Genomic DNA, 112,813 nt, shown 5'->3' with positions numbered 1-112,813 from the left:
TGCCGCCCGAGGATCAGCTCCCCGCCGCGCTGCACACGGCGATCCTCGATCAGGCGCTCGCCGCAGCCGACACGGCAGGCGTCTCCGGCCACGACATCACCCCGTTCCTGCTCGACTACATCCAGCGCGAGACGGGTGGCCGCAGCCTCGAGGTCAACGTCGCGGTCTACCGCGGCAACGTGACGCTGGGCGCGCGGATCGCCGCCGCCCTGAGCGGGCGATGACGTCCGGGATCCTCGCCGTCGTCGGCGACCTCGTCGAAGATGTCATCGTGTGGCATCGCCGCCCGGTGCACTACGCCACAGACAACACCGCGGCCGTGTTCCGGACCCGCGGCGGCAGCGCCGCGAATGTCGGAGCGGCCGCCGCCGCGCTGTGCCCCGTGCGGTTCATCGGACGGGTCGGGGACGACGTGCTCGCCGACTCGCTCACCGCGCAGCTCGAGGATGCCGGGATCGATGTGCGCGTGCAGCGTGAAGGCCGCACGGGCACGATCGTGATCCTCGTCGACGAGACCGGGGAGCGGACGATGTTCCCGGACCGTGGGGCCGCCGCCAAGCTCGGCCCCATCGACGAGGAGGTGCTGGACGGCGTCGCCTGGCTGCACGTCCCGTTCTACGGCTTCACCACTCCGGTGTCATCGGCCGCGATCCGCGAGCTCGCACGGGTCGCCGCCTCCCGGGGCATCGCCGTGTCGGTCGATCTGTCGTCGCTCGCCGTCCTGCGCGAGACGGGCACCGAGACGGTGCGGACGCTCCTCGCCGACCTCCGACCGGATGTCGTCTTCGCCAACACCGAGGAGGCGGAGTGCGTCGGTCTGCTCGAGCGACCGATCGGGCTGTCGATCGTCAAGGCCGGACCGAACCCCGTCACCATCGTCTCCGACGAGGGGATGCGGCAGGTCTCGGTGCGCCCGGTCGACACCGTCGCCGACGCGACCGGGGCCGGCGACGCGTTCGCGGCGGGATACATCGCGCGGGCGCTCGACGGCGGGGGCCCCGAGGAGTGCGCACTCGCCGGCTCGGAGCGCGCGGCCATCGCCCTGCGTACGCCGGGCGCGGTCTGAATCGGGCGCCGTACCCCGCTGCGCCGCCGATCTCCTGACGAGACCGCCAACGCGCTCGGTCAGCTGAGAGAGGTGCGCACCCGCGAGACGTCGTCCGCCATCTGGACCTTGAGCGCGTCGATGCCGTCGAAGGCGACCATGCCGCGGATGCGCGCGGTGAACTGGACCTCGACGCGATGCCCGTAGAGGTCGAGGTCGGTCTCGTCGAGGACGTACGCCTCGACCTGCCGCTGCGGGACGTCGTCGAACGTCGGATTCGTGCCCACGCTGATCGCGGCCGGATACCGCGTCCCGGGACGCAGCCTCTCGCCTTCGTCGATGAGCCATCCGGCGTAGATGCCGTCGGCGGGCACATACCCCTCGAGCTCCTGCGACAGGTTGGCCGTCGGGAAGCCGAGCTCGCGCCCGCGCTTGAGGCCGTGCACCACCTCGCCCCACACCGCGTGCGGGCGTCCGAGGAGGCGGCCGGCGGCCTCGACCTCCCCCGCCGAGAGGAGCTCGCGGATCCACGTCGACGAGACACGACGCTCGCTGTCGATCGAGCGGATGTCGTCGACCGCGTCGACACGGAAGCCCAGCGTCGCCCCCATATCGGCGAGCAGCTGCGGGTCTCCCGCGCCGCCGCGGCCGAACCGGAAGTCGCGGCCGACCAGGACCGTCCGCGCGCCGAGCGCCTGGACGAGGAACCTCTCCACGAACTCGGCGGCCGGAATGCCGGCGAGCTCGGAGTCGAAGCGCAGCATCAGGGTCGCGTCGACCCCGGCCTCCTCGAGCAGCTGGAGCTTCTGCGTCGCACCGACGAGGTCGTCGGGGCAGATCTCCGGGCGAAGCGTCCGCAGCGGGTTGCGGTCGAACGTCACGGCGACGACCGCTGCTCCTGTGGGGGCGGCATCCACTCGCGCGCGCTCGATGAGGGCCCGGTGACCGGCGTGCACGCCGTCGAACTTGCCGATCGCGATGACGGACGGCCCGAATCCGGCCGGCACGTCGGCCGGGTCGTGGAAGACGATCATCGGGTCACCGCATCCGTGGTCGATCCCTCTGCCGCCGCGGCGTCGGCGGGATGGTGCTTCGCGAGCCACCACATGCCGAGGAAGGGCAGCACGAGCGGGACGAACACGTAGCCCATGCCGAACACGGACCAGACCGTCGCTTCGGGGAAGAGCTCGGGGCGCACGAGGCTCAGAGCGCCGATGATGAGGACGCCCGCCATCTCGAAGCTGATCGTGATCCACGCGATGCGGTACCAGACCTTCGAGCCCGCGAACACGAGGGCGAGGGTCGCGACGATGTAGACGACGGCGGAGACGGCGGAGAGCGTGAACGCCAGCGGGGCCTTGTCGTAGCGCTCGACGATCTGCACGAGCGACCGGCCGAAGGCGCCGAGCGCGAGGATCGCGTAGACCACGACGAGCACGCGGCCGATGCCGCTCATGCGGCGCCGCTTGGGGGCGGAGGGGGAAGTCATCCCCACAATCATATTTCGGGGTGCCGACGGCTCAGGCGCCCTGCACGGTCCAGATGACCTGCATCCGCCACACCATGACGGCGACCGCGAGCGCGGCGATCCCCATGATCACCGTGCTCCAGCGGCTGCGCTCGAGGAGCGCCCACACGATGGCCGCGGGCGGCAGCAGCACCGCCGACACGAGGTACACCCAGAACTCGAGGAGGCTGCCGGTGGGCGGGTTGCCCGCAAGGGGCGCGATGATCGCGATCACGACCTGCGCGAGGAGGCCGAGTTCGAGAAGGGCGAGGATGCCGACGCTGAGGTCGCTCGGGCGGCGCCCTGCGAGGCCCAGCACGACGCACACGAGCCCGCCGACGGCAGCGATCGCTACCAGGATGTACGTGAACCACAGGATCAAGGGGCGTGCTCCTCGGGCATGTTCATGGCGCTCTTGAGGTCGGCGCCGCGGCGCTCCACGATGCCGACGAGCGTGCCGTCGGGATCGACCGCCGCGGCGGTCTTCCCCGGGATCCGCTCGCCCGCGCCCGTGAGGCGCTTGCCGTGCCGGAGGTCGCGGGCTTCGTCGGCGGTGACGTCGAGGCGGCCGAGGACGGCGGACGCGACGTCGGCCGGGCTTTCGACCAGGGCCGAGGCGAGGTCGTCGATGGATGCCGCGCCCGCGACGTCGAACGGGCCGATCCGCGTGCGGCGCAGCGCCGTCAGGTGCCCGCCCACGCCGAGCGACGCGCCGAGGTCGCGCGCGAGCGCGCGGATGTAGGTGCCGCTCGAGCAATCGACGACGACGTCGAGGTCGACCGTCGTCATGCCGGTCACCGAGCCCGTCGAGGTGCGCTCTGCCAGCACGTCGAATCGCGACACGGTGACCTCGCGGGCCTTCAGTTCGACCTCCTCCCCCGCGCGGGCGAGGTCATAGGCACGGCGGCCGCCCACCTTGATCGCCGACACGGTGCTCGGCACCTGCGAGATCCGGCCGGTGAGCGGTGCGATCGCGGCGCGGATCTGCTCGGACGTCATGTGCGCCGCATCCGTCGTCGCCGTGACCTGTCCGTCGGCGTCGTCCGAGTCGGTCGACACCCCGAGGCGGATCGTCGCCTCGTACGTCTTGTCGAGCCCCACGATGAAGGTCAGCAGGCGCGTCGCGCCGTCCACCCCGAGGACCAGAAGGCCCGTCGCCATCGGATCGAGGGTGCCGGCGTGCCCGATCTTGCGGGTGCCGAGCGCGCGTCGCGCGCGCGCGACGACGTCGTGCGACGTCATCCCTCCGGGCTTGTCGACGAGCAGGATGCCGCTCACGCGCGCACTCTCCGCGGGTGCATGAGGTCGGCGTTGTCGACGATGAAGGACGAAGCGTCGCGCGGCTGCACCTCGTCGAGGTAGAGCTGCATCCCGCCGCGCCAGCGCGCGTTCGACGGCGCGTCCGGATCGGGGTCGATCCCGTCGCGCTCGGCCATCCGGGCGTACGCCGCCGCCCACGGGACGTCGAGCCAGACGGTGCGATCCCAGCAGTCCTCGAGCGACGGACGCTGCAGGAAGATCCCGTCGACGATCAGCACCGCGTCGGCGGGACCGGTGACCCACCGCGCCTCGACGGGCGCGTCGCGGGCGAGGTCGAACGCCGCGAGCTGGAACCCGGTCGTCGCGGAGGTGTGCGCCGCATCCCGGAAGGGGTCGATCAGCACGCGCCGCAGCGTGTCCTCGTCGTAGGAGTCGCGGTAGAAGCCCTCGGGACTGCGTCTGCCGAGCGCGTACCGCTCTGCGCGCGGGCGGTGGAAGTCGTCCATGCTCGCACGGAACACCGCCGAGCCGTCCTCCGCGAACACGGCCGCGAGGCTGTCCGCGAAGACCGACTTTCCCGCACCGTCGATGCCGTCGACCCCGAGGATCACGCGTCCCGCCGGGAACCATCGCCGCACGTCGTCGCGCAGCCCGCGCTGCAGCTCCGTGAGGGGCGTGTTCGGCAGGCGCATGCATCCAGCCTAGGCTTTCGGACCATGTCCGCCGTGCCGTGGGCAGCGGTGATCGCACCGTCGCCGCGAGACGGCCGGCATCGGCGGATCGCACGAATGCCGTGCCCCGGATCGTCGGATCGGACGAGATCGGGCGGCCGGGGACATGCTCAGATGGATGCATGATGCTGCTGCGCCACGGCCGGGTCATCGATCCCGCCGCCCGCACCGACGAGGTGTGCGACGTGCTGATCCGCGACGGGCGGATCGCGGAGATCGGCGAGGCGCTGGTGGCGCCCGAGGGCGCAGAGATCGTGGATGCGACGGGCCTCATCGTGGGCCCGGGCTTCATCGACCTGCACAGCCACACGCATTCGATCGCCGGACACCGGCTGCAGGCGATGGACGGCGTGACGACGGCGCTCGACCTCGAGGCGGGAGTCGCGCCCATCGCCCGCGCGTACGAGCGGGCCGCCGCGGAAGGTCGGCCGCTGAACTACGGCTTCTCGGCGAGCTGGGGCGTCGCGCGGGCTGCCACCCTGGTCGGGCTCGAGCCGAACGGAACGTTCCTGCAGGGACTCGGCGTGCTCGACGACCCCGAGTGGCAGCGCAGCTCGTCACCTGTCGAGCTGAACTCCTGGCTGTCCTTCCTCGAGGACGAGCTCGCCGACGGCGCGCTCGGGATCGGCATCCTGCTCGGGTACGCGCCCCGATCGGATCCCGCCGAGTACCTCGCGACGGCGGCACTCGCCGCCCGAGCCGGCGTCCCCACCTACACGCACGTGCGGGAGCTCGTGGAGGCCGACCCGCACACGCCGATCGACGGATCGCTCGAGGTGGTGCGGGCGGCCGCCGAAACGGGGGCGCACATGCACCACTGCCACGTGAACTCGACGTCGCGCCGGCACGTCGACCGCGTGCTCGGGATGCTCGATGACAGCCGCCGCGACGGTGCCCCGGTGACGCTCGAGACCTACCCCTACGGCGCCGGCTCGACGGGCATCGGCGCGTTCTTCCTCGCCCCCGAACGACTGTCCGCGTGGGGGATCACGCCGCACGACATCGTGATGGTCGAGACGGGCGAACGCGTGCGCGACGCGCGGGAGCTCGCGGCGCTCCGCGCCGCGGACCCGGGGATGCTCTGCGTCGTCCACTTCCTCGACGAGGAGCAGTCGACGGATGCCGCGCTCATCCGCCGCTCGCTGGCCTTCCCCGACGCGATCGTCGCGAGCGATGCGATGCCCATCATCTGGCCGGGTGAACACGGCTTCGTGTCGGAGAGCACCCGCTGGCCGCTCCCGCCGGGAGCGCGCAGCCACCCCCGCAACGCGGGCACGTTCGCGAAGTCGCTGCGCCTCATGGTCCGCGAGACGGGCGCCTGGGACTGGGTCGAAGCGTTCCGTCGCTGCTCCTACCTTCCCGCGCGGGTCCTGGACTCGGCATCCGCCTCGGCGACGCGCAAGGGGCGTCTCGGGGTCGGGGCGGATGCCGACATCGTGGTGTTGGATCCGAGGACGATCACCGACCGCGCGACCTATGCCGATCCGACACGACCGTCGGTCGGCGTCCGGCATCTGCTCGTCGCCGGTGAGCGCGTCGTGCGCGACGGCGAGATCGTCGCCGACGCGTTTCCCGGCCGTCAGGTCCGCGGCACCCCGCGCTGACCTTAGGCTTTCGGCATGCCCGACCTCGCGACACCGCTCATCGCGTGGTATCGGGCGAACGCGCGCGATCTCCCGTGGCGCCGGCCCGGCTTCAGTCCGTGGGGCACGCTCGTGAGCGAATTCATGCTGCAGCAGACGCCGGTGAACCGCGTCGTCCCGCATCTCGAGGCCTGGCTCGCGCGCTGGCCGCAACCTGCGGACCTCGCCGCCGAGCCGCCTGCGGAGGCCGTGCGGCAGTGGGCGAACCTCGGCTACCCCCGGCGCGCGCTGTGGCTGCACCGGGCGGCGACCGAGATCCGGGACCGGCACGACGGCGAGGTGCCGCGGGACGTCGATGCCCTCATGGCCCTCTCCGGCATCGGCGACTACACGTCGCGCGCGGTCGCCGTCTTCGCGTACGGGGACCGGCATCCCGTCGTCGACACGAACACCCGCCGGGTGCTCGCTCGCACGATCGACGGCGCCGCCCAGCCCGGCCCGCCCGCCAAGACCGACCTCGCGGCGATGGCCGCGATCCTCCCGGGGGACGACGCGGAGGCCGCCGTCGTCAACGCCGCCACGATGGAGCTCGGCGCGGTCGTCTGCACCGCCCGTGCCCCGCGCTGCACCGCATGCCCGATCGCGCATATGTGCGCGTGGCGCGCGGCCGGCTACCCCGACACCGGAGACGCGCGACGCACGCAGGCGCGGTACGAGGGCAGCGATCGCCAGGCGCGCGGCGCCGTGATGAAGGCGCTCCGGGATGCATCGCCCCTCCCCCTCGACGAGGTCGCCGCCGACTGGCCCGACACCGGACAGCGCGACCGCGCGATCGACTCGCTCATCGCCGACGGGCTGGCGGAAGCCGCGGACGGGATGCTGCGCCTCCCCGCCTGACGGACGTGCACGCCTCACTCGTCGACGTTTCCCAGATGTACGCGACACGCCCGGCGTGTCGTACTTCTGGGGCAAGTCAACGGGGAGAGTGACCTCACCAGGACAGGCCGAGGGCCCGGTCCGATCGGCGAACCGACCGGACCGGGCCCTCAGCGTAGGATCACTTGTTGCCGAGCGTCACCACCTGGGCGCGCTGACCGGCGGCGCCGTGCAGGTGCAGCACGAGGGCCTGGATCTTCAGGCCGTTCGCGTTGCCCGCACCGTTGCCGCCGCCGACTGCAGCGCGCGTGTACGGGATGGCCGTGCCGGCCTGGTCCAGATACAGCGGGCTGCTGAAGGCGATCGCGGGGTTGGCGATGTCGTACTTGATCGGGCCGACGGTGTCGATGTTCCCGTCGGGGTTGACCGCGTACTGGCTGTTCGTTGCGACCGTGTAGGTGATCGGGAACGACGTCGCGTCGGCAGGCACCCCGAGGGCCGCGAGCGACACGGGCATCGTCAGCACGTTCGTGTCGAACACGTTCGTGTTGACATCCGCGAACTGGCCGTTGATCGACTCCTGGTCGACGAGCTCGCCCGTGTTGATGTTGACCGTGTTCACCAGCAGCAGATCGGTGCCCGGGTAGTTCTTCACGTACACCTGGAAGTCGGGGTGGCCGTCTCCGTTGGTGTCGATGAGGACGTACGGGATCGTGCTGTTGCCTACCGTCGCCCAGTCGCCGTAGGTCGACAGACCGAGCCAGAGCGTGCCCTTCGACCAGTCGGTCTTCCCGTCGGTCGAGCCGGGTGCCGAGCCGGCACCGACATATTGGATGTCGCCACCGGTGGCCGTCTGGTTGACCGTGCAGTTCTGCTGAACGGTCGCCGAGCACACCGGCAGCTTCGGGCTCGTCGCCCCCAGCGTCATGACCGAGACGAGCGAGTTGTACGCCGTCGGGTCACCGATCTGGCCGTTCGCGACGCCCTGGCCAGAGAGCACCAGCGCACGCGAGTTGCCCATGTGCGCGTCGCTCGCCACCGTGGTCGACACCGGCTTCGCGGCGCCGTACACGGGCACGCGCAGCGGCGTGGCGCTGCCGACGGTCACGAGCAGGCGACCGGAGGCATCCGCGACGAACTGGCGCGGGAGGCCGAACTGCGTGGCCTCCATCGTCGGGTCGATCGTGTTGCGGAGGTCGGCCGTCGTGATCGTCATCGTGACGGTCACGGTCGCGGTCTTTCCGGCGGGCACTGTGACGCTCGCCGGGCTCACCGTGTACGCGACGCCGGGCTGCATGTTCACGCCGTTGTACGACAGGTTCGCCGAGACGTCCTTCGTGCCGGTGTTCTGCAGCGTGACCGAGCGCGTCTTCGTCACGGTCGCCTGCGAGGCCGGAGCCTCGACCGGACCGAACGAGACCGAGACGCCGCCGGGGGTGTCGTCCGAGTACGCGAGGAGCGTGTTGCTCACCGCGGACAGGGCGTCGACGCGACCGGCGCCGTCGCGGGCCGGGCCGTAGACCGCGCCCTTCTGGCCCTTCTCGGTGTACACATCGTGACCGGCCGTGTTCATGATGTCGGCCTTGACCTGCTCCGGCGTCCACGTCGGGTGCACGTTCTTCACAAGCGCCGCGATGCCCGCGGTGTGCGGGGTCGCCATCGAGGTGCCCGACTCGCTCAGCGCGCCGTCGCCCGTGCCGATGCCCGCGGACAGGATCGTGTCACCCGGGGCGGCGACGTCGGGCTTGACCACGCCGATGCTGCCGTGCGTGCCGCGCGAGGAGAACGAGCTGATCGTGTCGTCCAGCGAGTGGTCGACGTCGCTCGAGGCGAGCGCGAGCTTGCCGTCGAACGTGACGTTGAGCGTGCCCGCGTCGGCCGCCGGCTGCAGCTGCGCGGTCGAGCCGACCGTGAGCTGGAAGACCGGGATGACGGCACTGCCGGTGATGCCGGCCGAGAACGGGTTGACGTCGCCGGTGAAGATCGCGCCGATCGCCCCCGCCTTCGCGACGTTCGCCGAACGCCCGGCCGAGCCGCAGCGACGTGCCGCGCTCGAGTCCCACGTCAGCCAGGCGACCTTGCCCTGGACCTTCGCCGCGTCTTCGGCGCTCAGCGGGTCGCAGCCGTCGGTGTTGTTGGCCGAGAGCTCGACGACGCTGCCGGTCACAGGTGCCTTGGTCGGACCGTTGTTCGGCCAGTCGTACGCGACCGACATCTGCCCGGCCACGATGCCCTTGGTGGGCGCATTCACCATGAGACCGTCGAGCGGCTGGTACGAGTCGACCGAGCTCGCGACGGCGAGCGAGCGGATCGCGTTACCCGGCGATCCGCCGATGTCGGTGATGTCGCTGGCGTTGCCCATCGCGATGACCGGCAGCACGCCCGCCTTCGCGATCGCGTCGACGACGTCGTTCTCCGGGTCGTCGACCGTGCCGTAGTCGGAGCCGAGCGACAGGTTCACGATGTCGGCCTTGGTGCCGTTTCCATCGAGGTCGAGCGTCTTGTCGAGCGCCGGGATGACGACGTTCGTCGATCCGGTGCACCCGAAGACCTTCAGCGGGTAGAGCTCGGCGCCCGGAGCCATGCCCGGGTCTATCTTCATCGCAGCGAGGTCTGCCGAGGTCAGGGACGAGTAGTCGCCCGTGAACGTCGTGCCGTCGGCGTTCTCGCCGTATCCCGCGGTGATGCCCGCGACATGCGTGCCGTGCGCGTTGCAGCCGATCGGGTCGGGGTCGGGGTGCGCGACGGGCTGGTAGTTCGGGTTCGCCGAACCATCGGCGTTCGTCGGCGCCGCGTCGTAGTTGTCGCCGACGAAGTCGTAGCCGCCGAGCACCTTCGCCTTCGCCAGCGGCGTGAGCGTCGACATCCAGTTGGGGTCGGTGTTGTTGGCGTGCGCGGCATCCCATGCGGCGACCGTGCCCTGGCCGCCGAAGTCCGCGTGCGTGTAATCGAGGCCGGTGTCGATGATGGCGACCTTGACCCCGGCGCCGGTGTTGTGGGTCTGCTGCCAGGTGTCGACCGCCCGAGTGAGGTCCGACGCGTTGGAGTTGTCGACGTGCTTCGGGACGAGCGGCGAGATCTTGACGACGTCGCTGCGGCCGGCGATCGACCGCAGCGCGGCGGCGTCTGCGGTGATCGCGACACCGGGGAGCGCATTGCCGACCTGCCACAGCTCTGTGGTCTTGCCGTCGACGCCCTTCGCCTGCTTCACGACCGCCGCGGACTTCGCCGCGGAGTCGGCCTTGGCTGCCTTGCCGGCCGCCTTCTGTGCGTTCTTGTCCTTGCCCTTGGCCTTCGCGTCGTTCGCGGCGAAGGCGGCGCCCTGCCCGCTCAGCTGGACGAAGACGGCGTGGCTGCCGCTCATCTTGTCGAGCCCCCCTGCCAGCTTGTCCGCCGGCAGCTTCGCGTGCGCGGCCGGTGCCACGGGGATGGCGGGGGTCGGGTCGCTCGCCGCTGAGGCCATGCCCGCAGGACCTGCGAGCGCGACGACTGCACATGCAACAGCAACGAAGGCGGCGCCCATGCGCCGCCTTCCGAATCGAGGATCTCTCGACATCTGTGACACTCCTTCATGCCTGGTGTCCCTACGGCGCGGAGCGTGTTCGCATACATCCAGACATCGGATGCGCGGCCGTCGGGGACACGACCGCGCACCAGGCTACGGGTCATTCACAGAATTGACCAGAAGTCTTCACGGCGGTTTCCGGACATCGGCATGAACCTGCCAAACGGCCTCACCGGTCCGCGAAGACGATCGGATCCCAGTCGAGCACCCGTACCCGGTGCACGAGTCCCTCCGTCACGAACGGATCATCCGCGATGAAGCGCTCGGCGGCCGACCGGGACCGGAAGAACGCCATCGACCCCTCTGCCGCCGGGTTGCCGAACGTCCCGATCATCAGCACATCGCCGCCCTCGGCGAACGCGTCGAGATACACCCGATGCCGTGGGAACGCTTCGACGAAGCGCGCGAAGTCCGCGGGCTCCGCATCCGGGTCCATGTCGTAGAAGACGGCCGCGTACACGGATCGCACACTACGCGCGCGCCGGCTGCTGCGCACCCACCCCGACGAGTCCGCGGATCATCTCCTCGATCCCCTCAGCACCGGGTGCCACCGCGATCTCCGCCTGCAGTTCACGGGCCTGATCGCGGAAGGAAGGCTCCGAGAGCACACGGTCGACAGCATCGGCGATCGCCGACTCGCCGGGGTGGGCTGTACCGAGGTTCAGGCCGGTCCGCGACCACTCGACGCGACGCGTCGTCTCCATCTTGTCCTCCGTGTCGCCGGCGACCACCATCGGGACACCGTGCGCCAGGGCGTGATGCAGCCCGCCGTATCCGCCGTTCGTCACGAACACGTCGACGCGGGGCATCAGCCGCTCGTACGGGATGAACTCGGCGGCACGAACGTGGGGCGGCAGCTCGCCGAGTTCCGAGACGGGTGCCCCGCCCGTGGCGACGACGACGAGGACGTCGCGATCGGCGAGCGCACGGATCGTCGGTCCGATGAGCTCCTGCAGGTCGGTGTTCGCGACCGTCCCCTGGGAGACGTGGACGACCGCCCGCCCGTCGAGGTCGTCCCACCACACCGGCAGACCCGCCGCACGAGACGGAGTCCCGAGGACGGGTCCCACGAACCGGACGTTCTCCGCGAGGTCGCTCCGCGGGTACTCGAACCCCGGCACCGTGAGCTGGAGGAAGAGGTCTGCGCGCGTGCCCCAGTCCTGGAAATAACAGTCGAGGTCACCGCCGACGAGCTCCCGCACGAGACGTTCGGCCAGCTTCTGCGGATGCCGGAGCACGACGCGCCGCACGAGCGCGTTCAGCGCCCGGTTGCGCAGGCGTCCGACGAGGTCGGCGCGCGGGAGGATGCCGAGCCCGAACGGCGCGGCATCGACGCTGGAGAGCCCGAGCGGCAGGACGCCGCACACGACGACGGGCACATGCGGTTCCGACTGGAGTGCGACCGCTGCTGCTCCGACGACAGTCGACTCGGTCAGCAGGACATCGGTCGGCACGTCGTCGAGCGCCGCCTGGATGGCGCGATACTGAGCGGGGCCCGGCTCGATGAAGATCTCCGCGACGGCCTTGCCGAGGCCGCGCGCACCCGGCGACGAGTGCTCGGCGTTCGGCGTCCCCGGGTGAGCCAGGGATGCGGGAATCGCATCATCCGGCCACGGCACGTATTCCGCGCCGGTGCCACGCACCGCATCCGCGAACCGCTCCCCTGAGAGGAAGCGCACGCGGTGCCCGGCGCGGACCAGATGCGCGGCGATCGCCAGCATGGGTGCGGTGTGGCCGTCGGCCACAGTGGCCGTGACGAGGACAGAAAGCATCGAGACCTCCAAAGAACGTGCTCCAGGAATGCTGGAGAGCACGTCGGGGAGGTCTGATACGGATTACTCCTCGTCGAACTCGCGCGGCTTGACGTACGGGTCCGCCTCGCCCGCGAACGACGCGGATGCGGCGATGCCCGCGACCTGCGCGTCGCGCTCGCGCGCCTCGCGCAGCAGGTCTTCGATGTGACCCGCGTCGGCGGGAAGCGCATCGGGGATGAACTCGAGCGTCGGGGTGAGGCGCACGCCGAGCTTGCGCCCGACCTCGCTGCGCAGCATCCCGGTCGCCGACTTCAGCGCCTCGCCGGACGCGAGCCGCTCCTCCTCGGAGCCGAGCACCGTGTAGAACACGGAGGCGTGCTGCAGATCACCGGTCACGCGGACGTCGGTGATCGTCACGAAGCCGAGACGCGGGTCGCGCAGCCCCTTCTCGAGGCGCTCCGCGATGAGGACGCGAATGCGGTCCGCCATGCGGGCCTGACGTTCGCTGGACATGGGAATCTCCTTCTGCCGTGGGGGGGCCCCCTGTGCACCCCCCCCCACGAATCACATTCAGCCGCGAGGCTTCTCGACCATCTCAGTGGTCTCGATCTCGTCGCCCACCTGGATGTCGTTGTACTTGCCGAGGCCGATACCGGCTTCGAAGTCCGTGCGGACCTCGGTGACGTCGTCCTTGAAGCGACGCAGCGACTCGATCGCCAGGCCATCGGCGATGACCACGCCGTCGCGGATGACGCGCGCCTTGGCGTTGCGCGTGATCGTGCCCGAGCGGACGATGACACCGGCGATGTTGCCGAACTTCGAGGAGCGGAACACCTCGCGGATCTCGGCGACACCCGACTGGACCTCTTCGTACTCCGGCTTGAGCAGACCCTTGAGCGACTGCTCGACGTCGTCGATCGCGTTGTAGATGACCGAGTAGAACCGGACGTCCACACCCTCGCGCGAAGCGCGCTCGCGCGCCTTCGTGTCGGGGCGGACGTTGAAGCCGATGACGATCGCGTTGTCGATCGTCGCCAGGTTGATGTCCGACTCGGTGATCGCGCCGACACCGCGGTGGATGATGCGCAGCTGGACCGAATCGTCGACCTCGATCTTGAGGAGCGACTCCTCCAGCGCCTCGACGGCACCGGACACGTCGCCCTTGATGATGAGGTTGAGCGACTCGACCTTGCCCTCCTCGAGAGCGCGCGTGAAGTCCTCGAGCGAGATGCGCTTGCGGGCCTTGGCCAGCTGGGCGTTGCGCTCGGCGGCCTCGCGCTTCTCCGCGATCTGGCGGGCCGTACGGTCCTCCTCGGTCACGATGAACGTGTCGCCGGCGCGCGGCACCGAGTTGAGGCCCTGCACCTGCACCGGACGCGAGGGGTATGCCTCGTCGACCGGGTCGCCGTTCTCGTCAATCATCGCGCGCACGCGGCCGTAGGCCGTGCCCGCGACGATCGCGTCGCCGACGCGCAGCGTTCCGGACTGGATCAGCACCGTGGCGACCGAACCGCGGCCCTTGTCGAGCTTGGCCTCGATCGCGACACCGCGGGCGTCCTTGTTCGGGTTGGCCGTGAGGTCCAGGCCCGCGTCGGCCGTCAGCAGGACGGCGTCGAGGAGCTCCTGGATGCCGGTGTTCTGGCGGGCGGAGACGTCCACGAACATGACGTCGCCGCCGTACTCCTCGGCGACCAGCCCGTACTCGGTGAGCTGCTGGCGCACCTTGGCCGGGTTGGCCTCCGGCTTGTCGACCTTGTTCACCGCGACCACGATCGGCACCTGCGCCGCCTGGGCGTGGTTCAGGGCCTCCACCGTCTGCGGCATGATGCCGTCGTCGGCCGCGACCACGAGGATCGCGATGTCGGTGACCTGCGCACCACGCGCACGCATGGCGGTGAACGCCTCGTGGCCCGGGGTGTCGATGAAGGTGATGGCGCGCTCGATGCCGTCGTGCTCGGTCCAGACCTGGTACGCACCGATGTGCTGAGTGATGCCGCCGGCCTCGCCCGCGACCACGTTCGTCTGACGGATGGCGTCGAGAAGACGCGTCTTACCGTGGTCGACGTGGCCCATGACGGTGACCACCGGCGGGCGGATCTCGAGGTCTTCCTCGTTCTCCGCCTCCAGCTCGGCCTCGAGGTCGAGACCGAAGCCCTCCAGGAGCTCCTTGTCCTCGTCCTCGGGCGAGACCATCTGGATCTTGTAGCCGAGCTCGGCGCCCAGGACCTCGAACGTGGCCTCGTCGAGCGACTCCGTCGCCGTCGCCATCTCACCGAGGTTGAAGAGGATCGTCACGAGCGTGCCGGGCTGCACGGTGTAGCCGCGCAGGGCCTCGAGCTTGTCCGCGAAGTCGGCGATCGACGCGCCGCGGCGCATCCGGATGATCTCGCCGTTGCCCTTCTGGACGTTGACGCCGCCGACGACCGGCGCCGACCGCATCTCGAATTCCTGGCGCTTCGCGCGACGCGACTTGCGCTGCTTCGACTTGCCGCCGCCCTTGCCGAAGGCACCAGCGGTGCCGCCACCGGGGCCACGGCCACGACCGCCACCACCACCGGGACGACCCGCGAAGCCGCCGGGAGCACCGGCGCCTGCGCCCGCACCGGGACGCTGGAAGCCGCCGCCGGCACCGCCGGGACGACCGGGTCCGCCGGGACGCTGCTGGAACGGCGCGCCGGGACGACCGCCGCCGCCGGGACGACCCGCGCCACCGGGACGCGGGGCGCCGGGACGGGGGGCACCGGGACGCGGAGCCTGCGGACGCGGGATGTTGCCGGGCGTCGGACGCTGGCCCATGCCCTGCGACGACGCGAACGGGTTGTTGCCCGGACGCGGGCCGGCGGGACGCTGGCCCATGCCCTGCGACGACGCGAACGGGTTGTTTCCCGGACGCGGCGTGCCACCCGGGCGCGGGGGCGCCGGCGTGGCAGCGGCGGGGCCGGGCTTCGGACCCTTCGCCGCGGGGGCGGCCGGAGCGGCCGGAGCCGACGACGCTGCAGCGGCGGGAGCCGCCGGAGCCTGCGCCGCGGGCGCGGCCGGGGCCGTCGCCTTCGGGGCGGGGGCCTTCGGTGCCGGAGCCTTGGGCGCGGGCGCCTTGGGCGTCGCGGGGCCGGGCTTGGGAGCGGCCTTGGCCGCGGTGCCGGGGGTGCCGGCGGCGGGGGTCGCGGCGGGCTTCGCCGAACCCTCTGCTTCAAGGGCGGCGCGGAGCTTGCGAGCCACGGGGGGCTCGATCGTCGATGAAGGTCCCTTGACGAATTCGCCGAGGTCCTTCAGCTTCGCGAGGGCGACCTTGCTGTCGACGCCGAATTCGGAAGCGATCTCGTGCACGCGCGGTTTTGCGTTTGCCACAGTTCTCCTGTCTGGGGGCCTACCCCAGGACAGGGCAGACCATTAGTCGCGGACGGGTCTCATTTCGAGCCGTTCACTTTGTGTCCATAGCCGTTCAGCCGTTTCTCGATGGTCTGCGTGTCCAGGGGACCCGACACACGCAATGCTCGTACGAACGCGCGGCGCCGCAGAGCGGCATCCACGCACGGCGCCGTCTCATGCACCCATGCGCCCCGTCCCGGAAGAACCGCACGCTCGTCTGCGACGAGCGCGCCATCGACCTGCACGATGCGCAGGAGTGAGGATCGGGGAGCACGCGTGCGACAGCCGACGCACGTCCGTACAGCCTCCATGTTACACCTTGAAACTGGGCGACTTCCGCGCGCGACGCTCAGTCGCCCTCGAGGACGCTGTCGGGCTGGATGTCGATCTTCGCGCCGGTCAGCTTGGCGGCGAGACGGGCGTTCTGCCCTTCCTTGCCGATCGCGAGGGACAGCTGGTAGTCGGGCACGAGCGCCCGGACGGCCTTGATGTTCGAGTCGAGCACGAAGCTCGAGGTGACCTTCGCCGGCGACAGCGCGTTGGCGACGAACTTCGCGAGCTCCGGGTCGTAGTCGACGATGTCGATCTTCTCGCCGCTGAGCTCCTCCGTGACGGCGCGGACACGGCGGCCGAGCTCGCCGATGCAGGCGCCCTTCGCGTTGATCGACGGGTCGTTCGCCTTCACCGCGATCTTGGTGCGGTGACCCGCCTCACGGGCCAGTGACACGATCTCGACGAGACCGTTCGCGATCTCCGGCACCTCGAGCGCGAACAGCTTGCGGACGAGCCCGGGATGCGTGCGCGACACGGTGATCGACGGGCCCTTCGTGCCCTTGGCGACCGATGTGACGTACACGCGGATGCGCGAGCCGTGCGTGTACTCCTCGCCGGGGACCTGCTCCTCGGGGGGCAGGATAGCCTCGACCGAGCCGAGGTCGACGTGCACCATGCGCGGGTTCGGGCCCTGCTGCACCACGCCGGCGACGATGTCGCCCTCCTTGCCGCGGAACTCGCCCAGCACGGCGTCGTCGGCGATGTCGCGCAGACGCTGGCTGATGACCTGCTTCGCAGCGAAGGCGGCGATGCGGCCGAAGTCGTCGGGGGTCTGCTCCTCTTCGCCGATCACGACGCCCTCGTCGTCGACGAGCGGGAGGAAGATCGCGACGTGACCGCTCTTGCGGTCGAGCTGCGCGCGGGCGCCCGAGGGGAGTTCTCCGGTGGGCGACGAGTTCTTCGCGTAGGCGGTCAGGATGGCCTGCTCGATGATGTGGACGAGCTCGTCGAAGGGGATCTCCTTCTCACGCTCGATCGTCCTGAGAAGTGCGAGATCGATGTCCATCGGGGCCTCCCTATTCAGCTCTCGCCGGCGCGTTGGCGCGCGGCATCCTTACGAGATTACCGGATGCCGGCGCGCGCAGTGCTGAGAGGATGCCGACCGCAGATCCATGTGAGTGGGTCTTGACATGGAATCCATAATCCGTTTCAATGAGCGTTGACATGAATACACCTCGCGAGTACGACATGACCCTGCGCGCCGAACAGGCGGCGCAGACGCGCGTCCGCATCCTCGACGCCCTCACGGCGCTCGTCGCGGAGATCCCGCTCGCGGCGGTCACGCTCCCCCGCGTCGCCGATCGGGCCGGCGTGACCGTGCAGACGGTGCTGCGCAACTTCGGCAGCCGCGATGGGCTGTTCGCCGCCGGGCTCGAGTTCGGCCGCGATGCGGTCGTCGCCGAGCGCACGATCACTCCGGACGACGTGGACGCGTCGCTCGCCGCCCTCGTCGACCACTACGAGCGCACGAGCACGATGACGCTGCTGCTGCTCGGACAGGAGAGCTGGGAGCCCATCGCCGCCGAGGTCACGGCGGGCGGCAAGGCCCTGCACCGCGACTGGGTGGAGCGGGTGTTCGCGCATGCCCTGGATGACGCGGCCGATCGCGACGAGGCGACGGATCTCCTCGTCGTCGCGACGGATCTGTACTGCTACAAGCTGCTGCGGCTGGACCGAGCTCTGTCCCGGGATCGCACGCTGCAGCGCATGCGACGGCTCGTGCAGGCCGTCCTGGACACGCTCTGAGCTCGAGGAGGAGCCATGGCACGCATCGCGGTCATCACCTTCGCCGGGGGCGGCAACATCCCGCCGCTCGTGCGCATCGCGACGGAGCTGAGCGCGCGCGGGCATGACCTGCATGTGCTGGCGGACGCCGCCACCGCCGCGCAGTTCGACGCTCCGTCCACCGAGCTGACCGAGCTGGGGTTCTGGACGCCGGGAGTCGCCCGTTCGGTCGCGCAGACCACCGCGCAGGCGGTGCGCCTCGTCAGCGACCGGGCACTCGAGGAATCGGTCCTGCGACAGCTCGCCGTGCTCCGACCCGATGTCGTGCTCGTCGACTGTCTCCTGGCCGGCTGTGCGCGCGGGGCGCGCGAGGCGGGCTTCCGCGCGGTCGTCCTGTTCCACACCTACCTCGACTACTGGACGAAGAACCTCGCGCGCGGACCCGTGGGCATGCTGGCCGCGCTGCGGGGACGCGGACCGCGTCGATCGTGGGATGCCGCAGACCTCCGCCTCGTCCTGTGCGATGCCGAGCTCGATCCCTCCGCGCCCGCCGACGGCACCGTGTGGACGGGCAGCACGGAACGCGGCACGGCCGCGACGGCGCAGCATCCACCGCTCGTCGTCGCGAGCCTGTCGACGATGGAGCTGCCCGGCCAGGCGGATGCGTACAGGGAGATCGTGCGCGCGCTCGGGAGTCTCGACGTGCAGGGCATCGTGACGCTCGGCGGACTCGACGTCGAAGCGCTGGTCGCTCCCCCGAACGTCGAGATCCGCGGCCGCGTGCCGCACGACGATCTGTTCCCGCACGCTTCCCTCGTGATCGGGCACGGCGGGCTGTCGACGACCTCCCGTGCGCTGGCGCACGGCGTCCCGCTTGTCCTCATGCCGATGCATCCTCTGCTCGATCAGCCCATGGTCGCGAGGTCGGTCGCCGACGCGGGAGCGGGCGTCCTGCTCAAGCGCACCGCCACCGCAGACGACATCGCGGCGTCGGCGGGGCGCGTTCTCGCGGACCAGACGTACCGGGCCGCCGCCATGCGCATCGGCGACCGCTTCCGCTCCGTCGACGGGGCGGGTGTCGCGGCGGACGCCGTGGAACGGGTGATCCTCGAACGGCGGCTGCCGACGGCGCCGAGGTAGGCGAGCATAGCGAGGACGCTGCAGCGCGTCGAGGGGACTTCCGAGTGTCCGCACCCGGGTGTAGGCCGGAGGTATGAGCCCCGAGATGCACGGACCACTCCCCGGCAGTGAACGCGAGCCGATCGCCGGCACCTCAGCGCAAGGCGCGGTGCCCGCGGATCAGCAGATCGATGCGACCCTCGTGCTGCGGCGCAAGGCGGAGGTCCCCGCCGAAGTCCTGGAGCATCCGATCCCGAGCGACGAGTTCGCTCGCCTCTACGGCGCCGACCAAGCCGACGCGGATGCGGTCGCGGCAGCGGTCGAGGCCGCGGGAGCGCAGGTGGTGAGCGTCGACCTCGGCGGTCGGCTCATGCGCATCCGCGGTACGGCGAGTGTCGTGCAGCGCCTGTTCGGCGCCGATCTCCAGGTCGTTGCCGACGGCACCGGCACGTTCCGTCAGCGCACCGGCCCGCTGTCCCTCCCCGCGGATCTGCACGGCAGGGTCACCGCGGTCCTCGGACTCGACGACCGCCCGCAGGCCGAGGCGCACTTCCGCGTCTTACCCGCGGCTGCGGCCGCAGTCAGCTACACGCCGGTGCAGGTCGGTGCGATGTACCAGTTCCCGCCGGGCACCGACGGCACCGGTCGCACCGTGGCAATCATCGAGCTCGGCGGAGGTTTCGCGCAGGCCGACCTCGACGCGTACTTCTCGGGGCTCGGCATCCCCACGCCGACCGTGACCGCGGTCGGGGTCGACGGCGCGTCCAACGTGCCCGGTCAGGATCCGAACGGCGCGGACGGCGAAGTGCTGCTCGACATCGAAGTCGTCGGCGCCCTCGCGCCGGGCGCGCACATCATCGTCTACTTCGCGCCCAACACGGACGCCGGCTTCCTCGACGCCGTCACCACCGCGGCGCACGCGACGCCGACCCCGGACGCGATCAGCATCAGCTGGGGACAGAGCGAGGACGCGTGGACCGCGCAGGCGCGCACGGCCATGGACAGCGCCTTCGTGGATGCCGCGGGCATGGGTGTGACGGTGACCGCCGCCGCGGGCGACAACGGCAGCGGCGACGGTGCGATCGACGCCACGGCCCACGCCGACTTCCCCGCATCCAGCCCCCACGTCCTCGCGTGCGGCGGCACGACCCTGCACGGGTCGGGGTCGACGATCTCCTCGGAGACCGTGTGGAACGACGGGTCGACGGGCGGCGCCACGGGCGGCGGGGTGAGCGATGTCTTCCCGATCCCCTCGTGGCAGAGCGCTGTCGGCGTGCCGACGAACGCCGGTGGGACGACGGGGCGCGGTGTCCCGGATGTCGCCGGCGATGCCGACCCGCAGACCGGCTACAAGGTGCGCGTCGACGGGTCCGACCTCGTGATCGGCGGCACGAGCGCCGTCGCTCCGCTCTGGGCCGCGCTCGTCGCGCGGCTCGTGCAGGCCACCGGCACGCGCACGGGTCTCATCCAGCCCAAGCTCTACGCGGGCGCGACCGGATCGGCCACCGCGCCGGGATTCCGCGACATCACGTCGGGTTCGAACGGCGCGTTCGGCGCGAAGCCCGGATGGGATGCGTGCACCGGGCTCGGCTCCCCCGTCGGAGCCTCCCTGCTGACCGTGCTCGGCGGGGCGGCCACGGGCGGCGGTTCGACCGGCGGCGGTTCGACCGGCGGGAGCCACGGCGGCAAGGGCCACGGAGGTCACAAGCACGGCGGCCACCATCCGAAGGGCTGAGCGCCCGGATGAACGTCAGAGACGCGGCCCCGACGCCAGCGCGTTCACGGCGCTGATCAGCCGGAACAAGTCGCCGACCTTGAACTGATCGAGCGTGAGCGCGATGCGCGGGAGGTGGAGCGCGTCGCCGTCGGCGACCTCGGGCGGCAACGGTTCGGTGCGGTGGATCGAACCGGATGCCACGAGGTAGCGGAAGCGCTCGTCGAGGGTGAGGATCTCCGCATCCGTCGGCCGCGACTTCATCCGGATCACGAGCGTCGTCCCCACCCACCGCAGCGAGTCGTAGTTTCGCCAGAACCCGGTGATCTCGGCGACCGCGGCCTCCACCGAGTCGGTGATGAGGACGCGCTCGAGGTCGTCCTCGGCGATCAGGCCCGCGGGGATGAGCTCGGCGTCGATGTAGCGGCGCAGACCGTCCCAATAGGTGCCACCGGGGCGGTCGAGGAGGACGATCGGCACCGGCTCCGCCTTGCCGGTCTGCTGCAGCGTCAGCAGCTCGAACGTCTCGTCGAGCGTGCCGAACCCGCCGGGCAGGCTCACGAAACCGCGCGACTCCTTCATCAGCATGAGCTTGCGCGTGAAGAAGTACTTCATCGACACGTGGTTCGGGTCTGCCGCCACGATCGGGTTGGGCTTCTCCTCGAACGGCAGGCGGATGGACACGCCGATCGACAGCTCCGGCCCCGCGCCCTCGGCGGCCGCCTGCATGATGCCGGGGCCCGCACCCGTCACCACCATCCAGCCCTGCTGGGCGAGGGATGCCGCAACCTGCTCCGCCTGGGCATAGAGGGGGTCGTGCTCCTTCGTGCGTGCCGAGCCGAAGACCGTCACCTTCGGAGCGCCGTCCCAGGGGGCGAACAGCCGGAAGGCGCTGCGCATCTCCTCGACGGCGGCGGCCGTGATCTTGAGGTCGAGCCGATCGGTCCCGTCGCGGCCCAGTTCGACGCCTGTGGTGAGGATGCGGCGCACCAGGCTGCGGTTCGAGCGGATGCCCTCGGCATCCATCAGCCCGTCGATGCGGGCGGCGAGCGGATCGGTCTCGGTCATGTCCCCACCCTGGCACCAATCCCCCACCGGAAGGTGAACGGACGGTGCTGCGCGCCGCCCACTCTTGTCGCCCACGCCGCGGTTCAGGACATGGTGCGGCTCGTGCGGGATATGTCGTCCGCCCGCCGCATGTCCTGTGCTCAGGCTCACATATCGCGACGTCGTGCATGACTGGCCGCGCGTCGCGGCTCTCATCCTCGAGATCGTGCGCGCACGCCGGCACGAGTGGCGAACAGGCCGCGCCGTGGCGGGTACCGCGCTCGCCCTGTGACGACGCATGCGGCACGGATCAGGACATTCGGAGAGGCGGCGACATATCCGTCGTCGCGCCCGACATGTCCTGATCCGTGGCGGCGTCGCGCTCAGCGGCTGAGGCGCTCCACGGCCTCGGCGACCGTGACGACCTCGCGGTCGCCGGAGCGGCGGTCCCACAGTTCGACCTGGCCGTCGGCGGCGGCGCGGCCGACGATGACGATCTGAGGCACGCCCACGAGCTCGGCGTCCGCGAACTTCACGCCGGGCGAGACCTTCGCCCGGTCGTCGTAGAGGACGTCGAGGCCCGACTGCTCGAGCTCGGCGGAGAGCGACTCGGCGAGCTCGAAGGCCACCGCGTCCTTGCCCGTCGCGATGACGTGCACGTCGAACGGCGCGACGGACGCCGGCCAGATGAGGCCCTTGTCGTCGTTGTTCAGCTCCGCGATGATCGCGAGGATGCGGGTCACGCCGATGCCGTACGAGCCCATTGTGACGGTGACCTGCTTGCCGTTCTCGTCGAGGACCTTGAGCCCGAGCGCCTCGGCGTATTTGCGGCCGAGCTGGAAGACATGGCCGATCTCCATGCCGCGCGCGAGCGTGACGGGGCCGGAGCCGTCCGGCGCCGGGTCGCCCTCGCGGACGCTCGCGACCTCGACGAAGCCGTCGGCGGCGAAGTCGCGGCCCGCGACGAGCGAGTGCACATGCTTCTCGTCGATGTTGGCGCCGGTGATCCAGCTCGAGCCGTCGACGACGCGCGGGTCGAGGAAGTAGCGGATGCCGGTCGCCGACTCCTCGCCGAGGAGCGCGCCGGTCTCGGACCACGGACCGATGTAGCCCTTGACGAGCAGCGGGTTGTTCTCGAAATCGTCCGCGGTGGCGGGCTCCACCTCGGCGGGCGCGAACGCGACCTCGACGCGCTTGTCGTCGACCTCGCGGTCGCCGGGGACGCCGACGATCACGAGCTCGCGCGTGCCGTCGAGGTGTGTGAGCGCGAGGACGACGTTCTTCAGGGTGTCCCCCGCGCCGTACTCGCCCTCGAGAACGGCGTTGGTGTGCGCGACGAGCGTGTCGATCGTCGGCGTGTTGGGTGAGTCGAAGATCACGGGGGCCGGGAGCCCGTCGAAGGCGATCGGCTCGGGCGCGACCGTCGTGAACGCCTCGACGTTGGCGGCGTAGCCGCCCGCCGAACGCACGAACGTGTCCTCGCCGACGGCGGTGGGGTGCAGGAACTCCTCGCTGCGCGAGCCGCCCATGGCGCCCGCGTCCGCCTGCACGATCACGTATTCGAGACCGAGGCGCTGGAAGATCCGCTCATACGCGTCGCGCTGGGCCATGTAGCTCGCGTCGAGGCCGGCGTCCGACGAGTCGAACGAGTAGGCGTCCTTCATCGTGAACTCGCGGCCGCGCAGGAGGCCGGCGCGGGGACGCGCCTCGTCGCGGTATTTGTCCTGGATCTGGTAGATCGTCAGCGGAAGGTCCTTGTACGACGAGTACAGGTCCTTCACGAGCAGGGTGAACGCCTCCTCGTGCGTCGGTGCGAGGAGGTAGTCGGCATCCTTGCGGTCCTTGAGGCGGAAGATCCCGTCGCCGTACTCCTCCCACCGGCCGGTGGCCTCGTACGGATCGCGCGGCATGAGCGCCGGGAAGTGGACCTCCTGGGCGCCCGCCGCCGTCATCTCCTCGCGGATGATCGTCTCGAGCCGCCCCTTGACGCGCAGGCCCAGCGGCAGCCAGGCGAAGATGCCCGGGGCCTGGCGGCGGATGTAGCCGGCGCGCACGAGCAGCTTGTGGCTCGTGACCTCTGCGTCGGCGGGGTCTTCGCGGAGCGTGCGGAGGAAGAAGTTCGAGAGACGGGTCACCACGCGTCAAGTCTATTGACGCGCGGTGACCGCCATTTTCATGCGTCAGTTCAGCGCGCGCGTGCCCTCCGGGATGACCCCGCCTGCGTAGATGCTCGTCGCGACATCCTGGAGCGCCGTCAGCGCGACCCGCTGCGGCAGCGGCCCGTATGAGATGCGGGCGACGCCGAGCGCTTCGTATTCCGTCGAGGTCAGCGCGCCGGGGAATCCGATGACGCTCACCTTGCCGTGGCCGATGCCCGCCACGAGCGCGCGCGTCAGGTCTTCGTTCAGGATGCCGGGGACGAACACAGCGGTGGCGCCCGCATCCAGATACGCGCGGCCGCGCTCGATCGCGTCCGCCAGCGACTCGTCCAAGGCCCGGTCGCGAGCGCGCACGAACGCATCCGTGCGTGCGTTGAGGACGAACGGGACGCCTTCGGCCTCCCCCGCGCGGACGATGGCCTCGACGCGGGCCACCGACTCGGCGAGCGGACGGATGCGGTCTTCGACATTCGCGCCGACGACGCCGACGCCGATCGCACGGCGGGTGGTCTCGCCGGCGTCGTCGTAGCCGTCGTCGAGGTCTGCCGTGACCGGGAGGTCGACCGCGGAGGCGATGCGTCCGACCATGTCGAGCATGAGGTCGCGCGGGATCTGGCCGTCGGGGTAGCCGAACGAAGAGGCGATGGAATGACCGGCCGTCGCGATGGCGGTCGTCTCCGGCAGGGCGGCGACCGCCCGGGCGGACACGACGTCCCAGACGTTCACGAGACGGAGGATGGCGGGGGCGGCGTACAGGCCCGCGAGGGTCTGCGCCTTCTCAGCGGTGTTCTCAGAGGTGGTGCTCACCCGATCCACGCTAACGGGATGCGGCCGCTCTAGGTTGGGCTTGTGCCCACGCGCCGCGCTCATCTGACCCCGTCCACCTCCGATGGATCCCTGGCGGCGTCGCTCGCAGCGCTGCGGGTCTCCCTCAGCATCCCCGACTCCTTCCCGGCCGACGTGCTCGCCGAGGCGCAGGCGGCGACAGACGCCCCGCCCGACGTCGATCTGCGCGACATCCCGTTCGCGACCCTCGACCCTGCAGGTTCGAAGGATCTCGATCAGGCGTTCCAGCTCGAGCGGAACGGGTCGGGGTGGCGGGTGCGATACGCGATCGCGGATGTCCCGGGATTCGTCGCGCCGGACGGCGCGGTGGATGCCGAGGCCCGCCGCCGCGGCCAGACGCTCTACGGCGCCGACGGGTCGGTGCCGCTGCATCCCGTCTCCCTCAGCGAAGACAAGGCGTCGCTGCTCCCGGGCGTCGACCGGCCCGCGTTCGTGTGGACGTTCGACCTCGACGCGTCCGGAGTCTCGACGTCGCACCGCGTCGAGCGGGCCTTGGTGCGTTCGCGGGTGCAGCTCGACTACCCGTCGACGCAGGCGGCGCTGGATGCCGGGTCCGATTCACCCGCCGCGCTGCTCCCCGAGATCGGGCGGGTTCGGGTCGAACAGGAGAAGCTGCGGGGCGGTGCGAGCCTCAATCTGCCGGACGAGGAGATCGTCCGCGATTCCTCCGGCGGGTACCGGATCGAGCGCCGCCGACCGCTGCCGATCGAGGACTGGAACGCCCAGCTGTCTCTGCTGACCGGGATGGCCGCGGCATCCCTCATGCTGGATGCGAAGGTCGGGATCCTGCGCACGATGCCTGCGCCCAGCGCGGACGCGGAGTCCGCGTTCCGGGTGCGCACCGTCGCGCTGGGGCTGCCCTGGCCGGACGGGCAGCGGTACGGAGACTACCTGCGCGGCCTCGACCGCGAAGATCCGCAGACGCTCGCGGTGCTGCAGGCCGCGGCATCCCTCTTCCGCGGGGCGGGGTACCTCGCCTTCGACGGCGAGCTCCCTGGTGAGACCACCCAGGCGGCGGTCGCCGCCCCCTATGCGCACGTCACGGCGCCGCTGCGCCGGCTCGTCGACCGCTGGGGCCTCGTCGTGTGCGCCGCGGTATCGAGCGGCTCCGACGTGCCGTCGTGGGCGCGGGACTCGCTCGGATCCGTCCCGGCGCTCATGCGCGAGTCGTCGGACCGCTCATCGCGCCTGTCCTCCGGCTCACTCAACCGGGTCGAAGCGGCGCTCCTGCGCGACCGCGTCGGCCAGCGGTTGACGGCGGTCGTCCTCGAGGTGTTCGAAGGGAAGGCGCGCGTGCAGCTGACGGATCCGGTCGTGACCGCGTCCTGTCGAGTCGGGGCGGCCGTCGCCGCAGGCACCGAGATCACCGTCACGCTGCTGTCGGCGGACATCGCGACCGGGTCCGTGGAGTTCTCGGCGCCCTGACCGCCGCTCGGCGCCACAGACGCGCCGAAGCCGGTGTGCATCCCCGTTCAGGAGGCACACCGGCTTCGGCGCGGCGATGCGATCACGCCGACGCGGGTGGCCAGCCCCGTCCCGCTGGAACCCGGGCCCCGCCGCGGCGATGCGATCAGGCCGTCGCGTCGGTGGTCTCGGCGGCGTCCGCAGGAGCGTCGTCGGGGACATCGGTCGCCTCGAATGCGGCCTCGAGCGCGCTGACGGTCGCATCCTTGTCGTTCGCGACCTCGTTCGTCACGACCTTCTTCACGGCGCCCGCCAGCAGCGCGTCGATGTCGGCGCCCTTCGGGTTGACGGCGACGACGACGAGACCGGCAGCACCCGACTGGAGCACCTTGTCCATCTCCTCGATGGTGGCCTTCGGGATGTTCCGGTGGAAGTGGCCGATGATGCCGCCGGCACCCGCAAGGACACCCGCGGAGGTCGCGGTGCCCACGAGCGTCGTGAACCCGATGACGGGCACGAAGACGGCGAGCGTCGCGCCGAGGACCGCGCCGCCCCACGCGAGGTGGTGCGCCGACGTGTCGTGCCGGTCGATCTTCAGCTGGCCGTCGGCATCCTTCTCCACCACCGCGATCGCGAGGTGATCGATCTGGCCCCCACGCTTGACGTGGCGGATCGCCTCGTAATCCTTGATGGCCGAGTCGCGGTCGGCATACGTGGCGACGGCGACGGTGACGGGCTTGTCGGACATGAGTGTGGCCCCCCTTGGGCGATAGACGCGCGAAGGCGGAAGTCGCCTTCACCCCGACCCTAGGAAGACTGAGCAGTGGGGCACATCATGAACATCACGTGATGTACGCGTGTGCAGAGCGGGAGCCCCGACCCACCGTAAGGTCGAATCATGAGGACGGTGCTGCTCACCGGGTTCGAGCCCTTCGGGTCGGACGCCGTCAACCCATCAGGAGACGCGGTCCTATCGGTCGCCTCGCGTTGGGCGGGCCCCGAGCGACTCGTCGTCGACGTGCTGCCAGTGACCTTCGCCGGCGCCGCGTCCCGGCTCGCGGATCAGCTCGCCGCGCACGACCCCGACATCGTCATCTGCGTCGGCCTCGCCGGCGGCCGCTCCAAGGTCTCGGTGGAGCGGGTGGGGATCAACCTCATCGACGCCCGCATCCCGGACAACTCCGGCGACCAGCCTGTCGACGTGCCCTCGCTCCCTGGCGGTCCCGCGGCGGTGTTCGCGACCCTGCCCGTCAAGGCGATCGTGCGGGATGCGGCGGACCTCGGCATCCCGATCGAGTCGTCGCTCTCCGCCGGATCGTATGTGTGCAACCACGTGCTCGTGCACGCGGGCGCCTGGGCCGCCGACCACGGTCGCCGTGCCGGGTTCATCCACGTTCCCTGGGCCGAGGGGCAGGCGCCGCACGGCGAGCCCGAGCTGCCGCTCGAGACGATCGTCGCGGCGCTCGAGGTCGCGATCCGCACCAGCCTGGACACCGCTCACGACGTGGCCGTCCCGGGCGGCGCCATCAGCTGACGCGCGCCGACAGCGTGCGACTACTGAGCCGGCACCGCCGTCGTGGTCATCACGAGCAGCTGCGGGTCGGAGAGGTCCAACGACACGGTGATCGAGGCGAATTCGGCGAGGGATGCCACGTGCGTGCCGCCGCAGAGGAACCCGACCTCGCCCTCCGGCAGGTCGCAGCGCCACGTGCGGCGGTCGACGATCGTCGGGCCTTCGACGTCGATGCGGCTCGCCGCAGCCGATGCGACCCATCCTGCGAGCAGCTCGTTGATGCGAGCCTGACGCTCGGCGACCGACGCGGCGAAGCCCTCCGAATCGAAGCCCGCCTTCCGCAGGCTCTTGCCGAGCCGGTACTCGTCGACGCTGCCGTCGGCATGGATGCGGCTCGACTGATTCGCCAGCCCCTCGAAGTCCGGGTTGCCGAGCGGGTCGACCCGGATCTCCTTGCGCCAGAGGTCAGCGAGCGCGGCGTCCAGGGCGAGGGATGCCAAGTGGCACGCGGTGTGACCGCGCGAGAGACCGCCGCGCAGGGGCGCATCGACGTCGGCTTCCACAACGACGCCGGGGATCAGCCATGCGGGAGCAGCATCGGCCAGACGATGCCCGACGAGCCACGTCCACCCCTGACCGCCGCGCTTGACCGGGATGTCGGCGCCGACGGCGAAGGATCCATCGTCGGAGACGGCGGCCATCAGGGTATCGGACACCGCAGCCGACCCGGACGACGAACGCAGGACGCCCGCATCCCCCGGCTGGTCCGGCCAGGTGTGATCGACCGGGTGGAACGGCGTGGCATCCAGCACCACGACATCACCCTCCACGCGCACGACCGTGCCGGACCCGGTCACGGCCCCGGACGGGAACGTGACGACGGTCGCCGCGGTCACGCGGTCACGACCTGAGCGGTGCCGGGCTTCGCGTCAGGACCCATCTCGTCGGCGAGGCGGTTCGCCTCCTCGATGAGGGTCGCGACGATCTCCGACTCGGGGACCGTCTTGATGACCTGGCCCTTGACGAAGATCTGGCCCTTGCCGTTGCCCGACGCGACGCCGAGATCGGCCTCGCGGGCCTCGCCCGGGCCGTTGACGACGCAGCCCATGACCGCGACGCGCAGCGGGACGGTCATGTCCTTGAGCCCCTCGGTGACGGAGTCGGCCAGCGTGTAGACGTCGACCTGCGCGCGCCCGCACGACGGGCACGAGACGATCTCGAGCTTGCGCTCACGGAGGTTCAGCGACTGCAGGATCTGGTGACCGACCTTGACCTCCTCCGCGGGCGGCGCGGACAACGACACACGGATGGTGTCGCCGATGCCCTCCGCGAGCAGGATGCCGAACGCCGTCGCGCTCTTGATCGTCCCCTGGAACGCCGGCCCGGCCTCGGTGACCCCGAGGTGGAGCGGCCAGTCGCCGCGCTCGGCGAGCATCCGGTAGGCCTTCACCATGACGATCGGGTCGTTGTGCTTGACCGAGATCTTGAAGTCGTGGAAGTCGTGCTCCTCGAAGAGGGATGCCTCCCATACGGCGCTCTCCACGAGCGCCTCCGGGGTCGCCTTGCCGTACTTCTCCAACAGCCGCTTGTCGAGCGAGCCGGCGTTCACGCCGATGCGCAGAGACACGCCCGCATCCTTCGCCGCCTTCGCGATCTCGCCCACGTTGCCGTCGAACTCGCGGATGTTCCCGGGGTTCACGCGCACCGCGGCGCATCCGGCGTCGATCGCCGCGTAGATATAGCGGGGCTGGAAGTGGATGTCGGCGATCACCGGGATCTGGCTCTTGTGGGCGATGGCGGGCAGAGCGTCCGCGTCGTCCTGCGAGGGCACCGCGACGCGCACGATCTCGCACCCGGAGGCGGTGAGCTCGGCGATCTGCTGAAGCGTCGCATTGATGTTCGTCGTGGGCGTCGTCGTCATCGACTGCACGCTGACAGGCGCATCCCCGCCGACGAGCACCTTCCCGACCTTGATCTGACGGCTCTTGCGCCGAGGCGCGAGCACCTCCGGCACGCGGGGCATCCCGAGATTCACTGCTGGCACGCTCCCCAGCCTACGGCCCGCACGCCCCGTGCCGCCCTGATCGCCCGCATCCCCGGTACCTTTCCAGCATGAGCCTGAGCCACAGCCTGGGGCGCATGACGGGGCGCGATCCGCACGAGGCGCACCGCGCATCCACCCCGCTCGAGCTGCTGTTCGACCTCACGTTCGTCGTGGCGTTCAGCCAGGTCTCGGCGCAGACCGCGCAGTACCTCGAGGCCGGGCACGTGCGGACGGCCATCATCGCGTTCGTCTTCACCGTCTTCGCCGCGATGCTCCCCTGGGTCAACTATTCGTGGCTCGCCTCCGCGTACGACAACGACGACATCTTCTTCCGGATCGCGACGCTCGTCGAGATGATCGGCGTCCTGATCCTCGCCCTCGGCGTGCCGGCGGTGTTCGTCTCGATCGACGCGGGCAAGGTCCTGGACAACCACGTCCTCGTCGCCGGCTACGTCATCATGCGCGTCGCCGCGATCGCACTGTGGCTACGGGCGGCCAAACACGATCCCACGCACCGGGCCACCGCCCTCGCCTACGCGAAGTACATCGCCCTCGCGCAGGTGTTCTGGGTCGCGATCGTCATCGTCGACCTGCCGCTGTGGCCGACGATCGCGATCCTGCTGATCGGCGTCCTCATCGAGCTGCTCGGCCCGAAGTACGCCGAACGCAAGACGAACGGGACCCCGTGGAACCCGCACCACATCGCGGAGCGCTACGGCCTGCTGGTCATCATCACCCTCGGCGAGGTCGTGCTCGGGACGATCCTCGCGATCTCCGCCGGCGTCCAGGAGTTCGGCTGGAGTCTCGAGGCCGCCCTCCTCGCCTTCGGCGGCACGGCGCTCGTCTTCGGCCTCTGGTGGACGTACTTCCTGACGCCGTTCGCCGACCTCCTCGCGCTGCCGAGACCGCGCCCGTTCTCGTTCGGCTACCTGCACTTCTTCGTCTTCGCGTCCGTCGTGGCCGTCGGCGCCGGGCTCCACGTCGCTGCCCAGGCGATCGCGCATCACGGCGACGTCGCCCCGGTCTTCGCGATGTGGACGGTCGCGATCCCCGTCCTCGTGTTCGAGTTCGCGCTCTTCCTCATCTACTCGCTGATGTCGCGCGAGGTCGATCCGTTCCACTTCTGGATGTTCGCAGGATGCGCAGTCATGCTCGCCATCGCGGTGGTCGCGGTCCAGCTCGGAGCCTCCCTCGGCGTCGGGCTCGTCCTCGTCGCAGGCTCCCCCGCGGTCATCGTGGTCGGCTACGAGGCGGGAGGGTGGCGGCACATCCCGGCGATGCTGGAGCGCGCGCGGGCGCGATGACACACGGCGGGCATCGGCATCCCCCACCTGATATCGTGACCGCATGCCCGCGAACCGTTCCTGGTGGCCCGCCTCCTAGGCGGTGTGTTCGCGAACCATTTGACACAGACCGCCCCCGGGGCGGTCTTGTCGTTTGGGCGGCCGCTCCGAGATCCGAGCACGAACGGAAGAGACGTTGACCCTCACTGATCTCGTCGCGAGCGACGCCCCCTTCGCCCTGATCGCGCGCGACCCCGACACCGTCGAGCTCCTCACCGGCGACGTCGTCGATGTCGAGCTCCTCGCCGACATCCCCCTCATCGACCCCTCGACGAGCTCGGAAACCGCGGGGACTCCGCGCGAAGTGCTCGCGCTCGTGCCGTACCGCCAGGTCCGCGAGCGCGGTTTCGCCAGTCACGACGACGCTGCGCCGCTGCGGTGCCTCGTCGTGTCGTCGCATGTATCCCTCCCCCGCGTGGAGGTCCTCGCCCAGCTCCCGACGGCGCCCATCCCGCTCGCCGATCCCGGATTCGACATCGGCGACGAGGAGTACGCCGAGATCGTCCGCCGTGTCATCGCGGACGAGATCGGCCGCGGCGAGGGCGCGAACTTCGTCATCCGCCGCGACTTCACGGCGGGGGTGGATGCGGACCCCCGCGTCGCCGCCCTGACGTGGTTCCGGGCGCTCCTCGAGCACGAGCGCGGCGCGTACTGGACATTCGCGGTCATCACACCCGGTCACATCGCCGTCGGCGCGAGCCCCGAAGCCCATGTCAGCGCACGCGACGGCGTCGTCACGATGAACCCGATCTCCGGCACGTTCCGCCACCCCGCGGGGGGCGCGACGGCCGAGACGCTGACGGAGTTCCTGGAATCGACCAAGGAGACCGAGGAGCTCTTCATGGTCGTCGACGAGGAGCTCAAGATGATGAGCGCCGTCTGCTCGGACGGCGGCCGCATCACGGGCCCGCATCTCAAGGAGATGTCGCGCCTCACCCACACCGAGTACATGCTGCGCGGTCGCAGCCGACTCGACCCGCGCGACATCCTGCGCGAGACGATGTTCGCCCCGACCGTCACCGGCTCGCCGATGCAGAACGCGTGCACCGTCATCGCGCGGCACGAGACGAGCCCGCGCGGCTATTACTCGGGGGTCGCCGCGCTGTTCACCCCGCGTGACACGCTGGCCGTCGGCGAGCCGACCCATGATCTCGACGCCCCGATCCTCATCCGCACGGCATATCTCGTCGACGGGCGCCTGCGTGTTCCCGTCGGAGCGACGCTCGTGCGCCACTCCGACCCGTACGGCGAAGTCGGCGAAACCCACGGCAAGGCGGCGGGCGTCCTCGGCGCGATCGGCGCCGTCGCGCGTGACACCGCCGCGGAGCGGCATGAGGCGGAGCTCGACGAGGACGCACCGAGCGGCCACCGCGCGCTCCTCGGCGACGACCCGGAGATCGCCCGACTGCTGGCCTCGCGCAACGCCAGGCTGGCCGCCTTCTGGCTCAACCCGCAGGATGCCGACGGCTCCGGCCCGTTCGCAGGCCGCACGGCGCTCGTGGTCGACGCGGAGGATCGATTCACGACGATGCTCGCCCATCAGCTGCGCCATCTCGGTCTCGACGTCCGGATCGCCCCGTGGGCGGAGGTCGCCGATGCCGACATCGATGCGGTCGACCTGGTCGTCGCGGGGCCGGGCCCCGGCGACCCCCGCGATTCGTCGAGTGCCCGCATCCGTCGCATGCGCGAGGTCGTGGCGCGTCGTCGTTCGGCGGGCGCCCCGCTGCTGGCCGTGTGCCTCAGCCACCAGATCCTCGCTGACTCGTTCGGCATCGACCTGGCTCCGCTGGACGCGCCGCACCAGGGCCTGCAGAAGACCGTGGACGTCTTCGGGATACCGGCATCCATCGGCTTCTACAACACCTTCACGGCGCGCGTCTCCCCGGGCACGACCCAGGTCGGGGAGGCAGAGGTGGCCGCCGACGCGACCGGCGACGTCTATGCCCTCCGGGGACCGGGGTTCGCCTCGGTGCAGGGCCACCTCGAGTCGATCCTGTCGCGTGACGGCATGACGACCCTGGAGCGGCTCACCGCCCACGCGCTGGCCTGAGCCGGACTCAGGCGGCGAGTTCGAGGTACGGCTCCCACCGGGGGTCGGTGCGCTCGGTGCCGCGTACCGTCCAGTGCGCGCCCTGAGGAGGCCGGGGCGTGAGCCGCAGGTCCCACCCCATCTCCTGCGGGGTACGGTCGCCCTTGACGTTGTTGCAGCGCAGACAGCACGCGACGAGGTTCTCCCAGGAGTCCGCACCCCCGCGCGAGCGGGGAAGGACGTGGTCGATCGTCGATGCGGCCTTGCCGCAGTATCCGCAACGGTGGGCGTCGCGCCGCAACACTCCGCGACGCGTGACCGGCACGCGTCGCCCGCCGGGCAGACGCACATAGCGGGTGAGCAGGATCACGACGGGTCTATCGAAGGCACGCTGGGTACCCCACACCGGATCTTCCTCCATCCGCTCCACGATCGTCGCCTTGTCGTTCATGACGAGCACGAGCGCTCGTTTGAAGGACACGATCGCGAGCGGCTCATAGCCCGCATTCAGCACGAGTGTGCGCATTCCAATTCCTCTCGAATCGCCGGGACGGCTTCGCGGTATTCGATGCGGAAAGCGCTTTCGAGCGTGCGGAGGGCATGAAAAAAGGCGCTGTCTTACAGACAGCGCCTCGGCGCCGCAGACAGGCTGCGGCATCCGCTGGTGCAATGCCGAAGGACGAGCAGTCCGAGCGCATCCATGGTTCGGATGCGTGGTGTGCTTCCCATCGGCTCCTCCGCTCTCGCAAGCGTTTCCGGGTTCAGGCTAACGCACACGCCACCCGATGCGGCCCGCGGAACGGGGAAACATCGGGTGGCGTGTCGGAGAACGGATGCCGCTGAGTGCCTACGGAACAGGGCCGGCGTTGGCCTCGAGCCACGCGAGCGGGTCGACCAGTGTGCCGTTGATCGTCACCTCGAAGTGCAGGTGGTTGGCGGTCGAGCGGCCCGTGCTGCCGACCGCGCCGATGAGCTGGCCGGCCGCGACCGTCTGGCCGACCTGCACCTGACGGCTGCCGTACGTCATGTGGGCGTAGGTCGTGGAGACGCGCTGGCCGTTGATGACGGAATCGATGACGATCGCGACGCCGTAGGCGTAGTAGCTCTCGGTCGAGACGCGGACGGTGCCTGCCGCGGCCGCGAAGATCGGCGTGCCGGCGGGGTCGAGGAGGTCGACGCCGTGGTGCTCGCCACCGCGCGCCATGAAGCCGTCGCCGATGTGGTCGACGTGCGCGACCGGCCAGCGGACGGCGCCGCTGCCGGGGGCGACCATGCCGAGGTTCATCTTGAACTTCACCGACGCGGTGGACGCCTTCGCCTTCGCACGCGCGAGCGCGGCGGCCTCGGCCTTCGCCTTGGCGAGCTCGTCGGGGGTCGTGGCGCTGTATCCGTCGCGATCGATCGCCGCGGCCGTCGCGTCCGACGCGACGACGATCTTCTGCGCGTCGTCGGCCGACGCCTGCTGCAGCGTCTGCGCGCTCGCGGTCGGAGTCAGGCTCGCGAACGCGGGGATGGCGACGGTCGCGACGAGGCCGCCGACCATCGCGAGGACGACGACAGCCTTCAGAGGCTTGCGGATGCCGCGCTTGCGGCGGGGAGCGGGGGCGGTGCGGGTGGATGCCGTGACGGCGGCGGTCCGGGTGCTCACGGACCGCTCGGGCAGCGGTGCCGTGTTCGCGGACGCTGCAGCACGCGCCGATCTGCGGGTGGGGGCGACCCCGGTCGAGGGGTCTGCGTTATCGTTCGACGGCGAATCGATCTGCTCAGCCAAATTGTCCTCCGGCGCCTCTGCGCCGGAGCGCTGGCTCGTCAGCACTGTTGTGTTCGGGGCACGTGGTGCAGGCTTCACCGCGCGAACGACGAGCCGGAGAGGCAATTCGCGTGGGGTCCGACGGCGGGCTTCTCGCCTGTGGACTCCCCCACGCTACCGGAAGGTAACGAATCTGTCACGCTCCGCACCTCCGAGTCCGCTTGGAATACCAGAACGCGGCTCAGGCGCGGCCGTCGACGGGGTCAGCTCCGGTCGTCGATGAGGAAGATGTGGGATGCCACTTCGACCGGCAGCTCGAGCGCTTCGTCGCTGCCGTCCATCTGGACGAGGACGTAGCCCTCGCTGAAGCGGAACGACCCGCGGGCGCCGGGCACGACCTCCGCGGCCTTGAGCTGCTGCAGAAGCTCGGGATCGACCTGCGCGGGCTCCGCGAGGCGCCGGACGACGCCCTCGAGGGGACCGCCGTCCTCGTTCAGCCGGCGGACGAGACCGACCACGGCACCGCCGTCGGAACGCGGCATGTCGTCGCCCAGCTGCTCGAGGCCGGGGATCGGGTTGCCGTAGGGCGACTCGGTCGGGTGGCCGAGGAGCTCGACGAGACGCAGCTCGACCTGCTCGCTCATGACGTGCTCCCACCGGCACGCCTCTTCGTGGACGTACGCCCAGTCGAGACCGATGACATCGCTCAGCAGGCGCTCCGCGAGCCGGTGCTTGCGCATGACGTCGACGGCCTTCTGGCGTCCCCCGTCGGTCAGCTCCAGGGTGCGGTCGTCGGACACGATGACGAGGCCGTCGCGCTCCATGCGACCCACCGTCTGCGACACCGTGGGGCCGGAATGACCGAGCCGCTCCGAGATCCGCGCACGCAGCGGCACGATGTTCTCCTCCTCGAGCTCGAGGATCGTGCGCAGGTACATCTCGGTGGTGTCGATGAGATCGGTCATGGCATCCTCGGGCTTGCGGAAACAGGCCCCTCAAGCCTATTCGACGGAGGAACGCCGAGGCTCTCGCATCCTGGCCGCGCGTGTGCCACGCTGTCTGCACGCGTCGCCGGTGATGCGTGCCGGGAGGTTCGGACATGGGCATCTTCCACGATCTGCGCGGCTCGTCGCGCACCGCCATCATGGTCGCCGTCGCCGCGGCGACGGTCGGGATCATCTACGGATACGACTCGTCGAACATCGGCGGAGCGCTCGATTTCATCGCGAAGGACTTCCACATCACATCGGAGGCCGACAAGGGCCTCCTCGTCTCCTACGTCATCTTCGGCGAGATCGCGGGCGCCCTCTCCGGAGGCTGGCTCGCCAACCGGTTCGGCCGCAAACGCATCATGGTGCTCGTGGCCGGGACCTTCGCGCTCTTCTCACTCCTGTCGGCCCTCGCGTGGAGCGTCCCCTCGCTCGCGATCGCCCGCATCCTGCTCGGCGTGACGGTCGGCATCTCGATCGTCGTCGTGCCGATGTTCGTGGCGGAGTCCTCCCCCACGAAGATCCGCGGCGCACTGCTCGTGCTGTACCAGGTGGCGACGGTCTTCGGCATCATCTGCGGCTACCTCGTCGCGTGGGCGCTCGCGCCCACAGGCAACTGGCGCATCATGCTGGGCGCGGCCGCCATCCCCGGCATCCTCATTACCCTCGCCTTGATGCGCGCGCCCGACACGCCGCGCTGGTACATGATGAAGGGCCGCCGAGAGGATGCCGCGAAGGTGCTCGCGCGCATCGATCCGGACGCGGACGTCCACGCGGAGCTGGACAGCATGGAGGCCGATCACGCCGAGGCGGAGGCCGACCGTGCCAAGGGCACGTCGACGTTCAAGCAGATGGTCTCCAAGCCCTATCTGCGCGCCACGGTGTTCGTCGTGCTGCTCGGATTCGCCGTCCAGATCACGGGCATCAACGCGATCGTCTACTACAGCCCGCAGATCATCAAGGCGATGGGCTTCAGCGAGCAGGACACGATGGCGATCTTCGGGCTGCCCGCGCTCATCCAGTTCATCGGGCTCATCGCGGTCTTCGTCTCGATGGCCGTCGTGGACAGGATGGGCCGGCGTCCCGTGCTGCTGACCGGCATCGGCATCATGATCGCGGCCAGCCTCGTGCTGATCTTCACGTTCGGCGTCGGAGCCGCGGGGCAGACCGATCCCACCAACATCCACCTCTCCGGCGTCTTCGTCGCCCTCGGGTTCCTCGGTCTCGTGATGTTCACCGTCGGATTCACGTTCGGCTTCGGCGCTCTCGTGTGGGTGTATGCCGGTGAGACCTTCCCGTCGCATCTGCGCGGTGCCGGCTCCAGCACGATGCTCACGAGCGACCTCGTCGCGAACTACATCGTCGGCGTCGCGTTCCTGCCGCTGCTCAAGGTCCTCGGCGGCGGCGGCGTCTTCGCTGTGCTCGGCGGCTTCGCCGTGCTCGCGTTCCTCTTCGTGTGGAAGTTCGCGCCGGAGACGAAGGGCCGCCCGCTCGACGACATCCGCATCTTCTGGGAGAACGGCGGCAAATGGCCGTCGGACTACGACCCCACTCACGGCGGCACGGCGGTGCCCGAGCCGCGTGGACCCGTCGGAGGACACTGAGCGGAGGGGCCCGACCAGCCGTCCGTCACGGGCCGTCATGCGGGCGGGGGGCCGTATCCCCCGCCCGTAGAATCAGGGAATGCCGGACATCGTCATCCCCCGCGACCTCCTGCCCGCCGACGGACGCTTCGGGTGCGGCCCGTCGAAGATCCGCCCTGCACAGCTCGAGGCCCTCGCCGGCCGCGGCGCCGCGATCCTCGGCACGTCGCACCGGCAGGCGCCGGTGAAGAACCTCGTCGGCAGCGTGCGCGCGGGCCTCGCGGAGCTCTTCCGCGTCCCCGAGGGCTACGAGATCATCCTCGGCGACGGCGGGTCCACGGCATTCTGGGATGCCGCAGCGTTCGGACTCATCGAGAAGCGCGCGCAGAACCTCGTCTCCGGCGAGTTCGGCGGCAAGTTCGCCGCCGCAGCGGCCGCGCCGTGGCTCGAGGCCCCGGACGTCCGCAAGGCGGAGCCGGGCACCCGCGCCTCCGCCGAGGCGGTCGAGGGCGTGGATGTGTACGCATGGCCGCACAACGAGACGTCGACAGGGGTCGCGTCCCCCGTCGTCCGCGTGGCAGGGGATGCAGGCGCCCTCACCGTCATCGACGGCACGAGCGCCGCAGGCGGCATCGACTTCGACGCCGCGCAGGCCGATGTCTACTACTTCGCCCCGCAGAAGAACCTCGGCTCGGACGGCGGGCTGTGGTTCGCGCTCGTCTCCCCTGCCGCGATCGAGCGCATCGAGCGCGTCGCGGCTTCGGGCCGCTACATCCCGGAGTTCCTGAGCCTCAAGAACGCGCTCGACAACTCCCGCCTGAACCAGACGCTCAACACGCCGGCGCTCGCGACGCTGCTGCTCCTGGACGACCAGGTGAGCTGGATCAACGGCAACGGCGGACTCGCGTGGGCCGACGCGCGCACGCACGAGTCCTCGGCCGCCCTCTACGACTGGGCCGAGCTGTCCGCCGTCGCGACGCCGTTCGTCGCCGACCCCGACGACCGCTCCCCCGTCGTCGTCACCGTCGACTTCAACGAGAACATCGACGCCGCCGCGATCGCCAAGACGCTGCGCGCCAACGGCATCGTCGACACCGAGCCGTATCGCAAGCTCGGCCGCAACCAGCTGCGGATCGCGACCTTCGTGTCGATCGATCCCGCCGACGTGCGTCAGCTGATCCGTTCGATCGAGTACGTCATCGTCAACAGCTGACGCGGGTCTCCCGCGCCCGCGCCGACGCCGAACCCCCGGTCTCCAGCGAGACCGGGGGTTTGCGCAATGCGTCAGCGTGACGCGCCGACGTCCGCGTCTTCGTCGTCCGAGTCTTCGTCGTCCGAGTCGTCATCGTCATCGTCCGACTCGTCGTCGTCATGACCGTCCGACTCGTCGTCGTAATCGTCATCCGACTCGTCGTCATCATCCGAGTCTTCGTCGTCGTCCGAGTCTTCGTCGTCGTCCGACTCTTCGTCGTCCGAGTCGTCATCATCCGCGTCATCGACATCTTCGGAGACATGATCGTCAGCGACGAGGTCGATGTCGACGCCGTCGAGGTCGCCCGCGTGCAGGCGCCCGTCCTCGTCCGAGTCGTCATCGTCGGTGTCGTCATCCGCGTCGTCGTCGACATCCGACTCGTCGTCGCTGTCCTCTTCGATCTCGCCGGCGGCGGCCCGCTCGGCCTCGAGCACGGCCTGCTGCGCCTGGTATTCGGCGAGCCGCACGGCCCACGGCACCCATTCGGGGGCGAGGAGCGCGTCGTCGCCGGGAAGGAGCTCGACCTCGAGGACCGTCGGGTCCTCGTCATCGACGCGGGCGAGGCTCACCGTCCAGAACCAGCCCGGGTACCCGGAGAGCAGGTTCGCGAAGCGCAGCGAGACGACGCCGTCGTCCTCGAGGGTGTAGCCCGCGGCATCCCCCACCGTCGTCGGAGGGGTGATCTCGTGGAGAGCGGCGAGCGCGAGGTCGTGCGCGGCCAGCAGGCGCTCGTCGGCGACCCGCTCCGCGGGCGCCGGAGCATCGATGGTCGGCTCGTCGACCGCCGGTTCGTCGATGACCGGTTCATCGGCTGCCTCCTCGGCAGCGTCGACAACGGCTTCTTCAGCACCGGTCTCGTCAGGGATCACTCCGTCGGGCGCGTCCTCCGAAGAGACGCCCTCGACGGGAGCGTCGGAATCAGGCGTCGAAGTCATCCGCGACCTTGCGCAGCACCGCCGCGATCTTCTTGGCCTGACCGCTCGAGGGGTAGCGTCCGCGGCGGAGGTCGCCGCCGATGCCGTCGAGGAGCTTCACGAGGTCTTCGACGATCACGGCCATGTCATCGGCGGGCGTGCGCGCGCGCTTGGAGAGGCTGACCGGCGCTTCGAGGATGCGCACGGACAGCGCCTGCGGTCCGCGCTTGCCGTCGGCCGTGCCGAACTCGACGCGCGTCCCCGTCTTCACGGCGGCGCCGGCGGGCAGGGCGGTGGCGTGCAGGAAGACGTCCTGGCCGTCATCCGAAGTGATGAAGCCGAACCCCTTCTCGTCGTCGTAGAACCTGACCTTGCCGGTGGGCATGCGAAACCTCGCTCGTGCGGGCCCGACTCGCGGGCATAACGGGAACGGAGCGGGGCCGCTCCGGAGAACCTCCAGCCTACGGCACAAGAGCCGCGGGCGATCTGTTCCCGACACCGAGCGGAGTAGGCTGATTCGGATGAGCGCGCGCAGTCACGACACAGGAGTACACGGCCATAAGGCCGACGACGTCCCCGTGCGCCGGATCGACCGCATCCTCGCCTATATGGCGCTGGGCATCACGGCGCTGACGATCGTGTGCTTCTTCGCGGTGATCCTGGCACGGCCCGCGGGTGTCGTGAACTTCGGCGTGGGCCTGTGGCCGACGATCATCGTCACCATGGAGGTCGGTCTGCCGATCGCGTTCCTCATGATCGTGGCACTCCTCATCATGAGCTTCGTGCGCCGCGCACGAGCCAATCGCGCCGACGACCCGCAGGGCCGCTCGGGTCGGTGAGAGACGGGCGCGGCGACGTGAACGGCGCGACCGACGCCCGCGCGCTCGCGACGTGGCTGTCGGGCTGCGACGACGCAGCCCTCGAAGCGATCTTCGCCGATCGCGCTGTGCCGCCGCAGGCGCCGTGGCATGACTTCTTCGACGTCGCCGAGGCGCTGCTGGAGCCGGCGTCCGTCGACCGCGCGCTCGCGGCCACAGCACGCGACGACCTCATCGCGCTCGAGGCGGGACGGCCGCCCGAGCCGCGGCCGCGCACCCTCGTCCGCAACGACGGAACGCCGTACGCGGCTGTCGCGGCCCGGCTCGCCGAGGCGCGAAGCGCGGATCCGGCCGCGTTCGCTCCGCTGGAGCCTGCGGCATCCCCCGCCCCCGCGGATGAGCGCATCGCGGCGGCATCCGCCGAGCGGATCTTCACGTCCCTGAGCGCGCTGACCGACATCGTCGCGGCGAGCCTGGACATCCCCGTCTCCACCACGGCCGCCGGCACGGTCAGCGCCGTCCACCGCCGCACCCTCGTCGAGGACGGAGTGGTCGACGACGGCGACGTCCTCGACGACCTCCTGGCGCTCGCCGCCGACGCGGGCCTTCTGCGCGCCGTCGACCGCGAGTGGCGCGTGACCGAGGGCGGCGAACGCTGGCTGGCACTCCCTGCGCTCGAACGGTGGGATGCCGTCGCGCGCGCGTTCGCGCGGCAGCTGCCCACCGGCATCCGCACCGCCGGCGGCGGCTATGCCCCCTTCTCCTCGTGGGAGAGCGCGTATCCGCTCGACCCGACCTGGCCCGCGCGGGCGACGGCCCTGGGACGGCGCGCGGATCGCTGGGGTCTGAGCTCGGGAGACGAAGAGCCCGCGTGGGCGGCACCGCTGCGCAGAAGCGGTGTGCCGGACACGGACGCCCTCGGCGCGCACCTTCCCGCCGAGATCGACAAGATCTACCTGCAGGCCGACCTCACCGCGATCGCGCCGGGGCCGCTGCGCAGCGATCTCGATCTGCGGCTGCGCGCGATGGCGGCGCGCGAGTCCCGCGCGCAGGCGTCGACGTATCGTTTCACCGACGAGACCGTCGGTGCGGCCGTCGCGGGCGGCGAGACCGAGGAGTCGATCCGTGACTTCCTCGCCGGCCTCTCGCTGACCGGAATCCCCCAGCCGCTCGCGTACCTCGTGGAGCGCACCGCCGCCCGCCACGGTCTCGTGCGTGTCGGCACGGACGCCGAGACCGGTCGTACCCGCGTCGCCAGCAGCGACGAGGCCCTGCTGCGCGCTCTCGCCGTCGACCAGTCGGTGCGGGCCGTGGGACTCGTCGAGACGGGCGACGTCCTCACGACGCGCGTTCCGCGGGATGCCGTCTTCTGGACCCTGGCCGATGCGCGCTACCCCGTGGTCGCGCTGGATGCGAACGGGAACCCCGAGCCGCTGCGCCGACGACGGCCCCTCCTGACCGACGCCCCCCGTCCCTCCGCGGCGCACGAGCGGCTGATCACGCAGCTGCGCGAAAGCGCGGACGCCGGTTCGGATGCCGCGTGGCTGGAGCGCGAGCTCGAACAGGCGGTGCGCTCGCGCGCCGTGGTCGTGGTGACGGTGCTGCTGCCGGACGGCTCGAGCCGCGACCTCGTCATGGAGGCGTCCGGCCTCGGCGGAGGTCGCTTCCGCGGACTCGATCGGGCCGCCGACGTCGAGCGCACGCTCCCGGTCTCCAGCATCGCCGCCGTCCGCCTGGCACCGGTCGCGGAGACGCCCGGCCGCTGATTCAATCCTTCGTCGTCGGTTCGAGCTGAGCGCGGACGGCGTCGACGCCGCGCATCTCGACGGGTGCGCCGAGGATGCGGGCGTGCTCGTCGCGCAGCGACTCCCACCGATCGCGCGTGATGCGCCAGCGGTTCAGGCGCACCGGCGCACCATCGCGCACGACCCGCATCACGCCGTCGGGCTCGTAGCCGGTCCCACACGACACCGCGTTCGACTCCGGGTTGTCCTCCATCGCCGTCGAGGTGACGTCATCGGCGCCGAGCCCCTCGAACAGGAGATGCAGCATCAGGATCCGCATCCGCTTGCCGATCCCGCGCCCGTGGAACTCGAGGCCGAGCCACGAACCCGTCTCGACCTCGCGCAGGACGCCCCAGTCCTTGCCTGTGCCGCCCTGCGTTCCGACGACCTCGCCGTCGACGAGGACCGCGAACTCGAGAAGCAGGTCCTTCGGGTCGATGCGCCTGCGCGCAGACCAGTTGTAGGTCAGCACGTTGCGGGCCACCTCGAGCGGGGTCCCCCGGGTCCACGGGAAGGTGAACGGCATCCGGTCGGGATCGTGCACGCCTCGGCTCGCGACGGCGGCGATCTTCACCAGGAGGTCGTCGTCCGGCCAGCGCATCTCGAGGTCTCCCGCGCGGATGCCGAGGCCCGTCGCCGGCCAGATCTTCACGAGGGAGTCGAGGTCGTCCGTCATCCCGAAAACTTATCGGACCCGGCGCGCCGAGGCTCCTCACAGCCCACGCCGGTAGACTCGAACGTTATGGCTGACGGACCCCTCATCGTGCAGAGCGACCGGACCGTGCTGCTCGAGGTGGCGCACCCCGACGCCGAGAGCGCGCGGCATGAGCTCGCGATCTTCGCCGAGCTCGAGCGCGCGCCCGAGCACATCCACACCTACCGCATCACGCGCCTGGGCCTGTGGAACGCCCGCGCCGCCGGCCACGACGCCGAGGACATGCTCGCGACGCTCGACCGCTGGTCGCGCTTCCCGGTGCCGCCGTCGGTGTCGATCGACATCCGGGAGACGGTGAACCGCTACGGCCGGCTCGTCATCGAGCGCCTGGCCAAGCAGGAGGACGGCTCTGGCGGGGAGCTCGTGCTGCGATCGACGGATGCGGCGGTCCTCGCCGAGGTCACGAAGAACAAGCGCATCCAGCCGCTGCTGATCGGCCACCCCGAACCGCACACGTTCATCGTCGACGCATGGGCGCGCGGGGCCATCAAGCAGGAGCTCCTGAAGATCGGCTGGCCGGCCGAGGACCTCGCCGGCTACACGGCGGGGACGCCGCATCCCATCGACCTCGCCGAGGACGGATGGCACCTGCGCCCCTACCAGCGCAAGGCCGTCGACACGTTCACCGAGGGCGGCTCAGGAGTGGTGGTGCTCCCCTGCGGCGCCGGCAAGACGCTCGTCGGCGCGGCGGCGATGGCCGACACCAAGACGACGACCCTCATCCTCGTGACGAACACCGTCAGCGCACGCCAGTGGCGCGACGAGCTGCTCAAGCGCACGTCGCTCACGCCCGAGGAGATCGGGGAGTACTCCGGGCAGACCAAGGAGATCAAGCCGGTCACCATCGCGACCTACCAGATCCTCACGGCGAAGCGGAAGGGCGAGTACGCCCACCTGGCCCTGCTCGACGCGCTCGACTGGGGCCTCGTCGTGTACGACGAGGTGCACCTCCTCCCGGCGCCGGTGTTCAAGCTCACCGCCGACCTGCAGGCCCGCCGCCGGCTGGGGCTGACCGCCACGCTCGTGCGCGAGGACGGCCGCGAGGGCGACGTCTTCAGCCTCATCGGCCCCAAGCGCTTCGACGCCCCGTGGAAGGAGATCGAGGCGCAGGGCTTCATCTCCCCCGCCGTCTGCTACGAGGTGCGCGTCGACCTGCCGGACGGCGACCGCCTCGAGTACGCGGCCGCGGCCGACGACGAGCGCTATCGCCTCGCCGCCACCGCGCCCGCGAAGATCGGCGTCGTGCGCAACCTCGTCGAGCGGCACAAGGGCGAGCAGATCCTCGTGATCGGCCAGTATCTCGACCAGATCGACATCCTCGCCGAGGCCCTGGATGCCCCGAAGATCACCGGCGCGACGCCCGTCGACGAGCGCGAGCAGCTGTACCAGGCGTTCCGCGAGGGCACCGTCGACGTTCTCGTGGTGTCCAAGGTCGCGAACTTCTCGATCGACCTGCCCGAGGCATCCGTCGCCATCCAGGTGTCGGGCTCGTTCGGCTCGCGCCAGGAGGAGGCGCAGCGACTGGGCCGTCTGCTGCGCCCCAAGCAGTCGAACCACACCGCGAGCTTCTACACGCTCATCGCCCGCGACACGGTCGACCAGGACTTCGCGCAGAACCGGCAGCGCTTCCTCGCCGAACAGGGCTATGCCTACACGATCCTGGATGCGGACGGCATCGCCGCCTGAGTTCAGCCGCTACGGGCGCACGTAGCGGAGGAAGAGCTCGTCGCCGACGCGGCGGACGTCGCGCAGCGTCATCCGCCGCACGGTCTCCTGAGTCCCTGCCGCGACGCGCGGCGCCTGCCCGCCCACGAGGTGCGGACTGAGAGTCAGGCACACCTCGTCGACCAGGTCGTCTCCCGCGAGCGCGCCGAACAGGGTCGGTCCGCCTTCGCACAGGATGCGGCGACCCGCCGTCTGCGCGAGCTGTTCGATCGCATCGCGCAGGTCCGCGAAGACGAGGACGTCGGCGACCTCCGCGTGCTCCGCCGCATCCGCCCGCGTGAGCAGGAGGGGCCGCACGACGGCCTCGACGAAGACGGGATGCTGCGCCGGCACGCTGAGAGACCCGGAGAGCACCGCGATCCGCGGCTGCGCCGATACGCCCTTCATGACGCGCCACGCCGCATCCTCGCCCGCCAACTGCATCCCGCCGTACCCTTCGGCGAGGATCGTGCCCGCGCCGACGAGCACGACATCGGCGTTCGCGCGCAGCGCCTGCATCGTCTCGCGGTCCGCGGCGTCGCCCAGTCCCCCGCTGTGCCCGTCGACGGTCGCAGCGCCGTCGATGCTCGAGACGACGTTGATCCGGACGTGCGGCCCCTCGCCCTCCGGCACGGCGTAGTCGTCGCGGAGAGTCATTCGTTGCCCTCCGGCCGCGTGTTGTGCAGAAGATACGCGGGCTCGCGCCATCCCTCGATCGCCTCGACCATGCGCATCGCGTCGACGGTCTCGCGGACGTTGTGCACGCGCACGATCCGCGCGCCGTTCATGGCGCACCACACGGCGGCGGCGAGGGATCCGGCGAGCCGGTCGCCGCGTTCGCGGTCGAGGGTCTCGCCGACGAAGTCCTTGTTCGACAGGGCGACGAGGAGAGGCAGACCGAGCTCGCTGAGCTCCGCCAACCGCCGGGTGAGCTCGAGCGAGTGCCGCGTGTTCTTGTTGAGGTCGTGACCCGGGTCGATGACGATGCGGTCGTGCGGCACCCCGGACGACAGCGCGAGGGAGACGCGTTCCCGGAGGAAGTCCGCGACCTCGGCGACCACGTCGTCGTAGTGCGGCTGCGGAAGCTGGGTGCGGGGGGCTGCAAGACTGTGGGCGATCACGAGGGCCGCTTCACCGGCGCCGACGACCTCGGCCATGCGCGGGTCGTGCAGCCCCGTCGTGTCGTTGATGATGGCGGCACCCGCATCCATCGCCGCCGCCGCGACCTCCGGGTGGAAGGTGTCGACCGAGACGAGCCCGAGCGGGGCGAGCGCACGGACGACCGGGATGACGCGCGCGCACTCCTCCTCGACCGGCACCGGCGGGCCGGGCGCGAACTTCACGCCCCCGATGTCGACGATCTCGGCGCCCTGGTCGAAGGCGGCGGCCCCGGCGGCGATCGCCGCGTCCAGGGCGAACGTCGCGCCACGATCGTAGAAGGAGTCGGGCGTGCGGTTCACGATCGCCATCACGGCGACGTGCTCCGTGAGGTCCAGCTCCCATCCGCCGGCCCGCAGCACGGTCGAGGTCATGACCTCCGTCATGCGATGAGCGATTCGAGCGAGACGGACGGGTCGGCGAGGGCGCCGGCATCCACCGGCTCGCCGGATCGGATGAGCGCCTGCACGGTCTCGTTGACGTCCCACACGTTGACGTTCATGCCGCCGACGACACGCCCGCCGTCGACCCAGAACGCGATGAACTCGCGCCCCTCGAGGTCGCCGCGGATGACGAGCTGCGCCTGCGACATGAGCGGCGCATACCCGGAGAGCTCCATGCCGAGGTCGTACTGGTCGGTGTAGAAGTACGGGATGTCGTCGAAGACGACGTGCTGCCCCAGCATCGCGCGCGCCGCCACGGGTCCGGCGTTGAGCGCGTTCGCCCAGTGCTCGCTGCGCAGGTGCCGCTGGATCACGGGGTGGTAGGCGTTCGCGACATCGCCGGCCGCGAAGACGTCCGGCGCGCTCGTGCGCAGGCTCGCGTCGACGAGGATGCCGTTCTGGATGTCGAGCCCCGCGGCCTCCGCGAGCTCGATGTTCGGCACGGCCCCGACGCCGACGAGGACGAGGTCCGCCGGGACGGTCTCGCCATCGACGACGACGACCGTCGCACGCCCGTCGCCGGCGATCGCCTCGACGCCGACCGACAGGCGCAGATCCACGCCGTGCTCGCGGTGCATGCGGGCGAAGACATTGCCGAGCTCGGCGCCGAGGGCGGCGGCCAGTGGCACCGGATCACGCTCGAGCACGGTGACCTCGTTTCCGAACTCGCGCGCCGTCGCAGCCACCTCGAGGCCGATCCACCCCGAGCCGATCATCACAAGCCGCCGCCCGCCGTCTTTCAACTCGGCGTGGAGGGCGTCCGAGTCCTCGATCCGGCGGAGCGTGTGCACGCCGGGAAGATCGGCCCCGGAGATGGGGAGCCGACGCGGACTCGCCCCCGTGGCCAGCAGCACCGCGTCGTACCCGAGCGACTCGCCGCCGGCGAGTTCGAGCCGGTGAGCCGCGGGGTCGAGCGCCGTGGCGACGGTGCCGGTCCGCAGCCCGATGCCGTTGTCGGCGTACCACTCGGCCGGGTGCAGGATGACGGCATCCGCACCCTCCTTGCCGGCGAGGTAGCCCTTCGACAGCGGAGGACGCTGATACGGCGGATGCTGCTCGGCGGCCACGATCGTCACGTCGCCGTCGAATCCCTCCGCACGCAGGGTCTCGGCGGCCGATCCCGCGGCGAGCCCGCCGCCGACGATCACCAAGTGGGTCATGATCCGCTCCTTCCGTCGAGGATGCGCCCTTGCAGGCGTTCGTCGTGCGCGACGACGCCCCGGAAGGCCGCGGTCTCCGTCAGGGACTCGGGTGCGCGCACGCCGCGGATCGACATGCACAAGTGCTCGGCACGGAGGACGACCCCGACGCCGCGCGGCGCCAGGGCGTCATCGAGGTCGTCGGCGATCTGGGCGGTGAGGCTCTCCTGCACCTGCAGGCCGCGGGCCCGACGTTCGACCACGCGGGCGAGCTTGGACAGCCCCACGAGCCGCTCGCCCGGCAGATACGCCACGACGGCCTCGCCGCGGAACGGGAGCAGATGATGCGCGCACAGCGACGTGAACCGGATGCCGCGCACCACGACGAGGTCGTCGTAGCCGGTGTCGTTCGCGAACGTCGTCATCGCGAACGGCTCGGGCGTCGTGAGCTCCAGCAGGCCATCGACCACTCGCCGCGGCGTCTCGGTCAGATGCTCTCGCGCGAGGTCGTGACCGAGCGCCGTGAGGAGTTCGGCGACGGCGGCCTCGGCTCGGTCGCGATCGACCGGATCGTCTGCCAGTGCGTGCAGTGCGGTCGATGCGTTCATTCCCGTTCCCTTCTCGCCTGCTCCTGACGGTAGGGCTGTTCCGAATTTTTGTCAAGCATCTTGTTTTTAGAGTGGTACACTCGCCCCATGCGGCCCCGTAACGACCTCGATGCCCTCGGCGCCCTCGGCGACCCGATGCGGCGACGGCTGTACCGGCTGGCGGTCGACTCGGCCGAGCCCCTCACCCGGGACGCGGCGGCGGAGGCCCTCGGCATCCCACGCAGCACGGCTGCGTTCCATCTCTCGCGTCTCGTCGACGCCGGCGTCCTCGTCGTGGAGCGGCGCCGCCCGGCAGGCAGGGGCGGGCCTGGCGCCGGGCGACCCGCCAACGTCTACACCCCGGCCGCCGACGAGCTCGTCGGGTCTCTGCCCGAGCGACACTACGAGCTCGCGGGCGAACTGCTCGCCGCGGCTGCCGAGCACGCCGAGGCCGAGGGCACGAACGTGCGCCGAGCGCTCACGCACGTGGCGCCGCGCACGGGCGCCCGCGTGGGCGCCGGATCCGAAGACCTCGAAGACGCCCTGGCCACGTGCGGGTACGACCCGCGGCCCGACGGCAGCGGCGGACTCACGCTCGAGAACTGCCCCTTCCACACACTCGCCCAGCGCTACACCGACCTCATCTGCACGACGAACCTCTCGCTCGTCGAGGGCATCGCCGCCGGCGTCGGCGACGACCGGCAGCCGGTGCTCGACCCGAAGCCCGGCCGGTGCTGCGTGACGATCCGCGCGGAGATGTGAGCCGACCCGTCTGAGAGTCCAGCCGCATCCTTCTGTGCGTCAGAGCACCGGCGCGGCGGCGCGAATCCACCCGTTCACAGTCGAGACCTGGCATATTGGGTCCATGACCGCTCCGCGCATCCTCGTCGTCGACGACGAACCGAACATCCGCGACCTGCTGATCACGAGCCTGCGTTTCGCCGGCTACCAGGTACGCGCCGTGTCCAACGGTGCGCAGACGATCTCGGCCGTCCTCGAGGAGGAGCCGGATCTCATCATCCTCGACGTCATGCTCCCCGACATGAACGGGTTCAGTGTGACCAAGCGCCTGCGCGGCGCCGGGTACACCGCGCCGATCCTCTTCCTCACCGCGAAGGACGACACCGAGGACAAGGTCGCGGGCCTGAACGCCGGCGGCGACGACTATGTGACGAAGCCCTTCAGCCTCGACGAGATCGTCGCCCGCATCCAGGCGATCCTCCGCCGCACGATGCAGGCCGACGAGGAGTCGGTCATCCGCGCCGGCGAGCTCACGATGGACCAGGACACGCACGACGTCTTCGTCGGAGACGCATCCATCGACCTCAGCCCCACGGAGTTCAAGCTCCTGCGCTACCTCATGCTGAACCCCAACCGCGTGCTGTCCAAGGCGCAGATCCTCGATCACGTGTGGGAGTACGACTTCAACGGCGACGCCGGCATCGTCGAGAGCTACATCTCGTACCTCCGCCGCAAGATCGACCCCCTGTCGACCGAGCCGCTCATCCAGACCAAGCGCGGCTTCGGCTACATGCTGAAGGCGGGCAAGTCCGCCTAGAACCAGGAGCGACACGGTGGCTGCCGGATCGGATGCGGTCACCCGCGGGTGGCGTGGCGTCAGCCTGCGCGCGAAGGTCACCGGGGTCACGGTGGCGATCCTCGCGATCGGCCTCGCCGTCGCCGGCATCGGCACCGCGTTCTTTCTCAGCAACTCGCTGATCAACGGCATCGACGACTCGCTGAGACCGCTCGCGAACGCGAACCTCGCCCCGTCGCTCATCACCGTCGAGAACACGGCGAACGGTCCGAAGTTCACGGCGCGGCCGGACGTGCCGACGGACTTCTTCGTCGCGCTGTACGACGAGACCGGGAAGCTCCGGATCACCGCGGGCGGCAACGGAGCGCCGAGCCCCGTGTTCCCCGAGACGTACAAGCTGAGCCAGACGCAGATCTATTCGCTGCAGGCCTTTCCCCTGGAGAACTCGTCGGGCGGCCCGGACTACCGCGCGATGGTCGCGCTGCAGAACGTCGTCGACTCCCGCACGCTCTACACGCAGCTCGTCGCCCTGCCGACGGCGCCCGTGGTGAAGGTCGTGACGGCGTACCTCGGCATCTACACGCTCCTCGCCCTCGTCATCCTCATCGCCGGCGCCCTCGCCACACGGTGGCTCGTGACGCTCACCTTCCGGAGCCTCGGGCAGGTGGAGGCGGCGGCGGACTCGATCGCGGCCGGCGACTTCAGTCAGCGCCTCACCGACATCGAACCGCCCACGACCGAGGTCGGGCGCCTGAAGAACGCCATGAACGCGATGCTCGTGCACGTCGACGACTCGATCAGCCAGCGCGACGCGTCGGTGCGGCAGATGCGCCGGTTCATCGGCGACGCCAGTCACGAGCTGCGCACGCCGCTCGTGACGGTGCGCGGATACGCGGAGCTCTACCGGATCGGGGCCATCGAGGGCGATGAAGCCACCGCCCAGGCGATGGAGCGCATCGAGAAGGAGGCGATCCGGATGGGCGTCCTGGTCGAGGACCTCCTCGCCCTCGCCCGTCTCGACGAGAAGCGCGACGTCGTCATCGAGCAGGTCGACCTCCGTCCCATCGCACGCGACGCGGCCATGGACGTCCATGCGACGTCTCCCGGGCGTGAGGTCACCGTGATCGACACGACCGACATGGGCGCCGCCGAGTCCGCTGCCGCGGAGGCGGACCTGACGACGAACGCGGTCGCCGCGCCGGCACGCGGAGCCCGTGGTCGCGCGGGCGCGACGCTGTCGCGCCTCCGCCGCCGCGGGCGTCCGACTCCGCTCGCACCCGAGATCGTCGCACCTCCGGCCGCGCTGCCGGAGCCGCTCGTGCTCGCGGATGAGAACCAGGTGCGTCAGGTCGTCGCCAATCTCCTCGGCAATGCGCGCCGGTACAGCCCCGACGAGTCTCCGCTGGAGCTGCGCGTCGGCGTGGACACCGTGGCCTGCATGGGATGGATCGAGGTCGTCGACCACGGCGACGGCATCCCCGAGCAGATCCGTGAACAGATCTTCCAGCGCTTCTGGCGCGCGGACACGTCCCGCACCCGCGAGACCGGCGGGTCGGGTCTCGGTCTCTCGATCGTGGCCTCCATCGTCGAGACGCTGCACGGGACCGTCTCAGTCGACGACACCCCCGGCGGCGGCGCCACCTTCCGGGTCGCCCTCCCGCTCGCCGAGGAGCGCAACGCGGCCGACCACGTGAACCTGGAGACGCAGCCGCTCACGCGGATCGCGGTCGACGAGGACTGACTCTCCTCCCCAGGCTCGACGCTTCGGTCATGGCGAAGGCCGTCGTGCACAGAACGACGACCAGCACGATGGATGCGGCGCCCCGCGCCTACCGTGAGGAGACCGTTTCCCCACGCAAGGAGTTCCTCATGGCCGTCTTCTCCGTCGACAGCGAACAGGTCTTCGCCGCCACCGCCGCCGCGCGCGGCACCGCCGAGCGCCTCGAGGCCGAGGCCTCCGCGATGCTCGCCCAGCTCACGCAGCTGCAGGGCTCGTGGACGGGCGTCGCAGCGGCCGCCTTCCAGGACGTCATCGATCAGTGGAGGGTAACGCAGCGGCAGGTCGAGGCATCCCTCGGCGCGATCACCCAGGCGCTGGCCGCCGCCGGCCGTCAGTACGCCGATACCGAGCAGGGGGGGGGGGCCGTCGGCGGCGCCCCGCCCCGCCACCCGCCGGTCCCCGCCCACGCCCCCCCCCCGCCGGCGGGCCGCTTCCGTGTGAACTGGATCAGAAGTCCATGCCACCGGTCGGGTCGCCGACGGGCGCGCCCGCCTTCTCCGGCTTGTCCGCGACGACCGCCTCGGTCGTCAGGAACAGGCCGGCGATCGACGCGGCGTTCTGCAGCGCCGAGCGGGTGACCTTGGCCGGGTCGATGATGCCCTGCGCGAACAGGTCGCCGTACTCGCCGGTCGCGGCGTTGAGGCCGTGACCGGTCGGGAGCTCCGACACCTTCGCCGCGACGACGCCCGGCTCGAGGCCGGCGTTGAGGGCGATCTGCTTCAGCGGAGCCTCGATCGCGACACGCACGATGTTGGCACCGGTCGCCTCGTCGCCCGAGAGCGACAGCTCGTCGAGCGCCTTGCGGCCGGACTGGATGAGCGCCACGCCGCCACCGGCGACGATGCCCTCCTCGACGGCGGCCTTCGCGTTGCGGACGGCGTCCTCGATGCGGTGCTTGCGCTCCTTGAGCTCGACCTCGGTGGCCGCGCCCGCCTTGATGACGGCAACGCCGCCGGCGAGCTTGGCGAGGCGCTCCTGCAGCTTCTCGCGGTCGTAGTCGCTGTCGGTGTTCTCGATCTCGCGACGGATCTGGGTCACGCGACCCTCGATCTGGGCGGGGTCGCCGGCACCCTCGACGATGGTGGTCTCGTCCTTGGTGATGATGACCTTGCGCGCACGGCCGAGCAGGTCGAGGGTCGTGTTCTCGAGTTTGAGACCGACCTCCTCGCTGATGACCTGGCCGCCGGTGAGGATCGCGATGTCCTGCAGCTGCGCCTTGCGGCGGTCGCCGAAGCCGGGGGCCTTGACGGCGACCGACTTGAAGATGCCGCGGATCTTGTTGAGCACGAGCGTCGCGAGCGCCTCGCCCTCGACGTCCTCGGCGATGATGACGAGCTCCTTGCCGTCCTGGATCACCTTGTCGACGACGGGGAGAAGATCCTTGATGTTCGAGATCTTCGAGTTCGCGATGAGGATGTACGGGTCCTCGAAGACCGCCTCCTGGCGGTCGGGGTCCGTGACGAAGTAGGGGTTGATGAAGCCCTTGTCGAAGCGCATGCCCTCGGTGAGCTCGAGCTCGGTGCCGAAGGTCTGCGACTCCTCGACGGTGACGACGCCCTCCTTGCCGACCTTGTCGATCGCCTCGGCGATGAGCTCGCCGATGGTGGGGTCAGCGGCCGAGATCGATGCCGTGGCGGCGATCTCCTCCTTGGACTCGACCTCCTTGGCGGACTCGAGCAGCTCGGCGGTGATGGCCGCGACGGCCTTCTCGATGCCCTTCTTGAGCGAGATCGGGTCGGCGCCGGCTGCGACGTTGCGCAGGCCCTCGCGCACGAGCGCCTGGGCGAGGACGGTCGCGGTCGTGGTGCCGTCACCGGCCACGTCGTCCGTCTTCTTCGCGACCTCCTTGACGAGCTCCGCGCCGATCTTCTCGTACGGGTCGTCGAGCTCGATCTCCTTGGCGATGGAGACGCCGTCGTTCGTGATCGTGGGGGCGCCCCACTTCTTCTCCAGCACGACGTTGCGGCCGCGCGGGCCCAGGGTGACCTTGACCGCGTCGGCCAGGGTGTTCAGGCCGCGCTCGAGGCCGCGACGGGCCTCCTCATCGAAAGCGATGATCTTTGCCATGTGTGTGTCGTCCCTCCCGGACGGTGGCTTGGGGTATTAGCACTCAGAGAACATGAGTGCTAAAAGTCATTCTGGCACTCGCCCCACCCGAGTGCAAGCGGACGCGGTTCGACGACACAGGCGGTCTGCGCCCGCGTGGACCTACTTCTTGGGCGTGGCGCTTCCGCCGTTGGCGCGATCCATCCCGACGACGATCGTGAGCTGCTTCGCGTCCGGGTTCGCTGTCGGCTGATATGCGTCGCTCTGCGCGACCTCGGCGCCGCCGATCGCGTTGGCGAGACCCTGCGCCGCTCCCTCATCCGCAGGGAGCGCGTAGTACACCGTCGTCTTCGCGAAGCCGGTGGTGCCGGCATCCCCCGCCTGCACGTTGTCGGCCTTCCATCCGGCTGCTTCGACCTTGGCCTTCACGGAGGCGGCGAGGCCGGCTTGACCCGTGGCGTTCAGGACGAGCACGTTGTACGAGGTGTCGATGACCGGTGTCACCGACGGCGCCGCGGCGACGGTCGCCGAGGGCGAGGGCCCGAGGGTGATCTTGCCCGATGCGACGAGGGTGCCGAAGATGCCGATGCCGACGAGGACCACGGTGGCGACTGCCGCCCAGGTGAACACGAGCCATCCGCTCATGTGCGGGTTCTCGGCGCGGTGCGCCCCGACCCGGCCGGAGTCCTCCGGGAGCGAGTCGAAACGGTCCCGGGGGTGACTCGGATTCGGCATCCCACGATGCTACCTGGCGCGCCCTGGAAGCGTACCCAGCGGATGCACACTCGGCGGCGGTGTGCTCAGCGGATGCGGCTCAACCGATGTGTGCTCAGCCGATGCCGCCGGCGCGAGCCGTGCGCGTGTCCCGGCGCGTCTCGCGCAGGCGCAGCAGGCGCTTGACGAGCAGCGGATCGTGCGCGAGCGCATCCGGCGACTCGATGAGGCGGCCGAGGAGCTGGTAGTAGCGGGCCGGAGTCAGCTCGAGCTGGCCGCGGATCGCCTCCTCCTTGGCTCCGCCGTGCCGCTGCCACGCGGCCTCGAAGGCCAGAAGTTCGCGGTCGCGATCGGAGAGGGGCACCCGTCCACGCTAGTCGTGGGAGGCGCGCAGGCCCGCGCGCCACTCCACGAAACCCCCGAGCGGATCGACGGCGGCGAGCACGTCGCCGTCGAGCGCGAGCGCGAACGCGTCGGACGGCCAGGTCGCCTGATCGATCGGCGCCGACCACCCGTCGTGCAGGCTCGGGGCATCCAGCGTGATCCAGCGTCCCGCTGCCCGGGCGGCGTCGATGATCCGCACACGTCCCGCATACGGGACGTGTGCGAGGACGCCCGGCGTCGTGATGACGAGCGTGGCACCCGGCGGGGCGAGCGCGGCGACCTCGGGGATCGCCTCGACCGCATCCCGCTCGATGAGAAGGGGCGGGTCGGCGGCCACGACGTCGAGGGCGGAGCGGATGCGGGACTCGCGCCCCTCCTCCCCCGGCCACACCAGGGTCTCGAGGAAGCGCCGGTCGCCCGCATCCCCCGCATCCAGCGGATGCAGATCGATGCCCGCCCGCCAGACCACGTCGGGCAGGCGAAGCGGCGGGCGGAGCGGCCCGCGGAACCGCGAGTGCAGGACGACGGGCGAGTCCCCGAGCACCGTGTCGCCGTCCGCCGACGCGTACCGATAGGCGTAGCGGTCTGGGTACAGGCAGAGCCCGGCGCTCGCGCCGACCTCCAGCAGCGCGATGGGCCCGTCGATGAGCGACAGCGCCGGCAGGAGCACAGCGCACCGCAGCGGCTCGTTCGTCTGGAGGCTGCGGCTCCCGCACTCGGCGACGACCTCGTCGGCGTGCGCGAGAAGCCACGACGGCCATTCGCCCGACTCGGGGGCTCCGAGCAGGCGCGTCACCGCGAAGACGAGCGGCGGTTGACGGTGGGCGGCCGCGATGCGCGCGAGGACTGCTGCGAGCGCCGGATCGGATGCCACCGCGCTCGCCCACTCCGCATACAGCGCGGACCTGCCGGGCGCCTCGTCGCGCGCGAACCGCGCGTAGCGCTCGGCGACCGCTGCCTGTTCGTCCATCCGTCCCATTCTCAGCCAATCCCGGGGCCGGGCCGGAACACTCCCTCTCGGCCTCCGGTTGAATAGAGGTGGCGAAAGGCGATCCCATGACGACGTACGACGTGACCAAGTCCGACGCGCAGTGGCGCGAGGAGCTCACCCCGGACCAGTTCGCGGTGCTGCGGGAGGCCGCGACCGAACGGCCCTGGACGGGCGAACTGCTCGACGAGCACCGCGCCGGGCTCTACACGTGCGCGGCCTGCGGAGCGGAGCTGTTCCAGAGCGGCACGAAGTTCGACTCCCACTGCGGCTGGCCGAGCTTCTACGAGTCGATCCGGCCGGAGGCCGTCGAGCTCATCGAGGACCGAAGCCAGGGCATGCTGCGCACCGAGGTGCGCTGCGCGAACTGCGGCTCGCATCTGGGGCATGTCTTCCCGGACGGCTTCGGCACGCCGACGGGCGACCGCTACTGCATGAACTCGATCTCGCTCGACTTCACACCCGAGGCATGACGCATCCAGCACGGGAGGCGGTCCTCGCGCGCCGGTCGTATTCGAAGGTGACCGAGGCGGCGCCCACCCACGAAGAGCTCGCAGAACTCGTCGCAGCGGCCGGGCGGGTCGCCGACCACTCGTCGCTCGAGCCGTGGCGGCTCATCGAGCTGCGCGCCGACGACCGCGAGCGCCTCGGCCGGGCGATCAACAAGAGCCTCGGCGAGATGGGCGCGTCGGCGAAGCCGCTGCGCGCGCCGCTGCTCATCGCGATCGTCGTGAGCACTCGGCCGAGCGAGAAGGTCCCCCGCTGGGAGCAGGAGGCGGTCGCCTCCGGCGTCGCGCACGCGCTGAGCCTGCTCCTGGACGAGGCGGGCTGGGGCGTGATCTGGCGGACCGGCCACTACACGCGGTCGAAGCCCGTCGCGAAGCTCCACGGGCTGCACAAGGGCGAAGAGCTCCTCGGCTGGCTGTACGTCGGCGGGAAGCCCGAGCGCGACCGTCCCGGCCGTCGCAAGCCGGTCGACGTCCACGCCCACCTGTCGCGCCTGCCGCACAAGGGCTGAGGGACGGATGCGGGGCCCGGCATCGCCGGGCCCCGCATCCGTCATCCGTCGTCCGTCAGGAGTCGCCGCCGGCCGTGCCGGTCGTCCCCGCGTTGACGTCGAGCAGGCGGTAGCGCTCGATGGCCTGCGCGGGAGCATCCGCAGCGACATCCCCGCGCTTGGCGAGCAGCTGCAGCGCGCGCACCACGATCGACTGGACGTCGATCTTGAAGAAGCGGCGCGCAGCCGCACGCGTGTCGGAGAACCCGAAGCCGTCCGCACCCAGCGATGCGAAGTCGTTCGGGAGGAACTGGCGGATCTGGTCCTGCACGGCGTGCATGTAGTCGCTCACCGCGACCACGGGCCCGTGCGAGTCGGCCAGCTGCTGCGCCACGAACGGCGTGCGCGCGGGCTGCTCGGGGTGCAGGAACGTCTCCTCCTCGGCGGCGATGCCGTCGCGACGCAGCTCGTTCCACGACGTCACCGACCAGACATCCGCATCCACGCCCCACTCCTCGGCGAGGATGCGGCGCGCCTCGATCGCCCACGGCACCGAGACGCCGGAGGCGAGGATGTGCGCGGGGATGCCACCTCCGGTGCGATCGGCGACGCGGTGGATGCCGCGGACGATGCCCTCGACGTCGACGCCGTCAGGCTCGGCCGGCTGGACGATCGGCTCGTTGTAGAGGGTGATGTAGTACATCACGTTCGGGTCGGCGTGCTGTCCGCCGTACATGCGGTCGAGGCCCGACCGCACGATGTGGCCGATCTCGTACCCGTACGCCGGGTCGTACGACACGACGGCGGGGTTGGTGGAGGCCAGGAGCGGAGAGTGCCCGTCCGCGTGCTGCAGGCCCTCACCCGTGAGCGTCGTGCGCCCCGCGGTCGCGCCCACGATGAACCCGCGGGTCATCTGGTCGGCGGCGGCCCAGAACGAGTCGCCGGTGCGCTGGAACCCGAACATCGAGTAGAAGACGTACACCGGGATGAGCGGCTCGCCGTGCGTCGCATACGACGTGCCGATGCCCGTGAACGCGGCGACCGACCCCGCCTCGTTGATGCCGGCGTGCAGGATCTGCCCGGCAGGGCTCTCCTTGTACGCCAGCAGCAGCTCGCGGTCGACGGACGTGTAGTTCTGGCCGTTCGGGTTGTAGATCTTCGCCGTCGGGAAGAACGAGTCCATGCCGAACGTGCGCGCCTCATCCGGGATGATCGGCACGATGCGCGGGCCGAGTCCCTGCGGGTCGCGGGCTCCGTCGCGCATGAGGTCGCGCAGGAGCCGGACGAACGCCATCGTCGTCGCGGCATGCTGCGTGCCCGATCCGCGACGTGCGACCTGGTAGGCGGCGTCGCCCGGGAGCGTCAGCTGCGTGTGCTCCCTGCGGCGCTGGGGCACCGAGCCGCCGAGTGCGCGGCGACGGTCCATGAGGTACCGGATCTCGGGCGCATCCGCACCCGGGTGGTAATACGGCGGACGGTACGGGTCGGCCTCGAGCTGCGCGTCGGTGACCGGGATGCGCAGCAGATCGCGGAACGACTTGAGGTCGTCGAGCGTCATCTTCTTCATCTGGTGCGTCGCGTTGCGCGCCTCGAAGTTCGCGCCGAGACCGTAGCCCTTGACGGTCTTCACCAGGACGACCGTCGGCTGGCCCTTGTGCTCCACCGCAGCCTTGTACGCCGCGTAGACCTTGTGATAGTCGTGGCCGCCGCGCTTGAGGTTCCAGATCTGCTCGTCCGTGAGGTCGTCGACGAGCGCGGCCGTCTGCGGCCGGCGGCCGAAGAAGTTCTCGCGGATGTAGGCGCCCGACTCCGCCTTGTACGTCTGGTAGTCGCCGTCCGGCGTCGCGTTCATGAGATCGACCAGAGCGCCATCGCGATCGCGGGCGAGCAGGTCGTCCCACTCGCGCCCCCACACGACCTTGATGACGTTCCAGCCCGCCCCGCGGAAGAACGCCTCGAGCTCCTGCATGATCTTGCCGTTGCCGCGCACCGGGCCGTCGAGGCGCTGCAGGTTGCAGTTGATCACGAACGTGAGGTTGTCGAGCTTGTCGTTGGCCGCGAGCTGCAGGAGTCCGCGGCTCTCCGGCTCGTCCATCTCGCCGTCGCCGAGGAACGCCCACACGTTCTGGTCGGACGTGTCCTTGATGCCGCGGTTGTGCACGTAGCGGTTCGCCTGCGCCTGGTAGATCGCGTTCATCGGGCCGATGCCCATCGAGACGGTCGGGAACTCCCAGAACTCCGGCATGAGGCGCGGATGCGGGTACGACGAGAGCGCGTGGCCCTCCTTCGACTTCTCCTGGCGGAAGCCGTCGAGGTCCTCCTCGGTGAGGCGCCCCTCCATGAAGGCGCGCGCGTACATGCCCGGTGAGGCATGACCCTGGAAGAAGACCTGGTCGCCGCCGCCCGGGTGGTCCTTGCCGCGGAAGAAGTGGTTGAACCCGACCTCGTAGAGCGTCGCGGCCCCGGCGAAGGTCGAGATGTGGCCGCCCACCCCGATGTCGGAGCGCTGCGCCCGGTGCACCATGACGGCGGCGTTCCACCGCATCCAGGCCCGGTACCGGCGCTCGATCTGCTCGTCGCCCGGGAACTGCGGCTCCTGGTCGGCGGGGATCGTGTTGACGTAGTCCGTCGTCGTCGCCATCGGCAGGCCGACGCTGCGCGCGCTCGCGCGCTGCATGATGCGGCGCACGATGAACTGCGCGCGCTCGGTGCCGTGCGTGTCGATCAGCTGGTCGAGCGACTCGGTCCACTCGGCGGTCTCGACCGGGTCGATGTCGGGTCCGTCGGCGAGGGTCGTCTCGGGCAGTCCGGCAAGGGTCATGGGTGCTCCTTTCATGCGCCGAGGGCGGCCGGATGGGCCGCCCTCGACGTTCGCCGCATCAGTGCTGCGACTGGTCGTTCTGCTTGTGCGCCTCCGCGCGCGCGGGGTCGATGGTCGCGATCGATCCGGTCGGGATGATCTCGATCTCCTTGCCGTCCTTCGCGAAGAGCTTGCCGCCGACGTAGTAGTCGCCGTCCTCGAGGGCTGCGAGCTCCTCTTCGCGCACGAGGCGCGCGGGGCCTGCGACGAACACCGACTGGTCCTTCGAGTTCCCCGCCTTGATGTGGTTGAACAGGATGTTCAGGAGGATCGCGACGACCGCGGTCGAGCTGATGCCCGAGTGGAAGATCGTCGAGAACCAGTCCGGGAAGTCGTGGTAGAACAGCGGCGCGACGACGGGCAGCAGACCCACACCGAGCGAGGCCGCCACGATGATCAGGTTCATGTTGTCCTTGTACTCGACCTTGGACAGCGTCCGGATGCCGGAGGCGGCGACCGTGCCGAACAGGACGATGCCCGCTCCACCGAGGACCGACATCGGCACCGCGGCGACGACGCGGCCCAGGATCGGCAGAAGGCCGAGGATGATCAGGATGGCACCGCCGGCGGTGACGACGAAGCGGCTCTTGACCTTCGTGATCGCGACGAGACCGACGTTCTGGGCGAACGCGCTCTGCGAGAACGAGTTGAAGATCGGCGAGATGATGCTGGACAGCATGTCGGCGCGCAGGCCGTCGCCGACGCGGCGGGCGTCGACCTTGGCTCCGACGATCTCGCCGACGGCGAGCACGTCCGCTGTGGTCTCGGTGAGGATCACGAGCACCACGATCAGCATCGAGACGATGGCGGGGATGCTGAAGGTCGGCAGGCCGAAGGCGAACGGCGTCGGGAAGGCGGCGATCGGGCCGTTCAGGACGTTCGAGAAGTTCGCCATCCCGAGCGGGATCGCGATGACCGTGCCGATCACGATCGACAGCAGGATCGACAGGCGCGAGATCGCCGCGTTCCCGACCTTGCTGAGGATCAGGATGATGAGCAGCGTCAGGAACGCGAGGCCGACGTTGGCCATGCTGCCGTAGTCGGGCGCTTTGGCGTTGCCGCCCATCGCCCAGTTCGCGGCGACCGGGATGAGCGACAGACCGATCATCGTGATGACGGAGCCGGTCACGACGGGCGGGAAGAACCGGATGATCTTCGAGAAGATCGGGGTGATCAGGAGGCCGATGGCCGCCGACACCATCACGGCTCCGAACACCGCGGTGATGCCGCCGCCGGAGCCCTTCGTCGTCACGATCGCGACCATCGTCGCAACACCCGCGAACGACACGCCCTGGACCAGCGGCAGCTGCGCGCCGAAGAACGGGATGCCGAGCGTCTGCAGCACCGTCGCGAGGCCGCCCACGAAGAGGCAGGCCGCGATCAGCAGGCCGATGTCGCTCGATTTCAGGCCGGCGGCGGCGCCGATGATGAGCGGCGGGGCGATGATGCCGCCGTACATGGTGAGAACGTGCTGGAGACCGTAGGCGATCGAGGTGCCGATCGGCATCCTCTCATCCTCGGGGCGGCGCTCCGTCGGAGCTTTCGTCGTTGCGGCCTTCTTGCGCGCAGCGCTCATTGCTGACCTCCTCGTCGGCAGAAACCGGGGGTTCGTTGTTCGCCATACCGTATCGCGGAAGTTTCTTTCCGTTTCTGGTAAACATACTGACGCTCGGGTATACCGTCTGTCAAGAGCCGTTTTCCGGAGAGGACCCCCATGACCGCTTCCACCGAACGTCCGCGCACCGTCGTCGTCACGGGCGCCGGCACCGGAATCGGGCGCGCGACGGCGCGCGCCTTCCTCGAGGCAGGATGGGCGGTGGCGCTCGCCGGCCGCACCCTGGACACGCTCGTCGAGGCGGGGATGCAGCATCCCCTCGCCCTCGCGGTCGTCGCGGACGTGACCGATCCTGGATCCGTGCGCGCGCTGTTCTCCCTCGCCGTCGAGCGGTTCGGCCGCGTGGACGCCGTCTTCAACAACGCGGGCGTGCCCGGGCCGCCCGGAGCCGTCGACGAGATCGACCCCACCGAATGGCAGCGGACGCTCGATGTCAACGTGACGGGAGCGATGCTCGTGGCGGCGGAGGCCGTCCGCACGATGAAGGCGCAGACGCCGCAGGGCGGCCGCATCCTGAACAACGGCTCGATCGCCGCGCACCGCCCGCGCCCGCGCACCGTCGCGTACGCGGTCTCCAAGCACGCGATGACCGGGCTCACCCGGGCGATCGCGCTCGACGGACGCGCCTTCGGCATCACGTGCGGCCAGATCGACATCGGCAACGCGGCGACGGGCCTCCTCACCGGGTTCGGCGAGAACCGCGGCTTCGCCCAGGCGGACGGCTCGGTGCGACCCGAGCCGATGTTCGACGTCGCGGATGCGGCGCGCACGGTCGTCATGATGGCCGAGCTGCCCGCGAACGCGGTCATCGGCTCGCTCACGATCACCGCAGCCGGGATGCCGTTCGACGGGCGCGGCTGAGCCGGCGCCGACCGAGGCGGACCAGGCCGCGCCCGCGCGGACGACTCAGTTCGGGTGCACCCCGAACGCGACCGCGAGCTTCTCGATCTTCTGCGCACGGCCGAGGCGCGGCAGGTCGCTGCCGTCGCGCACGACGCGACCGCGGCTCTCGAAGTCGGCCAGGAAGTCGAGCGCCCACGCCACCTCGCTCGGGGTGGGGCTGATGACCTCGTTGATGACGGGCGCCTGCTCGGCGGCGAGGCACAGCTTGCCCGTCATGCCCATCGACACCGTGATGGCGGAGTGCTCGCGCAGCGTCGGCATCGAGTTGCCGACGGTCGGGCCGTCGATGGGCCCGGGAAGTCCGCCGACACGGCTCGCGATGACGAGCCGCGCGCGCGGATAGGCCATGGCCTCGGCATCCGCGCTCATGCCGGTGTCGCGGCGGAAGTCGCCGCTGCCGAACGCGAGCCGGAACGCACCTCGCGCCTTGGCGATGTGGGCGGCATCCTCCATGCCGACCGCCGACTCGATGAGCGCGACGACCGGCACGTTGCCGCCGAGGCGATCGAACGACGACGTGACCTGGTCCGGGGTCTCGGTCTTCGCGAGCATGATGCCCAGGAGATTCGGGATGCCTGCGAGGACAGCGAGGTCGTCGGCCCAGAACGGGCTCGACACGTCGTTCACCCGCACCCAGGCGCGGCCGCCGCCGCGCAGCCAGTCGGCGACGTCCTGCCGGGCCTTCGGCTTGTTCGAGGGGTCGACGGCATCCTCGATGTCGAGCACGACGGCGTCCGCGCGAGAGGCGGCCATCTCGTCGAACTGGTCGACCCGCGTGCCGGGGACCAGCAGCCACGACCGGGCGATCGACGGGTCGACGGGGCGATGCAGTGTGTTCGCACGCGGCGCCACGAGCGTCCTCACGTCCTCCGAGCCGTCGCTCTCAGGGCCACTGCCGTAGGGGTCTGCCGACATCACGCACTTCTTCCGTCTGATGAAAGATAACTTCTGTATACCGAACAACGGTACCACCCGAGGGTCGCCGTGCCCAGGGCTCCACCGCCGCAGCGGGCTGCGGCGAGCGAGGGGTGACGCGCAGGGAGGATCGGATTCGTTCCCCGACGAGCGCGCCCAGGGAGTCTAACGCGGTCTCATCTCCCCGAGCCCTGCGGCGGTCCGGCGGACGCCGAAGGGCCAGGGCCCTGCGGCGACGCCGCGGACGCGGAATGGCCAGCACTCTGCGGCGATGCCGCGGGTGCGGAACTCGCCGATTTCTGCGACGCCGCGGGGGACGCCGGTCTCACCGCAGACTGCGGCGGCCCGGCGGACGCAGGACCGGCCGTCGCATCCCGCAGCACCTTCGCGACGCTCTTGAGGACGCTCCCGTTCCGGCTGGCATCCGCGGACAGCAGCGTGTTGTGGTTCTCCACACTGGCCGGCAGCTGCGAGGCGAGGGCGACGACCGCGCCGATCACGGACCCCTGGGTCTGCTGCACGAGCGCCCCAGGATCCATCTTCGAGCCCGTCAAGCCCGTGTCGAGGACGTGGATGCCGGGTATCGACTCGGGCGTGGTCGCGAACCCGACCTCCGCGATCTGCACCCCCGAGTAGTAGCGGTTGATGTCGTTCGGAGCCTGCGCGGCGTAGTACTCGGTCCCGGACACCGGGCGGTAGCCGGCGGGGGCGCCGACGCTCGCTGCGAGGAAACGCGCCGAGAACCGCGCCCCATCGCGCTCGGCGGCGCTGCCGATCGCCGACGCGTACGAGTGCTCGAAGCTCACCGTGGGCACCCGGGGCAGGGCGTCTTCCACACCCTCGACGAAGCGCGCGTACTCCCGCCCGCGCTCGAAGGCGAACGCATTGTTCTGCGGACCGTTCGACCAGAGGGCGACGAGGTCCATCGTCAGATGCGGCATGGGCCCGGTCATGACGGTGAACGCCACGACGCCGTCAGCCGGTCGCGCATGAGCGACCTGCCACCGCGCGAACGCGGTGACCGGGTCGGCCGCCGTGAAGCTCGAGACGTCGCTGTTCGTCCCAGGCACGACGAAGAGGATCGATCTGGCGGTCTGCGGATCGCCCGTCATCTCGATCACGGCGCTGTGCTGCGGATCCCAGAGATACAGCTGGACCTGGCCGTCAGCCGCACGACGCAGGTAGCGGAGGTAGTCCGCGCTCACCGAGAACGCAGCCGCATCCTTCGTCAGACGCCGCAGCTCCTCGCCGGCGAGATTCCGATTCGCGGCCACGCGCGCACGCGGGGGAACACCGTCCCAGCGGCCGATGAGGGCCGGAACACCGGCGATCAGGGCGTTCTGACGCGCGGTGCTCAGCGAGCGCCACCAGTCATCCACAGCGCGCGGAGGCGTGCTCGCCGCGAGCGCATGCAAGGCGGTCATCTCGTGCGCGGACAAGACCGCAAGCTCCGCAGGGGTGCTCGTCGTGAGCCGGTCGAGCGTCAGCGGCGATGCTGCGGCCGTCGTGCCGGCGCCATCGGAGATGACAGACGCGCCCGACACGTGCGCCCCGTCGAGCACGTGCTCGAGGTCAGCGGCGAGCGGCCCGCGAACGAGCGCGATCAGCACAGCCGCGAAGAGGAGGGCTGCGATCGCCTGCGCCCACCGCGAGCGGGCGTGACCGCGCATCCGCATGATCGGGAAGACCGCGGTGTTCCCCGCAGTCACCGAGACAGGAGCAGGCAGCAGTGCCATCCGCCGACCCCCCTTCGGACGCGGGGATCCTATCGGAAAATGGCCCGCATCGTCGATGCACGGGCGTATCGAGCCGGCCCCAGGACTCAACCCAGGTGGAGCCGACATCGGGATTCGGACCTGCACCCCACCCCGTATGAGAAGCGGGCCGGCTCCCGATCGAGCCGACTACGGGACTCGAACCCGTAACCCCCGTATTACAAGTACGGTGCGCTACCAATTGCGCCAAGTCGGCAGGGGCACAAGTCTACCGACTCGGCCCCGCGCGTCACGCCGCGTCTACTGCCCGGCGGTCGGGGTCGGAGTGGGCGTCGGCGTCGCCGTCTTGTAGTAGGCGTTGCTCGCGACCGTCAGGACGAACTGGGCGAACTCCTTCGGGTCATTGAGCGCGCCCATGTACTGCGTGCCGTTGACCAGCACGATCGGGGTGCCGGTGAGGACCACATGCTTCGTGTCCGGAATGCCGTCGACAGCACGGTCGGTCGCGTTCTTGACCCAGCTCGCGTAGTCCTCGTTCTCGATGCACAGGCGCACGGACTTCGGATCCGCGGCGCCGGAGGCGATCGCAAGATTCGCGAGGTCGCTGTCGCTCATGCCGTCCGAGTCCGGCGAGGGCATCTTCACGAGCAGGTCGTTCGTGAACGCGAAGAACTTCTCCGGCGAGTGCGTCGCGACGCATGCTGCGGCGCTCGCCGCACGCAGCGAGTACTTGGTGCCGTTGGACTTCGCCGTCAGCATCGCCACGGGGTAGTACGTGAGCTTCGCGGCGCCCTCGCTGACCCACTTGGTCAGCTGCTGCACGTTGGCGACCTGGAAGTCGCGCGATCCCGTCGACAGGAAGTCGACGTAGACGCGGATGTCGACGGACGCGGTGGTCGTCGGGGTCGGCGACGGCGTCGCGGATGCGGGGTCGCCCGACGCGGTCGGGGTCGGGGTCGCGTCGCCGATCGCCTGGCCGGAGGTCGTCGTGACCCCGCTGACGCTCGTGATCTGGAAGCCGTCGTTGCTGACGTTCTGCGGCTGCGCGAGGGGCTTGGCCGCCGTGGACGCGAACGCGTAGACGACGGATGCGGCGACAGCGCCCACGAGCACGACGACACCCGTGACGATCCAGAAGCGACGCGCGCGACGCGCGCGGGACTGCTTGGCGTGGACCTGCTGAGCCTTCTCGCGCACCGCATCGCGGCGCTGGCTCGAGGGGGCGTTCGAAGAATCGTCGCTCGACATGGAACCTCTTGTCTGCGGGCCGGGTCGTCCCGGCGAGGGCCCGCGCAACGGGCAGGCGGACCGACGACGATGCTAGCCAGACAGGCTGAGAAATGCCCAGACGTCGCGTGCGAGCACACGGTGTCCGAGGCATATTCCCCACGCACTCTCCACGCATCGCTCCGCGCTGCGAGGAGCCTCGGTGCGCGTGGGCCCCTTGGCCATGCCATAATGGCCCCGCGCCCGATGATGGGCGTGCGGGCAGCGCCCCGCCTCACCCTCACTACGGATCGTCCGGCACGTACCTGCCGGTGAAGGAGAAGAAAATGGCTACGGTCACGTTCGACCAGGCGACTCGCCTGTACCCCGGCGGCACCCGTCCCGCCGTCGACAAGATCAGCCTCGAGGTCGGAGACGGCGAGTTCCTCGTCCTCGTCGGCCCGTCGGGCTGCGGCAAGTCGACCACCCTGCGCATGCTGGCCGGCCTCGAAGAGGTCAACGCGGGCCGCATCCTCATCGGCGACCGCGACGTCACGGACGTCCCGCCGAAGGACCGCGACATCGCGATGGTGTTCCAGAACTACGCGCTGTACCCCCACATGACCGTCGCCGAGAACATGGGCTTCGCTCTGAAGATCGCGGGCGTCGGCAAGGAGGAGCGTGCTGCGCGCGTCCTCGAGGCCGCCAAGCTCCTCGACCTCGAGCAGTACCTGACCCGCAAGCCGAAGGCCCTCTCGGGTGGTCAGCGTCAGCGTGTCGCGATGGGCCGCGCCATCGTCCGCAACCCGCAGGTCTTCCTCATGGACGAGCCGCTGTCGAACCTCGACGCGAAGCTCCGCGTCCAGACCCGCACGCAGATCGCGTCGCTCACGCGCCGCCTCGGCGTCACCACCGTCTACGTCACGCACGACCAGACCGAGGCCCTCACGATGGGCGACCGCATCGCGGTCCTGAAGGACGGCGTCCTGCAGCAGGTCGGCACGCCGCGCGACCTCTACGGGGCCCCGAAGAACGTCTTCGTCGCCGGCTTCATCGGCTCCCCCGCGATGAACCTCTTCACGACCGACGTCGTCGACGGCGGCGTGAAGTTCGGCGAGTCCGTCGTCCCGGTCGAGCGCGAGGTCCTCGCCGACGCCGGTGCGCAGGTCACGATCGGCGTCCGCCCCGAGGACATCCACGTCTCGACGTCGCCGATCGCCGGCCTCGAGGTGATCGTGGACCTCGTCGAGGAGCTCGGCGCCGACGGCTACCTGTACGGCCACTCCGAGATCAACGGCAAGCGCACCGACATCGTGGCGCGCGTCGACGGCCGCACGCACCCGTTCGCGGGCGACAAGGTGTACCTGACGGCGACGCCGGACCACGCGCACCTCTTCGACGTCGAGTCGGGCGAGCGCCTCGGCACGAAGGCCGTCGCCTCGGCGTGACACACTTCTGAGTACGCGATGCGGCGCGGGGGATGCACATCCCCCGCGCCGCATCCGTCTGAAGACCCGGGAGGACCACATGCCTGACGCCCTCAGCATCACCGCGAGCGCCATCGATCCCGCGCTGCTCGCGCTGCCGTGGTCGACGCCTCTCGCCGACTGGTCCAAGCGGGAGATCGTGTACCTGCCCAAGGGCATCTCCCGCCACCTGGTGCGCTTCGCGAACCTGTCCGGTCACGTGGTCGCCATCAAGGAGACGACGGAGGAGATGGCGCGACGCGAGTACGAGATGCTCGGCAACCTGCATCGCCTCGACGTCCCCTGCGTCGAGCGCGTCGCGGTCATCGCAGGACGGACGGATGCGGCGGGCTCACCGCTTCCCGCGGCCCTCGTCACCGCGCACCTGCGGTTCTCGCTCCCGTACCGGGCCCTGTTCACCCAGGTGCTGCGTCCGGACACCGCGACGCGCCTCGTGGACGCCCTCGCCGCGCTTCTCGTGCGGCTGCACAACGTGGGGTTCTTCTGGGGCGACGTGTCCCTCTCCAACACGCTCTTCCGGCGGGATGCGGGTGCCTTCGCCGCCTATCTCGTCGATGCCGAGACCGGCGAGCTCCATGAGACCGGCCTTACGGCGGGCCAGCGGGCGCACGACCTCGAGATCGCGCGCACCAACATCGCGGGCGAGATCATGGACCTCGAAGCGGGCGGGCGCCTCGAGCGCGGCGTCGACGCCGTCGAGATCGCGGACGGCATCATGTCGGCATACGCCTCTCTGTGGGCGGCGCTCACCGACCAGGAGACCTTCGCCGCGAACGAGGCGTGGCGGATCACCGAGCGCGTCCAGCGCCTGAACGACCTCGGCTTCGACATCGATGAGATGTCGATCCAGGCGACGCCCGACGGCACGCGCGTGTCGATCCAGCCGAAGGTGGTGGATGCCGGCCATCACCAGCGCCGGCTCCTCCGACTGACCGGCCTCGACGTCGAGGAGAACCAGGCCAGGCGGCTCCTCAACGACCTCGACGAGTACCGTGCCCGCACGGGCCGCGGCGGCGAGGACGAGGAGATGGTCGCCCACGAATGGCTCACGCGCGTCTTCGAGCCGATCGTGCGCGCCATCCCGTTCGATCTGCGTGCGAAGCTCGAGCCGGCGGAGGTCTTCCACCAGATGCTGGAGCACCGCTGGTACATGTCGCAGGCGCAGGGACGGTCGGTCCCGCTCGCCGAGGCCCTGACGAGCTACATCGACGAGGTGCTGCGCCATCGCCGTGACGAGGCGACCATCATGGGCCCGCCGACCGAGACGCTGTCGATCCCCGTCCTCGGCGCTGACGCGGAGGACGGGGATGAGATCGACTGGCGCGACCTGGTCTGATCTCCGTCAGTAGCCGACGGTGAACCGCTCGCGGCGGTGCTTGCCGTTCTCGATCTCGTCGACGAACGCGACGGCGTAGTCGGCGCCGGAGATGTAGGAGTTGCCGTCGGCGTCCTCGACGAAGACGTCGCCGCCGTCGCGGTAGACGCCCGTGCGCTCGCCGGGGACCCACCCGCCGAACACCTTCGGCGGGTGCACGTAGAACCAGTCGAGGTCGGCGGTCTCCTGCAGGATGTCCAGCGAGTCCATGCCGAACTGCGCCTCGTGGCGGTATTCCTCGGGCACTCCGAGGTCCCACAGGCGCGGTCCACCGGGGGCGGCGAGGCTGCCCATCGCACCACCGACGACGCCGAGACGCGTCGGCGTCCCGGACAGCGCGCCGACGAGCGCGCGGACCGCGTCCAGACCCGAATCCGTCATGTCGCCGCGAGGCGAGATGGCGGAGACGACCACATCGGCACCGTCGAACGTGTCGGCGAGGGATGCCGCATCCAGCACGTCGCCCTGCACGTAGTCGACGCCGTCGACCTTCGCCTCGGGCGCCGTGCGGGACACGGAGACGACCTCATGTCCGCGGGATGCGGCCTCCGCGGCGATGTGGCCACCGGCGTATCCGGTGCCTCCGATGACGATGATGCGGGCCATGCTCGAACTCCTTCGCGCCGCCAGGGTGGCGGCATCCGTCAAGTCCAACACGGTGCGCGAACCTGCATTCCGATGAATGCGCTGAGAGTCATGGCCCGTGCACATCGGCGCGGCCGGGGCGACGCCGTCGTCAGGCGGTGCGCGTGCGGCGCGGCTGCTCGATCTCGTCGACGACGGCGACGGCGAGGTCCGCGCTGTCCGTGTGCGCTTCGCCCTCGGCATCCGTGACGATCCAACCGCCGTCGGCCTCGGAGCGGTCCTCCGCATCCCATCCCTCGAAGCCGCCGGTCGGGCGGAGGTGGAACCAGTCGAGGGAGCTCGGGCCGGCCTTGAGATCGTCGAGGATGCCGACCGATTCGAGCGCTTCCGGCATGTACTCGTCGGCGACCGAGGGCAGATCGACGAGGCGCTCCCCCTCGGGCGTGACGAGCGCGCTCACCGCTCCCCCGATGACGCCCACCCGGACGTCGTCCGGCAGGTAGGTGACGAGTGCCGTGATGTTCGGGCGCACGAGGCCGAGCATGTCGCCCCGCGGCGCGACCGCCGACACGACGACGTCGACGCCGATGAGCTGCGCAACGAGGTCGGGCACGTCGGTCAGCGAGCCCTCGATGTAGATCGCGCCGGCGTGGCGCTCGGACGGGACGCGGCGCGCGACCGCCAGCACCGTGTGGCCGCGGCTCACCGCCTCCGCGATGATGCTGCGACCGGCGTAGCCGGATCCTCCGATGACGGCGATGCGCGCCATGTCCTGCCTTTCGACGTGTGGTTCAGCCGGCGCGCATCGTCGACACCTGGTACAGGGCGACGGATGCGGCGATGCCGGCGTTGAGCGACTCCGTGGCGGCGGAGATCGGGATCGAGACGATCTGGTCGCACGTCTCGGTCACGAGGCGCGACAGTCCCTTGCCCTCGGAGCCGACCACGATGACGACGGGGCGGTCGGCGAGCTCGAGGCTCGGCAGCGACACGTCTCCCCCGCCGTCGAGGCCGAGGACGAAGACGCCCTGCTTCTTGAACTCCTTGAGCATCGTCGTCAGGTTGGCGGCGATGGCGACGGGGATGCGGGCGGCCGCTCCCGCGCTCGTCTTCCACGCGGCGGAGGTGACACCGGCGGAGCGGCGCTGCGGCACGATGACCGCGTGCCCGCCGAACGCGGCGGTCGACCGGATGATCGCCCCGAGGTTGCGCGGATCCGTGACACCGTCGAGCGCCACGAACAGCGGCGTCTCGTCGCGGTCGATGACCTGCTCCAGCACGTCCTGCGGGTGCGCGTACTCGTACGGCGGGACCTTCAGCGCGACGCCCTGGTGCACGCCGTCGAAGCCGGCCATCCGGTCGAGCTCGGGACGCGTGACCTCGAGCACCGGGATCTCCCGGTGCGACGCGATCGCCAGCATCTCCTTGACGCGATCGTCCATCTCCACGCGCTGGGCGATGTACATCGCGGTCGCGGGGATCTTCGCGCGCAGCGCCTCGAGCACCGAGTTGCGGCCCGTCACCGTCTCGGTGTCGTCGCTCGCCTTCGACCGCGAGCTGCGGTTCATGTTCGACTGCTTCGCCTTGGGCTTGCCGCCCGCGGCGACGAAGCGCTCCTGTGCGGCCTTCCGCTTGCCGGCGACGTGCCAGGCGCGGTCCTCCGCCTTCGGGGTCGGGCCCTTACCCTCGAGCGCCTTGCGGCCGAGGCCGCCGGTGCCCTTCGTGGCGCCCTTCTTCTTGCTGTTGCCCGCGCCGGGGCGTCCTGGCTTAGCCATTGGTGAAACTCCAGTGTGTTCCGTCTGTGGTGTCTTCGAGGGCGATGCCCGCCGCCGCAAGCGCCGCGCGCACACGGTCGGCGGCGGCCCAGTCCTTCTCCGCGCGCGCGTCGGCGCGCTGGGCGATCATCGTCTGCACGAGGGCGTCGAGAGCGGATGCCTCCGGCCCGTTGTCCGTCTGCCACTGCTCGTCGGCGGGATCGAGCGCCAGCACGCCGAGCATCGCGGTGACGTCGCGGAACGCGGCATCCGCCGTCTCCCGGTCGCCCGCGTCGAGCGCCGTGTTGCCCGCACGCACCCGCTCGTGCACGACGGCGAGAGCCTGCGGCACGTTGAGGTCGTCGTCGAGCGCCACGGCGAACGCGTCCGGGACGACCGCGACGAACTCGACCTCGTCGGCGTCCGCCGTCAGCACGCGGCCCGCGCGCTCGAGGAAGCCGCCGATGCGGTCGAGGGCGGCCTCTGCCTCGTCGAACGTCGTCGCCGTGATGTCGAGGCTCGAGCGGTAGTGCGCAGCCGACAGCGCGTAGCGGATGACGAGGGGGTCGCGCTCCGCCAGCAGGTCGTCGGCGAGGATGAAGTTGAACAGCGACTTCGACATCTTCTGCGCGCCGACGGTGACGAGGCCGTTGTGCACCCAGTACCGCGCGAACGGGTCGCCCGCCGCGGTGGACTGGGCGAGCTCGTTCTCGTGGTGCGGGAAGCGGAGGTCCAGGCCACCGCCGTGGATGTCGAACTCGGCCCCGAGGTAGCGGCGGCTCATGGCCGAGCACTCGATGTGCCAGCCCGGGCGCCCGGGGCCCCACGGCGATTCCCATGTCGCCGACTCGGGCTCGCCCTTGCCTGCCGAGCCCTTCCACAGGGCGAAGTCGCGCGGGTCGCGCTTGCCGCGCGGATCCGCGTCGGCGGCCGGCTCCATCGCGTCGACGGACTGGTTCGTCAGCTCGCCGTACGCCGGCCACGACCGGACGTCGAAGTAGACGTCGCCCGCCGACGCGTACGCGTGTCCCGCATCGATGAGGCGCTGGATGAGCTCCTGCATCTGCGGGATGGATGCGGTGGCCCGCGGCTCGTACGTCGGCGCGGCGATGCCGATCGCGGCGTATGCCCTGGAGAACTCCTGCTCCATGCGGTAGGCGAGCGCCCACCACGGCTCATCGGGCGTCGCGTTGACGAGCACCTTGTCGTCGATGTCGGTGACGTTGCGCACGAACGTCACGCGCCCGAAGCGGTACTCGAGCCAGCGGCGCAGAAGGTCGAAGCTCAGCGCGCCGCGCAGGTGCCCGATATGCGGGCCGGACTGCACCGTCGGCCCGCAGACGTACATGGTCACGTTCTCCGGGTCGAGCGGCACGAAGTCGCGCAGCGACTGCGCTTCGGTGTCGTAGATGCGGAGGGTCACCGGTCAAGCCTACCGGCGGGCCGGAGCCCATCCCCGGCTGTTTCCTGCGCGAAACATGGCGCGGCTATCGTCACGCTCATGAAACCTGCCATCGAGATCCGCGTCGACGACCTCTCGTCGGAGGACGTCCGCGCGCTCATCGCCGCGCACCTGGAGGGGATGCACGCCTCCTCCCCCGCCTGCAGCGTGCATGCGCTCGACGTCGACGCGCTGCGCGCCCCCGGCGTCACGGTCTGGTCGGCGTGGATCGACGAAGACCTCGCCGGCGTCGGCGCACTCAAGGAGATCGACCCCGAACGCGGCGAGCTGAAGTCGATGCGCGTCGCCGGCGGACATCTCGGACAGGGTGTCGGCAGGGCGGTGCTGCGACACATCATGACGGATGCGGCCACCCGCGGCGTCCGCTCGCTGTGGCTGGAGACCGGCACGACGCCGGACTTCGACGCCGCCCGCGGTCTCTACGCGAGCGAGGGATTCGTGTACTGCGAGCCGTTCGACGGGTACGTCGAGGACCCGTTCTCGGTCTTCATGACCCGCAGCCTGTGACGCGCGACTCTCAGCTGTCCCGCCGGCTCAAAGACGACCGGCTCAGGGCAGGCGCGCCCGGACGATCGCCGTCGAGTCGGCGTTCGTGGTGACGAGCACGACAGGACCCGCCTGGGTGAAGGTCAGATCGTTGGTGTCCCCCAGCTCGCCCTGCGCGAGGGCGTCGGCTGCGCCGGCGGAGTTGTCGTACTCGTAGAGGAAGATCGGCTTCGTGCTGCCGACGGGCAGGCACGACCGCGAGTCGACGGCCGCCCGCGCGGCGGGCGAGACCCATCCGCCCAACGGCGAACCCGTGCCCTCTGCGGTGCAGCCGATGGCGTTCACGGCGTCGTCGATGGACGTGACCGCCGGTCGCTCGCTCGGGACGGTGACGGGACCGGGGTTCCCGTTCGCACCGCATCCGGCCAACATCAGAACGCCCGCTATCACGAGAACACCTGCTGCGCGTCGCATCGAGCCAGCTCCCTCTCCCCGCCGAGACCCGGCGCTCCCCACTGACATACGAAATCGTAGCGTCGCCGGACGTCCGACTGTCAAACCCGACACGGCGCGCACACCGATCCGCGGCTCACGCCGGGACGACGAGAGCGACTGCGAAGACGGAGACGCCCTCGCCCCGGCCCGGGAAGCCGAGTCCGTCGGTGGTCGTCGCAGACACCGCGACGGGCGCTCCGCCGAGCGCCGCGGACAGTGCTCGCTCCGACTCCGCGCGGCGGACGGAGAAGCGCGGGCGGTTGGCCTGCACCTGCACGGCGACATTGCCGATGCGCCAGCCCGCCTCGCCCAGCAGCGCACGCGTGCGGGCGAGGAAGACGTCGGCGTGTGCTCCGGCGTATTCCGGATGATCGGTGCCGAAGTGCGTGCCGATGTCGCCGAGCCCCGCGGCCGAGAGGAGCGCATCCACGATCGCATGGGCGATCGCGTCGCCGTCGGAATGTCCGGACAGCGCCAGCTCCCCCGGCCACTCGAGGCCGCCGAGCCACAGCGGGCCGTCACCGCCGTACGCGTGCACGTCGGTCCCCACGCCCACCCGCGGTGCGGCCGTCGCGGGTGCACCGAGCGGTGACGGCGCTGCATCCGGAACCCCCGCCACGAGAAGTCGCGCGCGCTCGAGATCCGCCGCCGTCGTGATCTTGAACGACCGTTCGGAGCCTGCGACGGTTCCGATGCGGTGACCGGATGCCGCCACCAGCGCCGCGTCGTCGGTGAACTCGGCGGGGGCGGACGCGTACGCCGCATCCAGCACCTCGCGTCGGAATCCCTGCGGCGTCTGTGCGGCCGCCAATTCCGACCGGTCGACGCCCGCGACGACCTCCACCCCGTCGACGCGCTTGATCGTGTCGACGACGGGGAGGACGGGAAGGATGCCCCAGCCCGTCGCGTCCACCGCGTCGATCACGCGGGCGAAGACGTCTGGCGGGGTGAGCGCGCGTGCCGCGTCGTGCACGAGGACGACCTCGACATCGGCCCACACGGCGGAGAGGCCCGCGGCGACGGACGCCTGGCGCGTCGCCCCGCCCGTCACCACCGTGACGAGCTCGCGGGGGCCGACGGTCTCCGCATCCGTCAGCGCATCGCCCTCGCGCCCCGCGGGAGCCACGATCACGACCTGGGCCGCCGGGCCGGCGAACACCCCTCGCAGGCAGTGGCGCAGGATGCTGTGCCCGTCGATGCCCACGAACGCCTTCGGAGCCTCCGCCCCGAGCCTGGTGCCGGAGCCGGCCGCGACGACGATGACCGCGACACGGGGAACGGGGATGATGCTCACATCCCGAATCTAGACGACGGAATCCGCGTCGTCAGCGGCCTGTCGGGCGGCATCGTCGCATAGCTTCTGCATAGCTTCCGCTCCGAGTCCCCTCGGCCTGCGCCGATGGTTCGTTCGGCGCACCCGTGTGCACTGATCCCCATTGCACCGCAATCGCATCGAACTGCAACACGGGGAGCCCATCATGAAGACTTCACATCGCCGACTGACCGGATGGATCGCCGGCGGCGTCGCCGCGGCGGCGCTGTGCACAGGAGGCATCGCCATCGGCGCAGGCGTCTCGCACGCCGCAGCCGATGCCGCAGCCAAGAACTCGTCGATCGTCGAGAGCACGTGGTACGGCGGGGCCTCCGCCTTCTCGAACGGCTACGGATACGGATCGGGGAACGGCTACGGCGGCGGGTACGGATCCGGGAACGGATACGGCTACGGTTCCGGCGGCGGCTACGGCGGCGGTGCCGGCTCCTCCGGCTCGCCGACAGGCGCGACCACCACGGCCACCGACGCCCAGCAGAAGGGCGTCGTCATCATCGACACCGTCCTCGCGTACGACCAGGCGCAGGCCGCCGGCACGGGGATCGTCCTGTCGAGCTCTGGTGAGATCCTCACGAACAACCACGTCGTCGCCGGGGCGACGAGCATCGAGGTCACGATCCCGTCGACCGGCGCGACCTACACAGCGAGCGTCGTCGGCACCGACGCGACCGACGACGTCGCCGTGCTGAAGCTGCAGGGCGCCTCCGGGCTCGACACGGCCAAGCTCGACTCTGGCGGGGGCGTCTCGACCGGCGACGCGGTGACCGCCGTGGGCAACGCCGGCGGCACCGGCACGCTCGTTCAGGCGAGCGGGACGGTGACGGGGACCGGCGCCTCGATCACGACGCAGGCCGAGGGGTCCGCGCCGTCCGAGAGCCTCAGCGGCCTCATCGAGACGAACGCCGACATTCAGCCCGGCGACTCGGGAGGCCCGCTGTACGACAGCGCGGGCGAGATCGTCGGCATCGACACCGCGGCATCCACGAACTCGGCGACGCCCGACGGGTACGCCATCCCGATCTCCACCGCTCTGTCGATCGCCCACCAGATCGAGAACGGCCAGGGCGGCTCGAACATCACGATCGGCGCGCGTGCGTTCCTCGGGATCGGACTGGCCGCGCAGTCGAGCGCCGACGGCGCCGAGGTCGCCGCGGTCTACGACGGCACACCGGCGGCGTCTGCGGGCCTCGCGCAGGGCGACGTCATCACGGGCGTCGACGGCACGGCGATCTCCTCGGGAGACGACCTGTCGGCAGCGCTCGCCGCTCACCGCCCCGGCGACACGGTCCGGATCACCTGGACCGACACGTCGGGCGCGTCGCACACCGCCGACGTCACGCTGACGAGCGGCCCGGCGGCCTGAGCGCCGCCGCCAAAGCCACGCGCCCTTCTCCGCGCACGATGCGAGGAGAAGGGCGCGCGGAGGGTGTCAGGAAGCCAGAACCTCGTCGAGGACCAGGCCGGCCTGCTCCTCGTCGGTCTTCTCGGCCAGCGCCAGCTCGGACACGAGTATCTGACGTGCCTTCGCGAGCATGCGCTTCTCACCAGCGGAGAGACCACGGTCCTGGTCACGGCGCCACAGGTCGCGGACGACCTCGCTGACCTTGATCACGTCGCCGGAGGCGAGCTTCTCAAGGTTCGCCTTGTAGCGGCGCGACCAGTTGGTCGGCTCTTCGGTGAACGGTGCACGGAGCACGTCGAAGACGCGCTCAAGGCCCTCTTTGCCGATCACATCGCGAACGCCGACGAGGTCGACGTTGTCGGCGGGAACCTCGATGGTGAGATCGCCCTGGGTGACACGGAGCTTGAGATAGACCTTCTCTTCACCCTTGATGACGCGAGTCTTCACTTCGGCGATCGTTGCGGCACCGTGGTGCGGATAGACGACCGTCTCGCCAACCTCAAAAAGCATGGAGTTATGTCCCTTCGGCCAATCAAGAATACCACAGGGCTCATGCGCTAAGGTTTGCCGCCGCACCCGGGACCCCCTGCACGTCGGAGGATGCCGGTTCCCCCTAGAATGCTTGTGAAGCCGTGAGTCCGCTAGGAGGAACCGTGAAATCGCGCCTCATCGCGTCCATCGCCGTCGGTGCAGCCGTCATCCTGGGGGCCTCCGGATGCGCCATGCTGTCGCCGCAGGGCACGACGATCCCCTACTCCCCGTCGGACGGCATCAACGTCCCGGACGCGCCGAACGCGCCGCTGCAGATCCGCAACGCGATGATCATCGCGACGGCGAACGGCGCGGACGGCAACCTCGTCGCGGCGATCGTCAACCAGACCGATCAGGATGCGACCCTCCACGTCGCCGTGACCGGCACCTCGATCTCCGAGCAGATCGACGTCCCCGCGAACTCCACCGTCAGCCTCGGCGACGGTGCGCAGAACACCGACCCGCTCCTGCTCTCAGGCATCGACACGAAGCCGGGCAAGACGCTCTCCGTGGTCTTCCAGTCGGGCGAGGCCGACGGCGTTCCGATCCACCTTCCGGTCCTCGACGGCACCCTGCCGTACTACGCGACGCTCGTGCCGACCCCGTCGCCGACGATCCTCCACGGCGTGACGCTCTCACCGACGCCGACGCCGTCGACCACGCCGTAGTCGACAGCTCCTCGTCATACGAGCGAGGCCCGCGCTGATGCGCGGGCCTCACTCGTATGCGGGAAGCGTCATCCCTCGAAGCGATACCCCAGCCCGCGGACCGTCACGAGCATGACCGGCTCCCCCGGGTTCTCCTCGATGCGCGACCGGATGCGCTTGATGTGCACGTCCAGCGTCTTCGTGTCGCCGAAGTAGTCGGTCCCCCAGACGCGATCGATGAGCTGGCCGCGCGTGAGGACACGTCCGGCGTTGCGCATCAGCACCTCGAGGAGCTCGAATTCCTTGAGCGGCATGGCGATCTCGGAGCCGTCGACGGCGACCGTGTGGCGGTCGATGTCCAGCGTCACCCGGCCGCCGGCCAGCACGCGCTCGTCGAGGTCGGCCTCCAGAGCCGCGCTGCGCCGCAGGACCGCGCGCATGCGGGCGAGGAGTTCGCGGGCCGAGTAGGGCTTCGTGACGTAGTCGTCGGCGCCGAGCTCCAGCCCGACGACGATGTCCACTTCGGAGTCCTTCGCGGTCAGCATGATGATCGGCACCGCCGACGTCGACCGGATCTGGCGGCACACCTCGGTGCCCGGCATCCCGGGGAGCATGAGGTCGAGCAGCACGATATCGGCACCCCGCTCGCGGTACGCGTCGAGCGCGGTCGGCCCGTCCTCGGCGATCTCGACGTCGAACCCCTCCCGGCGGAGGAGGTACGCGAGCGGGTCGGCGAGGTCGGGCTCGTCCTCGACGAGCAGGACGCGGGTCGTCATACGGTCTCTCCCTCAGGGGTGGTGTCCGCCGTCGGGCGGGACTTCTTCGCGGACGGGGACGCATCCCGCTCCGGCTTCTTCGCCGCTTCGCCCCCGGCCTTGGCCTTATTGGGACGCTTGCGGGGCGGCTGCTCGGCGTCGGGCGCGTCGATGCGCGGAAGCCGGATGGTGAAGGTCGACCCGCGCCCGGGTCGCGACCACAGCACGACCTCCCCGCCGTGCCGCTGCGCGGCGTGCTTGACGATCGACAGCCCGAGCCCCGAACCGCCGGTGCGGCGGGAGCGGGCCTGGTCGGCGCGGTAGAACCGTTCGAAGACGCGCTGCTGGTCCGCCTCCGCGATGCCGATGCCGCGGTCGGTGACCGCGATCTCCACGATCCCGTCCACCGCCCGCACGCCGATTCCCACCGTCGATCCCTGGGGCGAATACGCGATCGCGTTGGCGATGAGGTTGCCGACCGCCTCCCCCAGCACCTGGCCGTCGCCGCGGACGTAGAGTCCGCGCTCGCCGCCGCGGTGCACGTCCACCCCCGCGGACTGCGCCTGCACGGCATGGGCTTCGAGTGCGGAGGCGACGACCTCGTCGACCGCGACATCGCGCGCGTCGCCGAAGTCGTCGGCGGCCTGCAGCCGCGACAGGTTCATGATCCGCGAGGTCAGCTGGCCGAGGCGCGTCGCCTCCGCGGAGAGCCGCGCCGTGAAGATCCGCACCTGGTCCGGGTCATCGGCGGCCGATTCGATCGCCTCGGCGAGCAGGCTCACCGCCCCCACCGGCGTCTTCAGCTCATGGCTCGTGTTGGCGACGAAGTCGCGGCGCATCTCCTCCACACGCTCGCGCTCCGTGATGTCCCGCAGGACCGCCAGGACCAGCCGCGGCGACACCTCGACGATGCGGACGGCCACGAGCCGCGTGCCGCCGATGGCGGCGCCCCGGCGCAGGCGCAGGGTGCCGGTGACCGGCAGGTGCGTGTCGCGCGCCTCCCGGGCGAGAGCGCGCAGCTCGTCCGCGGGCAGGAGCGACCCGACGCGCATCCCGAACTCGTCCGCCGACGGCGACGACGCGCGCACGGTCCCCGATGCGTCCACGACGGCGGCCGCGTCGTCCATTCCGGCGAGCACCTCATCCGTGCCGGGCGGCACCAGCTGCGACGATTCGGCGCGCGCACGATCGTGGGCGCGCATCGATGCCATCACGACGGCGACCGCTGAGCCCCCGACGATCACCCCGACGAGAAGGGCGAGCAGCGCGAGCTGCACCGAATCCATGGCACCAGCGTAAAGGTCTGCGCACCCCGCATCCGCCTCGGGCCCTTGTGCCGTCTGGGCTCGCCGACGAGTATTCACCGAGTCGGCACCATCCGTTAACCTTGGGCGGCGATGATCGCCCACGCGCGTGAAGCCCCCGCGCGCCGATTCAGAAGGGTGCAGCAATGCGCGAATTCTTCCACCAGTCTCTCGAGGACGTCCAGGAGCGGCTCGTCGAGATCTCCGACCTGGTGACGGTCGCGATGGACAAGGCGACGCAGGCGTTCAGCGCGAGCAACGTGGCGCTCGCCGAGGAGGTCATCAGCGAGGACAGCATCATCGACGAGAAGGCCGTCGCCCTCGACGAGCTCGCGATCGAGATCCTCGCCCGCCAGCAGCCGGTCGCCCGCGACCTGCGCATCGTCGTGACGGCGCTCCGCGTCAGCGCATCGCTCGAGCGCATGGGCGACATCGCCGAGCACATCGCCCAGCTCACCCGCATGCGCTTCCCCGAGCGCGCCATCCCGAAGGGCCTCAAGGGCACCTTCAAGCGGATGGGCGAGCTCGACGTCGAGGTGGCCCGCACGCTCACCGAGCTCCTGCGAACGCAGAACCTCGAGCTCATCGAGGCGATCCGCGACGCCGACGACCAGATCGACGAGCTGCACATCTCCGTGTTCGAGAAGGTCCTCGGCGACAGCTGGAGCGGCGAGGCCGGTGCGACCGTCGACGCGACCCTCGCCAGCCGCTATCACGAGCGCTTCGCCGACCACGCGGTCAACGTGGCGAAGAAGGTCGTCTACCTCGCCACGGGCGACTGGAACGTCGACACCGACTCCATCACGATCATCGCCGAGCAGGCGGCGGACACCGAGTCCTGACGCCCGCAGACGACGAAGGCGCCGCATCCGATCGGATGCGGCGCCTTTCTGCTGTCTGCTTCGCGACCTGCGCGGGCGACCTACTTCGCGCCCTGCGCGGCGACCGCGGCGGCGCCGGCTGCGGCGGCTTCCGGATCGAGGTACTCGCCCGGGCCGAGCGGCGTGAGGTCGTCGGACAGGCGGTAGACGAGCGGGATGCCGGTCGGGATGTTGAGCTCGGCGATGTCGTCGTCGCTGATGCCCTCCAGGTGCTTCACAAGGCCGCGCAGCGAGTTGCCGTGGGCGGTCACGAGCACGGTCTTGCCGGCCTTCAGGTCGGGGACGATCTCGTTCTCCCAGTACGGCAGGAGGCGGTCGATGACGAGCTTGAGCGACTCGGTGCGCGGGATGTCGCCGTCGATGCCGGCGTAGCGCGGGTCGCCGACCTGGCTGAACTCGCTGTCGTCGGCGAGCGGCGGCGGCGGCACATCGAACGAACGGCGCCACAGCTTGAACTGCTCGGGACCGAACTCCGCGAGGGTCTGCGCCTTGTCCTTGCCCTGCAGCGCGCCGTAGTGGCGCTCGTTGAGGCGCCACGACCGCTTCACCGGGATCCACAGGCGGTCGGCTTCATCGAGCGCGATGTCCGCGGTCTGAATCGCACGGCTGAGCACGGACGTGTGCAGGACGTCGGGGTGGAGCCCCGACTCGGCGAGCAGCTGTCCGCCGCGCGCGGCCTCCGCCTTGCCCTGCTCGGTGAGCCGGACGTCGACCCAGCCGGTGAAGAGGTTCAGCTGGTTCCATTCGCTCTGCCCGTGGCGGAGCAGGATGAGGGTGTGGGGCATGCCTCCATGGTAGCGAGGGCGGATGCGGCGCCCCTGCCGGGCCGTCACGGCCTGACATGATGGGCGCATGGCACGGGGACCGGTCGGACGCGTGACGCGCGGCACCACCGGCACCAATCGCCTCCGTCGCGTCGATCGGTGGATCGCGGTGCATCCCGCGCTGCGGCGGGCGGACCCGCATCCCCTCGTCGTCGACCTGGGGTTCGGCGCCAGCGCCGTGACCGCCCTCGAACTGGAGGCGCGACTTCGCGTCGCGCGTCCCGACGTCGAGGTCCTGGGGCTCGAGATCGAGCCGGCCCGCGTCGCGGGCGCCCGCGCGCAGCTGGACGTCGTGCGGGCGGGACTCACGCCTTTCGCACCGGACGCCAGGGTGTCGTTCGGGCTCGGCGGCTTCGAGGTGCCCGCTTCCCGCCGGCCCGCCGTCATCCGGGCGTTCAATGTTCTGCGCCAGTACGACGAACAGGACGTCCCCGCGGCATGGGCGCGCATGGCCGAGCGGCTCGCGCCGGGCGGCATCCTCGTCGAGGGCACGTGCGACGAGATCGGGCGCGTGTCGACATGGATCGAGGTCGGGGCGGATGCCTCCCCCCGCACGCTCTCGCTGTCGCTGCGCCTCGCTGAGCTCGAACAGCCGTCGATCGCGGCCGAGCGGCTGCCCAAGGCGCTCATCCACCACAACGTCTCCGGCGAGCGCATCCATGCGTTCCTCGCGGCGCTCGATCGCGAGTGGGAGCGCGCGGCGGGCGTCGCCCCCTTCGGTCCGGTGCACCGCTGGCGCACGGCGCTCGACGCCCTCGTCGCCGACGGCTGGCCCCTGCGCGGCCGCTCGCGCTGGCGGCTGGGCGAGGTCACCGTCCCGTGGGAGGCCGTCGCCCCGGTGTGATTCCCCGCTTCCGCTGACGCCGAGACTCACCGTGGTGTCCCGGACACCCGGCGACGCCGCGTGCGCTGGACGGAATGGCGCGTTTCGCAGCCACCGTCGGGTCGAGCGGCGCCCTGGCCCGTCAGAGGGGCGGGAGGATGTCGCGCGCCTCGGCCGCGGGGAGGCCCGTCGCGGTCAGGAGATCCACCGCCATGGGGCGCAGCGAGGAGATGAGGTCCCGGTCGCCCGGCGAACCGTCGGGGAGGATCGCCCCCGGGTCGAGGCGGGATGCCACGGCCCGCACCGCCTCGCGGGCGGGGATCTGCAGCGTGAGGTCGTCGAGGCTGTCGCCGACGAGGGCGCCCGCGCGCATGAGCTCGGCGAGGAGATCCGCGATGACGGGCCGCGGCATCCCGTCCTCGCACGCGTACGCCGCGCGCCGGGCGACGACGCGCAGATTGCGGGTCGCGAGATCCATCGCCTGCTGCATCACCCGATGGCGGTGCAGTTCGGAGCGGTGCGGGCGCAGCCACGGCGAGAACCCCGCGACGGCGAGGCCGGAGTCGAGCGACATCCTCCAGTCGTCGACGCGCGGCGCGATCGCGCGTGCTTTCTCGAGCGCCCGCGCGGCGCGGACGGCGTCGCCCCGCCGGAGAGCCTGGACGAGCGTCGCCGCAGCCCCGCCCGCGGCGTCGAAGACGGCATGCCCGTCGCGGACCTCCTCGCGCCGGGGATTGCGCGGAATGAGGGCGGTCACGAGCAGCGCTGCCACCCCGCCCACGATGCCGTCGACGAGACGCGAGAACGGCTGCGTCGCCGGCATCGACATGACGATGACCGCCTGGATGCCGGCCATGATCGCGAACGGCGGATACGACGACATGAAGCGTGCGACGGCGAGCGTGGCCGCGAGCGCGAGAGCGAGCTGCCACCATCCGGAGCCGGCGACGAGCACGAGGGCGTCGGCGACCAGGACGCCGAGGAGCATCCCGATGACGGTCTGCAGGACGCGCTTCGGGCGGGCGTCGCGCACGAGCCCGAGGCTCGAGATCGTCACGGTCGCCGCCAGGAGCGGCGCCGGGTGGCCGATGACGTAGCGCGCGAACGCCCACGCGGCGGTCGCCGCCACGGTGATCTGCACGATCGCGATCCACGAGTCCCGCACGCGCGCGAGGTTCGGGCGCACATCGAACCGGGCGCGCCAGCCCGTCGGGATCGCCGCGGTGTACGCCGCCGTCGGCGGACCGCCGCTCCCGCTCATGGCCGCGTCAGGCCCGGCGGCCGAGCTTCGGGATGCGGGGGACGGATGCGGTCGCCCCCGCTTCCGGCGGCACGATGACGTGCTGTGCGGCGGCGATGGGGCCGTCCGCGGTGTCGACGACGAGGTCGGCGTCGACCGGCGCGTTGCGGCGGACCACCGCGAGCGCGATGGGGCCGTCCTCGTGGTGCATGGCTGCGGACGTCACCGCGCCGACGACGACCTCGCCGGCACGCACCTCGTCGCCGGGCGCGGGCACGACGCCGTCGAGCGTCAGCGCGATGATGCGCCGCGGCGGATGCCCGAGGTTGTGCACCTTGGCGACGGTCTCCTGGCCCCGATAGCAGCCCTTGTCGAGGTGCACCGCCGTGCGCATCCAGTCCAGCTCGTGCGGGAGCGTGCGCTCGTCGACGTCCGCGATGCGAGGCCGCCACGCGGCGATGCGGAGGGCGTCGGCCGCGACGGTCCCCGCGATCGCCCCGGGGGACGCGGCATCCACGATCTCCTCGAGGTGGTCTGCGGACACGATCGCCTCCGCCCAGTCGCGTCCCGGGTGGTCCGCGGCATCCGCGTACCCCCAGCCGCCGACCGAGACGCCCGGCCACGGATCGCGCCACACGACGTCGGCGCCGAGCGCGGCGACCGCAGCGGAGGTGCCGCCGATGACGACGAGGTCATCGCGGGCAGCGGGTGCCACACGGAGGCGGAAGCGCATCTTCAGGAGCCACGACAGCAGGCTCTCCGCGTCCGCGCGGTCGGCGATGAGCCACGTCGTCTCCCCGTCGTCGACGACGGACGCGGCGTGCTCGACGTGCCCCTGCGGGTCGAGGATCAACAGCTCGCTGCTCTCCCCCGGCTGTAGGCGCGCGAGCGCCTGCGACGACAGCGAGTCGAGCCACGTCAGCCGGTCCTCGCCCGGGACGCCGAGGACGCGACGGTCGCCGAGCGGCGCGACCGCGGAGCCCGCCTCGAGAGCGCGCTGCTCCGTGAGCGGATTGCCGACGTGCAGCAGGACGCCGTCCTCCACGACCGCTCCCGGCAGAGACGCGAACATCATTCCGCCCGAGCGAGACGGGCGGACGCGTGCGCCGCGAGCTCGTGGCCGAGGGCCGCGACATCCCACGCCCACAGGAGGTGGCCGTCGACGAGGCCGTACATGCGCGTCGCCGCCGCATACGTGCGGGCGTGCTGCGGGCGCACGACGGCATCCGTCGCGATGTCGATGCGCGGGCCGGCGATCTGGCCGAGGTAGAGCTCGCTCACCCCGTCGGAGTGGACGATCGCCGCCTCGATGTCGAAGCCGCCCTGCGCGTTGCGCAGCAGCTCGACGTCATCCGCGGTGCGGGCCGGGGACGAGCCCGGCGCCGGCAGTAGCCCGGGGCCCGCGTCGCCCTCGTGCATCGGGCGCACGAGGCGCCAGAAGCCGATCTCGGCGACGAGCGGCGTGCGCGTGTCGGGGTTCTCGTCATCGAGCAGCCACGCGTTCGCGGAGTAGTTCAAGAAGTCGCCACCGTCGTGGCTGAAGCTCACGCGGTGCGCGAACTCACCCTTGAAATGCTGGGCGTCGGTCTCGTAATCGATGACGCCGGTGCCCTCCCACACCCCGATGAGCCACGAGAGCGGCGCGAGGTCGGCGGGCAGATCGGTCGGCAGGTCGAGCACGACGGCCTCCGGATCAGCGCTGGCCGCGGTACAGGTTCTTGATGACGACGCCCGCGGTGAAGAGGATGGCGAGCGAGGCCAGCGCCAGAAGCCCGACGAAGAAGAGTTCCAGTGCGACGAGGTCCATGCCTCTACCTTAGACCGCCACGATCGCGGCCAGACCGAAGCCGACGCCGATGACGCCGAGCACGAGGAGGGCGCCGAGCACGCTCATCCCGACACGGCGGATGAATCCGTCGGGGCGGCCGGCCGCGAGCTGGATGGCGAACGACAGGATGACACAGCCGCCGAGCACGATCGCGAGCCACGTGGCACGGGTGCCGAGGGGCGCCAGGACGCCCGCGACGACGCCCACGACGGCGGCGACGATCCACACCGCGATGACCCCGCCGAGGGCGCTGCGGGGAGCGGGCTGCGGTGTCGACATGCCTCCATTGTCGCCCACGCGGCGCGCGGCGCGCATCCCGCCCGGGTCCGGCACGACGCGGACCTCTAAGATGAGGACACGTTCCCCGCCCCGCCCGGAGGTCCTTTGGCACAGCTCTTGGTCCTCAGCTCCGCGCCGGGAGGAAGCCTCGCGCTGCCGGCGCTGGAACTGCTGAGCCACCGCGTCCGGCAGATCCCCGCCCAGGCCGCGCAGCTCGCGAACGCCCCGGCGGCCGACGTCGTGTTCGTCGACGGCCGCACCGATCTCGCGCAGGCGAAGGCGCTGTGCCGCATCCTGGACACCACCGGCCACGAGGCGCCGATCGTCCTCATCGTCACGGAGGGCGGGCTGACGGCGGTCACGAGCGAATGGGGCGTCGACGACGTCGTCCTGGTCGCGGCGGGCCCGGCCGAGGTGGATGCCCGCATCCGGCTGGTCATCGGGCGGGCCGCCGCCGCCGCGTCCGTCGACACCAGCGTGCAGACGAGCGGCATCACGATCGACGAGTCGTCGTACTCCGCGAAGGTGGGCGGCCGCCCGCTCGACCTGACGTACAAGGAGTTCCAGCTCCTGCACTTCCTCGCGACCCATCCGTCGCGCGTGTTCACGCGCGAACAGCTCCTCTCCGAGGTGTGGGGCTACGACTACTTCGGCGGCACGCGCACCGTCGATGTCCATGTGCGGCGTCTGCGCGCGAAGCTCGGCGACCTCGAGCAGCTCATCGGCACGGTCCGCAACGTCGGCTACCGCTTCAACGCGCACGACGAAAGCTGACCGATCGGAGGATAATCGGACACGTGGCGCTTCTGGAGCGCGACGCGGCGCTCCGATCCCTGGGGGACTATGCGACCGACGCCCATTCCGGGCTCGGCCGGCTCGTCCTCGTGCCCGGCGAGGCCGGAGCGGGGAAGACGGCACTGGTGGACGCGTTCGCCGGCGCGTTCGACCCCCACGGGCGCGTCCTGCGCACCGCGTGCGACGGTCTGTTCACGCCGCGTGCGCTCGGCCCGCTCTTCGACCTGGCCGCGGCGACGAAGGGGCCCCTCGCCGAAGCCGTCTCGGCCGGAGCCGGTCGCGATGCGCTGTTCGCGGCGATGCTCGCCGAGGTCGACCGCCCGGGCGAGACGACGATGCTGATCGTCGAGGATCTGCATTGGGCCGACGCATCCACCCTGGATCTCGTCCGCTTCCTCGGCCGCCGACTGCGCGAACGTCGGGTCCTCATGCTCGTGACGTACCGCGACGACGCGCTCGGCCTGCACGATCCTCTGCGCGTCGTGCTCGGCGATCTCGCACCGCTTCAGGGCACGCGACGGATCGATCTGCCCGCGCTCTCGGAGGATGCGATCGCACGCCTCGCCGCCGGATCGGGCGTCGGATCCGCACGCGAGGAGGGGATCGACGCAGGGGCGCTGCGGAGGCTCACGGGCGGCAACCCCTTCTACGTGACCGAAGTGCTCGGGAATCCGGGCGCCGGCATCCCGTCGTCCGCGCGTGACGCGGTGCTCGCCCGCCTCGCCGCAGTGCCGGAGGGGACGCAGGGCGCGATCGAGCTGTGCGCCCTCGCCGGCTCGACCGTCGAGCCCGCGCTGCTGCGCGCCGCCGGCATCGATCCGGATCCGGTGATCGACGCGATGCTGGCCTCCGGCATCGCCGTCTCGACCGGTAGAGAGGTGCGTTTCCGGCACGAGCTGACACGCCTCGCCATCGCGGAGGCCACGACCGCCCACCGCCGGTCGGTGGCGCACACCCGCATCCTCGCGGCGCTGCGTGCGACCGGGTGCGCAGATGACGCGCGGCTTGCCCACCACGCGGACGAGGCGGACGACTCCGCCGCGGTCCGCGAGTTCGCGCCGCGGGCGGCGCGGCGCGCGCGGGCGCTGTCCGCCCACCGCGAAGCGGCGACGCAGTTCGAGCGTGCGCTGCGTTTCGTCCCCGCCGGCGCATCGACGACCGGATCGGCTGATGCGGCGCTCGCGGCCGAGCGGGCCGAACTCCACGACGAGCTCGCCGAGGAGCTGGTCATCCTCGACCGATGGAACGAGGCTCAGGAGCTTCTCGCCGAGTCGATCGCGGAGTGGGAGCGGCTGGGCGACCGTCTGCGGCAGGGCGACGCGCTGCGACGGCTCTCCCGATCGCAGACCGGCGACGCAGCCCACGGCCCCGCCCGCGCCGCCGTCGACGTCTTGGAGCCGCTCGGCGAGACGCCCGAGCTGGCGTGGGCGTGGGACGCCCTCGCAGCCACTGCGATGGCGGTCGACGAGGACGAGGCGCTCGCCGCATCCTCCGTCGCGTACGACCTGGGGGTGCGCCTCGGCCTGCCGGAGGTGCAGAGCTCGGCGCTGAACACGCGCGCGTGCGTCCTCTCCATGGACGGGAGGACGGAATGGCTGGAGACGATGCGCACCGCCCTCCAGCTCGCCATCGACTCCGGTGCCCATGTGCGGGCGGGACGCGCGTACGCCAACCTGGTCGGCATCCTCGGTGGACTGTACGAGTATCCGCAGGCCGAGCGGTGGTACGCCGAGGGCATCGCCTACTGCGACCAGCACGACATCGGCACGTACGCGACGTGCCTCCGCGGTTATCAGGTCTGCAACCTCGCGCACGAGGGGCGATGGGATGAGTCGCTCGACCTCGCACGGCGCATCCTCCGCACCGGCGGGTCCGACTTCAACCTCGCGACGGCGTACCACTCGCTCGCCGCGATCGCGATCCGCCGTGGAGATCCGGATGCGGCCCGCCTTCTCGACGACCTCGACGATATCGCCGCGCACGCGGGCATGGACTACTGGGCGGTCCACGGAGCGCTGCGCCGAGCGGAGGCGGCGTGGATCGCCGGCGACGACGCCGCCGCTCGTGCCGCGCTGCCTGCGGCCGCTGCGGTCCCGGCGCTCTCCGATCCGTGGGAGCGCGGGCAGTATCTCGTGTGGGTGCGCCGCGTGGGCGGGATGCCGCATCCCGTCGACGGCGCGGTGGCGGACGCCTTCCGATTCACTCTCGACGGCGACGCCGCCGCGACGGCGCGCGCGCTCGACGACCGCGGTGCGCCGTACGATGCGGCGCTCGCCCTCGTCGACACGGGGGATGCGGACGCCATGCGCGACGCTGTCGTCCGACTTGAGCGTCTCGGTGCGAACGCCGCGGCCGACCGCGTGCGCCGTGATCTGCGCGCCGGTGGCCACGCGGCTCCCCGCGGCCGGCGCGAGTCGACGGTCGCTCATCCCGACGGGCTGACGGAGCGCGAGGCCGACGTCTTCGCCCTCCTGCAGGAAGGACGGACGAACGCGGAGATCGCCGCGGACCTGTTCATCTCGACCCGGACCGTCGACCATCACGTCTCCGCGATCCTCGCGAAGCTCGGCGTCGGCAATCGGGCCGCCGCCGCAGCGCATTCACGCGAACGCGTCACCGCACCTCCGGCATAGGTGCTCCCCCGGCTCGACCCTCGGCGCATAGGCAGTCCATGCACCCAACATGGGTGATCCCGCCGATCCGGCGGGGCTCGTCCGCGACCTACCGTCAGGAGTGCCCGGCCGACAGGCCGGGCGGAATCATCGGGGAAGGAACGAGACATGCCCCTTTTCATGGATGTCCACGAGATGGACGGAGCTGTGGCGGTCGGCGACGTGGCGAAGGCGCACATGGCCGACCTGCAGACGCAGGACAAGTACGGAGTGCACTACCTGCGGTACTGGGTGGACGAACCGGAGGGGCGGATCTTCTGCCTCGTCGAGGCACCCTCGGCCGATGCGGCGAACACCGTCCACCGCGAGTCCCACGGGCTCGTCGCCACCAGCATCTACCAGGTGCAGGAGGGCAGCTGACATGCGCGGCAGGATGCGGTCGCGCATCGCCGCGATCGCCGCGACGCTGATCGTGGTGGCGGGGGCGGGGATCGTCGCCACGGGCTCGGCGTCGGCGGACGCCTCCGCCGGCACCCTCGGGATGTCGGCGATGCCGGGCATGGGACCTGCGACCGGGCAGGCGCACCAGAGCCAGCTCGACCCGGTGCGCAACGCCCTCGCGGTGTATGCGGACTTCGGCGGCGCCGCGCGCCTCGCGGACTACCCGACCGGCCCTGTGCCGAAGGTGTCGGGTCCGCAGGCCGGCCAGACGTGCATCGTCGATCCGGCCGGCTCCGGTGCGATGGGCGAGCACTACGTGAACCTCGCGAACGTGACCGACGGGACGATCGACGCGATGCATCCGGAGGCCCTCATCTACGAGCCGCATCCGGACGGGTCGCGCGTGCTCGTCGGCGTCGAGTACATCGTGTTCCAGAGCCAGTGGAACGCGACGCATCATTCGCCGCCGCGGCTGTTCGGCCAGACGTTCATGTCGTTCGACGCCTCGAACCCGTTCGGGCTGCCCGCGTACTACGCGCTGCACGCCTGGCTGTGGCGCGCCGACCCGTCCGGGACCTTCGCGATGTACAACCCGGCCGTGCACTGCCCGTAGGCATGTGACGTGCGCGGGCCCGCCGTCATGGGGAGACGGCGGGCCCCGTGCGCGCGATGGCGGCGCCGTTCGTTAACCCGCTGGTCGCAGGCGCCTGCAATGATGTTGGGATGATCGAACCCGAGGTGCTCGACGCCGGTCTCGGCGACGCGGACGACGACGACTTCGACCTGGACGAATCCTTCGACTCCGAGCTGCCCGAGAACCGCTATCTCGACCGCGAGCTGAGCTGGCTCGCATTCAACCAGCGCGTGCTCGAGCTCGCGGAGGACCCGTCGCTGCCCGTGCTCGAACGGGCGAACTTCCTCGCGATCTTCGGCAGCAACCTCGACGAGTTCTTCATGGTGCGCGTCGCGGGGCTGAAGCGCCGCATCGTGACCGGCCTCGCGATCCCGACGAATGTCGGCCGTGCGCCGATCGACGTGCTCGCCGACATCTCCGCCGAGGCGCACCGCCTGCAGGAGCGGCACGCCGACGCATGGCAGATCCTCGTGCAGCCGGCCCTCGAGGAGGCCGGCATCCATGTCACGACGTGGGATGCGCTCACCGACGGCGAACGCGATGGTCTCTACCGCTACTTCCAGGCGCAGGTGTTCCCGGTGCTGATGCCGCTCGCGGTCGACCCGGCGCATCCCTTCCCCTACATCTCGGGCCTCTCGCTGAACCTCGCCATCCGCATCCGCAACGCCCGCACCGGGCGCCAGGAGTTCGCGCGCCTCAAGGTGCCGCCGATGCTCCCCCGGTTCGTCGAGGTGCGCCGCGAGGACGGCGGCGTCAGCTACCTTCCGCTCGAAGACCTCATCTCCAACAACCTCGGCGACCTGTTCCCGGGCATGGAGATCCTCGACCATCACGCGTTCCGTCTCACGCGCAACGAGGACGTCGTGATCGAGGAGGACGAGACCGAGAACCTCATCCAGGCGCTCGAGGCGGAGCTGCTGCGGCGCCGGTTCGGGCCGCCCATCCGTCTGGAGGTCACGGACGACATGGATGACGTGACCCTCGACCTGCTCATCAGCGAGCTGGCGATCACCGAGCAGGAGGTCTACCGTCTCCCCGGCCCGCTCGATCTGCGGGGCCTGTTCGATCTCTTCCGCATCGATCGGCCGGACCTCAAGTACCCGCCGCACGTGCCGACGACCGTTCTCGCCTTCCAGCCGGGCGACACCAACGAGCGCCCGGACATCTTCGCCGCGATCCGCAAGGCGGACGTGCTCGTGCACCACCCGTACGAGTCCTTCGCGACGAGCGTGCAGGCGTTCCTCGAACAGGCCGCGAAGGACCCGCACGTCCTCGCCATCAAGCAGACCCTGTACCGGACGTCCGGCGACAGCCCGATCGTGCAGGCGCTGATCGACGCCGCCGAGGCCGGCAAGCAGGTCCTGGCGCTCGTGGAGGTCAAGGCCCGCTTCGACGAGGCCGCCAACATCGTGTGGGCGCGCAAGCTCGAGAAGGCCGGCGTCCACGTCGTCTACGGGCTCGTGGGCCTCAAGACCCACTGCAAGCTCGCCCTCGTCATCCGCGAGGAGGAGGGGGTGCTGCGCAGCTACAGCCACGTCGGCACGGGCAACTACAACCCGAAGACCTCCCGCATCTACGAAGACTTCGGCCTGTTCACCGTCGACGAGCAGGTCGGGCGCGACCTGACCCGCCTGTTCAACGAGCTCTCCGGATATGCGATCGAGAAGAAGTTCAAGCGCCTGCTCGTCGCTCCCCTGCACCTGCGCAAGGGCCTGCTGCGGCTCATCGAGCGCGAGCGCCGCAATGCGCTCGCAGGGTCCCCGTCGGGCATCCGCATCAAGGTCAACTCGATGGTCGACGAGCAGATCATCGACGCGCTCTACCGCGCGAGCCAGGCCGGCGTCCCGGTGGAGGTGTGGGTGCGCGGCATCTGCTCGCTCAAGCCCGGCGTGGAGGGGCTCAGCGAGACGATCACCGTGCGCAGCATCCTGGGCCGCTACCTCGAGCACTCGCGCATCTTCACGTTCCACAACGACGGCGACCCGCTGGTGTACATCGGCAGCGCCGACATGATGCACCGCAACCTCGACCGCCGGGTCGAGGCGCTCGTGCGGGTCGTGGCTCCCGCGCACCTGAAGGAGCTCGACGATCTCTTCACCCTCGCGATGAGCGATGGGACGAGCTCGTGGCACCTCGGCCCCGACGGCGAGTGGATCCGGCACCGCGTCGACGAGGAGGGGAAGCCGCTCGTCGATCTGCAGGATCGGACGATGAGCGTCGTCCATCGCCGACGCCGAGCGCGGGCGGTCCGATGACGGACACCGCTGTCTACGCGGCGGGGGGCGTCGTCTGGCGACGGGTCGACGGGAGACTGCTGATCCTCGTCATCCACCGCACCGCGTATGCCGACGTGACCCTCCCCAAGGGCAAGGTCGATCCGGGCGAAACGCTCGCCGAGACCGCGGCGCGCGAGATCTACGAGGAGACCGGCATCCGGGTCGCCCTCGGGATCCCGGTCGGCGTCTCGCGGTATCGGATGCCGAGCAAGCGGCAGAAGATCGTCCACTACTGGGCGGCGGAGGCGACCGACGACGCGATCCGCTCGTCGGCGTTCGTCCCGAACAAGGAGATCGCCGCGCTCGAGTGGGTGACGCCGAAGAAGGCGCGCAGCTACCTGAGCTACCCGGTCGACATCGAGATCCTGGAGAACTTCCTGAAGGTGGTCGACGACGGCGTGCTGGAGACCTTCCCCCTCGTCGTGCTGCGCCACGGGCGGGCCACGGCCCGCGAGCACTGGAGGGATGCCGACGCCCTGCGTCCTCTGACCGCCAAAGGCGCACGCCAGGCGAAGGCCGTCGCCGGCCCGCTGCGGGCCTTCGGCGTCCGGAAGATCATCTCCAGCGACGCCGTGCGGTGCGTGACGACCGTGACGCCGCTCGCCGCCGAGACCGGCCGGCGCATCGAGCGGACGGAGCAGCTCAGCCAGGATGCGTGGGAGACCGGCGAAGCGGACGTGCGCGCCGTCATCGGCAAGCGCGTGCGCAAGCGCACCCCCGTCGTCCTATGCAGCCACGGGCCGGTGCTCCCCGACATCCTGAACGAGATCGCGCTGGCCACCGGCACGCTGCGCGGGTCGTACCTCGGCAGCGCCTCCGCGCTCGAGCCCGGCGCGTTCTCCGTCGTGCATCTGTCGGCGACGAACCCCGGCTCCGGGATCGTCGCGATCGAGACCCACGAACCGCGCGACTGACCCGGTCTTCCGGTGATCGACGGAGTGCGGTGATCGACGGCCTGCGGATCGCGTGGCGGCCCGTACCTCCCGGGACCGCGCGCCGCGACACGGCATGGGCGCTGGTGCGCGAGCTCGTGGGCGACGTCGACATCGTCGCGCCGTGCCCGTTCTGCGGCGGCCCGCACGGTCCTGTTCAGCTGCCGGGCACGCCGTGGCGGGCGAGCGTGTCGTACGCCGGTGAGGTCGCCGTCGTCGGTGTGATGCCGGCGGCGGATGCGACGGCCTTCGGGATCGACGCGGAACCGGCTGGAACGCCCGGCGCACGCGCGTGGACGCGGGTCGAGGCCGCGCTGAAGGCCGACGGTCGCGGCCTTCGGGTCGCCCCGGAGTCGGTGCGCATCACACCGGACGGGTCGGAGTGGACGGCGGTCGTGCCGGGACGGGACGGCGAGGGTGAGCGCCGGTATCGCGGCGTCGACGTCACGGCGCCGGACGACCTCGTGGTCAGCGCTGCGTTCCGCGCGGCATCCTGAGCGGCGGGAGTGCTGGGAGCGGCATCCGGTCGATCCACTCCGCGAGGAGCTCCGCGTGCCCGGCAGCCGCGACGAGCGCCCGGAAGTCGTCGGTCGTCACGAGCGCATGCCGATGGCGGGTCGTCCAGTCGCGCACGAGGTCGAAGAACGCGTCATCCCCCAGCGTCATCCGCAGGGCGTGGAGGGCCAGCGCTCCGCGCTTGTACACGCGGTCGTCGAACATGTCGTCCGGGCCGGGATCGGTCAGCAGCAGATCCTGGGGCTCGGCGCGCACGAGCTCGTAATGCTCGCGGGCGAGCGCGTCGGCGCTCGGCCCGCCCGACGCCTCCGACCAGATCCACTCGGCATAGCAGGCGAAGCCCTCATTGAGCCAGATGTCCCGCCAGCGCGCCAGCCCGACGCTGTTGCCGAACCACTGGTGGGCGAGCTCGTGCGCGACGAGGCGGTGGGATGCGGCGTCCAGATGATTCGCGCCGAAGACGGCGAGTCCCTGCGCCTCGAGCGGGATCTCCAGATCGTCGGGGGTGACGACGATCGTGCACGACTCCTGCGGGTATGGCCCGAACGCGTCGCCGAAGACCTCGAGCATGCGCGGGACATCCGCGAAGGCCGTCCGGGCGGCCACCGCGAGGGGCGCCGGATGGGCGAGGGCGATGGGGACCGGCCCGTCGAGAGGTGTCTCGCGGTAGTCGCCGACGTGCACCGCGACGAGATACGTCGCCGTGGGGACGTGCGATTCGTAGACGGCCGTGGACATGCCTCCGGCACGGCCCGCCGACAGACGGACGCCGGTCGCGATCGGCGTGTAGGGGGCGTCCGTCCGGATCCGGATCCGGAACTGCGCGCGATCGTCCGGGCGGTCGTTGCACGGGAACCACGTCGGAGCGCCGATCGGCTGCGACGCGACGAGCGCGCCGTTCTCGAGCTCTTCCCAGCCGATGGTCCCCCACCGGGTGCGGCGCGGCACCGGGGCCCCGGCGTACACGACCTCGACGGAGAACGCCTCGCCCGCTGCCAGCGGCGCGGGCGGCGTCACCCGCAGCCCGTGGGCGCCCTGCCGGAACGTCGTGCGGCGATCCCCGTCGACGCGCACCCGCGTGGCGCGCAGGCCCACGAGGTCCAGCGCGAACGAACGGAGCGGCAGGGCGGCGACGGCGTTGATGACCGCGCGTCCCTCCAGCCGGTTGACGCGCACCTTGTACGCGAGGTCGAGGTCGTACGACTCGACATCGAACGACGGATCGCCGCTCTGCGGCGTGTACGGGTCGCTCACGACGACTGGTACGAGCGGACCTTCACCGCACGCCAGGGGCCGATGGGGTTGCCGCTCCACCTGCTGCCGACGGGGACGGTCTCGCCGCGCATCACGAGGGACGCGGGACCGACCGTCGCGTGGGCGCCGATCGTGGCGGCGGGCAGGATCACGCTGTGCGGGCCGAGGGTCGCTCCGGCCTCGAGTTCGACGGCATCCATGCTCATGATTCGATCATGGAACAGGTGCGTCTGCACGACGCAGCCGCGGTTGACCGTCGCTCCGTCGCCGAGGGTCACGAGGTCGGGCTCGGGGAGCCAGTAGCTGTCGCACCACACGCCGCGGCCGATGGTCGAGCCGAGGCTGCGCAGCCACACCGCGAGCGCGGGCGTGCCGGCGGCCGCGCGTGCGAACCAGGGGGCGGCGACCATCTCGGTGAACGTGTCGGACACTTCGGTGCGCCAGACGAAGCTCGACCACAGCGGCTTCTCCCCCGGATGGATGGGCCCGACCACGATCCACTTGACCAGGGTCGAGACGCCGGCGGCCACCGCACCCGCGGCGAGCATCACGAGCCCCGATAGGAGCAGCGTCCACCAGGGGCCGATCGACTCGACGAGAGCGGCGAGTGCGAACAGCACGAGCAGTCCGATGGCGCAGGATACGAACACCGGCACGATCCGGCCGAGCTCCCACAGCGACCGCGCGAGGCGAAGTCCGAACGGCGGGTTGTACGTGCGGCTCTCGTCGCCGGTGGCGGACAGTCGCCGCAGGCGCACGGCGGGCGAGCCGAGCCACGACGACCCTGCCTTGGCCTTGACCGGGGCGGAGGACAGCACCGCGACGAGACCGTCGCGCGGCACGCGGTGTCCGGGCGCCGCCATCCCGGAGTTCCCGAGGAACGCGCGCTTGCCGATCCGCACGCTCCCGAGGCGCAGCCACCCTGCGTGCAGTTCGTAGGAGGCGACCATCGTGTCATCGGCGAGGAACGCGCCATCCTCGATCTGCGTCATGGACGGGATGAGAAGAACGGTGGATGCCTCGACATCGCGGCCGACGCGCGCACCAAGCATCCGCAGCCACACCGGGGTGAACAGGCTCGAATACAGCGGGAAGAGGATCGTCCTCGCCGAGTCGAGGAGACGCTCGATCGTCCACGCCTGCCACGCCGGGCGGCTCCGGATCGGATACGTGCCCTCCGCGAGCCGGAGGGACAGGAGCCGGACCAGCACGACGACGGCGCCGGCGAACACGAGACCGACGACGAGCGTCGCCGGGATGAGCCACGCGAAGGCGCGCCCCATCGCATCGGCGAGGTCGGCTGCGCCGCGCATCCCCTGCGCGAGGACCAGAGCGCCCACCGCGAAGGAGACGATCGGCAGCAGCGCGAGCCCCACGGCGGACGCCGCATACGCCCACAGCCAGCTCGTGCGGTGCGGTGGGCGCCCCTGCGGCCAGTCGACCGCGGTGCCGCCGACGCGTTCGGCGGGTGAGCCGGCCCACGTCTGATCGGCCCGCACGCGCCCGAAGACGGCCGAGCCCGGCGCGATCTCCGCGCGGCGGCCGATGCGCGTCCCGGGCGCCAGCGTGCTGCGCGCACCGACCGTCGCCTCGGCGCCGATGCGGATACCGCCGATGCGTAGGACGTCTCCGTCGATCCAGGAGCCGCGGAGGTCCACCTCCGGCTCGATCGAGGCGCCGTCGCCGATGTCGAGCATCCCCGTGATCGGCGGGAGCGTGTGCATGTCGACATCACGGCCGATCTTCGCTCCGAGCGCGCGGGCGTAGTAGGTGACCCAGGGTGCGCCGGCGAGGCCGACGGCGTCCACCTGGTCCGCGATCTGCTCCGCGAGCCACAGCCGCAGGTGGACCGCGCCGCCGCGCGGGTAGTCGCCGGCCGCGACTCCCGCCAGCAGCAGCCGCGCGGCGATGACCGACAGCGTCATGCGCCCGAACGGGGTCGCGAAGATCACGAGGCCGATGACGAGGACCCACCAGGGCACGGACGGCAGCGAGTCGAATCCGGGGAACAGCCGCAGGATGCTGCTCGCCGTCAGCAGGTACAGGAGCCAGCGGACCCCGGTGAGGATGAACAGCGGCGCACCGGCGAGCGTCTGCACCCACTGCGTCGACCGCGGGGTCGGCTCCGGACGGTGGAACGCCTGCGGCTCGTCCGCCTCGAGGAACGGGCCGAGCGCCTTGGCCATCGCGCCGAGGCGCGGCACGTCGTAGATGTCGGCGACCGAGAACTCCGGCACCTTCGCCCGCAGCCGGGAGACGAGCTGCGCCGCCGCGAGGGAGCCGCCGCCGAGGTCGAAGAAGTCTGCCTTGCGGTCCGGCACCGGGAGACCCAGCACCGCCTGCCACTGCTCGGCGAGCCACGCCTCGGCCGGGCTGAGCCCCGGCGCGGGCGCCTCCACTCCCGGGAGCGGCCACGGCAGGGCCGCCCGATCGACCTTGCCCGATGTGCGCACGGGCAGCTCGTCGACGACGGCGAGCAGGGGCACGATCGCGGCGGGAAGGCGCTCGGCGAGCAGCGCCCGAGCCGCCGCCCGGTCGAACCCGGACGGGTCCACCGCGACGAGGTAGCCGACGAGCACCGGCACCCCGGCATCCGTCGTCCGCACCGCGGCCGCCGCGCCCGTGACGCCCGGAAGCTCCTGCAGTGCCGACTCGACCTCGCCGAGCTCGATGCGACGCCCGCCGACCTTCACCTGGTCGTCGGCACGCCCCTGGAAGACGAGACCCTCCGGTTCGTAACGGACGAGGTCGCCGGAGCGGTAGGCGCGGTCCCACCCGAGCTCGGGCATCGGCGCGTACTTCTCGAGGTCTTTGACCGGGTCGAGATAGCGCGCGAGACCCACGCCGCCGATGATCAGCTCGCCTGCCTGCCCGGCAGCGACCCGTACGCCCTCGGCGTCGACGACGGCAAGCGCCCAGCCGTCCAGCGGCAGGCCGATGCGGACGGGACCCGTGCCGTCCATGAGCGCCGCGCACGCGACGACCGTCGCCTCGGTGGGACCGTACGTGTTCCACACCTCGCGTCCCTCGGAGACGAGGCCCGCGGCGAGGTCGGGAGGAACGGCCTCCCCGCCGAAGATCAGCAGCCGCACGTTCTCGATCGACTCGGCCGGCCACATCGCGGCGAGCGTCGGCACGGTGGAGACGACGCTGATGCCTTGGCGGATGAGCCACGGCGCGAGATCCTCCCCGGAGCGCACCAGCGACCGCGGCGCAGGAACGAGGCACGCCCCGTGCCGCCAGGCGAGCCACATCTCCTCGCACGAGGCGTCGAACGCGACGGAGAGCCCCGCGAGCACGCGGTCGCCCGGACCGAGCCGCGCATCCTGCAGGAACAGGCGCGCCTCCGCGTCGACGAAGGCGGCCGCCGACCGGTGCGAGACCGCCACGCCTTTCGGGACGCCGGTGGAGCCGGACGTGAAGATGATCCAGGCGTCGTCCTCGGGGGCGGGCGGCGGCACCGTCACGACGGAGTGGGTGCTCGGATGCGGGGCCGTGCCGTCGAACAGCGGGGATGCCGCATCCGGCTCGGCCGTCTCACCCGCCGCCGGGGTGTACGCGCCGCCCGCGCCGATGATCCCGCGCACCTTCGCCTCCCCGAAGACGAGCCGCGCCCGCTCGTCGGGGTCGTCCGCATCCACCGGGACGTACGCGGCACCTGCCGCGAGCACGCCGAGGATCGAGACGTAGAGCTCCTTCGCGCCGGAGGGGACGCGAACGCCCACCCGGTCGCCGCGCCGGACGCCGGCGTCGTGCAGCCGCACCGCCGTGCGGCTGACAGCCGCCATCAGCTCGCGGTAGCTCAGGACGACGGATCCGTCGTCGATCGCGGACGCCTCCGGGTTCCGGCGGGTCGTCTCGCGCAGGATGTCGATCAGTGTGCGCGGCGCGGGTGCGAGCTCCGATCGATCCAGCACCCGCTGATCGGGCCCCTCGGGCGGATGCCCCGGCGTCGCAGCCACGTCAGGAGAGCAGTTCGATCAGCTGCGCCTTCGTCAGGCGCGAATATCCGGAGTACCCCGCATCGCGGGCGCGGGCGCGCAGCACGACCACCGTCAGCGCGGCGAGCTCGACCTCGATATCGCCGGCATCCGTGGCATCGCCTTCGACCCCGATTCCGACGGGCTCGGCTCCCTCGTCGACGACGCCCGCCTCATCCAGGACCTCCTCGACGACGACCTCGATCGCCTCGAGCTCGGACTCGTCGACCATCTCGAGTCCCGCGACCAGCTGATCGAGCTCTGCGTCGACATCGTCCACCGTGATGACGTCGACGGAGACCACCTCCACGGTCACCTCGGCGTCTCTCGACCTCTTAGCCGCAGCCTTCGCTCGCTTGACCGCCTTCGCCTCGGCCGCCTCGGCACGGGCGATCTCGACCTTGCGCAGCGCCTTGTCGGTTGCGGCGAGGACCGCATCCGTCGCCTTCTCCGCCTCCTTGCGTACGCGCTTCGGATGCTTGCGGACGGCCTTCTTCGAGGTGTCCGCCACATCGAAGGCGTCGGATGCGGCGGCGCGCAGCTTCTTCGCCTGCTTGCCGGAGAGATCCTTCGCCACCTTCTTCGCGATCTTGGCCGCGCCCGCAACGTCCTCGAGCGCATCGAACGCCTGCCGTTCCGCCTTCGTCGTCTTCCCCATGGCGCATACGCTAGCGGAGCGGGATGGCCGACTCGAGAGGCATCCGCATCGAGATCTCCGCCCGCTTATACCCGGATATCCGCGAGATCCCGCGGTCGTTCACCTTCCGTTCACCGGCACAGCGCACTCTCTTAAGAGTCGATGTCTACGGTCGTGCCCGAGCCTGCACCGGGCTCGACACCCTGACACGTGAAGGATTCACACAGTGAAGCTCTCCCGCATCGCCCAGCTGGGCGCCGTGGCCGCCGTCGCGGTCCTCGCCCTCGCCGGTTGCGCCTCGAACGAGGGCGGCGCGCCCTCGACGAGCGCCCCCGCCTCCGACGCCCCGAAGCTCTCCGGGACCCTGAACGGCATCGGCTCGTCGGCGCAGGGCGCCGCGCAGACCGCGTGGATCGCCGGCATCCAGACCGCGAACAACGGTCTCACCATCAACTACGACCCCCAGGGCTCGGGGGCCGGCCGCAAGTCGTTCATCTCGGGCGCCGCCGACTTCGCCGGCTCCGACGCCGCGCTGAAGGACGAGGAGCTCGCGGGCACCTTCGCCCTGTGCAAGCCCGGCACCAAGGCCATCGACCTGCCGGTCTACATCTCCCCGATCGCCGTCGCGTACAACGTGCCGGGCGTGAAGGACCTCAAGCTCGACGCCGAGACGATCGCCAAGATCTTCTCCGGCAAGGTCACCAAGTGGAACGACCCGGCGATCGCCGCGCTCAACAGCGGCGCGTCGCTCCCGGACGCGACCATCACGGTCGTGCACCGCTCGGACGACTCGGGCACGACCCAGAACTTCACCGACTACCTGGCTCAGAACGCGCCTGACGCCTGGACGGCCCCGGCCGCCCAGACCTTCCCGTTCCAGGTCGGCGACGCCGCCAAGGGCACCTCGGGGGTCGTCGCGGCCGCCAAGAACGCCCAGAACTCGATCACGTACGTCGACGAGTCGGGCATCGGCACCTCGGGCCTTCAGGTCGCGCAGCTGAAGGTCGGCGACTCGTTCAACAAGATCTCGGCCGAGGGCGCCGCCAAGGTCGTCGCCGACTCGCCGCTGGTCTCGGGCCGCGCCGCGAACGACCTGGCGATCCAGATCAACCGCAAGGACACCCAGGCGGGCGCATGGCCGCTCGTCCTCGTGTCGTACGTCATCGCGTGCCAGAACTACACCGATGCGGCGAAGGCCGCGCTGGTCAGCGGCTACGTGCAGTACATCGCCTCCGACGCGGCCCAGCAGACCGCCGCGACGCAGGCCGGCTCCGCGCCGCTGTCGGCAGACCTCGCCAAGAAGGTCTCCGCGGCAGCCGCGAGCATTAACAAGTAAGTCGCAGACGCCCGGCCGAGGTCAGCTCTCGGCCGGGCGTCCCGCACGAGAAGGAATCGGATGACGACAACAGCCGCCCTCCCGAAGGCAGCAGCGCCGAAGGCGAAAGTCCGCCTCGGCGATCGCGTGTTCTCCACGACGACCGTCGTCGCAGGGTCCCTGATCCTCGCCACGCTGGCCGCCGTCGCCCTGTTCCTCATCATCCAGAGCATCCCGGCGCTCTTCGCCCACCCCGGCGACCTGCCGAACAATGCGACGGGCTTCTGGCAGTACGTCGCACCGATCACCTTCGGCACGGTGTGGGCCGCGCTCCTCGCACTCATCATCGCGACGCCGCTGTCGATCGCGATCGCCCTCTTCATCTCGCACTACGCACCGCGGCGCGTCGCCCAGACGTTCGGCTACATCATCGATCTGCTCGCGGCGATCCCGTCGGTGGTCTACGGCCTCTGGGGCATCGTCGCGCTCGCGCCGTTCGTGCAGCCGTTCTACATGTGGCTCGGCGAATACATGGGCTGGTTCCCGCCGTTCGCCCCGCCCATCTCCGGCACCGGCCGCACGATCCTCACCGCCGCGATCGTCCTCGCGGTCATGATCATCCCGATCATGACCGCCATCATGCGCGAGGTCTTCCTGCAGACCCCCCGCCTCCACGAAGAGGCCGCGCTCGCGCTCGGCGCGACCAAGTGGGAGATGGTGCGGATGGCGGTGCTGCCGTTCGCGCGCAGCGGCATCGTCTCGGCCATCATGCTGGGGCTCGGCCGCGCGCTCGGCGAGACGATCGCCATCGCGATGGTGCTCTCCCCCGCATTCATCATCAACTTCTTCGTGCTGCAGGCGCAGAATCCGAACACGATCGCCGCGAACATCGCGAACCAGTTCCCCGAGGCCACCGGCCTCGGGGTGAACGCGCTCATCGCGTCGGGCCTCGTGCTGTTCATCGTGACCCTCATCGTCAACATGCTCGCGCGCTGGATCGTCGGCCGCCGCAAGGAATTCTCGGGAGCCAACTGATGGCCGCATCCGTCGCCGCCCCCGCCCGCGTCGCGTCGCACGCTCCCTCGCTCACCGCGGGACGCCTCCCCCGCGGCACCGCCTGGATGGTGCTCGTCGGCAGCTGGATCGTCGTCGGCGCGATCTTCGGCCTCGTGGCCGTCGCCTCCTCCGACCACGCGTTCAACCTCGTCGGCACGCTGTTCTTCGGGACGGTCCTCTTCGTCGCCCTTCTGTGGCTGCTGTCCCGCATCGTCGAGGGCGCGCGCCGCGCGAAGGACCGCCTGGTGACCTCGCTCGTGATCTCAGCGTTCATCATCGCCCTCCTGCCGCTCGTCTCGCTCGTGTGGACGGTGGTCGGCAACGGCCTCGCCCGCTTCGACGTCCCGTTCTTCTCGGAGTCGATGCGCAATGTCGTCGGTGCGGGAGGCGGCGCGCTGCACGCCATCGTCGGCACGCTCATCATCACGCTCGGCACGTGCCTCATCTCGATCCCCGTGGGCCTTCTCACCGCGATCTACCTCGTGGAGTACGGCCACGGGCGCCTGGCGCGCGGCATCACGTTCTTCGTCGACGTCATGACCGGCATCCCGTCGATCGTCGCGGGCCTGTTCACGTTCGCGCTCTTCGCGCTGGTGTTCGGCCCCGCCATCCGCACCGGCCTGATGGGCTCGATCGCCCTGTCCGTCCTGATGATCCCGGTCGTCGTCCGGTCGTGCGAGGAGATCCTGAAGCTCGTCCCGAACGACCTGCGCGAGGCGTCGTACGCGCTCGGCGTGCCCAAGTGGCGCACGATCCTGCGCATCGTGCTGCCGACCTCGCTCGCCGGAATCGTCACCGGCATCATGCTCGCGATCTCGCGCGTGATCGGCGAGACGGCGCCGCTACTCATCGTCACCGGCTTCACGTTCAGCATGAACTACAACTGGACGGAGGACCGGATGATGACCCTGCCGGTCTTCATCTACACGCAGTACATGCAGGCCGCCGGCACCGCGGCTCAGGCGTCCGTCGACCGGGCGTGGACGGCGGCCTTCACCCTCATGCTCATCGTCATGGCGCTGAACTTCATCGGGCGCATGATCGCCCGCTGGTTCGCCCCGAAGTACGGCCGCTGAAGCGGCATATCCTAGAAAGCACATCGTGTCCAAGAGCATCGAAGTCAACGACCTCAACGTCTACTACGGCGACTTCCTCGCCGTGGAGGGCGTGTCCCTGCACATCGAGCCGCGCAGCGTGACCGCCTTCATCGGCCCGTCCGGCTGCGGCAAGTCCACGTTCCTGCGCACGCTCAACCGCATGCACGAAGTCATCCCCGGCGCACGCGTCGAGGGCCAGGTGCTGCTCGACGGCGACGACCTGTACGGCTCCAGCGTCGACCCCGTGGCGGTGCGGCGCCAAGTGGGCATGGTCTTCCAGCGCCCGAACCCGTTCCCGACGATGTCGATCAAGGAGAACGTGCTGGCGGGCGTGCGCCTGAACAGCAAGCGGATGCCGAAGTCCGACGCCGACGCCCTCGTCGAGAAGTCCCTGCGCGGCGCGAACCTCTGGAACGAGGTCAAGGACCGCCTCGAGAAGCCGGGCTCGGGCCTGTCCGGCGGTCAGCAGCAGCGCCTCTGTATCGCGCGTGCGATCGCCGTCGCACCGCAGGTCCTCCTCATGGACGAGCCGTGCTCGGCCCTCGACCCGATCTCGACGTACGCGATCGAGGAGCTGATCGAGGAGCTCAAGGAGACATACACGATCGTCATCGTGACGCACAACATGCAGCAGGCCTCGCGGGTGTCCGACAAGACCGCGTTCTTCAACATCGCCGGCACCGGCAAGCCCGGCAGGCTCATCGAGTACAACGACACGAGCACCCTCTTCACGACGCCGTCCGTGCAGGCGACGGAGGACTACGTGTCCGGCCGCTTCGGGTGATCTGATCGCGCTTCAGTCACGATGATGGATGCCTCGGCCCTGTGCAGGGCCGAGGCATCCCTCGTTCCGGGTCGGCTCAGCCGTCGAGACCCATGCGGATCCCGTCGAAGAGCGGGTTGACCTTCGCGTCGCGGGTGCCGAGCGGTGCGAGGTGGAACGACTTCTCGATCGTGGCGAGGATCGACGTCGTGTCGTACTGCGTGTGGTCGACGCCCGAGGACGTGAACTTCGCGCTGACGAGGAGGGCGGGGATGCGGGTTCCCGGACCCCACTTGTCGACGACCGGCGGCGCGACGTGGTCCGCCTGCCCGCCGAACTCGTCGTACGTCACGACGATCAGTGTGTTCTTCGCATCCGGTCCGCTCGTGATCGTCTTCAGCAGATCGACGAGGTGATCACTGCCGTCCGGCTCGCTCGCATATCCGGGGTGCTCGTTCTCATCGCCATAGGGCTTCACGAAGCTCACGGTGGGCAGCGTGCCGTTCTTCGCCGCGGCGATGAACTTCGTCTCGTCCTGCAGGTGTTTGCGTCCCGGCTGCGCTGGCACGCCCGGCTGCGCGGGCGCATACGCGGCGAAGTAGTTGAACGGCTGGTGGTGGAACTGGAAGTTCGGGCCGGGGTGGCCGTTCTCGGCGGCGTCCCATCCACCCGAGTACCAGTTCCACGAGATGCCCGCGGCCGTCATCCGGTCCCCGATGTTCGGATACTTGGTGTCGTCGATGAGCGGCAGCGCGCGGCCTCCGCTGTTCGGGGCGGACGCCGGCTGGATCGTGTTGACCGCGAAGTCTCCGCACGCCGCCGCGTAGTCGTTGCCGCCCCCGGGGCACGCGACCGTCCACTGCGTGTTCTTCAGCGTGCTCGGGCCTGTCGTCGGGGTGTACAGCGGGTACGCGCCCGGCATGCCGTTCGCATCGAGCACCGAGTTCGTGACGCTCGCCGACGTGTCCAGAGGGGTGCGCGCGGCGATCAGCCACTGGTGGTTCAGGAAAGAGCCGCCGAACGCCGCCTGGAAGAAGTCGTCGGCGAGCACGTAGTTCGGAGCGCCCACGCCGTGCAGGTACTGGTAGATGGGCAACTGCTTGGTGTCGTACTGGCCCTGTGTGAGCCCGACGGCATCCGAACCGGTCGTGTACCGGTTCATGAGACCACCGTTCTCCTGGTACTGGTCCTCGTAGAAGCGGTGGACCAGGTCGCGCGTGCAGCCGCCGGGCTCGCCGGTGCCGTTCAGCACGCCGAACTTCGCAAAGACCCCCGGCACCGGGCACGTGGTGTCGGTCGGCTTGATGAAGTCGTCGATCGTGAACGTGTGGTTGGTGAACGCGCTCGTGATGCCGCCCCCGGAGCACGTCTTGGGGGTGACGGCGTCGAGGTTGACGTCGTTCTGCTCCAGGCAGTCGAACGGCGTGCCGTTCTGATCGACCTGCGGAACGCTCTGCGTGCCGTTGACCGCCTGCCCGTTTACCGCGCCCCACCCGCCGTAGAGGTTGTCGAACGAGTGGTTCTCCTCGTAGATCACGACGAGATGCTTGAACCCGCCCGGGATCGTGGACGGACCGCCCGCACGACTGTCCCCCGGCGCGCCGAGCGCGGGGGTCGCCGAGGCGACGGCGGCGCCGAGCGCGAGAGCGGCGACGGCGAGAACGGTGGTGATGCGCCTGGACACGGACTGCCTCCCGGGGGTGAAGCTTCCACGGCGGCGCCCGATCGAGTCGGGGACGTCGTCGCACTGCGAATCGTCGTAGCGAACGCCGAGATTACGCCTGGGTCGCACCGACCGGCAAGGGGGGTGCGCGCCGACCGCGGTCCTGTTCGACCCGGGCTCAGTCGCGCGGGCTCAGGAGGTACTCGTTCAATGCGGCGCTGAAAGCGGCGTCGACCGCGAGCGGGTGGCCGTCGATCGACAGGATGGGGGCTGCCAGGCGCACACTCGACACGAGCCACGCCGCATCCGCCGTCGCGAGCGCGGTCGCGGGGATCGTCTCGTAGGCGGTCTCGAAGCCGAGGTGCTCGAGGTGGGCGAACACGCTCAACTGGGTCGTGCCGTGCAGGATGCCGGCCCCCGGCGCCGGCGTCGTGAACCGGTCCCCGCGGCGGACGATGACCGAGGATGTCGGGCCCTCCAGCACCACGCCGTCCGAGGACAGGAAGATCGCGTCATCCGCGCCCCGTCGGTGCGCCTCGCGGATCGCCGCCATGTTCACGGCGTATGACAGGGTCTTCGCCCCGAGCAGGAGCCACGGGGCGCGCGCGGGCGCGCCGCTGTCGAACCCGCGGTCGAGGGTCACGACCCGGATGCCGGCCCGCGCGCGGGTGAAATCGGCTGCCTCGGTCGCCGTCACCCATGCCGTCGGCGTGGGCCCGTGCTCGATGCCGCGGCTGAGGATCAGCTTGATCACGCACTCCCCGGCCGGGCACTGGGATGCCGCCGCGGCCACCGCCTCCCGCCACTGCGCGAGGTTCGGCGCGGGCAGATCGCACAGCTGAGCCGAATGCGCCAGCCGCTCGAGGTGCGCCTCGACCTCCTGCGCATGCCCGTCGACGACGCCGATCGACTCGAAGATGCCGTCCCCGCGCTGCGTGCTGAGCTCGCCGACGCTGAGGGCAGGAGCCCCCGGATCGACGACCGCGAACGTCTCCGCGAACTCGGTGCCGGGGTCGGTGGATGCCGCAGGTGCGCCCCCGCGCCCGGAGGCTCCGCCCGGCGCGCCGGCGTCGTGTGGAGCGGGCATGGGGACGATCACGAGCGCGAAACGCCAGGTCATGGCTCGAGCCTAGAGGGCGGGAATGTTCGCGGTCGCCGGTCCGTTACACTGGATCAGCCGGGCCGCAGTAACCCCGGGCTCCATCTTCTGCCGCTCCGAGCGGCCTTGCGCCGAGAGGCGTTCTGCGGCCCGGCTCTTGCATGTCCGGGCTCAGGTGGGCTTCATCAGGCGACTTCTGACTCGACGAGCGGAGTGCATTCGACGAGCGGATTGCGGGATGCCGCGTCAGCGCACTCCCGTCGTCGAGTCGACTCCGCTCGTCGGCGCCCGGACTCCGCTGAGCGGTGGGGCGAGCTCAGGTGAGGGAGTCACGGCGCCAGAGGGCGGCGCACGACGCGAGGTCCTCGGCGTAGGTGGCGAGGCGCAGCGCGCGCGTCGTGAAGCTCGACGCACGCTCGGGCTCCGTGGGCTCGTAGTCGTCGGCGAGGTGCGTCGCACCGGCGGCCTGCACACGGCAGAACGCCGCCGCGCGATCCAGCGCGACCGCGAAGTCGCCGTCGAAGAGGCCGCGCAGGATCGTGTCGATCAGCGCGACGAGCTCGTCCGGGCCGGCGGGCGTCGGCGCGCCCGCGACCACCTCGTCGACCGACGAGAGCTCGGCGCGACCGCGCGCGTACAGCAGCGCCGCGGTGTGCGGGTCGTCGTGGATCATCACCTGCAGGAGATACAGCCGCCAGAGGGCTCCGGGCAGCGAGCGCGCGGGCGACCGGGACCACAGCTCGGCGATGTCGTCGATGCCGTGCGAACCCGTGTACGCGACGAGACGCTCGACGGTCGCCGCATCCGGGTCCGCCCGCACGCGCGCCAGCAGCGCGGCCGCCGTCGAATGCGCGACGCGCGACACCTCGGCAGGATCCTCCGCCGAGAACAGGCGGTCGAAGAGCTCAGCGGGGCGTCGGACCGGCTTGTGGTACTCGCGGGGTGCGTCAGTCATCGATTCCAGGGTATCGGCGGCTCAGGATGCCGGGGCCGGTCCCTGGTGCTGCGCTCACCATCTGATCCGCATGGAGCATCAAATGGTGAGCGCGCACGCAGTCACGCCTGGTTGATGCGGATCAGGTTGCCCGCCGGGTCGCGGAACGCGCAGTCGCGCGGCCCCCACGGCTGCACCATGGGCTCCTGGAGCACCTCGGCGCCCGCGGCGCGCACGCGCTCGAAGGTCGCATCGAGGTCGGGGGTGCTGAACACGAGCGGGCCGGGGCCCGATCCCTTCGCGACCAGGCGGTGCAGCGCGTCGCCGTCCTCGGGCGAGCGGCCGGCACCGGGGTCGGAGAGCACGAGCATGAGGCCGGGCTGGCCGGAGAAGCCGAACGACACCCAGCGGTGGCCGTCCGACGCGACATCGTTCACGAGGTCGAGGCCGAGGGCGTCGCGGTAGAACGCGATGCCCGCGTCGACGTCGTCGACGGTGATGGGGCTGTAGGAGAGGCTGATGTCTGTCATGCCCCCAACGCTAGGAGCCGCCGATCGCGGATGCTTCTCCGATCCTGCTCACCCGAAGGGCGTGGGGCGCGTCAGCACCATCGCCATGCACGACGGCATGGCTTCGACCGCTTCGTGCGGGCGCGAACGGTACGAGCTCGGCGTCTCGCCGACGAGGCGCGTGAACGTCGAGCTGAACGAGCCGAGGGATGTCGCGCCGACGGCGGTACACGCATCCGTCACCGACATCCCGTCGCGCAGCAGCGCCATCGCCCGCTCGATGCGCCTCGTCATCAGGTAGGCGTAGGGCGTCTCGCCGTACGCGACCTTGAACTCGCGGCTGAAGTGCGCGGCCGACATGAACGCCTTCGCCGCCATCGTGGGCACGTCGAGCGGCTCCGCGTACTCGCGGTCCATGAGGTCGCGCGCCCGCCGCAGGTGCTTGAGGGTCTCGGGGCTCTGATCCTCGGATGCCACCCTCCGAGCGTATCCGCCGTGCGCGCTCATTCGGCCGATCGCTCGCGCATCGCCCGCGAGCGCCAGTTCTCCCCGCCGCGTTCGAGAGTCACGATCGCGTGACAGTTGCGGCATCGCACGTCACATTTGGCGATCTCGTCGAGGAGTCGCGGGATGCCGTAGCCGCCGGCCACCAACCGCATGACATCGGCACTCTTGCCCGATCCCGGTCTGTGGTCGAAGTCGAGCACACGGAGATCCCGGTTGCCGCAATCCACGCACGGATGCGCGCGCAAGTACTCGGCGAGAAAGGCCTTCGACTCGACCCGCTGCTTCGCGACGCGCTCGGTCACGGCCCGCACGTGCTTCTCGTGGTTGTTCGCATAGTAGCGACGAGATGTCTCGCGGTTGCAGTCGCGGCACACCTCCTGCAGGCCATCGGGACGCGACGACTTTCGGTTGAACTCGGACAGTGGCTTAGACTGCCGGCAGGTGCCGCACGTCTTCTCGCGCGCCGCCTGCCCCCGTAGCTCAGAGGCAGAGCAACCGGCTTTTAACCGGTGGGTCGAGATATCGTAATTCTCCGGGGGCACACTTCTGTTCTATGCCAGTCCTCCGACATCGCGTGGGAGATCGCTGCGATGTTCGGATCCGCGTCAGCCGCGCGCGTCGGCGTGCAGCTCCTCGAGGACGAGTCCGAGTTCGTCGCCGAAGGCGCACTCCATGAGTTCCTCGATGTTCCGGCCGTGCTTCAGCTCGAGCGGCAGCCCGGATGCGATGAGGGTGTTGATGAGCATGCCCTGCGCCATGAAGCGCATCGCGTCGTCGGCCGGCATCACGGCCCGCAGGCGATCGTAGATGCGCATGAAGCCGCGCCGCGCGACGGGGCCGATCGCCGGGTCGTGGCCGAGGATGAAGCCCTGCATGAGCGAGAGCAGGATGCCGCGGTCGGTCTTCACGAGCGAGACATAGGCGTCGCCGATGAACGGGCGGATGTCGTCGACTCCCTCCGGAACGGCGGTGATCGCCGCATCGAAGGACTCCAGGATGCGGGCGCACACCCGCTCGAGGACCTCGATGAACAGCTGCTCCTTCGACCCGAACAGCCGGAGGACGTAGGGCTGGCTGATGCCGGCCTCACGCGCGATGCGGTCTGTCGTGGCGCCGTAGTAGCCCTGCTCGCCGAACGCGCGCGTCGCCGCCTCGATGATCTGCTCTCGCCGCTGCGCTGCGGGGATGCGATCGGATGTCGAAACCATGCTTGACATGTTATCAGTCGATAGCTACATTCGGTCAGGTAAGTAATCAGTCAATTACAACCTCTCTTCAGAAGGCCGCCATGTCCACCTCCTCCGCACGTCGCGTCCCGGTCTGGATCGCCGTGGTCGCGGCATCCCTCCCCATGTTCATGTCGACGCTCGACAACCTCGTCGTCACCAACGCCCTGCCCGCGATGCGCGCCGACCTCGGCGCGTCCATCGAAGAGCTCCAGTGGTTCGTGAACGCGTTCACACTCGCGTTCGCGTCGTTCATCCTCGCCGCCGCGGCCCTCGGCGACCGCATCGGCCGCCGCACCGTCTTCATCCTGGGGATCGGCGTCTTCACCGCCGGAAGCGTGTTATCCGCCCTCAGCACCGAGCCGTGGATGGTGACCGCCAGCCGTGCCCTGTCCGGCTTCGGCGCCGCCGGCATCATGCCACTGTCGCTGACCCTCCTCGCCGGAAGCGTGCCCGACCGGCTGCGCCCCGCGATGATCGGCATCTGGGGCGGCGTGGCCGGCCTCGGCGTCGCACTCGGCCCGCTCATCGGCGGAGCGGTCGTCGAAGGCTGGAACTGGCAGGCGATCTTCTGGCTCAACGTCCCGGTCGGGATCGTCGCCATCCCGCTCGCCCTCTTCGCCCTGCCGAACACGCGCGGAGCGCGCCTGCCGATCGACCTGGTGGGGGTGTTCCTCGCCGGCCTCGGCGTGCTCGGGATCGTCTTCGGCCTCGTGCGCGGCAACGACGCAGGCTGGGACAGCCTCGAGGTCACGGGCTCCCTCGTCGCCGGCGCCGCCCTGCTGATCGCGTTCGTCCTCTGGGAACGCCGGACGCCGGCCCCGCTGCTCCCCCTGCGCCTCTTCCGGGATCGCAGCTTCACGGTCGCGAACATCGCCGGCCTGCTGTTCAGCCTGGGCATGTTCGGGTCCGTGTTCATCCTGATCCAGTATCTGCAGGTCGTTCGCGGCGCGTCCCCGTTGCAGGCGGGCCTGCAGACGATGCCGTGGACGCTCGCGCCCATGTTCATCGCCCCGCTCGCGGGTCTGCTCGCCCCACGCGTCGGCACCCGCGCCCTCGCCGTGACGGGTCTCACGATGCAGACGATCGCGCTCACGTGGATGGCTCTGGAGATGAGCCCGACCGTCCCGTACATCGACCTCGTCCCGGCGTTCCTCCTCGCGGGGGTCGGCATGGCGCTCGTGTTCGCGCCGCTGTCGACCGCTGTGCTGGCGAACATGCCCGCGGCCGACCACGCGAAGGCGTCCGGGACCAACTCCACCGTCCGCGAGGTGGGCACCGCGCTCGGCGTCGCCGTTCTCACGGCCGTGTTCACCGGCGCCGGCGGTCAGCTCACGCCCACCGGGTACGTGGATGCGGCGGTCCCCGCCGTGCTCGTGGGCGCGGCCGCCCTGGGACTCGGGGCGATCGCAGCCCTGTTCCTCCCGGCCGGACGCGGCACGTCGACGGCACCGGCATCGGAGGCGGATGCCGAGTCCACCTCCGCCGATGAGCTCGAGCAGGAGCCCGCCCCCGCGATCTGATGGAGCGAGGTGATCCGGGCGGGGCGCCCCCGCCCGGATCACCTCTCCACCGGCGCGGGCGTCGTCAGTTCACACAGGGCACCGCACCGGACAGCAGCGGCTGCTCGCTGTTGGTGTACACGTTCGAGGGCGTGGACGGCGCTGCGGGCGTCGCCGGGGCCGTTCCCTGCGGCGAGGACGGAGTCGACGGCGCGGCCGTCGGGGTCGCCGGATGCAGGAGCCCCGCGACGATCGCCTGGATGCGCTTGACGTCGACGATGTTGACGCTCTCGCCGTGGATCATTCCGAACTTCTCGACCGGCAGCGTCTGGAAGCTCAGACCCCCTCCGGACAGCCGTTGCGCCTGGTTGGCGAGGCTCAGGATGTCGAAGCCGCTGTCGAGCGCGACATACTGCTTCGCGGTGTCGATCAGGGTCTGCATCGTGCCGAGGTCCGTGAAGGTGCCGGAGTGGCGCAGCTTGACGGCGAGCGAGACGATGAACGCCTGCTGGCGCCGCGTGCGGTCGAGGTCGGTGAGGAACACGTTCTTGTAGGTCGTGTCCCGCCGCTGCCGCACGAACGCCATCGCCTGCGATGCGCTGATCTCCTGGACACCGGCCGGGAAGTTCGCCCCGGAGTACTTCGGGTCCGCGGTCGCGTGGTTCAGGCACACCGTGATCGGCTGGACGGCCTGGGCGATGCGGTAGAACGCGGCCATCGTGATCTCCACGAAGTGGTCGATCGGCACGCCGCCGAGGAACTGCGACACCGTGTCGATCTCCTCCTGGCGGGCCGCCGTGCGGGCCTGCTGGTACGCATCCGTCTTCGAGATTCCGCCCTTGCGCAACAGCGCCGAGTAGGTCGCGTCGAACTGGCGGCCGTAGGCCTCCTTGATCTTGCCGTGGGTGGTGCCGCCGGGCGCGCCGGCGTACTGCACGTAGTCGTCGCGCGGGATGGAGATGCCGACAGCCGGCCCACCGCCCGCCGGGATGTGGATGTACATCAGCACGTTCGTGTTGTAGCCGCCGACCGACTGGTCCTCCGCGTGGATCGCGTTGTAGATGTCCGCGGGGTACGGGTCGCCGTTCTCGTCGACGCGGCTGTCGAGCCCCATCACGAGGATGTTGGTCTCGCCGGTGAGCTGCGCCACCCCGGGTTCGGCCGTGCCGCGCGGCATCGCGACCTCGGACCGGTGGATGCCGGCGAACAGGCCGATGACGTCGACGGCGACGATGGTGCCGGCGACGAGGACGACGATCGCGACGGCGCCGCCGATCAGGGCGAAGATGCGCCTCCTGCGCGTGCGGGGCGTTGGGCTCACCCCCCGAGGATGCCCCTGCCCTCCTGGACAACGCCTGGGACGCGCCGCACGCGGACCTGGGAGAACGTCAAGCGCCGCCCGCGGTGACGATCGCGTCCGTGGCGAATCCGGCGAGGAGTCCGATGAGCACGCCGTACGCGAGCAGGTCGGGGCGGCGGGCCTTCATCGCCATCCCGATCATCTGCATGACGACGTACAGGATCGATCCGGCGGCCAGCGTCAGGAAGATGACGCTCACGATGTCGCTCGTGAAGAACGTGCCGACCCACGTGCCGAGGAACGTCGGGCCGCCGCCGATCAGGGCGAGAAGGAGCAGCTGCGCCCAGGACGGGATGCGGCGCCTGCCGTTCTCGTCGACGTCCGCGGCGAGCGGGGCGACGATGCCGAAACCCTCGGTGGCGTTGTGCAGGGCGAAGCCGATGACGAGGACCAGCGCGAGCTGCAGCTCGCCGGAGGCTGCGGACTGCCCGATCGCAAGACCCTCCGCGAAGTTGTGGAGGCCGATCCCGACGGCGATCAGGAGGGCGAGCTTGCGCGGCGGGAGGTGCTCCTCACCCGAGCGCCGCTTCATCCACCCCTCGTACCAGGTCAGTCCGAGAAGGCCGACCGCGAGACCGCCCGCGAACAGGAGTCCGAGACCGAACACGGGTCCGAGCGAGCCCTTGCCCTCGTGGAGTGCGGCGAGGCCGACGTCGATCGGCTCCCAGGCATGCGCCAGGACGTCCCAGAAGAGGAACAGCAGGATGCCGGCCGCGATCGTGTTGAGCAGGGTCCGAAGCGTCGGCATCGGCGCC

The 112,813-nt window shown here is 70.5% G+C and carries 104 protein-coding genes, 2 tRNA genes and 1 pseudogene (2 of these 107 cut by a window edge); 43 read left to right on the top strand and 64 right to left on the bottom strand.

The window, feature by feature from the left end; translation table 11 throughout:
- Both QSV35_RS17575 and QSV35_RS17570 read left to right on the top strand, forming a co-directional pair.
- Nucleotides 1-224, top strand: partial view of a pseudouridine-5'-phosphate glycosidase gene (locus QSV35_RS17575; RefSeq protein WP_286290153.1) — the final stretch only. It extends 688 nt beyond the left edge of the window; only the last 224 of its 912 coding nucleotides appear in the window; the start codon falls outside the window, past its left edge; its stop codon occupies nt 222-224.
- The gene (locus QSV35_RS17570) at nt 221-1,066 is read left to right on the top strand and encodes a carbohydrate kinase family protein (RefSeq protein ID WP_286290152.1); all 846 of its coding nucleotides are present in this window, start codon (nt 221-223) and stop codon (nt 1,064-1,066) included. Before QSV35_RS17575 ends, QSV35_RS17570 begins: the two co-directional genes overlap by 4 nt.
- A gap of 59 nt (nt 1,067-1,125) precedes the next feature.
- Here the strand turns inward: QSV35_RS17570 and QSV35_RS17565 are convergent, their stop codons facing one another.
- Genes QSV35_RS17565 through QSV35_RS17545 form a run of 5 tightly spaced genes read right to left on the bottom strand, consistent with a single transcriptional unit; the run spans nt 1,126 to nt 4,504 of the window.
- Nucleotides 1,126-2,079, bottom strand: a complete 954-nt coding sequence (locus QSV35_RS17565; protein ID WP_286290151.1) for a bifunctional riboflavin kinase/FAD synthetase — start codon at nt 2,077-2,079, stop codon at nt 1,126-1,128.
- Complete coding sequence (locus QSV35_RS17560) at nt 2,076-2,534, bottom strand: hypothetical protein (RefSeq protein WP_286290150.1); 459 nt, start codon at nt 2,532-2,534, stop codon at nt 2,076-2,078. Before QSV35_RS17560 ends, QSV35_RS17565 begins: the two co-directional genes overlap by 4 nt.
- A 31-nt stretch (nt 2,535-2,565) precedes the next feature.
- Nucleotides 2,566-2,934: a hypothetical protein gene (locus tag QSV35_RS17555; RefSeq protein ID WP_286290148.1), complete on the bottom strand. Its 369-nt coding sequence runs from the start codon at nt 2,932-2,934 to the stop codon at nt 2,566-2,568.
- A complete protein-coding gene (truB, locus tag QSV35_RS17550; protein WP_419956868.1) occupies nt 2,931-3,794 on the bottom strand; it encodes a tRNA pseudouridine(55) synthase TruB in 864 nt (287 codons plus the stop codon). Before truB ends, QSV35_RS17555 begins: the two co-directional genes overlap by 4 nt.
- A gap of 32 nt (nt 3,795-3,826) precedes the next feature.
- A complete protein-coding gene (locus QSV35_RS17545; protein WP_286290144.1) occupies nt 3,827-4,504 on the bottom strand; it encodes a nucleoside/nucleotide kinase family protein in 678 nt (225 codons plus the stop codon).
- Nucleotides 4,505-4,665: 161 nt separating this feature from the next.
- Between QSV35_RS17545 and QSV35_RS17540 the strand changes: the two genes are divergently transcribed.
- Together QSV35_RS17540 and QSV35_RS17535 are read left to right on the top strand one after the other, a co-directional pair.
- A complete protein-coding gene (locus tag QSV35_RS17540) occupies nt 4,666-6,147 on the top strand; it encodes an amidohydrolase family protein (protein WP_286290143.1) in 1,482 nt (493 codons plus the stop codon).
- 15 nt (nt 6,148-6,162) lie between these two features.
- On the top strand, nt 6,163-7,023 hold the full coding sequence (locus QSV35_RS17535) for an HhH-GPD family protein (protein WP_286290142.1): 861 nt from the start codon (nt 6,163-6,165) through the stop codon (nt 7,021-7,023).
- A 160-nt stretch (nt 7,024-7,183) separates the two neighbouring features.
- Here the strand turns inward: QSV35_RS17535 and QSV35_RS17530 are convergent, their stop codons facing one another.
- The 7 genes from QSV35_RS17530 to nusA form a co-directional block, all read right to left on the bottom strand.
- Entirely contained in the window at nt 7,184-10,465 is a 3,282-nt protein-coding gene (locus QSV35_RS17530) for a S8 family peptidase (protein ID WP_286290141.1), read from the bottom strand.
- A 271-nt stretch (nt 10,466-10,736) separates the two neighbouring features.
- Nucleotides 10,737-11,027 carry a YciI family protein gene (locus QSV35_RS17525; RefSeq protein WP_286290140.1) on the bottom strand — a complete coding sequence of 97 codons (291 nt, stop codon included), beginning with the start codon at nt 11,025-11,027 and terminating at the stop codon, nt 10,737-10,739.
- 10 nt (nt 11,028-11,037) lie between these two features.
- On the bottom strand, nt 11,038-12,339 hold the full coding sequence (locus tag QSV35_RS17520) for a glycosyltransferase (protein WP_286290139.1): 1,302 nt from the start codon (nt 12,337-12,339) through the stop codon (nt 11,038-11,040).
- Between the two features lie 63 nt (nt 12,340-12,402).
- Nucleotides 12,403-12,834 carry a 30S ribosome-binding factor RbfA gene (rbfA, locus tag QSV35_RS17515; RefSeq protein ID WP_286290138.1) on the bottom strand — a complete coding sequence of 144 codons (432 nt, stop codon included), beginning with the start codon at nt 12,832-12,834 and terminating at the stop codon, nt 12,403-12,405.
- Nucleotides 12,835-12,891: 57 nt separating this feature from the next.
- Nucleotides 12,892-15,648, bottom strand: coding sequence for a translation initiation factor IF-2 (gene infB, locus QSV35_RS17510; RefSeq protein WP_286290292.1), 2,757 nt, complete (start codon nt 15,646-15,648; stop codon nt 12,892-12,894).
- 80 nt (nt 15,649-15,728) lie between these two features.
- On the bottom strand, nt 15,729-16,001 hold the full coding sequence (locus tag QSV35_RS17505) for a YlxR family protein (RefSeq protein WP_286290137.1): 273 nt from the start codon (nt 15,999-16,001) through the stop codon (nt 15,729-15,731).
- Nucleotides 16,002-16,039: 38 nt separating this feature from the next.
- The gene (gene nusA / locus QSV35_RS17500; RefSeq protein ID WP_286290136.1) at nt 16,040-17,029 is read right to left on the bottom strand and encodes a transcription termination factor NusA; all 990 of its coding nucleotides are present in this window, start codon (nt 17,027-17,029) and stop codon (nt 16,040-16,042) included.
- Nucleotides 17,030-17,187: 158 nt separating this feature from the next.
- Here nusA and QSV35_RS17495 point away from each other — a divergent pair, with 158 nt between their 5' ends.
- The 3 genes from QSV35_RS17495 to QSV35_RS17485 all read left to right on the top strand — a co-directional run bounded on the left by QSV35_RS17495 (nt 17,188) and on the right by QSV35_RS17485 (nt 20,602).
- Nucleotides 17,188-17,769: a TetR/AcrR family transcriptional regulator gene (locus QSV35_RS17495; protein ID WP_286290135.1), complete on the top strand. Its 582-nt coding sequence runs from the start codon at nt 17,188-17,190 to the stop codon at nt 17,767-17,769.
- A gap of 15 nt (nt 17,770-17,784) precedes the next feature.
- Nucleotides 17,785-18,888, top strand: coding sequence for a glycosyltransferase (locus QSV35_RS17490; protein WP_286290133.1), 1,104 nt, complete (start codon nt 17,785-17,787; stop codon nt 18,886-18,888).
- Between the two features lie 85 nt (nt 18,889-18,973).
- A complete protein-coding gene (locus tag QSV35_RS17485) occupies nt 18,974-20,602 on the top strand; it encodes a S53 family peptidase (RefSeq protein ID WP_286290131.1) in 1,629 nt (542 codons plus the stop codon).
- Nucleotides 20,603-20,617: 15 nt separating this feature from the next.
- Here the strand turns inward: QSV35_RS17485 and QSV35_RS17480 are convergent, their stop codons facing one another.
- The 3 genes from QSV35_RS17480 to QSV35_RS17470 all read right to left on the bottom strand — a co-directional run bounded on the left by QSV35_RS17480 (nt 20,618) and on the right by QSV35_RS17470 (nt 24,594).
- Nucleotides 20,618-21,649, bottom strand: coding sequence for an LOG family protein (locus QSV35_RS17480; RefSeq protein ID WP_286290129.1), 1,032 nt, complete (start codon nt 21,647-21,649; stop codon nt 20,618-20,620).
- Between the two features lie 362 nt (nt 21,650-22,011).
- Entirely contained in the window at nt 22,012-23,766 is a 1,755-nt protein-coding gene (locus tag QSV35_RS17475) for a proline--tRNA ligase (RefSeq protein WP_286290128.1), read from the bottom strand.
- 42 nt (nt 23,767-23,808) lie between these two features.
- On the bottom strand, nt 23,809-24,594 hold the full coding sequence (locus tag QSV35_RS17470) for an isocitrate lyase/PEP mutase family protein (protein ID WP_286290126.1): 786 nt from the start codon (nt 24,592-24,594) through the stop codon (nt 23,809-23,811).
- Nucleotides 24,595-24,636: 42 nt separating this feature from the next.
- Between QSV35_RS17470 and QSV35_RS17465 the strand changes: the two genes are divergently transcribed.
- Nucleotides 24,637-26,058 (top strand): RNB domain-containing ribonuclease, encoded by a 1,422-nt coding sequence (locus QSV35_RS17465; RefSeq protein ID WP_286290124.1) that lies wholly within the window; start codon nt 24,637-24,639, stop codon nt 26,056-26,058.
- Between the two features lie 145 nt (nt 26,059-26,203).
- Here QSV35_RS17465 and QSV35_RS17460 read toward each other — a convergent pair whose 3' ends face one another.
- On the bottom strand, nt 26,204-26,785 hold the full coding sequence (locus QSV35_RS17460) for a hypothetical protein (protein ID WP_286290123.1): 582 nt from the start codon (nt 26,783-26,785) through the stop codon (nt 26,204-26,206).
- 150 nt (nt 26,786-26,935) lie between these two features.
- On the opposite strand from QSV35_RS17460, the gene pcp reads away from it, so the two are divergent.
- Complete coding sequence (gene pcp, locus QSV35_RS17455) at nt 26,936-27,571, top strand: pyroglutamyl-peptidase I (RefSeq protein WP_286290122.1); 636 nt, start codon at nt 26,936-26,938, stop codon at nt 27,569-27,571.
- Between the two features lie 20 nt (nt 27,572-27,591).
- Here pcp and QSV35_RS17450 read toward each other — a convergent pair whose 3' ends face one another.
- Nucleotides 27,592-28,446 carry an alanyl-tRNA editing protein gene (locus tag QSV35_RS17450; RefSeq protein ID WP_286290120.1) on the bottom strand — a complete coding sequence of 285 codons (855 nt, stop codon included), beginning with the start codon at nt 28,444-28,446 and terminating at the stop codon, nt 27,592-27,594.
- Nucleotides 28,443-29,573: a flavodoxin-dependent (E)-4-hydroxy-3-methylbut-2-enyl-diphosphate synthase gene (gene ispG, locus QSV35_RS17445; protein WP_286290291.1), complete on the bottom strand. Its 1,131-nt coding sequence runs from the start codon at nt 29,571-29,573 to the stop codon at nt 28,443-28,445. Before ispG ends, QSV35_RS17450 begins: the two co-directional genes overlap by 4 nt.
- 89 nt (nt 29,574-29,662) lie before the next feature.
- Between ispG and QSV35_RS17440 the strand changes: the two genes are divergently transcribed.
- Both QSV35_RS17440 and QSV35_RS17435 read left to right on the top strand, forming a co-directional pair.
- Complete coding sequence (locus QSV35_RS17440) at nt 29,663-30,898, top strand: low temperature requirement protein A (RefSeq protein WP_286290119.1); 1,236 nt, start codon at nt 29,663-29,665, stop codon at nt 30,896-30,898.
- A gap of 175 nt (nt 30,899-31,073) precedes the next feature.
- Complete coding sequence (locus QSV35_RS17435; protein WP_286290117.1) at nt 31,074-32,987, top strand: anthranilate synthase family protein; 1,914 nt, start codon at nt 31,074-31,076, stop codon at nt 32,985-32,987.
- Nucleotides 32,988-32,994: 7 nt separating this feature from the next.
- On the opposite strand, the gene QSV35_RS17430 is transcribed toward QSV35_RS17435, so the two are convergent.
- From QSV35_RS17430 to QSV35_RS17420, 3 genes are all read right to left on the bottom strand, one after another.
- Nucleotides 32,995-33,492: an HNH endonuclease gene (locus QSV35_RS17430; RefSeq protein ID WP_286290115.1), complete on the bottom strand. Its 498-nt coding sequence runs from the start codon at nt 33,490-33,492 to the stop codon at nt 32,995-32,997.
- Nucleotides 33,493-33,813: 321 nt separating this feature from the next.
- Nucleotides 33,814-34,614, bottom strand: coding sequence for a M23 family metallopeptidase (locus tag QSV35_RS17425; RefSeq protein ID WP_286290113.1), 801 nt, complete (start codon nt 34,612-34,614; stop codon nt 33,814-33,816).
- A 365-nt stretch (nt 34,615-34,979) separates the two neighbouring features.
- Nucleotides 34,980-35,681, bottom strand: coding sequence for an iron-dependent transcriptional repressor DtxR (locus QSV35_RS17420; protein ID WP_286290112.1), 702 nt, complete (start codon nt 35,679-35,681; stop codon nt 34,980-34,982).
- Nucleotides 35,682-35,815: 134 nt separating this feature from the next.
- Here QSV35_RS17420 and QSV35_RS17415 point away from each other — a divergent pair, with 134 nt between their 5' ends.
- Together QSV35_RS17415 and serC are read left to right on the top strand one after the other, a co-directional pair.
- A complete protein-coding gene (locus QSV35_RS17415) occupies nt 35,816-37,309 on the top strand; it encodes a sugar porter family MFS transporter (protein ID WP_286290111.1) in 1,494 nt (497 codons plus the stop codon).
- Between the two features lie 79 nt (nt 37,310-37,388).
- Nucleotides 37,389-38,501 carry a phosphoserine transaminase gene (serC, locus tag QSV35_RS17410; RefSeq protein WP_286290109.1) on the top strand — a complete coding sequence of 371 codons (1,113 nt, stop codon included), beginning with the start codon at nt 37,389-37,391 and terminating at the stop codon, nt 38,499-38,501.
- 71 nt (nt 38,502-38,572) lie between these two features.
- Here the strand turns inward: serC and QSV35_RS17405 are convergent, their stop codons facing one another.
- Together QSV35_RS17405 and QSV35_RS17400 are read right to left on the bottom strand one after the other, a co-directional pair.
- Nucleotides 38,573-39,475, bottom strand: coding sequence for a DUF3027 domain-containing protein (locus QSV35_RS17405; protein ID WP_286290107.1), 903 nt, complete (start codon nt 39,473-39,475; stop codon nt 38,573-38,575).
- Entirely contained in the window at nt 39,459-39,839 is a 381-nt protein-coding gene (locus QSV35_RS17400) for a cold-shock protein (protein ID WP_286290106.1), read from the bottom strand. Before QSV35_RS17400 ends, QSV35_RS17405 begins: the two co-directional genes overlap by 17 nt.
- A gap of 136 nt (nt 39,840-39,975) precedes the next feature.
- Between QSV35_RS17400 and QSV35_RS17395 the strand changes: the two genes are divergently transcribed.
- Nucleotides 39,976-40,293: a multidrug ABC transporter ATPase gene (locus tag QSV35_RS17395; RefSeq protein WP_286290105.1), complete on the top strand. Its 318-nt coding sequence runs from the start codon at nt 39,976-39,978 to the stop codon at nt 40,291-40,293.
- Nucleotides 40,290-42,038: a helicase-associated domain-containing protein gene (locus QSV35_RS17390; protein ID WP_286290103.1), complete on the top strand. Its 1,749-nt coding sequence runs from the start codon at nt 40,290-40,292 to the stop codon at nt 42,036-42,038. Before QSV35_RS17395 ends, QSV35_RS17390 begins: the two co-directional genes overlap by 4 nt.
- 1 nt (nt 42,039) lies before the next feature.
- Here QSV35_RS17390 and QSV35_RS17385 read toward each other — a convergent pair whose 3' ends face one another.
- A complete protein-coding gene (locus QSV35_RS17385; RefSeq protein ID WP_286290102.1) occupies nt 42,040-42,732 on the bottom strand; it encodes a GNAT family N-acetyltransferase in 693 nt (230 codons plus the stop codon).
- A gap of 66 nt (nt 42,733-42,798) precedes the next feature.
- Here QSV35_RS17385 and QSV35_RS17380 point away from each other — a divergent pair, with 66 nt between their 5' ends.
- Nucleotides 42,799-44,457 carry a DNA repair helicase XPB gene (locus QSV35_RS17380; protein WP_286290101.1) on the top strand — a complete coding sequence of 553 codons (1,659 nt, stop codon included), beginning with the start codon at nt 42,799-42,801 and terminating at the stop codon, nt 44,455-44,457.
- Between the two features lie 9 nt (nt 44,458-44,466).
- On the opposite strand, the gene QSV35_RS17375 is transcribed toward QSV35_RS17380, so the two are convergent.
- From QSV35_RS17375 to folE, 4 genes are read right to left on the bottom strand one after another with little or no spacing between them, the layout of a single operon-like run.
- Nucleotides 44,467-45,132, bottom strand: a complete 666-nt coding sequence (locus QSV35_RS17375) for a dihydrofolate reductase family protein (protein WP_286290100.1) — start codon at nt 45,130-45,132, stop codon at nt 44,467-44,469.
- Entirely contained in the window at nt 45,129-46,019 is an 891-nt protein-coding gene (gene folP, locus QSV35_RS17370; RefSeq protein ID WP_419956866.1) for a dihydropteroate synthase, read from the bottom strand. The genes QSV35_RS17375 and folP overlap by 4 nt, the downstream gene beginning before the upstream one ends.
- The gene (locus QSV35_RS17365) at nt 46,016-47,236 is read right to left on the bottom strand and encodes an NAD(P)/FAD-dependent oxidoreductase (protein WP_286290099.1); all 1,221 of its coding nucleotides are present in this window, start codon (nt 47,234-47,236) and stop codon (nt 46,016-46,018) included. The genes folP and QSV35_RS17365 overlap by 4 nt, the downstream gene beginning before the upstream one ends.
- Nucleotides 47,233-47,823 (bottom strand): GTP cyclohydrolase I, encoded by a 591-nt coding sequence (gene folE, locus QSV35_RS17360; protein WP_286290098.1) that lies wholly within the window; start codon nt 47,821-47,823, stop codon nt 47,233-47,235. Before folE ends, QSV35_RS17365 begins: the two co-directional genes overlap by 4 nt.
- 87 nt (nt 47,824-47,910) lie before the next feature.
- Between folE and QSV35_RS17355 the strand changes: the two genes are divergently transcribed.
- From QSV35_RS17355 to QSV35_RS17340, 4 genes and pseudogenes are all read left to right on the top strand, one after another.
- Entirely contained in the window at nt 47,911-48,564 is a 654-nt protein-coding gene (locus QSV35_RS17355) for a helix-turn-helix domain-containing protein (RefSeq protein WP_286290097.1), read from the top strand.
- Nucleotides 48,565-48,667: 103 nt separating this feature from the next.
- On the top strand, nt 48,668-49,360 hold the full coding sequence (locus QSV35_RS17350; protein ID WP_286290095.1) for a response regulator transcription factor: 693 nt from the start codon (nt 48,668-48,670) through the stop codon (nt 49,358-49,360).
- Between the two features lie 16 nt (nt 49,361-49,376).
- Nucleotides 49,377-51,080, top strand: a complete 1,704-nt coding sequence (locus QSV35_RS17345) for a sensor histidine kinase (RefSeq protein ID WP_286290094.1) — start codon at nt 49,377-49,379, stop codon at nt 51,078-51,080.
- A 29-nt stretch (nt 51,081-51,109) separates the two neighbouring features.
- Nucleotides 51,110-51,463 (top strand): annotated as a pseudogene (locus QSV35_RS17340) (WXG100 family type VII secretion target); the annotation flags it as partial.
- A gap of 103 nt (nt 51,464-51,566) precedes the next feature.
- Here the strand turns inward: QSV35_RS17340 and groL are convergent.
- The 4 genes from groL to QSV35_RS17320 all read right to left on the bottom strand — a co-directional run bounded on the left by groL (nt 51,567) and on the right by QSV35_RS17320 (nt 55,233).
- Entirely contained in the window at nt 51,567-53,186 is a 1,620-nt protein-coding gene (gene groL / locus QSV35_RS17335) for a chaperonin GroEL (RefSeq protein ID WP_286290093.1), read from the bottom strand.
- Between the two features lie 141 nt (nt 53,187-53,327).
- Nucleotides 53,328-53,900, bottom strand: a complete 573-nt coding sequence (locus QSV35_RS17330; protein WP_286290092.1) for a LytR C-terminal domain-containing protein — start codon at nt 53,898-53,900, stop codon at nt 53,328-53,330.
- A gap of 94 nt (nt 53,901-53,994) precedes the next feature.
- Entirely contained in the window at nt 53,995-54,243 is a 249-nt protein-coding gene (locus QSV35_RS17325; RefSeq protein ID WP_286290091.1) for a DUF3263 domain-containing protein, read from the bottom strand.
- A 9-nt stretch (nt 54,244-54,252) separates the two neighbouring features.
- Nucleotides 54,253-55,233 carry a DUF2332 domain-containing protein gene (locus QSV35_RS17320; RefSeq protein WP_286290090.1) on the bottom strand — a complete coding sequence of 327 codons (981 nt, stop codon included), beginning with the start codon at nt 55,231-55,233 and terminating at the stop codon, nt 54,253-54,255.
- A gap of 86 nt (nt 55,234-55,319) precedes the next feature.
- Between QSV35_RS17320 and msrB the strand changes: the two genes are divergently transcribed.
- The gene (gene msrB, locus QSV35_RS17315; RefSeq protein WP_286290089.1) at nt 55,320-55,724 is read left to right on the top strand and encodes a peptide-methionine (R)-S-oxide reductase MsrB; all 405 of its coding nucleotides are present in this window, start codon (nt 55,320-55,322) and stop codon (nt 55,722-55,724) included.
- On the top strand, nt 55,721-56,269 hold the full coding sequence (locus tag QSV35_RS17310) for a nitroreductase family protein (RefSeq protein ID WP_286290088.1): 549 nt from the start codon (nt 55,721-55,723) through the stop codon (nt 56,267-56,269). The genes msrB and QSV35_RS17310 overlap by 4 nt, the downstream gene beginning before the upstream one ends.
- 55 nt (nt 56,270-56,324) lie before the next feature.
- Here QSV35_RS17310 and aceE read toward each other — a convergent pair whose 3' ends face one another.
- Both aceE and QSV35_RS17300 read right to left on the bottom strand, forming a co-directional pair.
- The gene (gene aceE, locus QSV35_RS17305; RefSeq protein WP_286290087.1) at nt 56,325-59,069 is read right to left on the bottom strand and encodes a pyruvate dehydrogenase (acetyl-transferring), homodimeric type; all 2,745 of its coding nucleotides are present in this window, start codon (nt 59,067-59,069) and stop codon (nt 56,325-56,327) included.
- 58 nt (nt 59,070-59,127) lie between these two features.
- Nucleotides 59,128-60,684, bottom strand: a complete 1,557-nt coding sequence (locus tag QSV35_RS17300) for a nucleobase:cation symporter-2 family protein (protein ID WP_286290086.1) — start codon at nt 60,682-60,684, stop codon at nt 59,128-59,130.
- Nucleotides 60,685-60,822: 138 nt separating this feature from the next.
- Between QSV35_RS17300 and QSV35_RS17295 the strand changes: the two genes are divergently transcribed.
- Complete coding sequence (locus QSV35_RS17295) at nt 60,823-61,584, top strand: SDR family oxidoreductase (protein WP_286290085.1); 762 nt, start codon at nt 60,823-60,825, stop codon at nt 61,582-61,584.
- Between the two features lie 45 nt (nt 61,585-61,629).
- Here QSV35_RS17295 and QSV35_RS17290 read toward each other — a convergent pair whose 3' ends face one another.
- The 4 genes from QSV35_RS17290 to QSV35_RS17275 form a co-directional block, all read right to left on the bottom strand.
- On the bottom strand, nt 61,630-62,541 hold the full coding sequence (locus QSV35_RS17290) for an HpcH/HpaI aldolase/citrate lyase family protein (RefSeq protein ID WP_286290083.1): 912 nt from the start codon (nt 62,539-62,541) through the stop codon (nt 61,630-61,632).
- A 176-nt stretch (nt 62,542-62,717) separates the two neighbouring features.
- On the bottom strand, nt 62,718-64,277 hold the full coding sequence (locus QSV35_RS17285) for a hypothetical protein (RefSeq protein WP_286290081.1): 1,560 nt from the start codon (nt 64,275-64,277) through the stop codon (nt 62,718-62,720).
- A gap of 162 nt (nt 64,278-64,439) precedes the next feature.
- Nucleotides 64,440-64,512, bottom strand: a tRNA-Thr gene (locus QSV35_RS17280).
- 44 nt (nt 64,513-64,556) lie between these two features.
- A complete protein-coding gene (locus QSV35_RS17275) occupies nt 64,557-65,504 on the bottom strand; it encodes a DsbA family protein (protein WP_286290079.1) in 948 nt (315 codons plus the stop codon).
- 305 nt (nt 65,505-65,809) lie between these two features.
- Here QSV35_RS17275 and QSV35_RS17270 point away from each other — a divergent pair, with 305 nt between their 5' ends.
- On the top strand, nt 65,810-66,910 hold the full coding sequence (locus QSV35_RS17270) for an ABC transporter ATP-binding protein (protein ID WP_286290077.1): 1,101 nt from the start codon (nt 65,810-65,812) through the stop codon (nt 66,908-66,910).
- 79 nt (nt 66,911-66,989) lie between these two features.
- Nucleotides 66,990-68,285: a DUF4032 domain-containing protein gene (locus tag QSV35_RS17265; RefSeq protein ID WP_286290074.1), complete on the top strand. Its 1,296-nt coding sequence runs from the start codon at nt 66,990-66,992 to the stop codon at nt 68,283-68,285.
- A 6-nt stretch (nt 68,286-68,291) separates the two neighbouring features.
- On the opposite strand, the gene QSV35_RS17260 is transcribed toward QSV35_RS17265, so the two are convergent.
- The 4 genes from QSV35_RS17260 to cysS all read right to left on the bottom strand — a co-directional run bounded on the left by QSV35_RS17260 (nt 68,292) and on the right by cysS (nt 72,086).
- Nucleotides 68,292-68,930: an NAD(P)-dependent oxidoreductase gene (locus QSV35_RS17260; protein WP_286290073.1), complete on the bottom strand. Its 639-nt coding sequence runs from the start codon at nt 68,928-68,930 to the stop codon at nt 68,292-68,294.
- A gap of 130 nt (nt 68,931-69,060) precedes the next feature.
- A complete protein-coding gene (locus QSV35_RS17255; protein WP_286290072.1) occupies nt 69,061-69,678 on the bottom strand; it encodes an NAD(P)-dependent oxidoreductase in 618 nt (205 codons plus the stop codon).
- Between the two features lie 22 nt (nt 69,679-69,700).
- Nucleotides 69,701-70,684: a 23S rRNA (guanosine(2251)-2'-O)-methyltransferase RlmB gene (gene rlmB, locus QSV35_RS17250; RefSeq protein WP_286290071.1), complete on the bottom strand. Its 984-nt coding sequence runs from the start codon at nt 70,682-70,684 to the stop codon at nt 69,701-69,703.
- The gene (cysS, locus tag QSV35_RS17245) at nt 70,677-72,086 is read right to left on the bottom strand and encodes a cysteine--tRNA ligase (protein WP_286290070.1); all 1,410 of its coding nucleotides are present in this window, start codon (nt 72,084-72,086) and stop codon (nt 70,677-70,679) included. The genes rlmB and cysS overlap by 8 nt, the downstream gene beginning before the upstream one ends.
- Nucleotides 72,087-72,164: 78 nt before the next feature.
- On the opposite strand from cysS, the gene QSV35_RS17240 reads away from it, so the two are divergent.
- On the top strand, nt 72,165-72,632 hold the full coding sequence (locus QSV35_RS17240; RefSeq protein ID WP_286290069.1) for a GNAT family N-acetyltransferase: 468 nt from the start codon (nt 72,165-72,167) through the stop codon (nt 72,630-72,632).
- Nucleotides 72,633-72,674: 42 nt separating this feature from the next.
- Here the strand turns inward: QSV35_RS17240 and QSV35_RS17235 are convergent, their stop codons facing one another.
- Both QSV35_RS17235 and ispD read right to left on the bottom strand, forming a co-directional pair.
- Nucleotides 72,675-73,085, bottom strand: coding sequence for a hypothetical protein (locus QSV35_RS17235; RefSeq protein ID WP_286290068.1), 411 nt, complete (start codon nt 73,083-73,085; stop codon nt 72,675-72,677).
- Between the two features lie 115 nt (nt 73,086-73,200).
- On the bottom strand, nt 73,201-74,400 hold the full coding sequence (gene ispD / locus QSV35_RS17230) for a 2-C-methyl-D-erythritol 4-phosphate cytidylyltransferase (RefSeq protein WP_286290067.1): 1,200 nt from the start codon (nt 74,398-74,400) through the stop codon (nt 73,201-73,203).
- Between the two features lie 184 nt (nt 74,401-74,584).
- Between ispD and QSV35_RS17225 the strand changes: the two genes are divergently transcribed.
- Nucleotides 74,585-75,799: a S1C family serine protease gene (locus QSV35_RS17225; RefSeq protein WP_286290066.1), complete on the top strand. Its 1,215-nt coding sequence runs from the start codon at nt 74,585-74,587 to the stop codon at nt 75,797-75,799.
- 66 nt (nt 75,800-75,865) lie between these two features.
- Here QSV35_RS17225 and QSV35_RS17220 read toward each other — a convergent pair whose 3' ends face one another.
- Entirely contained in the window at nt 75,866-76,348 is a 483-nt protein-coding gene (locus QSV35_RS17220; protein ID WP_286290289.1) for a CarD family transcriptional regulator, read from the bottom strand.
- A gap of 143 nt (nt 76,349-76,491) precedes the next feature.
- On the opposite strand from QSV35_RS17220, the gene QSV35_RS17215 reads away from it, so the two are divergent.
- Nucleotides 76,492-77,037: a DNA modification methylase gene (locus QSV35_RS17215; protein WP_286290065.1), complete on the top strand. Its 546-nt coding sequence runs from the start codon at nt 76,492-76,494 to the stop codon at nt 77,035-77,037.
- Nucleotides 77,038-77,105: 68 nt separating this feature from the next.
- On the opposite strand, the gene QSV35_RS17210 is transcribed toward QSV35_RS17215, so the two are convergent.
- Together QSV35_RS17210 and QSV35_RS17205 are read right to left on the bottom strand one after the other, a co-directional pair.
- Nucleotides 77,106-77,792: a response regulator transcription factor gene (locus QSV35_RS17210; protein WP_286290063.1), complete on the bottom strand. Its 687-nt coding sequence runs from the start codon at nt 77,790-77,792 to the stop codon at nt 77,106-77,108.
- Nucleotides 77,789-79,057, bottom strand: a complete 1,269-nt coding sequence (locus QSV35_RS17205) for a sensor histidine kinase (RefSeq protein WP_286290062.1) — start codon at nt 79,055-79,057, stop codon at nt 77,789-77,791. Before QSV35_RS17205 ends, QSV35_RS17210 begins: the two co-directional genes overlap by 4 nt.
- A 164-nt stretch (nt 79,058-79,221) precedes the next feature.
- On the opposite strand from QSV35_RS17205, the gene phoU reads away from it, so the two are divergent.
- Nucleotides 79,222-79,917, top strand: a complete 696-nt coding sequence (phoU, locus tag QSV35_RS17200; protein ID WP_286290061.1) for a phosphate signaling complex protein PhoU — start codon at nt 79,222-79,224, stop codon at nt 79,915-79,917.
- 80 nt (nt 79,918-79,997) lie between these two features.
- On the opposite strand, the gene QSV35_RS17195 is transcribed toward phoU, so the two are convergent.
- On the bottom strand, nt 79,998-80,741 hold the full coding sequence (locus tag QSV35_RS17195; protein WP_286290060.1) for a phosphoglyceromutase: 744 nt from the start codon (nt 80,739-80,741) through the stop codon (nt 79,998-80,000).
- Nucleotides 80,742-80,808: 67 nt separating this feature from the next.
- Between QSV35_RS17195 and QSV35_RS17190 the strand changes: the two genes are divergently transcribed.
- Complete coding sequence (locus tag QSV35_RS17190) at nt 80,809-81,624, top strand: class I SAM-dependent methyltransferase (protein WP_286290059.1); 816 nt, start codon at nt 80,809-80,811, stop codon at nt 81,622-81,624.
- A 121-nt stretch (nt 81,625-81,745) separates the two neighbouring features.
- Here QSV35_RS17190 and QSV35_RS17185 read toward each other — a convergent pair whose 3' ends face one another.
- From QSV35_RS17185 to QSV35_RS17170, 4 genes are all read right to left on the bottom strand, one after another.
- The gene (locus tag QSV35_RS17185; RefSeq protein WP_286290058.1) at nt 81,746-82,864 is read right to left on the bottom strand and encodes an FUSC family protein; all 1,119 of its coding nucleotides are present in this window, start codon (nt 82,862-82,864) and stop codon (nt 81,746-81,748) included.
- 7 nt (nt 82,865-82,871) lie between these two features.
- Entirely contained in the window at nt 82,872-83,918 is a 1,047-nt protein-coding gene (gene ygfZ / locus QSV35_RS17180; protein ID WP_286290057.1) for a CAF17-like 4Fe-4S cluster assembly/insertion protein YgfZ, read from the bottom strand.
- Entirely contained in the window at nt 83,915-84,523 is a 609-nt protein-coding gene (locus QSV35_RS17175; protein ID WP_286290056.1) for a nitrobindin family protein, read from the bottom strand. The genes ygfZ and QSV35_RS17175 overlap by 4 nt, the downstream gene beginning before the upstream one ends.
- Nucleotides 84,524-84,659: 136 nt before the next feature.
- A complete protein-coding gene (locus QSV35_RS17170; protein ID WP_286290055.1) occupies nt 84,660-84,950 on the bottom strand; it encodes a hypothetical protein in 291 nt (96 codons plus the stop codon).
- Between the two features lie 105 nt (nt 84,951-85,055).
- On the opposite strand from QSV35_RS17170, the gene QSV35_RS17165 reads away from it, so the two are divergent.
- The 7 genes from QSV35_RS17165 (at nt 85,056) to QSV35_RS17135 (ending at nt 93,137) form a co-directional block, all read left to right on the top strand.
- Complete coding sequence (locus QSV35_RS17165; RefSeq protein ID WP_286290053.1) at nt 85,056-85,724, top strand: winged helix family transcriptional regulator; 669 nt, start codon at nt 85,056-85,058, stop codon at nt 85,722-85,724.
- Nucleotides 85,725-85,747: 23 nt separating this feature from the next.
- Nucleotides 85,748-88,378, top strand: a complete 2,631-nt coding sequence (locus QSV35_RS17160; RefSeq protein WP_286290052.1) for an ATP-binding protein — start codon at nt 85,748-85,750, stop codon at nt 88,376-88,378.
- A gap of 147 nt (nt 88,379-88,525) precedes the next feature.
- Nucleotides 88,526-88,777: a DUF4242 domain-containing protein gene (locus tag QSV35_RS17155; protein WP_286290051.1), complete on the top strand. Its 252-nt coding sequence runs from the start codon at nt 88,526-88,528 to the stop codon at nt 88,775-88,777.
- 1 nt (nt 88,778) lies between these two features.
- Nucleotides 88,779-89,411 carry a hypothetical protein gene (locus QSV35_RS17150; protein WP_286290049.1) on the top strand — a complete coding sequence of 211 codons (633 nt, stop codon included), beginning with the start codon at nt 88,779-88,781 and terminating at the stop codon, nt 89,409-89,411.
- A 110-nt stretch (nt 89,412-89,521) separates the two neighbouring features.
- Nucleotides 89,522-91,687 carry an RNA degradosome polyphosphate kinase gene (locus tag QSV35_RS17145; RefSeq protein WP_286290047.1) on the top strand — a complete coding sequence of 722 codons (2,166 nt, stop codon included), beginning with the start codon at nt 89,522-89,524 and terminating at the stop codon, nt 91,685-91,687.
- Entirely contained in the window at nt 91,684-92,622 is a 939-nt protein-coding gene (locus QSV35_RS17140; RefSeq protein ID WP_286290046.1) for an NUDIX hydrolase, read from the top strand. The genes QSV35_RS17145 and QSV35_RS17140 overlap by 4 nt, the downstream gene beginning before the upstream one ends.
- 29 nt (nt 92,623-92,651) lie before the next feature.
- A complete protein-coding gene (locus tag QSV35_RS17135) occupies nt 92,652-93,137 on the top strand; it encodes a 4'-phosphopantetheinyl transferase family protein (RefSeq protein ID WP_286290045.1) in 486 nt (161 codons plus the stop codon).
- Here QSV35_RS17135 and QSV35_RS17130 read toward each other — a convergent pair.
- From QSV35_RS17130 to QSV35_RS17120, 3 genes are read right to left on the bottom strand one after another with little or no spacing between them, the layout of a single operon-like run.
- Nucleotides 93,109-94,410, bottom strand: a complete 1,302-nt coding sequence (locus QSV35_RS17130) for a M1 family metallopeptidase (protein ID WP_286290044.1) — start codon at nt 94,408-94,410, stop codon at nt 93,109-93,111. The genes QSV35_RS17135 and QSV35_RS17130 overlap by 29 nt on opposite strands.
- Nucleotides 94,407-98,372 (bottom strand): Pls/PosA family non-ribosomal peptide synthetase, encoded by a 3,966-nt coding sequence (locus QSV35_RS17125; protein ID WP_419956865.1) that lies wholly within the window; start codon nt 98,370-98,372, stop codon nt 94,407-94,409. The genes QSV35_RS17130 and QSV35_RS17125 overlap by 4 nt, the downstream gene beginning before the upstream one ends.
- A gap of 1 nt (nt 98,373) precedes the next feature.
- Nucleotides 98,374-99,048, bottom strand: coding sequence for a hypothetical protein (locus QSV35_RS17120; RefSeq protein ID WP_286290042.1), 675 nt, complete (start codon nt 99,046-99,048; stop codon nt 98,374-98,376).
- A gap of 205 nt (nt 99,049-99,253) precedes the next feature.
- Here QSV35_RS17120 and pstS point away from each other — a divergent pair, with 205 nt between their 5' ends.
- From pstS to pstB, 4 genes are read left to right on the top strand one after another with little or no spacing between them, the layout of a single operon-like run.
- A complete protein-coding gene (gene pstS / locus QSV35_RS17115) occupies nt 99,254-100,363 on the top strand; it encodes a phosphate ABC transporter substrate-binding protein PstS (protein ID WP_286290041.1) in 1,110 nt (369 codons plus the stop codon).
- A 60-nt stretch (nt 100,364-100,423) separates the two neighbouring features.
- Nucleotides 100,424-101,377, top strand: a complete 954-nt coding sequence (gene pstC, locus QSV35_RS17110) for a phosphate ABC transporter permease subunit PstC (RefSeq protein ID WP_286290039.1) — start codon at nt 100,424-100,426, stop codon at nt 101,375-101,377.
- Nucleotides 101,377-102,474, top strand: a complete 1,098-nt coding sequence (pstA, locus tag QSV35_RS17105; RefSeq protein ID WP_286290037.1) for a phosphate ABC transporter permease PstA — start codon at nt 101,377-101,379, stop codon at nt 102,472-102,474. Before pstC ends, pstA begins: the two co-directional genes overlap by 1 nt.
- A gap of 25 nt (nt 102,475-102,499) precedes the next feature.
- A complete protein-coding gene (pstB, locus tag QSV35_RS17100; RefSeq protein ID WP_286290035.1) occupies nt 102,500-103,279 on the top strand; it encodes a phosphate ABC transporter ATP-binding protein PstB in 780 nt (259 codons plus the stop codon).
- A 76-nt stretch (nt 103,280-103,355) separates the two neighbouring features.
- Here the strand turns inward: pstB and QSV35_RS17095 are convergent, their stop codons facing one another.
- The 6 genes from QSV35_RS17095 to QSV35_RS17070 form a co-directional block, all read right to left on the bottom strand.
- Complete coding sequence (locus tag QSV35_RS17095; protein WP_286290034.1) at nt 103,356-104,942, bottom strand: alkaline phosphatase family protein; 1,587 nt, start codon at nt 104,940-104,942, stop codon at nt 103,356-103,358.
- Nucleotides 104,943-105,099: 157 nt separating this feature from the next.
- Nucleotides 105,100-106,041, bottom strand: coding sequence for an aminodeoxychorismate lyase (locus QSV35_RS17090; protein WP_419956864.1), 942 nt, complete (start codon nt 106,039-106,041; stop codon nt 105,100-105,102).
- A 295-nt stretch (nt 106,042-106,336) separates the two neighbouring features.
- Entirely contained in the window at nt 106,337-106,975 is a 639-nt protein-coding gene (locus tag QSV35_RS17085) for a DNA-directed RNA polymerase subunit beta (RefSeq protein ID WP_286290032.1), read from the bottom strand.
- Nucleotides 106,976-107,076: 101 nt separating this feature from the next.
- Nucleotides 107,077-107,484 (bottom strand): VOC family protein, encoded by a 408-nt coding sequence (locus tag QSV35_RS17080; protein WP_286290030.1) that lies wholly within the window; start codon nt 107,482-107,484, stop codon nt 107,077-107,079.
- Between the two features lie 48 nt (nt 107,485-107,532).
- Nucleotides 107,533-107,880, bottom strand: coding sequence for a helix-turn-helix transcriptional regulator (locus QSV35_RS17075; protein WP_286290285.1), 348 nt, complete (start codon nt 107,878-107,880; stop codon nt 107,533-107,535).
- A gap of 86 nt (nt 107,881-107,966) precedes the next feature.
- Nucleotides 107,967-108,272, bottom strand: a complete 306-nt coding sequence (locus QSV35_RS17070; protein WP_286290029.1) for a hypothetical protein — start codon at nt 108,270-108,272, stop codon at nt 107,967-107,969.
- A 167-nt stretch (nt 108,273-108,439) separates the two neighbouring features.
- Here QSV35_RS17070 and QSV35_RS17065 point away from each other — a divergent pair.
- A tRNA-Lys gene (locus tag QSV35_RS17065) sits at nt 108,440-108,511 on the top strand.
- A 64-nt stretch (nt 108,512-108,575) separates the two neighbouring features.
- Here QSV35_RS17065 and QSV35_RS17060 read toward each other — a convergent pair.
- On the bottom strand, nt 108,576-109,178 hold the full coding sequence (locus QSV35_RS17060; protein ID WP_286290028.1) for a TetR/AcrR family transcriptional regulator: 603 nt from the start codon (nt 109,176-109,178) through the stop codon (nt 108,576-108,578).
- 80 nt (nt 109,179-109,258) lie between these two features.
- Here QSV35_RS17060 and QSV35_RS17055 point away from each other — a divergent pair, with 80 nt between their 5' ends.
- Nucleotides 109,259-110,719 (top strand): DHA2 family efflux MFS transporter permease subunit, encoded by a 1,461-nt coding sequence (locus tag QSV35_RS17055; RefSeq protein ID WP_286290027.1) that lies wholly within the window; start codon nt 109,259-109,261, stop codon nt 110,717-110,719.
- 64 nt (nt 110,720-110,783) lie between these two features.
- On the opposite strand, the gene QSV35_RS17050 is transcribed toward QSV35_RS17055, so the two are convergent.
- The gene (locus QSV35_RS17050; protein WP_286290026.1) at nt 110,784-112,019 is read right to left on the bottom strand and encodes an LCP family protein; all 1,236 of its coding nucleotides are present in this window, start codon (nt 112,017-112,019) and stop codon (nt 110,784-110,786) included.
- A gap of 67 nt (nt 112,020-112,086) precedes the next feature.
- A protein-coding gene (locus QSV35_RS17045) for a ZIP family metal transporter (protein WP_286290025.1) crosses the window boundary here: on the bottom strand, nt 112,087-112,813 show its 3' portion. 80 nt of this gene lie beyond the right edge of the window; only the last 727 of its 807 coding nucleotides appear in the window; its start codon lies off the right edge, out of view; its stop codon occupies nt 112,087-112,089.

This window comes from Microbacterium candidum, assembly GCF_030315975.1.
GTDB lineage: Bacteria > Actinomycetota > Actinomycetes > Actinomycetales > Microbacteriaceae > Microbacterium > Microbacterium candidum.
The sequence above is the reverse complement of the archived record's forward strand: the minus strand, read 5'-3'. Positions and strand labels throughout refer to the sequence as shown.

What these genes read in the sequence shown, in the direction of transcription:
- QSV35_RS17120 (WP_286290042.1), bottom strand. Translation starts at nt 99,048, where the DNA reads ATGGGGAAGACGACGAAGGCGGAACGGCAGGCGTTCGATGCGCTCGAG.
- QSV35_RS17395 (WP_286290105.1), top strand. Translation starts at nt 39,976, where the DNA reads ATGAGCGCGCGCAGTCACGACACAGGAGTACACGGCCATAAGGCCGAC.
- QSV35_RS17320 (WP_286290090.1), bottom strand. Translation starts at nt 55,233, where the DNA reads ATGGACGAACAGGCAGCGGTCGCCGAGCGCTACGCGCGGTTCGCGCGC.
- QSV35_RS17545 (WP_286290144.1), bottom strand. Translation starts at nt 4,504, where the DNA reads ATGCGCCTGCCGAACACGCCCCTCACGGAGCTGCAGCGCGGGCTGCGC.
- QSV35_RS17480 (WP_286290129.1), bottom strand. Translation starts at nt 21,649, where the DNA reads ATGACCGAGACCGATCCGCTCGCCGCCCGCATCGACGGGCTGATGGAT.
- QSV35_RS17570 (WP_286290152.1), top strand. Translation starts at nt 221, where the DNA reads ATGACGTCCGGGATCCTCGCCGTCGTCGGCGACCTCGTCGAAGATGTC.
- folP (WP_419956866.1), bottom strand. Translation starts at nt 46,019, where the DNA reads ATGACGGAGGTCATGACCTCGACCGTGCTGCGGGCCGGCGGATGGGAG.
- QSV35_RS17520 (WP_286290139.1), bottom strand. Translation starts at nt 12,339, where the DNA reads ATGCTTTCTGTCCTCGTCACGGCCACTGTGGCCGACGGCCACACCGCA.
- QSV35_RS17195 (WP_286290060.1), bottom strand. Translation starts at nt 80,741, where the DNA reads ATGCCCCACACCCTCATCCTGCTCCGCCACGGGCAGAGCGAATGGAAC.
- QSV35_RS17170 (WP_286290055.1), bottom strand. Translation starts at nt 84,950, where the DNA reads ATGTCGACACCGCAGCCCGCTCCCCGCAGCGCCCTCGGCGGGGTCATC.
- QSV35_RS17205 (WP_286290062.1), bottom strand. Translation starts at nt 79,057, where the DNA reads ATGGATTCGGTGCAGCTCGCGCTGCTCGCCCTTCTCGTCGGGGTGATC.
- QSV35_RS17350 (WP_286290095.1), top strand. Translation starts at nt 48,668, where the DNA reads ATGACCGCTCCGCGCATCCTCGTCGTCGACGACGAACCGAACATCCGC.
- QSV35_RS17155 (WP_286290051.1), top strand. Translation starts at nt 88,526, where the DNA reads ATGCCCCTTTTCATGGATGTCCACGAGATGGACGGAGCTGTGGCGGTC.
- QSV35_RS17140 (WP_286290046.1), top strand. Translation starts at nt 91,684, where the DNA reads ATGACGGACACCGCTGTCTACGCGGCGGGGGGCGTCGTCTGGCGACGG.
- QSV35_RS17220 (WP_286290289.1), bottom strand. Translation starts at nt 76,348, where the DNA reads ATGCTTTTTGAGGTTGGCGAGACGGTCGTCTATCCGCACCACGGTGCC.
- ygfZ (WP_286290057.1), bottom strand. Translation starts at nt 83,918, where the DNA reads ATGATGTTCGCGTCTCTGCCGGGAGCGGTCGTGGAGGACGGCGTCCTG.
- QSV35_RS17145 (WP_286290047.1), top strand. Translation starts at nt 89,522, where the DNA reads ATGATCGAACCCGAGGTGCTCGACGCCGGTCTCGGCGACGCGGACGAC.
- QSV35_RS17235 (WP_286290068.1), bottom strand. Translation starts at nt 73,085, where the DNA reads ATGCGACGCGCAGCAGGTGTTCTCGTGATAGCGGGCGTTCTGATGTTG.
- QSV35_RS17365 (WP_286290099.1), bottom strand. Translation starts at nt 47,236, where the DNA reads ATGACCCACTTGGTGATCGTCGGCGGCGGGCTCGCCGCGGGATCGGCC.
- QSV35_RS17060 (WP_286290028.1), bottom strand. Translation starts at nt 109,178, where the DNA reads ATGGTTTCGACATCCGATCGCATCCCCGCAGCGCAGCGGCGAGAGCAG.
- QSV35_RS17460 (WP_286290123.1), bottom strand. Translation starts at nt 26,785, where the DNA reads ATGTCCGACAAGCCCGTCACCGTCGCCGTCGCCACGTATGCCGACCGC.
- QSV35_RS17310 (WP_286290088.1), top strand. Translation starts at nt 55,721, where the DNA reads ATGACGCATCCAGCACGGGAGGCGGTCCTCGCGCGCCGGTCGTATTCG.
- QSV35_RS17430 (WP_286290115.1), bottom strand. Translation starts at nt 33,492, where the DNA reads ATGCGCACACTCGTGCTGAATGCGGGCTATGAGCCGCTCGCGATCGTG.
- QSV35_RS17505 (WP_286290137.1), bottom strand. Translation starts at nt 16,001, where the DNA reads ATGGAGGCTGTACGGACGTGCGTCGGCTGTCGCACGCGTGCTCCCCGA.
- QSV35_RS17190 (WP_286290059.1), top strand. Translation starts at nt 80,809, where the DNA reads ATGGCACGGGGACCGGTCGGACGCGTGACGCGCGGCACCACCGGCACC.
- QSV35_RS17055 (WP_286290027.1), top strand. Translation starts at nt 109,259, where the DNA reads ATGTCCACCTCCTCCGCACGTCGCGTCCCGGTCTGGATCGCCGTGGTC.
- QSV35_RS17495 (WP_286290135.1), top strand. Translation starts at nt 17,188, where the DNA reads ATGAATACACCTCGCGAGTACGACATGACCCTGCGCGCCGAACAGGCG.
- msrB (WP_286290089.1), top strand. Translation starts at nt 55,320, where the DNA reads ATGACGACGTACGACGTGACCAAGTCCGACGCGCAGTGGCGCGAGGAG.
- QSV35_RS17330 (WP_286290092.1), bottom strand. Translation starts at nt 53,900, where the DNA reads ATGCCGAATCCGAGTCACCCCCGGGACCGTTTCGACTCGCTCCCGGAG.
- QSV35_RS17285 (WP_286290081.1), bottom strand. Translation starts at nt 64,277, where the DNA reads ATGGCACTGCTGCCTGCTCCTGTCTCGGTGACTGCGGGGAACACCGCG.
- QSV35_RS17375 (WP_286290100.1), bottom strand. Translation starts at nt 45,132, where the DNA reads ATGACTCTCCGCGACGACTACGCCGTGCCGGAGGGCGAGGGGCCGCAC.
- QSV35_RS17385 (WP_286290102.1), bottom strand. Translation starts at nt 42,732, where the DNA reads ATGACGGACGACCTCGACTCCCTCGTGAAGATCTGGCCGGCGACGGGC.
- truB (WP_419956868.1), bottom strand. Translation starts at nt 3,794, where the DNA reads ATGACGTCGCACGACGTCGTCGCGCGCGCGCGACGCGCGCTCGGCACC.
- QSV35_RS17240 (WP_286290069.1), top strand. Translation starts at nt 72,165, where the DNA reads ATGAAACCTGCCATCGAGATCCGCGTCGACGACCTCTCGTCGGAGGAC.
- QSV35_RS17540 (WP_286290143.1), top strand. Translation starts at nt 4,666, where the DNA reads ATGATGCTGCTGCGCCACGGCCGGGTCATCGATCCCGCCGCCCGCACC.
- QSV35_RS17380 (WP_286290101.1), top strand. Translation starts at nt 42,799, where the DNA reads ATGGCTGACGGACCCCTCATCGTGCAGAGCGACCGGACCGTGCTGCTC.
- QSV35_RS17075 (WP_286290285.1), bottom strand. Translation starts at nt 107,880, where the DNA reads ATGGACCGCGAGTACGCGGAGCCGCTCGACGTGCCCACGATGGCGGCG.
- QSV35_RS17085 (WP_286290032.1), bottom strand. Translation starts at nt 106,975, where the DNA reads ATGACTGACGCACCCCGCGAGTACCACAAGCCGGTCCGACGCCCCGCT.
- QSV35_RS17400 (WP_286290106.1), bottom strand. Translation starts at nt 39,839, where the DNA reads ATGCCCACCGGCAAGGTCAGGTTCTACGACGACGAGAAGGGGTTCGGC.
- rbfA (WP_286290138.1), bottom strand. Translation starts at nt 12,834, where the DNA reads ATGTCCAGCGAACGTCAGGCCCGCATGGCGGACCGCATTCGCGTCCTC.
- aceE (WP_286290087.1), bottom strand. Translation starts at nt 59,069, where the DNA reads ATGACCCTTGCCGGACTGCCCGAGACGACCCTCGCCGACGGACCCGAC.
- QSV35_RS17290 (WP_286290083.1), bottom strand. Translation starts at nt 62,541, where the DNA reads ATGTCGGCAGACCCCTACGGCAGTGGCCCTGAGAGCGACGGCTCGGAG.
- QSV35_RS17415 (WP_286290111.1), top strand. Translation starts at nt 35,816, where the DNA reads ATGGGCATCTTCCACGATCTGCGCGGCTCGTCGCGCACCGCCATCATG.
- QSV35_RS17355 (WP_286290097.1), top strand. Translation starts at nt 47,911, where the DNA reads ATGCGGCCCCGTAACGACCTCGATGCCCTCGGCGCCCTCGGCGACCCG.
- QSV35_RS17535 (WP_286290142.1), top strand. Translation starts at nt 6,163, where the DNA reads ATGCCCGACCTCGCGACACCGCTCATCGCGTGGTATCGGGCGAACGCG.
- QSV35_RS17420 (WP_286290112.1), bottom strand. Translation starts at nt 35,681, where the DNA reads ATGACCGATCTCATCGACACCACCGAGATGTACCTGCGCACGATCCTC.
- QSV35_RS17260 (WP_286290073.1), bottom strand. Translation starts at nt 68,930, where the DNA reads ATGGCCCGCATCATCGTCATCGGAGGCACCGGATACGCCGGTGGCCAC.
- QSV35_RS17560 (WP_286290150.1), bottom strand. Translation starts at nt 2,534, where the DNA reads ATGACTTCCCCCTCCGCCCCCAAGCGGCGCCGCATGAGCGGCATCGGC.
- rlmB (WP_286290071.1), bottom strand. Translation starts at nt 70,684, where the DNA reads ATGGCTAAGCCAGGACGCCCCGGCGCGGGCAACAGCAAGAAGAAGGGC.
- pstA (WP_286290037.1), top strand. Translation starts at nt 101,377, where the DNA reads ATGGCCGCATCCGTCGCCGCCCCCGCCCGCGTCGCGTCGCACGCTCCC.
- folE (WP_286290098.1), bottom strand. Translation starts at nt 47,823, where the DNA reads ATGAACGCATCGACCGCACTGCACGCACTGGCAGACGATCCGGTCGAT.
- QSV35_RS17300 (WP_286290086.1), bottom strand. Translation starts at nt 60,684, where the DNA reads ATGAGCGCTGCGCGCAAGAAGGCCGCAACGACGAAAGCTCCGACGGAG.
- QSV35_RS17295 (WP_286290085.1), top strand. Translation starts at nt 60,823, where the DNA reads ATGACCGCTTCCACCGAACGTCCGCGCACCGTCGTCGTCACGGGCGCC.
- QSV35_RS17440 (WP_286290119.1), top strand. Translation starts at nt 29,663, where the DNA reads ATGAGCCTGAGCCACAGCCTGGGGCGCATGACGGGGCGCGATCCGCAC.
- QSV35_RS17210 (WP_286290063.1), bottom strand. Translation starts at nt 77,792, where the DNA reads ATGACGACCCGCGTCCTGCTCGTCGAGGACGAGCCCGACCTCGCCGAC.
- QSV35_RS17275 (WP_286290079.1), bottom strand. Translation starts at nt 65,504, where the DNA reads ATGTCGAGCGACGATTCTTCGAACGCCCCCTCGAGCCAGCGCCGCGAT.
- QSV35_RS17490 (WP_286290133.1), top strand. Translation starts at nt 17,785, where the DNA reads ATGGCACGCATCGCGGTCATCACCTTCGCCGGGGGCGGCAACATCCCG.
- serC (WP_286290109.1), top strand. Translation starts at nt 37,389, where the DNA reads ATGCCGGACATCGTCATCCCCCGCGACCTCCTGCCCGCCGACGGACGC.
- phoU (WP_286290061.1), top strand. Translation starts at nt 79,222, where the DNA reads ATGCGCGAATTCTTCCACCAGTCTCTCGAGGACGTCCAGGAGCGGCTC.
- QSV35_RS17565 (WP_286290151.1), bottom strand. Translation starts at nt 2,079, where the DNA reads ATGATCGTCTTCCACGACCCGGCCGACGTGCCGGCCGGATTCGGGCCG.
- QSV35_RS17080 (WP_286290030.1), bottom strand. Translation starts at nt 107,484, where the DNA reads ATGACAGACATCAGCCTCTCCTACAGCCCCATCACCGTCGACGACGTC.
- QSV35_RS17090 (WP_419956864.1), bottom strand. Translation starts at nt 106,041, where the DNA reads ATGACCTGGCGTTTCGCGCTCGTGATCGTCCCCATGCCCGCTCCACAC.
- QSV35_RS17225 (WP_286290066.1), top strand. Translation starts at nt 74,585, where the DNA reads ATGAAGACTTCACATCGCCGACTGACCGGATGGATCGCCGGCGGCGTC.
- QSV35_RS17405 (WP_286290107.1), bottom strand. Translation starts at nt 39,475, where the DNA reads ATGACTTCGACGCCTGATTCCGACGCTCCCGTCGAGGGCGTCTCTTCG.
- QSV35_RS17270 (WP_286290077.1), top strand. Translation starts at nt 65,810, where the DNA reads ATGGCTACGGTCACGTTCGACCAGGCGACTCGCCTGTACCCCGGCGGC.
- QSV35_RS17185 (WP_286290058.1), bottom strand. Translation starts at nt 82,864, where the DNA reads ATGAGCGGGAGCGGCGGTCCGCCGACGGCGGCGTACACCGCGGCGATC.
- QSV35_RS17485 (WP_286290131.1), top strand. Translation starts at nt 18,974, where the DNA reads ATGCACGGACCACTCCCCGGCAGTGAACGCGAGCCGATCGCCGGCACC.
- groL (WP_286290093.1), bottom strand. Translation starts at nt 53,186, where the DNA reads ATGGCAAAGATCATCGCTTTCGATGAGGAGGCCCGTCGCGGCCTCGAG.
- ispG (WP_286290291.1), bottom strand. Translation starts at nt 29,573, where the DNA reads ATGCCCCGCGTGCCGGAGGTGCTCGCGCCTCGGCGCAAGAGCCGTCAG.
- nusA (WP_286290136.1), bottom strand. Translation starts at nt 17,029, where the DNA reads ATGGACATCGATCTCGCACTTCTCAGGACGATCGAGCGTGAGAAGGAG.
- QSV35_RS17265 (WP_286290074.1), top strand. Translation starts at nt 66,990, where the DNA reads ATGCCTGACGCCCTCAGCATCACCGCGAGCGCCATCGATCCCGCGCTG.
- QSV35_RS17150 (WP_286290049.1), top strand. Translation starts at nt 88,779, where the DNA reads ATGCGCGGCAGGATGCGGTCGCGCATCGCCGCGATCGCCGCGACGCTG.
- pcp (WP_286290122.1), top strand. Translation starts at nt 26,936, where the DNA reads ATGAGGACGGTGCTGCTCACCGGGTTCGAGCCCTTCGGGTCGGACGCC.
- QSV35_RS17530 (WP_286290141.1), bottom strand. Translation starts at nt 10,465, where the DNA reads ATGGCCTCAGCGGCGAGCGACCCGACCCCCGCCATCCCCGTGGCACCG.
- QSV35_RS17255 (WP_286290072.1), bottom strand. Translation starts at nt 69,678, where the DNA reads ATGGCGCGCATCGCCGTCATCGGAGGATCCGGCTACGCCGGTCGCAGC.
- pstC (WP_286290039.1), top strand. Translation starts at nt 100,424, where the DNA reads ATGACGACAACAGCCGCCCTCCCGAAGGCAGCAGCGCCGAAGGCGAAA.